Raw genomic sequence first — 115,343 nt, 5'->3', positions numbered from 1 at the left:
TTCTGGTGGATTCACATCTCCAACCAGATCCAGTCGTTTCCTGAATCCACCGTGTTCGACCAATCGGACCTGTACGGCGACCGCATCATCCGCAACGCCGACGGCTCCATCGCCAACATCGTCACCGGCAACTCCAACCTGGGGATCGTCAAGACCAACGGGGTCGACGTGACCCTGGACTACCGCTTCCCGAACACGCCTTATGGCCAGTTCGGCCTGGGGCTGACCGGGACCTACGTCAACCGCTACGACTTCCAGAACATCATCGACGGTCCGTACACCGACAAGGTCGGCGACTTCCAGGGTGATGGCGTGATCGCGCGCTGGAAACACGTGTTGATTGGCAGCTGGACCCTCGGCGACAGCCGTGCCTCCCTGACCAACCGCTTCACCAGCGGCTACAACGACTACGACCGCAGCACCAACGGTACCGTGCCGTCGTACTCGCTGTGGGACCTGTCGGTGGGCCACACCTTCGAGAAGGTGCTGGACGTCGATGCCGGCGTGCGCAACCTGTTCGACCGCGACCCGCCGTTCACCAACCAGGCCTACAACTTCCAGTCCGGCTATGACCCTCGTTACGCCGATCCACTGGGCCGCACGCTTTTTGCGCGGGCCACGTACCACTTCTAAGCGCTGACGCCCGACGCGCAGGTGCTCCGGCGCGTCGGGCTGCACTCAAGGATGTCCGCATGTCCGCCACCCCCTTTCCACTGCCGCGCCGCTTACCGGGCGGGGCATTACTGTACTCGGTGCTGTTGTGTGGCTCGCTGCTGCTGGGTATTTCCCAGGTGTCTGCCGCGCCGGTGCATGCGCTGACCGTCTATGGCGAAGCGCCGAAATACGCCGCTGACTTCCAGCACTTCGATTACGTCGACCCTGATGCGCCCAAAGGCGGTTCCATGAGCCGCGCATCCGAGGAGATCGGCCAGTTCAACTACCTCACGCCCTATGTCGATCAGGGCATTTCCGTGAGCCAGATCGATACGTGGGTGTATGCGCCGCTGGCCTATCGTTCACTGGACGAGCCCTACACGGTGTACGGTCTGGTCGCCGAGAAAATGGAGCGTGACCCCGACAATCTCTGGGTGCGCTTCTACCTCAACCCCAAGGCGCGTTTCGATGACGGCACGCCGATCACCGCCGAAGACGTGCGCTACACCTGGCAGACGCTGATCACCCAGGGCAGCTTCAGCTATCGACCGCTGTACGCCGACGTCAAGGACGCGGTCATTGAAGCGCCGGGGCAGATCCGTTTCGATTTCAAGACCGGCACCAACCGCACCCTGGCGCTGGACCTCGCCAGCCTGCGCATCCTGCCCGAGCACTGGTGGAAAACCCGCGACTTCACCAAGGGCGGCGGCTTCGAACCGCCGCTGGGCAGCGGGCCGTATCGGGTCTCGCGGGTCGACGCCGGGCGCAGTGTCAGCTTCGAGCGGGTCAAGGACTGGTGGGGCAAAGACCTGCCGGTCAGCCGTGGGCTCTACAACTTCGACGCGCTGACGGTGAACTTCTACGGCGATGTCGACGTGGCCCGGCAACTGGTTCAGGCCGGCAACTTCGATTACAACCGCGAGTTCTCCTCGGCTGGCTACGTCGTCGGCTACACCGCGCCGAGCCTGCAGGACGGCCGTCTGCAAAAGACCATTCTGGCGAAACGCCGCCCGGTGGCCGGTCAGGGCTTCGTTTTCAATCTAGACAAACCCATGTTTCAGGATCGCCGGGTGCGCGAAGCCCTGGCGATGCTCTGGGATTTCGAATGGATGAACGGCCAGATCATGCGCAACTTCTATGTGCGCGAACAAACCTACTTCCCGAAGAGCGAGATGGCCGCTACCGAGCTGCCCGACGCCCAGGAGCTGAGCCTTCTGGAGCCCCTGCGCGGGCAGATCCCGGACGAAGTCTTCGACCAGGTCTGGCGCGCACCGAAGACCGACGGCAGCGGCTACATCCGCGACAAGCAGCTCAAGGCCCTCAAGCTGCTGGCCGACGCCGGCTGGCACGCGAAGAACAACCGGCTGGTGAACGCCGCCGGTCAGCCGCTGGAGTTTTCCTTCCTCGACGGCCAGGGCGGTTTCGAGCGGCTGGTGCTGCCATACAAGCGCGTGCTGGCGCAGATCGGCATCACCCTGAATTTTCGTCGCGTGGACTCGGCGCAGTACATGAACCGCCTGAACGCCCGGGACTACGACATGATCGTGGTCACGCTGCCGAGCAACGGCAATCCGATCCTCTCCCCCGGCCGCGAGCTGTACAACCTGTTCGGCTCGCAAAGCGCGCGGCAGGTCGGCAGTTCCAACGCCATGGTGCTGCGCAACCCGGCGGTCGATCGCCTTATCGATGGTCTGGTGGCGGCCAACAACCGCAACGACATGCTGCACTACGCCCGCGCCCTGGATCGGGTGCTGCTCTGGGGTTTCTACATGATTCCAAACTATTACTCCCAGGGCACGCCAGTGGTGTTCGCCAACCGCTTTGGCCGGCCGGCGATCGAACCGATCTATGACGTCGGTCTGGAAAGCTGGTGGGAAGTCAGCCGTGTGCCGCTGACCGATGCGCAGATGGCCGCGCAGCTGGCGACACACAGCAACAGCGCTAATAGCCGTGCCGCACCAACAACGGAGGGTCAGTGACATGCTCGCCTACACCCTGCGTCGACTGCTGCTGATCATTCCCACGCTGCTGTGCATTCTGGTGGTCAACTTCCTTATCGTGCAGGCCGCGCCGGGCGGTCCCGTCGAGCAAGCCATCGCCCGGGTTCAGGGCATGGGCCCGGCGGGCGGCATCGGTGGCGGCGGTGGCGAGGTCGCGGCCACCGGCGGCATCAGCCGGGGCGCCCAAGGCCTGGACCCGGAGCTGGTCGAAGCGATCAAGCACCAATACGGGTTCGACAAACCGCTGCACGAGCGCCTGTGGCTGATGCTCACCCATTACGCGCAGCTGGATTTCGGCAGCAGCTTTTTTCGCGGCGCCACGGTGACCGGGTTGATCCTGCAAAAGCTGCCGGTGACCCTATCCCTCGGGCTCTGGGCGACGCTGATTACGTACCTGATCTCGATCCCGCTGGGCATCCGCAAGGCCGTGCTCCATGGCAGCCGCTTTGATGTCTGGAGCAGCACGCTGATCATCATCGGCTACGCCATCCCGGCATTTCTGTTCGCCATTCTGCTGATCGTGGTGTTTGCCGGCGGCAGCTACTGGAGCTGGTTTCCGGCCCAGGGGCTGTTCTCGGACGACTTCGCCAGCCTCTCGCCGCTGGGCAAGCTGCGCGATTACCTCTGGCATCTGGTGCTGCCGGTCAGCGCGCTGGTGATCGGCGGCTTCGCCACCCTGACCATCCTCACCAAAAACAGCTTCCTCAACGAGATCGGTCGCCAGTACGTGGTCACCGCACGGGCCAAGGGCCTCAGCGAGCAGCGCGTGCTCTACGGCCACGTGTTCCGCAACGCCATGCTGCTGGTGGTGGCGGGCATTCCCCAGGCGCTGATTGAGGTGTTCTTCGCCGGCTCGCTGCTGATCGAAACCATCTTCGGCCTCGATGGCATCGGCCGCATGAGCTACGAAGCGGCGGTGTCCCGGGATTACCCGGTGGTCTTCGGCACGCTGTTTCTGTTCACCCTGTTCGGCCTGTTGATCAAGCTGGTGGGCGACCTGTGCTACACGCTGGTCGACCCGCGCATCGACTTTTCCGCGAGGAGCGCCTGATGTTCGAGTTTTCCCCGCAAAACCGCCGCCGCATCGCTAACTTCAAGGCCAACCGGCGTGGTTGGTGGTCGCTATGGCTGTTCGTGGCGCTGTTGGTCATCTGCCTGTGCGGCGAACTGATCGCCAACGATAAGCCGTTGATCGTGCGCTATCAGGGCGAGCTGTACTTCCCGGCCCTGCATCAATACCTGGAAACCGATTTCGGTGGCGAGCTGCCCTTCGAGCCGGACTACTCCAGCGATTACGTGCGCAAACTGATCGTCGACAAGGGCGGCTGGATGCTCTTCGCGCCGATCCCCTTCAGCTACGACACGGTCAATTACGAACTGCGCGAGCCCTCCCCCAGCCCGCCCAGCGCGCGCAACTGGCTGGGCACCGACGACCAGGCGCGGGACGTCATGGCGCGGGTGCTGTTCGGCACCCGCGTATCGATTCTGTTTGCGTTGGCGCTGACCGCCATCAGCACGGTGATCGGCGTGTTCGCCGGAGCGATTCAGGGCTATTACGGCGGGCTGGCGGATTTGATCGGCCAGCGCTTGCAGGAGGTCTGGTCGGGGCTGCCGGTGCTGTACCTGCTGATCATTCTGTCGGGCTTCGTCGAGCCGGACTTCTGGTGGCTGCTGGGGATCATGTCGCTGTTTTCCTGGCTGGCGCTGGTCGACGTGGTCCGCGCCGAGTTCCTCCGTGGGCGCAATCTGGAATACGTCAAAGCCGCCCGCGCCCTGGGCCTCAGCGACGGCGCACTGATGTGGCGGCACATTCTGCCCAATGCCATGACCAGCACCCTCACCTACCTGCCGTTCATCGTCACAGGCGCGATCGCCACCCTGACCGCGCTGGATTTCCTCGGCTTCGGCATGCCCGCCGAAAGCGCGTCCCTGGGCGAACTCATCGGTCAGGCCAAACGCAACTTGCAGGCGCCGTGGCTGGGCGTCACGGCGTTCTGCGCCCTGGCGCTGATCCTCACGCTACTGGTGTTCATCGGCGAAGCCTGCCGTGACGCCTTCGACCCCCGCACATGAGCGCCGCCATGACTGACCCTCTAATCCAGATCCGCAACCTGCGCGTGGCTTTCAACGGCGCCGAAGTGGTGCACGGCCTCGACCTCGACATCCAGCCCGGCGAGTGCCTGGCGCTGGTCGGTGAGTCCGGTTCGGGCAAATCGGTGACCGCGCACTCGATCCTGCGGCTGCTGCCGGCCAGATCCGTGAGCACCCAGGGCAGCATTCGCTACAAGGGTGTGGACCTGCTGCACGCCAGCGACAAGGTGCTGCGGGGGCTGCGTGGCAACCGCATCGCCATGATCTTTCAGGAGCCGATGACCTCGCTGAACCCGTTGCACACTGTGGAGAAACAGATCGGCGAAATCCTCGCCATGCACAAGGGCCTCAAGGGCAAGGCCGCCCGCGAGCGCACCCTGGAATTGCTCGGTCTGGTAGGCATTCAAAATCCGCCGCAACGGCTCAAGGCGCTGCCCCATCAACTGTCCGGCGGCCAGCGCCAGCGGGTGATGATCGCCATGGCCCTGGCCAATGAACCTGAACTGCTGATTGCCGACGAGCCCACCACGGCACTGGACGTGACGGTGCAGCTGAAGATTCTCGAACTGCTCAAATCCCTGCAACAACGGCTGGGCATGTCGCTGCTGCTGATCAGCCATGACCTCAATCTGGTCCGGCGCATCGCCCAGCGGGTCTGCGTGATGCGCGCCGGCGAAATTGTTGAGCAAGCAGACTGCCAGACGCTGTTCGCCGCTCCGCAGCACCCCTACAGCCGCCTGCTGATCAATGCCGAACCCGACGGCGAACCGGTGCCCGGCGAGCACACCCAGACCCTGCTGTCGGTGGACGCGCTGAAGGTCTGGTTTCCGCTGCCCAAGCCGTTGTTGCGGCGCGAGCGGCAGTACATCAAGGCGGTGGACGGGGTGAGTTTCGAGCTGTTGAAAGGCCAGACCCTGGGCATCGTCGGCGAGTCCGGCTCGGGCAAATCGACCCTGGGCCAGGCGATCCTGCGGCTGATCGATTCCGAAGGCAGCATCCGTTTCGCCAACAAGGAGCTGAGCCTGCGCAGCCAGCAACTGATGCGGCCGTTGCGCAAGCGCATTCAGGTGGTGTTTCAGGACCCGTTCGGCAGCTTGAGTCCGCGCATGACGGTGCAGCAGATCATCGCCGAAGGGCTGCTGACCCACGGCATCGGCACCCCGGCCCAGCGTGAACAGACGGTGATCCGCGTGCTCGGCGAAGTCGGTCTCGACCCCGAAAGTCGCCATCGCTACCCCCATGAGTTTTCCGGCGGGCAGCGCCAGCGGGTGGCCATCGCCCGGGCGCTGGTGCTGGAACCGGAGCTGATCTTGCTAGACGAGCCCACTTCCGCGCTGGATCGCACCGTGCAAAAACAGATCATTGCCTTGCTGCGGGATTTGCAGATTCGTCACGGCCTCAGTTATCTGTTCATCAGCCACGACCTGGCGGTGGTGCATGCATTGGCCCACGACGTGCTGGTGATCAAGGACGGCAAGGTGGTCGAGCAAGGCCCGGCGCGGGTTATCTTCGGTCATCCGCGCCAGCCCTACACCCATGAACTGCTGCGCGCCTCCGGGCTGGATTTCGGCGGACGGGCGTGAGCCGACATACCTTGCGACACCTACTATAATGCCCGGCCACGGCGTATCATCCCGCCCCCACGATTTCCTGCTCTGGTGCCTGTCATGACTGCCCTCCCGCTCACCTCCGAACGCCGCGGCTGGTCGTTCTGGTGGAAACCTCTGGCGTTCCTGCTGGTGGCCGCCATCGGCTTGTACTACGTGAAGTGGTCGCCGTATTACCTGAAATCCTTCATCGCCGCCGACACCCACACCATCGGCGCCTCGATCATCAACGACAACCCGGCCACGCCATGGGCCGCCGCGCTGGCCTACGCCCAGGTCTATTTTCTGGCCATCTGGAAGGCCGCCGTGCTGGCGGTCATCCTCGGCTCGCTGTTGCAGGTGCTGATTCCCCGGGACTGGCTGCTGAAGATGTTCGGCCGCGCCGGACTCGGCTCGACCATTCGCGGCGGCCTGTTCGCCCTGCCGGGCATGATGTGCAGCTGCTGCGCGGCGCCGGTGGCAGCGGGCTTGCGCAAGCAGAACGTGTCGGTGGGCGCGGCGCTGGCCTTCTGGATCGCCAACCCGGTGCTCAACCCGGCCACGCTGGTGTTCATGGGGTTCGTACTGGGCTGGGGCTTCACCGCCCTGCGACTGGTGGCGGGCCTTGTGCTGGTGATCGGCGTGTCCCTTGTTGCACAACGCATTTCCCGCCCGGAAGCCGTGCCGGAGCAGGCGCTGGAGGCCGTGGCCAATGCCGAGCGGCCAGAGGAAGGCAGCCTGCTGGTGCGCTGGGGCAAGACGATTTGGCAGTTGTTCTGGACGACGATTCCGATCTACGTCCTCGCGGTGCTGATCCTCGGCGCCGCGCGGGTCTGGCTGTTCCCTCACGTTGACGGCGCGATGGGCAACAGTCTGTTGTGGCTGGTGCCGCTGGCGATTGTCGGGACATTGTTCGTGATCCCGACGGCGGCCGAAATCCCGATCGTGCAGACGCTGCTGGCGTTGGGTCTGGGCACTGCGCCGGCGGTGGCGTTGCTCATGACCCTGCCGAGCGTGAGCCTGCCGTCGCTGTTGATGCTGCGTAAATCCTTCGACGCCAAGGTGCTGGTGATCGTGGGGGTGCTGACCATGCTGGTCGGGGTAATCAGTGGGCTTGTTGGCGCTTTGCTTTTGTAAGGCTTAGATCAAGATCAAGAGCGCCTGCCTGGGGGCAGACTGTTTCGCCTTCGGCGAGTTACTTTTAAAAAGCACTAAAAGTAACCAAAAGTGCCTGCTCTCGGCTGGGCCCGACTTCGTCGGGTTCCCTCACTCCGACGACGCTCCGTGGGCCCGCGCCGAACGGACATCCATGTCCTGACGGCGCTCTCGCGGCATCCATGCCGCTCGGCCCACTCCGCGTCGTCTGCGTTCGGCCTGCACCCAAGTCGCGTGTTGCGGTGTCTGGGCTCTTTGCGTTTGAAGATCAAGAGCGAAGGCAAAAGCAAAAGCTTCCCGGCTAAAGCCGGTCCCACTGAAAGCACCGCGTACGCATCGTAGGACCGGCTTCAGCCGGGAAGCCCTTGATGGGCTTTTGATCTTCGTACACAAAATGCCCAGTCACCGCCAATCGCGACTTGGGTGCAGGCTGAACGCAGGTCTCGTGGAGTGGGCCGAGCGGCATGGATGCCGCGAGAGCCGCCCCCCGCCATGGATGGCGGATGGCGGCGGGCCCACGGAGCGGGACCGGAGTGAAGGAACCCTGAGGAACGAAGGGCCAAACCAGGAGCAAGCACCCTTGGTTACTTGGGGTGCTTTTCCAAGTAACTCGCCGAAGGCGAAACGTCTGCCCCCAGGCAGACGCTCTTGATCTTGATCTTGATCTTCAACCGCGGTAGTTCAGCCTCCGCTGTTTCAGATATTCGACAACCGCCCTCTGATCTCCGGAAAACTCGATCCGGGGATTCTTGCTGTCCCGCTGGAACGCATACATCGGATCGTAATACTCACTCAACATCCCGCTGATCCAGCCCCGGTGCAGATCCACCGCCCCGCTGCGCGCCTGCTCGGCCAAAGCACTGTCCATAATCGCCGCCAGCCGCTGATAACGCTCACCGCCCAACCGCCGAACGATGCTCGACAGGCTTTGCTTCAGCCGCTCGGCGTACGCCGCAAAACCCGTTTCAACGCACTGCACGGCGATGAACTCCGCACACAGATCCGTCACATAATCCTTCAGAATCCGCTCGACGCGACTCTCGAAACTGTCCTCCAACCACACCAGCGGCGCGTCCTGCATGATCCGGTACAACTCAAGGGGCACCGCACGACTGCCGACGATCCGCCCTTCATCCTCGACCACGAACTGATTCACATGCCGCGCACGCTTTTTCAGAATATCCACGGCGAGCAGGTTCTCGAAATCGATCTGCCCCGGCTGCGGCGTCGCGTGTTTGCCAAAGCTCGAACCGCGATGGTTGGCATGGCCCTCCAGATCGAGACCGTTGTCGAGTTGCTGCAGCACCTCGGTCTTGCCACTGCCAGTGAGCCCGCCAATCAGCACGAAATCGCACTCGGACACGGCCTGATCCGTCACCTCGATCAAAAAGCTGCGCATCGCCTTGTAGCCACCGATGACCCGGGGATACTCGATACCCGCCTCGCTCTTGAGCCACTGCTGAGTGATCTGCGAACGCAGGCCGCCACGAAAGCAATACAAAAAACCCTCGGGGTGGTTGCGGGCAAAACTGGCCCACGCATCGATTCGCGCCTCCTTCACGTCGCCGGACACCAGCGTGTGGCCCAACTCGATGGCGGCCTGTTGACCGTCCTGCTTGTAGCAGGTGCCGACCTTCTGCCGCTGGACGTCGTTCATCAGCGGCAGATTGATCACGCCGGGGAATGCGCCCTTGGTGAATTCCACCGGCGCGCGGACGTCCATCATCGGCACGTCGCTGAGGAAGATCTCGCGCAGGTCGGTGCTGTTGTCGCGCATCAGAACACCTCGACCGCGAGCGGCTGTCGCTCGACCAATTCGCCGATCGCCGCGAGGCTCAGGCCCAGTTCACCGGCCAGGGCCAGGAACGCCGCCTCTTCAGCGGGCTCCACGGCAATCAACAGGCCGCCGCTGGTTTGCGGGTCACACAGCAGCAACTTCTGCGCCTCGGTCAGGGGGCCGATGCGCTCGCCATAGCTGTCGTAATTGCGGTGGGTGCCGCCGGGGATGCAATCCTGCTCGATATAGAAGTCGACGCTGCCCAGACGCGGGACGGCGGCAGCGTTCAGCCGTGCAGTCACCTGACTGCCGTCGGCCATCTCAACCAGGTGCCCGAGCAAGCCGAAGCCGGTGACGTCAGTCATCGCGGTGACGCCGGCCAGTCGGGAGAAACGGCTGCCCGGCTTGTTCAGCGTACACATCACGTCACGGGCCAGGCCGATGTCTTCGTCGCGCAGCAGGCCTTTTTTCTCGGCGGTGGTGAGGATGCCGATGCCCAGGGGTTTGGTCAGGAACAGCTTGCAGCCCACGGTCGCGGTGTCGTTGCGCTTCATGAAGCGCTTCTCCACCAGGCCGGTCACGGCGAGGCCGAAGATGGGCTCCGGCGCGTCGATGGAGTGGCCGCCCGCCAGTGGAATGCCCGCCGCGTCGCACACCGCACGTCCGCCACGAATGACTTCGCGGGCAATCTCCGGAGCGAGCACATTGACCGGCCAGCCGAGAATAGCGATGGCCATCAACGGATCGCCGCCCATGGCGTAGATGTCGCTGATGGCGTTGGTCGCGGCAATGCGGCCGAAGTCGAACGGGTCGTCGACGATGGGCATGAAGAAATCGGTGGTGGACACGACGCCCTTATCGTCGTCGATGGCATACACCGCTGCGTCATCGCGGGAGGCATTGCCAACCCACAGGCGCGGGTCGAGGTTCTGCGCGCCGCTGCCGGCGAGGATGGTTTCCAGCACCTTGGGCGAGATCTTGCAGCCGCAACCGGCGCCGTGACTGTATTGGGTAAGACGAATCGGGTCGGTCATGGGAAGCCCCTGAGTTTCAAGGCGCCGAAGTCTAACAGACGCGCCAGTGGGTTGAAGAGTGGCTGGATGGTTGGACACGCGATTGTCGTGGGACCGGCTTCAGCCGGGAAAGCATCGGATGCCACGCCGCAAAACCGAGGGTGTCCACACCGGCCCCTTCCCGGCTAAAGCCAGTCCTACCGTCAACACCGCGTGCTGTCAGCAGGACCGGCTTCAGCCGGGAAGGCGCCAGCCTCAGCGCTTCGCCATACGCCGTGCCGTGAGCACCTGTGCCAGCATCAGCGCGCCGACGCACAACAGCGCTTCGCGCAGGCCGACCACATGGGCAGCGAAACCAATCAGCGCCGGCCCCAGCAGAATCCCGCAGTAGCCGATGCCGGTGATCACCGCGATCGCCAGCCCCGCCGGCATCGCGGTCTGTGCACCGACCACCGAGCAATACACCGGAAACGTGTTCGACAAGCCCAGCCCGATCAGCGCAAAGCCCAGCAGGAACAACGGCCACGGTTCCAGCAGGATCGCCATGGCAAACCCGACCATCACCAGCAGCCCGCCGCCGATCAGCAGGTTCACGGCGCCGAAGCGGTTCCTTAACCAGTCTCCGGAAAAACGCCCGGCCGCCATGGTCAGGGAGAACACCGCGTAAGCGCCGCCAGCCACCGACACATCGATCTGGTGCATGCGGTTCAGGAACACCGCGCTCCAGTCGAGCATGGCGCCCTCCACCAGCAGCGCTATGAAGCAGAGAATCCCGACAATCACCACGTGGGGGGTCGGCCAGGCGAAGGGCGCGGATGGATCATCCGCGCCGTGGGGCACCAGGTAGCGCGCGTGCCACAGCAGCATCCCGCCGATCAGCGCCACCACCACGGCCACGGCCAGCAACGGCGACGCGCCCAGCCACAGCAGCAAGGTCATCAACAGCGCACTGCTGATGCCGCCGAGGCTGAATAACCCGTGAAACCCCGACATCATCGGCCGCCCGTGATCGCGCTCGACCATCAGGCCCTGCACGTTCATCGCCACGTCGATACTGCCCAGCCCGGCGCCGAACACGGCGAGGGCCACTGCCAGCGCCGGCAGTGAAGACAGCGTGGCGAGCAGCGGCAACATGCAGCAGATCAGGGTCCCGCCGATCATCGAGACAAACCGGCACCCCTTGCGCGTGGTCAGCATGCCCGCCAGCGGCATCGTCAGCATGGAACCGAGGCCGAAGCACAACAGCAGCAAGCCGAGCTGGGCTTCTTCAAGCCCGGCGCGGTCGCGAGCGAAAGGCACCAACGGCGCCCACGCCCCCAGGGACATCCCGGACAGCAAGAACGTCAGGCGATAACTCCACAGGTGAACGAAGACGGGGGCACGAACGGATTGAGCGATAGACACAAGCAACGACCTGAACAGGTCTGCGCGAGCGGCAGACGGTGAATAAAAAGCGATCCCTCGCTGAACGCATTCCTTCGTAGGACCGGCTTCAGCCGGGAAGACGCCGGCCTGTACACCCTAAATCTGCGGTGTAGCTCATGACGCCTTCCCGGCTAAAGGCGGTCCCACAAGTTGGAGTCCACCCCAGCCCTGCGGTTGTGCCCACTCTCCCGTAGGACCGGCTTCAGCCGGGAAGACGCCAATGTGGACACCCTCATTTCCAGGGCGTTACCACTGGCGCTTTCCCGGGTGAAGCGGGTCCCAAAGAGGCGCGATTACATCATCGGTGCCGCCATGCTGACCACACGCAACGCCAGGCCTTCGTAGGCGTCCAGCGTGATGGTGAATTCACCTTCTTCGGTCAGGTCGCCTTCGACCCGCTCGTTGATGATGTCCACCACCGGGCCCGGCGCAATGCCCGGCAGGTGCAGGGTCTCGACGATGGCTTCGGCACTGAAGTTCAGCGCGGTGATCTGCGTGCCCTTCCCGGCTGGCAGCTCGTGAACCATGATCAGCAGCCCCGGGTGCTCGACGTCCGGAATCAGAATCTGCCGGCTCGCCGCGATGTCGTAGGCACGGCGCACCGCCAGCAGTTTTTTAAGCTGCGAGGCGAACGAATCCGGGCGCTTCAACTGCTCAGGGAGGCTGCCGTACAGCGCGCGAGCACGGGGCATGCCGCCTGCGGAGACTTCGCAGTCCGGGTCCATGTCGACCAGGTCATAGCCCCCGCGATGGATCCAGCGGGTATCGCCGTCACCCATCAAGTGCTCCACCTGCTCGGCCGGCAGCGGCAACGCGCCCACCAAGTCCCAGCCGGACAACGCGAACACGCCCGGCTGCATGGCGTTGAACATCACCAGCAGCAAGTGGATGTGCTGGATCTTGTCGATGTCGGCGGCGGTCATGCTGTCCAGCTCGCGAATGCCCAGCGCCGCGGTGATGATGCTCGCCGTAGTGCACGACACGCCGTTGGTGACGAACTTCAAGTTGTACGGCGCGTGCTCGCCCGCCAGACGTTCGTACATCTCCTCGCGAATGTGCTCGCGCAGGATGTTGCCCGGGAACGTCTGGCCCTGATACAGGTACTGATCGTGGGCGTGCAGGGTCCAGAAATGCACCAGTTCCAGGGTCAGCTCGTCGTGGTTCTGCAGCGCGTGAATCAGCGATGCGGGGTCGATGCCGAACTCGTGCACCTGACGCAGCATCAGCCGCAGAAACTCGGTGCGACCGGTCAGCAACGCATGCTGATAGGCCGGGCGGGTGACGAAGTCATAGGACAAGTCGGCACCGCCGTGGGACATCGACGCGATGTCGTCGATGGTCAGGTTCAGCTCCTGAAAGCTGAAGCCGCCCGCCTTGCGAATCGCCCCGGCGAGCAACTGATTGCCGGTGATCGACAGCGGATGGCTCTCGGACCACGCGGTGCCATCGGCCTTGCGCTCGACGCCAAGGAAACCGTTGGCATCCAGACGCAACACCCGCGCGCCCATAACGTCAATGGCGTGCAGGGCGTCGCCGATGATCATCTGCTGCGCGGCAAAGCTCGGGTCCAGCCAGTTCAACGACGGCTGGCCTTCCTTGAAGTAATGCAGATAAACCCAGCGCCGGTCCTTGCCGTCCACGCCAGTCACCACCTGGGTGGCACTCCAGTCGGTTTCTTTCACACCGGGCTCGAAGAAGATCACCCGCTGCAACTGGCCGACGATGTAGTGCTTGTCGCGCAGGGCATCGACGGTGGCGGGCAGCAGGTTGACGGCGTCGCGGCCGGCCGGAACGTCCGGCAACAGCGACCAGTCTTCCTCCTTGATCTCCACCATGTGATAGAGGCCCGGGTACTCTTCGTAAGCCATTTCGGCCAGGCGGAAATCCGCGCCCTTGCCGGTGTGGGACGGGATCACGTCATCCACGACGATCGCGTTGTGCGCGGCGGCGATGCGGCTGAGGTTGAGAAACTGGGCGTCGGTGCCGAGGTCCGAATCCACTTCGAAGCTGATGCGGTCGAAGTTGCCGTCGATGCTCGGGGTGCGCTCGCGGCCTTTCAAACCGCCGGAAGCTTTCAGCGGACCGTTATGAATGCCCTGGATGCCGATTTCGGACAGCGCGTGCCAGAGTTGCTCATCGCCCAGCGCTTCGAGCACCGAACTGCCATCGCGGGTAATGATCGACGCCGGGTAGGCGGTGAACCAGACCGAGCCGATGGCCGAAGCGTCCCTTGGACGGGCCTGGGCGTAAGGCCGCTGCCAGAGACGGCCCTGGCCGCCATACAATTTTGCGCGTTGCTTTGCGGCGTTGAGCATCGATTGCTCAACCAGCCATTCCACGTATTGCTTGTCCGGGGTGGTCATGTGTTCGGGGTTCCATCTTCAAGTGGATGGGAGCGGCGGCCAACGGCGCTGCGAGCGCTGTGCGGACCGTCCTGCCTGTGGGTATCCAGGTTTATGCCTAACTCTAAGAGCACCCTGGCGCGCAAACGTTGCATCGGTTGCTATGCCATGGGCTGCGGCGCTGGCTAAAATCCACCCGCGTGCGTCCGCACCGCCAGCGCTGTTCAGGGGTTTGCGTGGAATTACACATCGTTATCGAGGGCCGCAAGGACCTCGCCCATCAAGTCTACGAACAGCTGCGCGACAGTATCGTGTCCGGCCGGCTGGCGGCGGGCGTGCAATTGCCGCCCAGTCGCCTGCTGGCGGCACAGTTGGGGTTGTCGCGCAAAACCATCTCCGACACCTACAGCCGGCTGACCTACGAAAACTACCTGGTGGGCAAGGTCGGCAGCGGCACGTTCGTCAACGCTTTGAGCGCCTCTTCCGCACCTCGGCCGGCACCTTCGCAGCTGGCCAGCGCCCACATCGTGGCGAAATGGGAACGTATCTCCCTGCCCCTGCGCCACCCTACCCGCGCGGGCACCCTGCGCTACGACTTTCTCGGCGGCGCGACAGCAAAAACCCAATTCCCCCATGACGAATGGCGGCGCTGCGTGCATCACGCGGTGCGGCAGATGTCCACCGAGCGCGGCTTTTACAGCCAGCCCGAAGGCCTGCCCGCCCTGCGCGCCGCGATTGCCGGGCACATTGCCTTCGCCCGCGGCGTCCGCTGCGGGGCCGATGACGTGGTGGTGTGCAATGGCGCGCAACAGGCCCTGGACCTGATCGCCCGCGTGCTGATCGAACCCGGCAGCCGCGTGGCGATGGAAGACCCGGGCTATACGCCGGCGCGGCTGCTGTTTGCTGCCCAAGGCGCCGACGTCGCCAGCGTGCCGGTCGATAGTGAAGGCATCATCGTCGACCAGATTCCGGACAACGTCTGCGCCATCTATGTCACCCCCTCCCACCAGATGCCCCTTGGCATGCCCATGGGCCTGGCCCGCCGCCACGCCCTGCTGGAAAAGGCGCGGCGAATCGGTGCGATCATCATCGAGGACGATTACGACAGCGAATTCCGCTACGAAGGGCGCCCGACTGACTCATTGCAGAGCATGGACGAGCACGGCGTGGTCGCCTACGTCGGCACCTTTTCGAAAACCCTGCTGCCGGAATTGCGCCTGGGTTACGCCGTGCTGCCGGCGGCGATCCTCGAAGCGGTGATCAAAACCAAGCAACTGACCGACTGGCACACCTCGACACTGCCGCAATGGGCCCTGAGCAAATTCATCAGCGAAGGCCTGCTCAACAAACACATCCGCCGCTGCCACACCACCTACGCCGGGCGCCGCGAGCGCATCCTGTCACGCATCGCCGGCGACCTGTCGCCCTGGCTGGAAACCATCCCGTGCACGGCGGGCTTCCACATGGCCGTCATGCTCAAAGCCTCCCTCGATCCGGCGATCGACCTGCACCTGCTGGTCGAACGCGCGCGGGACAAGGCCCTGGGCCTCCACCCCCTCCACGGTTTCTACAGCGACGCGACACCGCGCGATGGCTTGATGCTGGGATTCGGCGCCATCGACCTCCTCGACATCGACCCCGCGCTGGACCGGCTGCGGGATTTGCTGATGGGGTTTGGTTAACCCGGTAAGTCGAGGGCGCTCACCCCGGCCCCTTCCCGGCTGAAGCCGGTCCTACTAAAGCAGCGCGTGCATTCAATAGCAAAGGACGCGGAGCGTCCCGGGATGCATACCGGTCGATCAAAAATCGATGGCGCCTCCACCGGCCCCTTCCCGGCTAAAGCCGGTCCCACTAAAAGCAGACCCCGCACACCCCGTAGGACTGGCTTCAGCCGGGAAGCTTTTGATCTGCTATTGATCCGCTTTTGATCTTCGTACGCATAAAGCTCAGTCACCGCCAATCGCGACTTGGGTGCAGGCGGAACGGAGGTTTCGCGGAGTGGGCCGAGCCGCATGGATGCGGCGAGAGCCGCCCCCCGCCATGGATGGCGGATGGCGGGGGGCCCACGGAGCGAGACCGGAGTGAAGGAACCCTGAGGAACGAAGGGCCAAACCAGGAGCAAGCACCCTTGGCTGCTCTTTAGAACAGAGAGGGGGGTGCTTTTCCAAGTAACTCGCCGAAGGCGAAACAGAGGCCGTTAGGCCGACGCTCTAGATGTTGATCTTGATCTTGAGCGCGATCTTGATAAGCCCCACCACCTCAAGCCGCGATTGGATTGAACTTCTGCCCCATACATCTGCCGACTACACAGCTGCCGGACACACCGTCCGCTGAGAAATGGAGGCTTATACATGCCAGACGCAAACGGCAAAATCCGCTACGCAGTGGTCGCTGGAGGCTGGATCTCCCAAGGCGCTTTCATGCCCGGACTCGAACAGACCGACAACTCCGTCATGACCGCCCTGGTCACCGGCGACCCGGTCAAGGCCGACAAACTGGCGGAACTGTACGACCTCAAGAGCTACCACTACAACGAATTCGACACCCTGCTGAAATCCGGCGAAATCGACGCCATCTATTTGGCAACCCCCAACTTCCGCCACCGCGAATTCGCCGTCCCCGCTTTGAACGCCGGCATCCACGTGCTGCTCGAAAAGCCCATGGCCGCCAACGAAGAAGACTGCCTGGCCATCGCCGAAGCCGCCAAAAGCTCGGGCGCCAAACTGATGGTCGCCTACCGCCTGCACTTTGAGCCCGGCACCGTCGAAATGGTCCACCGCGTACGCGCCGGCGACCTCGGCGACCTGCGCCTGTTCACCGCGACCTTCGCCCAGACCACCGACCCGGCCAACCACCGCATGCAGAGTGGCTTCGACGCCGGTCCCGTGGCAGACATGGGCCCCTACCCGATCAATGCCGTGCGCAACCTGTTTGCCGCCGAGCCGATTGAAGTCCACGCCGTCGGCATCAAAACGCCGGGCCGTGAAATCAACACATTCGACACGGTCAACGTCACGCTGCGCTTTGCCGAAGAACGCCTGGCGACCTTCACCGTCAGCTACAGCCTGCCGTCCACCGAGCGCTTCCAGCTGATCGGCACCAAGGGCGAGTTCGAGGCGTCACCGTGCTTCGGTTTCGGCGAAGGCGTGGCGATTGGTTACCGGGCCATCATCGACGGCCAGACCACTGAGCACACCCACCCGGTGGTCGACCAGTTCGGCGGCGAAACCCAGTACTTCTCCGACTGCATCCTGCAGGACCGCGAGCCAGAACCGGACGGCGACGAAGGCTGGCGCGATGTGCGCGTGGTCGAGGCCATCGAGCGCGCGCTGACCACTGGCCAGCCGCAGAAGCTCGAGCCACTGCCGGAGCGCCCGGGCATCGGCATCGAGCAAGCTCGTCGCCTGCCACTGGCCAAGGTGCCGGAATACATCAATACCGACGAGCCGAATGCATGATCGTGCGGATTGATCACGCGTGGCCCCACGTCAATCAGGCATGGCTTCACGCCGCACGTTGATCACAACTCAAAGCCCGGCTATTTTGATGGCCGGGCTTTGCTCGGCAGCTCATTGCCGCGCGCCTTGCGGCTGAAAAAATGCAGTTGTATGATGACTGTCGACTTTTGCGACGAGCCCTTCAGCCCGTTGCCGCTACGCTTCAAACGATCTCGAATTCCCCATCAGGCGCCACGCCTGATCGATTCGCCCCAAAAATAACAGGAGAAGCAGATGCCTACCGTTCTCGGTCAGAACTTCATCGGCGGCGCCCGCAGTGGCCTCGGCGAAGCACGCCATAAAAGCCTCGACGCCACCACTGGCGAAGCACTGCCTTACACCTTTCATCAGGCCACCGACGCGGAAATCGACGCCGCTGCCTCGGCCGCCAAAGACGCCTTCCTCGAATTTCGTCAACTGAGCCCGGCCCGCCGCGCTGAGTTCCTCGATGCCATCGCTGACGAACTCGACGCCCTGGGCGATGACTTCGTTGCCCTCGTTTGCCAGGAAACCGCGCTGCCGGCCGGTCGTATCCAGGGCGAGCGTGGCCGTACGTCCGGCCAGATGCGCCTGTTCGCCAAAGTCCTGCGCCGCGGTGATTTCCTGGGCGCGCGTATCGATCAAGCGCTCCCGGATCGCAAGCCCCTGCCACGTGTCGACCTGCGTCAGCAGCGCATCGGCGTTGGCCCGGTGGCCGTGTTCGGCGCCAGCAACTTCCCGCTGGCCTTCTCAACCGCCGGCGGCGATACCGCGTCGGCGTTGGCCGCCGGTTGCCCGGTGGTGGTGAAAGCCCACAGCGGCCACATGGCAACCGCCGACCTGGTGGGTAACGCCATCGTTCGCGCCGCCGAGAAGACCGGCATGCCAAAAGGCGTGTTCAACATGATCTTCGGCAGCGGCGTCGGCGAAGGCCTGGTCAAGCACCCGGCCATTCAGGCCGTCGGTTTCACCGGCTCTCTGCACGGCGGCAACGCCCTGTGCAAACTGGCGTCCGAGCGTCCACAGCCGATCCCGGTGTTCGCCGAGATGTCGAGCATCAACCCGGTGGTCCTGCTGCCCGGCGCCCTGACGGCACGTGGCACCGCCATCGCCGGCGAACTCGCGGCTTCCGTGGTCATGGGTGCAGGCCAGTTCTGCACCAATCCGGGCGTGGTGATCGGCATTCGCTCCCCTGCCTTGACCGCCTTCACCGAGCAACTGATCGAGCACATGGGCGGTCAGGCCCCGCAGACGATGCTCAACGAAGGCGGCCTGCGCAGCTACAGCAGAGGCGTGGAAAAACTGCTGGCGCACAAAAGCGTCACGCACCTGGCCGGCAAGCCGCAGGAAGGCAAGCAGGCCCAGGCTCAACTGTTCAAGGCCGACGTCAGCATGTTGCTCAACGGCGACGAGTTGCTGCAGGAAGAAGTGTTCGGCCCGACCACGCTGCTGATCGAGGTGGCGGACGACGCTGAACTGAAATCCGCACTGCTCGCCCTGCGCGGCCAGTTGACGGCCACGCTGATTGGCGAAACCGCTGACCTGCAGAAGTACCAGTGGCTGGTGCCGGTGCTTGAAGAGAAAGTCGGCCGCATCCTGGTCAATGGCTACCCGACCGGTGTTGAAGTGTCTGACGCCATGGTTCACGGCGGTCCTTACCCGGCGACCTCCGACGCGCGCGGTACCTCGGTGGGCACTCTGGCCATCGATCGTTTCCTGCGCCCGGTCTGCTACCAGAACTACCCGGACAGCCTGCTGCCGGCTGCTCTGCAAAACGCCAACCCGCTGGGCCTCAAGCGCCTGGTGAACGGCGAGTGGAGCACTGACGTCATCGCGTGATGATGGGGCCTGATTCGTCAGGTCCGACGCGTTGGGTCTGATGCCTTGGACCCACGAAAACGGCGCGACCCTGTGAGGGCCGCGCCGTTTTTTTTGCCCTGTGACACGCCTGGAGCGTTGGCACGGCTGGATTTAGCTATGAATGGAGGGGTTAGCCTGGTGGATAAAAAGCAGATTGAAATGGCCAGTCAGAGCGATGAAGCGTCAATGTGGCAGGCTGCTAAATGGCTGAACCGGCCGAGCCGCTGCCAAATCTCTACTGGCCACAGGTTAGAGGTTTTCACTGACCTCCAGACCGACTTCTGGCGTGAGACCCATTATGGCTTCATTCGAGACAGCGGACATTTCCTAGGGTTTGAGATCACTGGAGGTTTCACCGCTCAAGTCAGAGTGAATGCCGATTTTCGTGAGCTCTATGACCAGGCGGGAATCATGGTCAGGCTCGATGAGGAGACCTGGCTCAAGGCAGGAATCGAATATAACGATGGAATGCCCATGATCAGCAGCGTGCTGACACGAGGCACGTCGGACTGGGCGCCCAGCCGCTTTCCTGGCGACCCCACCGATTTCTGGCTTCGGGTGACCGTGTCCGGCGGAGTGCTGCGCTTGCAATACTCCACAGACGGACTGACTTGGCCGCTGCTCAGACTTGCTCCCTTTCCAGAGGCGGATCGCTATGCGGTAGGCCCTATGTGCTGCACACCGGAGCGGCAAGGCTTGAGGGTACAGTTTTCCGAATGGTCGCTGAGCCCACCTCTCGGGCGAGACCTGCACGATTTGACCTAGCCAATCCGCCGGCCAGGCCAGTCAGGCGCCTGGCCGACCCGCATCCCGCCCCTCTCTCTGTGGACACCTGAACATGAATGAAGAACTGAGCATCCTCGATCTGCTGGAAGGCACCGGCAAGGCCGTCGTCAAAGGCGCGCTGATCACCACCCAATACACCGGCACCCTCGAAGACGGCACCGTGTTTGATTCCTCCTGGGCGCGCGGCAAGCCGTTTCAGTGCGTGATCGGCACCGGGCGGGTGATCAAGGGCTGGGACATCGGGCTGATGGGCATGAAGGTCGGTGGCAAACGCAAGCTGTCAGTGCCTGCAGCGCTGGCGTACGGCGAGCGCTCGATGGGGGCGCACATCAAACCCCATTCGAATCTGATCTTTGAGATTGAATTGCTGGAAGTGCTGACGCGGGATGATTGAGGTGGTTTGCGAGCGATATTCATCCGACGCTTTGCGGTATGGCAACCGACGCATTCCCGGCTAAAGCCGGTCCCACAGTTTGTGGTCGCCAACAGTTAGATTGGTTGCACGCAATGCTTTCAGTGGGGGCCTGCCTTCGGCCCCACCATTTCGGACCTACGCTTTCATCAAGACCCGGGCCAGTTTCTTGGCCAGCTCTTCTTCCTTGTAGGGCTTTTGCACGATCAGTTTCGGGTCGACGTCGAGGATGTCGATATCGGCGAAGCCGGTGATGAACATGATCGGCAGTGCCGGGTGGTCACGGCGGACAATTTCTGCCAGCTCGCCACCGGTCATGTTGGGCATGGCGAAGTCGGTCAGAAGCAGTTCGATGCCGGGGTCGAGCTTCTTCAGCGCTTCGTCGCCGCTGTCGGCTTCGACCACCGAATACCCCAGCGACACCAGCATCATCGAGGTCACCGACCGCACGGCCGGGTCGTCGTCGACCAGCAGAATCGTGCGGTGCTTGTCATCGGCGTCGGCGCGGCCGGGCATGTCGGACGCGCTGACCACCGGGACCGCCATGCGGGCAACGCTCGGGAGATACACCCGCAGCGTGGTCCCGGCGTTTTCAGCGGTGTCGATGCTCACGCCGCCACCGGACTGCTTGGCAAAACCGAACACCTGCGCCAGGCCCAGCCCCGACCCCTTGCCCACCGCCTTAGTGGTGAAGAAGGGTTCGAAGGCCTTGGCCAGGACCTCCGGGCTCATGCCGCAGCCGGAGTCGCTCACCGACAACACCACATACGCGCCGGGCTCCGGATCTTCGGGACGCTGCGGCAGGCGATAGACCATCTCGTTCCAGGTGCTCAGGCGCAATTGCCCGCCCTGGGGCATGGCGTCCCGGGCGTTGATCGCCAAGTTGAGGATGATCATCTCGGTCTGCGTCGGGTCGACCAACGCACTCCACAGGTCCTCGGCCAGTTCGGTTTCCACCCAGACGCTGCCGCCCAGGGCACGACCGAGCAGCTCGCGCATGCCGTCGATGGTGTCGTTGAGGTTCAGAGCAACGGGCTCCAGACGCTGGCGACGGGAGAACGACAGCAGCTGACTGGTGAGCTTGGCGCCCCGCTCGCCCGCTTCGCGGATGTTCTGCAAGCGCTGCGGAGACTTGGTAAACACGCCTTTTTCCAAGTCCCGGCTGAGGAAATTCGCGCTGGTCAGGATCACCGTCAGCAGGTTGTTGAAGTCGTGGGCGACGCCGGCCGTCAACTGGCCGACCACCTCCAGCCGCTGCATCTGCTGCAACGCGGCCTCGACGCGTTCGCGCTCTTTGATCTGATCGCGCAGACGCTTGTTGGTCGCCGCCAGTTCGTCCACCACGGCGCGCTCGCCGGTGATGTCGCGGACCGCGGCGTACATCAGGCCGTCGTCCGGCACGATGGTCCAGGACAACCAGCGGAATCCCCCGTCGGCGTGGCGCATGCGGTTGACGAAACGAGTCGAGACATGGCCTTCGGCAATACTGGCGGTCTCGCGCAGCGTGGCCGCCAGATCATCCGGGTGAATCAGCTCGCTCAACGGCTGGCGACCGACCTCGTCGCGGCTCCAGCCGAGGGTCGACTCCCACGCCGGGTTGAGCGCGATCGGCGTCATGTCGAAATGCAGCACGCCGAGCAACTCCCTGGACAGCTCCCAGGTGCGGTCACGCTCGCGGGTTCGCTGGACGACGCGTTCGCCGAGAATGTCGTTGAGTTGATGCAGCGCCTCGGTGGCGTGCTTGCGTTCGGTGATGTCTTGGATGACGCCGGTAAAGCGCACGCACTGGCCATCTTCGAAAAGCGAGCGGCCGTTGGAGAACACCCAGCGCTCCTCGCCGTCGTCGGTGATCAGCCGGTGCTCGATCTGGAATGAGGTGTCCACCGTCAGCGCGGCCATGACCTTGCTGTGCAAGTGATCGCGGTCGTCCGGGTGACAGAGCAGAAACATGAGGGCCAGGCTGACGGTGGTGTCGGCGCCAACGCCATAAAGCGCTTTGCAGCGCTCGTCCCACAGCAGCGTGTCGGTGCGCGGATCGTAGGTCCAGACGCCCATGTCGGCCGCTTCGATCGCCAGGTGCGCGCGCACTTCCGCGACTTGCAGCGTCTTCTCCGCGTACAGACGCTTTTCCCGCTCCTGCACCTCGGACACCGCGCGCATGACCGCCTTGGGCAGCATTTTCATGTTCTGCTTGAGGACGTAATCGATGGCGCCCATGCGCATCATCTCGACCGCATGCTGCTCGCCGAAGATTCCGGAGAGAAAAATGAACGGGGTCTTCGGCGCCAGGCGCAGCGCGCTGTTGAGCACGTCCGCGCCGGACGAGCCGGGCAACAGGTAGTCGCTGAGAATGAGGTCAAAACGCGCGGCGGCCAGTTCGCGCTCAACGTCCTGATGGTTGTAGACCAACGTGGCGTCGATCTTCAACCCGCTGTTTTCGAGGGTGAGCAGAATCAGCTCGGCGTCGAGCGAACTGTCTTCGACCAAAAGCAATTTAAGCTGCGATAACGACATGGATAAAAGTCATTGTTCCAGTAAGGGCTTGCGCGAAGCGGGTTTACGCAGGCCAGCAGAAGCCGGATTCAGGAGCCCGGGCGGCGTGCGAGTCGCAGGGAACCCGGTGGTGGCTCGTTCAATACTGCCCAGAACACGCCAAGGTCCGAGATCGCCGAGACGAATTCCTTGAATTCGACCGGTTTGACCACGTAAGCGTTCACACCCAGCGAATAGGCGCGATCCAGGTCGGGTTCTTCGCGCGAAGACGTCAGCATCACCACGGGAATGCTGCGCAGTTCCTCGGTTTCGCGAATGAGCTTGAGCACTTCAAGGCCATCGACTTTCGGCAGTTTCAGGTCCAGCAGCATCACCGCCGGATTGCCGACCACACGATCATGATGGTGGTTGCGGCGCAGCAGGTAATCAAGGGCTTCGGCACCGTCGCGCAGCACGATCACTTCATTGGCCAACTGGCTGCGTTCAAGGGCGACGAGCGTGAGCTCGAGGTCGTTGGGGTTGTCTTCCACCAGAAGAATGGGCTTTAGCACTGGGCGTCTCCTTCGACACTCAAAGAGTTACGGTCAAACCGCGCTTGGGCAGCGCAAAGTAAAAAGTGGCGCCATGGCCCAGCTGGCTATGGGCCCACACGGTGCCGTCATGGCGTTCGATAATCCGGCGGACACTGGCCAGGCCAATGCCGGTGCCTTCGAATTCCTCCATGCGATGCAAGCGCTGGAACACGCCAAACAGCTTGCTGGCGTAGGCCATGTCGAAGCCCACGCCGTTGTCGCGGATGTAGACCACGATCCTGTCGTCTTCCTCGTAACTGCCCACCTCGATCACGGCCGGGTCCTGTTTACGGGTGTACTTGATCGCGTTGGACAGCAGGTTGCGCATCGCCAGGTGGAGAAAGGCGGCGTCGGCGATCACCACGGGCAACGACTCTAGGACTTTCCACTCCAGCGCGCGGCCTTCGTAGTCGGGCAGCATTTCCCGGCGAATCGACTCGACCATGGCATTGAGGTCGACGTCGGAAAAGCGCATCGCCGACCGGCCCATCTGCGAAAAGCTCAGCAGGTTGTCGACCAGCGTACCGGCGAACCGCGCCGAATCACTGATGTTTTCGAGGAAGCGGACGCCTCGGTCGGACAGCTTGCTGCCTTCAATGTCGCTCAACAACTCAGCGTAGCCGGCAATGTGGCGCAACGGCGCGCGCAAATCGTGGGACACGCTGTAGGAAAATGCTTCGAGCTCTTTATTGGATTTCTTCAACTCATCGGCCAGGGCAGCCATTTCTTCAGCCTTGCGCAGGACGATGCCCAGCACCGCCGCACGCAGCTCGACCACGGCCTCGCAATCCATGTCGTCCCAGGGCCGGGAAAACCCACGCACCGTCTGCTGCCACAAGGCGAAGCTGTGGCGTGGGCTCAGCGACCCGCTCGGGGTGACACTTTTTTCCAGTTTGCCGGCCCAGTTCACGACACGGGTCTGCTCGGGGCGGAACCAGATAATGAAGTTGGAATGCAGCTCGGAGATCGCCGTCGCCAGCACACCGCTGACCGATTTGGCCAGCACCGGCAGCTCGGGGATGTCGCGACTAACGTTGTCGGAGCGGAAGACCTCGTGGGGATCGCGACCGCTCAACCAGCCGGCGAGCTTGACGATCTGTTCGCGCTCGGGGGTTTCGCCGTAGACATCGACGCTGGCGCCGGAAATCACCGCCGCCCCGCTCGCACCGACAAAACCCAGCAACACGTCGGGCATGGCGCGCAGGCCGCCGGTCACGCTGTCGAGGTCGGCCATCGCCGCGAGCATCTGCACGATCTGCCGACGCAGGCTGAGCATGCGCTGGTTGTCGGCGTGGGCTTCCTTGCTCTCGAGCTGCAGGGACAAGACGCTGCCCAGCAACTCACACGCCGTGCGGGTCTGGAAGCTGACCCGCCGCGGCGTGGCGTGGTGGCAGGAAATCAAGCCCCATAACTGCCCGCGCACCACGATGGAGATCGACATCGAGGCCATCGTCTGCATGTTGCGCATGTACTGCAGATGCACGGGGGATACGCTGCGCAACGTGGCGAAGGTCATGTCCAGCGGCGCGCCCGTCAACGGGTTGTAAGCGGGTATCAGCGGCGATGCCTGGTAGTCGACGTCTTCGATCACACGGATCCGGTTGGCCAGGTACATCCTTCGAGCCTGGGCCGGTATGTCGGACGCCGGGAAGCTCAGGCCAAGCATGCTCTCATAACCCTGATCAGCCACTTCGGCGTTGACCAGGCCGTTGCCGTCGGCGTCGAAGTGGTAGGCAAGAATCCGGCCGAAACCGGTGATGCGCTTGACCTCGGCCACCGAACGCTGGCACAGCGCTTCAATGCTTTCGTCAACGCTCATCCGGCTGATGAACCCGCGAATCAGCGGGTACACATTGCCATAGGCGGTGCTCATGTCGCCGGCCGGCTCGAACTCGGCCATCAGCACCTGATCATGACGATGCACCATCATGGTCATCGGCTGACCGGCTCTTGAGCCCTGCAGAAAGCGCACTTCACCCAGGTGAAAGGGGTTTTGCTCTTCATCCGGCAGCGCCCGCAAGCGCTCGAGCAGCAATTCGTGTTCGGCGAACACATTGGAAAGCGCCACGCCAATCAACGACTGTGGATCAAGGCCAAGCCAGTCACTGACATTGGCGCTGACCTGAATGACCGTCGAGGCCGCTTCATTGATGACCAGCAAAAAGCCCTGGGGCTGAATGCTTCCGGGGATCTGGATCGGTTCCTGGGCGCACTTGTCTATCGCGCTCTGGAGGAAATCGTCGGTGAGGGTCAAGGTTTGGCTCCTTCAACCTTCAGCGTTTGGGCAAACGGCGTCGGCAATATGTGCCCCCGGGGGGTGGCACGGGTGGGAATGGCGCTCACGGTAACAAAAACCGGCCCGGTCAAATACTCCGAATTGGGTGTTTACGCCAAAAAAACCCACCCATTCGCGTCAGGAATCGAGCATCGCGCGCACTTTCGACAAAAAATCCGCCAAGTGGAAAGGTTTCAGGACCATATCCATCCGTTCGCCCAGGAAATCCTGCCGATTGAGGGCGTTCTCCGCATAGCCAGTCATGAACAGCACCGGCAGGTCCGGACGCCAGACACGCCCCCGCTGCGCGACCTCGCGACCGTTCATCTCAGGCATTCCGACATCGGTCAGCAGCAGGTCGATGGTGGCGTCGCTTTCCAGACACGACAGTGCCGTGGTGACATCCGCCACCGGGGTGCAGCGGTACCCGGCATCGGTGAGCACTTCATTGACGAACATGCGCACCGACGCCGTGTCTTCGACGATCAGCACATGCTCCCCTGCCCCCGGCGCCGCCACGGCAGCGGGCTGCTGAGGTTCGACGCTCTGTATGTCTGCCGCCGGCAGCATCAGGGTCACTTCGGTGCCGTGGCCGACGACGCTGCGAATCTGCACGTCGCCCCCCGACTGCCGGGCGAAACCGTAGATCGTCGACAGGCCCAGGCCGGTGCCCTGGCCGATGGGCTTGGTGGTGAAAAACGGGTCGAACACCTTGTCGATCAGGTGGTGCTCGATGCCGACGCCATCATCGCGCACGGTCAGGGCAATGTAGGCACCATCCGCCATGCGCGAATGGCCCTGGGAATAGGTTTCGAAGGTGCTGATCCAGATATTGCCGCCCGCCGGCATGGCGTCACGGGCATTGATCACCAGATTGAGCAAGGCGCTTTCCAGCTGGCCTGCGTCGACCATGGCCACAGCGCTGCGCGAGGTCAGCTCAAGGGTCAGGGAGATGCCCTTGCCGATGGTGCGGCCGAGCAAGTCCTCAAGGGAGCGCACGTACTGATTGACGTCTGACGCGCGGGTGTCGAGGGGCTGCTGGCGAGCGAAGGCCAGCAGACGGTGGGTCAGCGCCGACGCGCTTTTTGCCGAGGCCAGTGCGGCATCGGCGTAGACCAGAACCTTTTCCGTGCGGCCGTCTTCGGTGCGCTTCTTGACCAGCTCAAGGCCGGTGACGATGCCGGTCAACAGGTTATTGAAGTCGTGGGCGATGCCGCCGGTGAGCTTGCCGATGGCGTCCATTTTCTGCGCCTGCAGCAATTGCTCTTCGGTCCGCGCACGCTCGGCCACTTCGTGGGCGAGCCGACTGTTGACCGAGTCCAGCTGCTGCAAATGCGACTGTTCGCGGCGGCGGTGCTCGGTCACGTCTTCGATGAACACCAGGCTCATGCCGGTGACCCGGTACGGCGAAACCTGCCACTCGGTCTCGCGCAGTTCGCCCTTGACCCGCATGCTCAGGGTGCCCATCCAGCGCTCGCCCGTCGCCAGCGCCTCACGCAGCCCGTCCAGCGCAGAGCCCTGATCTTCACTGAAGCTGCGCAGCACCGAATGGTCCCCGGCGTCCTGCCCGAGCAACTGAGCAAAGGCGTGGTTGGCTTCGTGGACTTTCAGGTTGCCGTCCATGACCGCGATCGGGGCCGAGACGTTAGCGAAAATCTCGCGAAAACGTTCTTCGCTGTCGCGCAGGGCGTGCTCGGTGTCACGCACCCGCAACAGCGTGCGCAGTGTCGCCAGCAGCACGTCGGGGTCCACCGGGTGCACCAGATAGGCGTCGGCGCCCGCTTCCAGTCCGGTGACGATATCGCCGGTCTGGATCGATGCGGCCGACACATGCACCACCGGTAACAGCGCCGTCCGTGGTGCAGCGCGCAGCTGGCGGACAATGTCGAAGCCGCTCATGTCGGGCAGGTTGACGTCGAGAATCAACGCGTCCGGCAAGCGCTCTTCAAGCAGCGCGAGTCCTTCGGTGCCGGTGCCCGCCTCCGACACCACGAAACCCTGACGCTCCAGGCGGCGACGCAGGGCATAGCGGGTCGCGGTGTTGTCATCGACGATCAGCAGCCGGGTTTCAGGCTTCATCGGCAGGCTCCTGAGTCAGCGCCAGCGGAATCACCACGTAGAATGTCGAGCCCACACCGGGCTCGCTGTCCACACCGACGCGGCCACCGAGCAATTCGGCGAAGCGTTTGCACAGGGACAAGCCCAACCCTGTTCCGCGCAGGCGTTTTTGCAGCGGCGAGTCGACCTGAATGAAGTCTTCGAACAGCGCGCCATGGAGTTCCTGGGGAATGCCGATGCCGGTGTCAGTCACGGCAAAGCGAATCGAGTCCTCCGACTCCAGCCGCGCCGACACGCGCACTTCACCGCGCTGGGTAAATTTCAGGGAATTTGAAATGAAGTTGCGCAGGATCTGCGCGAGCTTCTGGTCATCGGTATAGAGCCGTGGCAGGCCCACCGGCTCTTCGAAGATCAGGTCCACGGCGGAGGTGTCGACGATGGGCCGGAACATGCCACGCAGTGCCGAAAACAGATCGAACATGTCGAACCACGCCGGCGAAATGCTGATCCGGCCCGCTTCGATCTTCGCCAGGTCAAGGAGGTCGTCAACCATGTCGCTCAATTCGCGGGCCGCCGTACTGATGAACGCCACCTGCTTGTGCTGTTCCGCACCCAGCGGACCGTCCAGCTCGTCGGACAGCAGGCTGGCGATGCTGAGGATCGAGCCCAGGGGCGTGCGGAACTCATGGCTCATGTACGACAGAAAACGGCTCTTCAGGTCCGACGCCTCGCGCAGCTGGTCGGCCTGATCTTCAAGCTCGGCGTACAGCGCAAGCACGCCCTGATTGGTTTCATCGAGTTCGGCACGCAGCGAGTCAGTTTCAGCGCGCAAGCGTTCCAGCTCGCGCCGGGTCTCGATTTCGACCCCGGCTGAGCCCTCAGGGGTCTCGCGGGCATTGTTGTCAGTCATCGAGCGTCTCCAGAGCCATTACCAAGACCGTTACATCGTCCCTGCCCCGGTTGTAATCACGCTGCAATACCGCTGCAATCACCGCCGGGTGTCGGTACATCAGACCTGGATAGTCGCGAAGATTCCAACGCGATTGCAGGCCATCACTGAACATGATCAACAACTGCCCGGTGCACTCGGTGTAATCGATCGGCGCAGTCTTGCGGTACTGCAGGCCGACGATGCCGGGGTGCGAGGGGATGCCGCGGGTTTTGTCCTGGCCGATCAGCGACGCACCGATATTGCCGATACCGATGAAGCGCAGCTGGCCCGTCGCGCCGTCGAACTGCGCCAGCGCAGCGGCACCGCCACGGCTGCCGCGCATGTCGAAGTGCAAGTCGTCCAGCAGCACCCCGGGGTCGGCAAAGGGGTTGCGAATGAACGCGCGGGCGCCCGCCATGCCGGCGTTTTCGGCTTCCGGGCCGTGTCCCAGGCCATCGATCATCATGATCGAGACCTGCTGGCCCTTGATCGCGACTTCCCAGACATCGCCGCAGGCCGGGTCATCGTGCAACGAATGTTGCGTGATGCCCATGCGCAGGTCCTTCACCACGCTTTTGCGCGGGAAGAAGCGCGCCAGCAGCACGCTGCCACGGGGGTCGCTGTGCACGTCGAAGACTTGCGCCTGACGCAGCACCGAACCCAGGCCAATGCCCTGGGTGCCACGGGTGGAGAAGCCATCGGCCATGCAGTTCTGCACGTCGAACCCCTTGCCCCGGTCGATTGCGATCACCTCAACGCCTGCCGCTGCACCCGAAACGTCGCCCGGCAGCGCGCGCACGTGCAGCTCACCGCTCTGCGCATGCTTGAGGATGTTGCTCGCCAGTTCAGTGACGACCAGCGCCACCCGGCCGCAATCGGCCTCATCAAAGCCTGCCTGTTCGGCCAGCTTCTGGGTCGTGCGTCGGGCGTGACCGACCTGACTGACGTCCTCCACCGACAAGACCTGGGTCAGGTGGCTGTGCAGGTTCAGGTCCATTTACAGATCGTCACGCGGGTGCCGGCGCCGGGCGCGGTGTCCAGCTCGAAATCGTCCACCAGGCGCTTGGCACCGGTCAGGCCAAGCCCCAGGCCGCCGCCCGAGGTCCAGCCGTCGGTCATCGCCAGTTTGAGGTCAGGGATGCCGGGGCCTTCGTCGCGAAAGGTCAGCCGCAGGCCAACGCGCAGGCCGTCCTCGACAATCTCCCAGTCCATGTCACCGCCGCCGCCATAGACCATGGTGTTGCGCGCCAGCTCGCTGACCGCAGTGACCAGTTTGGTCAGGTCGATCAGGCGCATGCCGCATTCCTGGGCCAGCTTGCGCGCGGTCTGCCGGGCCAGTACGACATCCTGCTCGATGCGAATGGGTTGAGTGCCGCTGCTGCGCACGGTCATTGGGAATAGGCTCGCTCGCGCAGCAGTTTCATGCCGCGCTCGACGTTCAGCGCTGTGCTGACGCCGGGCAGGGTCATGCCCAGTTCGACCAGGGTGATCGCCACCGCAGGCTGCATGCCGACCAGCACGGTCTCGGCGTCCATGATCCGCGACAGGCCGGAGATCATGCCGATCATGCGGCCAATGAACGAATCCACCATGTCCAGCGCGGAGATGTCGATCAGCACGCCGCGGGCCGAGGTGCGGCTGATGCGTTCGGACAGGTCGTCCTGCAGTGTCAGGGCCAGTTGGTCATGCATGTCCACCTGGATGGTGACGAGCAGAAAGTCGCCCATCTGCAAAATCGGGATGCGCTCCATGGGCTCATACCGCCTTGGTGAGGGTGACGCCCAGACGGCGCAGGGCCAGTGCGAGGGCATCGGCCAGATTGGCTTTGGTCACGACGCCTTGCAGGTCCAGACCCAGGTGCACGATGGTCTGGGCAATCTGCGGACGCACGCCGCTGATGATGCAATCGGCGCCCATCAGGCGGATCGCGGTCACGGTTTTGAGCAAATGCTGGGCGACCAGGGTATCGACCGTCGGCACACCGGTGATGTCGATGATGGCGATTTCAGCGCCGGTGTCGACGATGCGCTGCAACAGCGATTCCATGACCACCTGGGTGCGTTGCGAATCCAGCGTGCCGATCATCGGCAGCGCCAGAACGCCGTCCCACAGTTTGACCACCGGCGTGGACAGCTCGAGCAGTTCTTCCTGCTGACGCTTGATCACCGCTTCACGGGACTTCTGATAGGTGCGGATGGTGTGCAGGCCCAGACCATCGAGCAGCTCCGACATCTGCAGCACTTGCTCGGCAATCAGCAACGGCTGATCAGCGAAGGCATTTTGCAGTTGGGTGAAGAGCGGGCCCTTGAGGGCGAAGATGAAACTGGCGGTCTGCTGGGAATCCTGACCGGCCAACGCGCGCTGACTGGACAGTTTTTCCAGAAAGTGGCGAACGTCATCCCATTCGGTGGTGGTGATGTTGGCGGAGCCACCCTTCTCCAGCGTCGACGTCAGCAGGCGCAGGAAGTCGGCAACCTGCTGGCGGATTTCCTCGGGCTTGAGATTGCGCGTCGCACCGCTGGCTTCCAGATCGGCGTGCCATTGAACGGCCAGCTGGGATTCGGAGCGCTTGAGCGCGTCTACGGTGATTTGTTGCAATGCTGCCATGAGGGTGGCTCCAGTGAGTGCAGGTCGAGAATTAGAATTAGTCGACGTGAGCAGGCCTGTGAAATACGCGAAAGGGTCAAAAAAACGGCGCAGAACGTTGCGCGGCAGGTTGTTGCAAGGTGTGGACCAAGAAGCTGTCTGACCCTGGGATTGCAGCCGCCGCAGCGGGCGTGCACCGGGCAGACGAGATACGCCTGCCGCGACTAGGTGTCAAGGTAACATCACCCCGCTTTCTTTGTTTCTTTATCGGCGTGGTCCTTGCGGACTTAGAAAACGCTGTCGACGACCTGCACGTAGATCGAAAACGCCCCCAGCAAAAACCAGAACACGGTGAACAGCCACGGCGTGCGCATGGAAAACATCAGCGACTTGCGATAGCCCTTCTCGCTGGACTCGTGTTCGCTGAACAGCGGCGAGTCGTCGTACGCCAGGCCCATGGCCGGCTGGCTGCTAAGCAACTGGGCCTGCTTGAAATGCCAGTGATCGATGATTTCGTACGCCGCGCGAATGCCCGGCCAGGCGTGCATGGAGCTGATCAGCCCGAGCAACGTCAGAAAAGGCGGCACCACCAGGGTGAACATCTTGCCCCACTCCGGATTGAGGTTGGCCATCGACGAGGCGAAGGCGATCACCAGAAACGATTGCGCGGACAGGTAGGCGTTGGTGCGGTTGGACAGAATGGCCGTCTCGTACTGGATTTCCTTGCGGTAAAAATTCAGCCGGTCTTTGGGTGATCCGAACAGCATGGCGTCGGCGACCTGATCACTCGCTGCCTGCTCCTCGGCAGCCGGGTTGCTGCTGGTAATGATGATCGGTGTTTCGATGTCACGGCTCACGAGGATGCCTCCTGCAAATTGAATATGGGACCGGCTTTAGCCGGGAAGCTTTCAGCAATCGTAGCCTCACTTCAAAGACCCGGACGCCCGCGCCATGCAGCGAACTCGCCGTTCTTCCACCCGCTGCGCAAACCAGGCCGTGGTCAGCTTGCGGGTGATCTTGGGACTTTCCAGCACGATGCCCGGCAAAATAGCCCGTGGCAGCGGTTTGCCGGCGGCCTCGTCGGCCATGGCAAAAATCTTCCCGTACAGCTCGGTCTCTTCGAAGGCCAGTGTTTCGCCCTTCTCCAGCTGGTTGCGGATGGTCGTGTTGCGCATGTCCAGCTTGGGGTAAAGGCTGCGCACCGCCAGTTCGGTCTGCCCAAGCGCCGGGCCGAAACCGTAGCTGATCAGGTCGCCATCCAGGGCCAGACGCTTGCCGGACACACGCGCCACCGCACTCTGGAACGCGGCATTGCGGCTGGCGTACCAGCCGGCGTTAAAGTCGGCGAAGCGATACAGCGGTCTGTCGTAGCTGACCGGATAACCGAGCAGATGGGCGATGCCGAAGTACATGCCACCTCGACGGCTGAACACTTCATGGCGAATCGAGCCCTCGACCGGATACGGATAATCCCGGGCCTGCCGCTCGGCGAATTCGATGCTGACCTGCATGGGCCCGGCGGTATGGACCGGGTTGAAGTTGCCGAACAATGTACGACCCAGCGGGACCATGCCGATGAAGTCATCGAAAATGGCGCTCAGGTCTTTTTCAGTGCGGGCGGCGCTGAGGCGTTCGTTAAAGGTTTTGCCGGTCGAGGAGCGGATGTCCAGGGCGCTGCGCACCAGCAGATTGGGGATGTGCGCCTTGCTGGCGCGACGGTCGATTTCGTCCTGGGCGATTTTGCCCATTCCCGGAACGGCCGGGTCGACCTGAAAGTTGGATTCCTGCTCGGTCACGGCCAGCACGGAACAGAGGTTCTCAACGCTGGGGTTGATCTTCTGCACGTCAAACGCGCGTTGAATGTCCTGGGCCCAGCCTTGGCGGTCGGCGACGCGGGCGGGCAAGAGCCGCACGATTTCACTGCGTACCACCGAGGGATCCGGCGCGGGTTCCTGATGGCGTTGCGAGCTGCAACCGACCAGCAGCGTCAGCAGGATCAGGCTGGCTAGGGCGTGGAGGTGGCGGCTGATTCCATTCACGGTCATGACTTCTCGGTGGTTACTCAAACGGGGTGGCGCGGTATGGACAGCGGGAAGCGCTGCTGATTCAAACAGGCCGTGTGCCAGCAGGACCGCACAACCGGTGGGACTGGCTTTAGCCGGGAAGGCGTCAATCATTACACTGCAAAATCGAAGTTGTGCACACCGGCCTGTTCCCGGGTGAAGCCGGTCCTACTGCCAGTATCGCGTTCAGTCTGTGCAGCGGCAGTGGTTCAGTTCTCGGGTAGGTATTACTCTCAACCACCCACCCCTCCAAGAAGGAAGCCCGAATGTCCAGCACAGCGCTCATCGTAGTTGATATCCAGAACGACTACTTCCCTGGCGGTAAATGGCCGCTGGTTGGCGCCGACGCCGCCGCGGACAACGCCGTCAAGGTGGTTCAGGCGGCCCGCGACGCCGGGGATCTGATCGTCTTCATCCGCCATGAGTCCGGTGCCGACGCGCCCTTCTTCACGCCTGGTTCCGAGGGCGCCAGGCTGCACCCCAAAGTCCTGAACCTTGAGCACGAGCCGGTGGTGCTCAAGCACTTCCCCAATTCGTTCCGCGACACCGGGCTGCAGGCGCTGCTTGAAGAAAAAGGCATCGAGCACCTGGTGATCATCGGCTCCATGAGCCACATGTGCATCGATGCCACCACCCGAGCGGCGGCGGACCTCGGCTACACCGTCAAAGTGATTCATGACGCCTGCGCCAGTCGTGACCTGGAGTTCAATGGCGATGTAGTGCCGGCCGCCCAGGTCCACGCCGCGTTCATGTCCGCACTGGGCTTCGCCTATGCCGAGGTGCTGAATACCGAAGCGTATCTGGCCTGATGAAGGAGAAAACAATGAGCGACAAGAAAGCCGACATTCTGGTCTGGGGTCCGATGCATGCCTCGCTGATGCACCACCTTGAGCGCGATTACAGCGTGCACAAACTCGCCGACATCCACGACATCGACGCCTGGGCCAGCCAACACGGGGCCAAGGTGCGCGGCGTCGTCACCAGCGGTGTGTTCGGCACCGACAATGCCGTTCTCGATCGGCTGCCAAACCTGGAAGTGGTCAGCAGCTTTGGCGTCGGCTACGACGCGGTGGACACCGAGTATCTGGCGCGCCGTGGTATCAAGCTGAGCAACACGCCCGAGGTCCTCAATAACGCTGTCGCCGAAACCGCCATGGCGCTGATGCTCTGCGTGTCCCGCCGCATCAGCGAAGCCGAGCGCTTCGTGCGGGCCGGTCAGTGGCCCAACGGCAAGTTCCCCCTCGGCAATGACCTGTGCGGCAAGACCTGCGGCATCGTCGGCCTGGGCAAGATCGGCAAGACCATCGCCAAGCGCGCCGCCGCGTTCGAAATGAACATCGCCTACTTCCGCCGTGGCCGCGCCTACGACGATGTGCCCTACCGGCACTACGGTGACCTTCGGGACCTGGCCCAGGACTCGGACTACCTGATCGTCATCGTCCCCGGCGGCCCGGACACCCAACACCTGATCGACGCCGACGTGCTTCGAGCCCTCGGTCCCAAGTCATTCCTGATCAACGTCGCCCGCGGCAGCGTCGTCGACGAGAAGGCCCTGGTCGCCTCGCTGATGGCCTCGGAAATCGCCGGGGCCGGCCTCGATGTGTTCGAAGACGAGCCCAACGTGCCCGCCGAACTGTGGAAGCTGGACAATGTGGTGCTCACGCCGCACATCGGCTCGGGGACCTACGAAACCCGCCAGGCCATGGCCGATCTGGTGTTCGCTAACGTCAGTGGTCATTTCGACAAGGGCACGCTGGTCACCCCGGTCGAGCTGTAACCGATGCGTCACGCGCAGGCCCGACGATGGAACCGTCGGCCTGCTCCCATGGCGGTTAGCCCTCCTGCACACCTTCCCCGTGGACGGGGTGCGCCGTACCGTAAGTCAGTGACTGAACATCGACGCCAACTTTTCTGGATAATGCCGGTCGAATTGCCCCTACCCGCATTCCAGACACCTGAACACGCATTCCGGTCGAGAAAGCCCGATCGAGAGAGAAGGAGAGCCCTGTTTGAATATTGCCGGCGTCATTTTTGACTGCGACGGAACCCTGGTTGACAGCGAACGGCTGGCCGCCGGCCTGCTGCGCGACATACTCAACAAGCATCAAGTGTTGCTGAGCGTCGACGAAGTGCTGCAACGCTTTCGTGGCGTGCAGTTTGCGCTGTGCCTGGAAGGCCTGTGCCGCGATTATCCATGGCTGCCAAGCGACGAAATCGAACCCGAATTCCGCGCGCGCACCCTGCCGCTGCTGCAGGAACGCCTCGAAGAAATGCCCGGCGCAGTCGAATTCGTGCGCAACCTCTCGCTGCCCAAATGCGTGGCGTCCAACGGCCCGCGCAGCAAGATCGAAACCTGCCTGAGTACGGTCGGCCTGCTGGACGTGTTCCACGGCCTGATCGTCAGCGCCTATGAAGTGCAATCGTGGAAACCGTCCCCGATCCTGATCGAACACGCCGCCGAACTGCTGGGCCTGCCGCCCAATCAGTGTCTGCTGGTGGAAGACAGCATTCCGGGCGTTGAAGCAGGACTCGGCGCCGGCGCCCAAGTGGCGGGTTATGGCGACACGGATTTCTCGGCGTTCATGGACAACGCCAACTTTCATCGCGTCAAAGATTTCGGCGAATTGAAGGAATTGGTACAGCGCATCAGTTGATCGACCGGCCATCCATCCGATCGGCCCTTGTTCATCCCCGGCTAACTCGATACTGTACATAAAAACAGTATCGAGAAAATCTATGCAGCTGATCGACAAGCTGAGCATCCTCGCCGACGCCGCCAAGTACGACGCCTCCTGCGCCAGCAGCGCCGCACCCAAGCGCAGTTCCGAAGGCAAATCCGGCCTCGGATCGAGCACCGGCATGGGCATCTGCCACAGCTACACCCCCGACGGGCGCTGTGTCTCGCTGCTGAAAATCCTCCTCACCAACTTCTGCCTGTACGACTGTCAGTACTGCGTGAATCGCCGGTCCAGCGACGTGCCGCGCGCACGTTTCAGCCCGGAAGAAGTGGTCACCCTGACCATGGACTTCTACCGCCGCAATTGCGTCAGCGGCCTGTTTCTCAGCTCCGGGATCATCCGCTCGGCCGACTACACCATGGAACAGCTGATCCGCGTCGCCAAGCTGCTGCGTGAAGAGCATGAATTCCGTGGCTATATCCACCTCAAAACCATCCCTGAAGCCGACCCTGCGCTGATCGAAGAAGCCGGTCGCTATGCCGATCGCCTCAGCGTCAATATCGAGCTGCCCACCCAGCTGGGCCTGCAAACCCTGGCACCGGAAAAGGAAATGGGCTCGATCAAGCAGGCCATGCAGACCATTTACACCGGTCAGCAAACCGTGCTCAACGAGCCGCGTGCGCCGAAATTCACGCCCGCCGGGCAAAGCACGCAGATGATTGTGGGCGCTGACGAAACCGATGACAGCACCATCCTGCACACCGCCGAATCCCTGTACGGCGATTTCCGCCTCAAGCGCGTCTACTACTCGGCGTTCAGCCCGATTCCGAACAGCCCGAAGAGCGTGCCCCACGCTGCGCCGCCACTGATGCGCGAGCACCGCTTGTATCAGGCTGATTTCCTGCTGCGCAGCTATGGCTACAGCGCGAACGAACTGCTGCAAGGCCCCGGTCATCTGGCCCTGGACATCGATCCGAAACTCGCCTGGGCGCTGGAGCATCGCGACATCTTCCCGCTGGACCTCAACCGCGCGGAGCCAGCGATGATCGCGCGAATCCCCGGCATCGGCATTCGCACCACCAAACGTCTGGTCGAACTGCGCCGCCAACGTCGCATTCGTTACGAAGACCTGACCCGGCTGCGCTGTGTGCTGGCCAAGGCCAAGCCGTTCATCATTACCAGCGACTACCATCCGCGTCAGGCCGAGAGCTCGAGCATCGATTTGCGCGAGCAACTGCGCGACAAACCGCAGCCGCAACAGATGGCGCTGTGGGGATGATCATTCTTGATTGCGCCGACTCATTCGACACCTGGCGGCAGCAGGCGCGCTGGCTGCTGAGCCACCAGATCAACCCTGACCAGGTGAGCTGGAGCGTGCAGCAGGACGCCGACCTCTTCGCCAGCGACGCCGATTACCCGGACGAGCCCGGCCCGTTTCGCGCGCGCATTCCCCTCGAATTGCTGGAACTGCTGCAGAACGCCGCGCAGTTCTGCGGCGACCAGCGCTGGACGCTGCTCTACGAAGTGCTCTGGCGGGTCAGTCACGGTGATCGCACGGCCATGCTGGCCGGCGACAAACTGGGCAGCGAACTGCACCGGCGCTTGAAACAGGTCAGCCGCGAAGCCCATCACCTGCACGCGTTCCTGCGCTTCGTGGCGCTGCCGGTGATCGACAATGCCGAAGACGTTGCGGCCAAGGCGGCGTTGCTGGAGATGTCTTGCCTGCCGGAATACGTCGCGTGGCACGAGCCCGCCCATGACATTCTGCGCACCGCCAGCGAGCACTTCATCGGGCGCATGGGCCGTCATCGCTGGATGATCGCAACGCCCAAAGACGGCGTGTTCTATGACGGCAAGCAGCTGATTCATCAGCCTGAATGCCCGGAGGCGTGGCAATCCCTGGCACGCAACGCCGATGATCCCCACGGCAATCTGTGGCTGACCTACTACAGCCACATCTTCAATCCGGCGCGGCTCAATCCTAAAGTCATGCAGGGTCATTTGCCGGCGAGGTTCTGGAAGAACTTGCCAGAGGGGCCGTTGATTCCGGCATTGATCAGCGAGGCGCGTACCGGCGGGCAGCGTGATGGTCAGGCGCGGGAGATTGCCGAGCGGCGCGGCAAAGTGATTCGGGGCAAACCGGCGGGGGCCTCACCCGCTTCAGAAGCCCCTTAAGCTGCGCGAGTCGGTCTGAGGTTTCCGCGCAGCGTTATTGATCGAGGCTGCTGACGGGATCAAATTCACGATGGGCGGCGGTCTGCATCCCGGCGGTGCCGAGGGGCGTACCCAACGCAGTGCCGAAAAAGCGCACGGCTTCGGTGCTCAGGTCGCGGTGAATGCTTTCTCGGTTGACGCCGATGGCATCGGTACACAGGCCCGGTTGAGTGGCCCGTTGCTCGTCATCACAGGGCGCCATGAACACAAAGTGTCCTGCGCCGGCAAACAACTTGAAATCCGAGACATCGGGGAGCTTGCGGGCCAATGCTTCAGCGTTCTTGTCGATGGCGAGCAATTCGTCGCCGTCGCCGCTGTACAGCAACACCGGCACGTGCACCTCAGCCAAGGTCTGCCGACCGAACATCAACCCCAGCGGCGCCATGAGCATCAAGGCCCCCACGCGGGGATCGGCTTGGGCGTGCAGGTCGTCACGGTCTGCCACCAGTTCGCCTTGGGTTTTGCAGGCGTCACGGTCCTGGGGGCGCTCGGTGCAGTAATGGCGCAGACGCTGCAGATCAGGCTGGGCGCCGGCGAGGATTAACGCCGTTTCGCCGCCCGCCGAATAACCGATCACCCCCACCCGACGCGCGCTGATGTACGGCGACAGCATCGGGTCGATCAGCGCGGCACTGATGGCTTCGGAGATTTGCAGCGGGCGACCGTAGAGATTGCTCAGGCTGCCCAGACGGCTGTGGTCCATGTAGTTGTCGCCCGGATGAAACACCGCCACGACGACAAAGCCTTTGCGCGCCAATGACGTCGCGAGGTCGTGCTGCGCCAGCGGCGTGCCGGTGTTGCCGTGGGACAGCATCAGCAGCGGGAAACGACCCATGGCAATGGTGGCGTCTTCCGACGCTTCAATCGGATACCCCTGAACGCGGGTGACGTGCTCATCGTCGGTGGACGGGTAAAAGGCATAGGCGTGCATGGGCCGGGAATCCAGCGGATCGAGAAACGTCAGCTCGTGAAAGCCCACGCTCCAGCTCTGCAGCTCACTGGCCTGCACCGAAATCAGGCTGCCCAGCAGGCTGATCATCATCACTGCACAAAGACGCATCATTGCAATGCCCCTCACCTTATCAATCCATCCCTGCCGATTCAGACGCTCAAGGCCTGAGGGCCCGTAAAAACGGCGTCTGTCGCTATCTGACCCGCGGGGTTCGATAACATTCCGAAACGTTTGAGGATCAAGGGAGCACAAGGCGGGCCAAGCTCGATGAATGAAAGACAGCGGCCGCCGTTTGACGCAGAACAGACCGATTGGGCCGGCATTCTACGGTGCTGCAACGAGATTACGCGCAAAGATCTCATAAAGCCTGTCGCGGGGCTGCATGACAGGACGCAAAAGCCGAGGGGGACAAAGCCGAGGGTTGACAAGCCGAGGGGACTGATTTATTTACAGCGCTTCACCGTAAATCAATCTGTCCCCTCGGCTGCTGAGGGTTTACCGACCGGGAAGGTCGCGTGTATCCCTGCGGGTTGGTCGGGTCAGGCGAACAGCGTTTCGCTGATGTTCTTTTGCGCGGCGGCCATGGCAGCGGCGCGCGGCTCCTCACCATAAGCCAGGCCTTCGGCCACAACGAATTGCAGGTCGGTGACGCCGATGAAACCGAACACCACCTTGAGCAAGTCATCATGGCCTACGCCGCTCGGCAGGCCCTGATGCAGACCGCCAGTGGTCGAAACGACGATCACTTTCTTGCCCTTGCACAGACCTTCCGGGCCCGCCTCGGTGTAACGGAACGTGCGGCCGGCCACACAGATCCGGTCGATCCACGCCTTCAACTGGCTCGGGATGCTGAAGTTGTACATCGGCGCACCGATGACCACCACGTCCGCCGACAGAAACTCCGCCAGCGTCGCTTCGTTGGTCTCCACGTCCAGCGTCTGCGCCGCATCGCGGCCCTCCACCGGCGTCCCCGCAGCAGCCAGCGTCGCGCCGGAGAAATGACTGAGTGGCTCATTCGCCAGATCGCGGTACACCACCTGAGTGTCCGGGGCAGAAGCGGTGAAAGCCTCCACGACACTGCGGCTCAACTGACGCGAAGCGGAGTGATCGCCGAGGATGCTGGAATCGATGTGCAAGAGTTTCATAAAGTGCTCCCAAGGTGAGAATCGCCGCCTGGCGATCAAGTGGCGTCATCCTACCTTGCGAGGTAATAAGTGATTAGAGGGTGCAAATGCATTAGATCGTCTCACATACAGGACAATCCAAAGATGGAGCATCGATGCTGGTTTAAAGAATGCAAAAAAACCTGACATTCATAGTGTTCACACCGGCCCCTTCCCGGCTAAAGCCGGTCCCACAAACACCGCGCGCATTCAGCAGGACCGCCGCCGACGGTAGGACCGGCTTCAGCCGGGAAGCTCTTGATCTGCTTTTGATCTTGATCTTCATACACAAAAAACCCAGACGCCGCAGAACGCGACTTTGGTGCAGGCTGAACGCAGGTCTCGCGCAGTGGGCCGAGCGGCATGGATGCCGCGAGAGCCGCCCCCCGCCATGGATGGCGGATGGCGGCGGGCCCACGGAGCGAGACCGGAGTGAAGGAACCCCGAGGAACGAGGGGCCCAACCGAGAGCAAGCACCCTTGGTTACTTGGGGATGGTGCGACTTTCGACTTTTCCAAGTAACTCGCCGAAGGCGAAACAGTCTGCCCCCAGGCAGACGCCCTTTATTTCAAAGAACCTTGATCTTGATCTTGAAAAACCCGGGGACAGATTAATTTACGGTGAAGCGCTGTAAATAAATCAGTCCCCTACAGCTTCCTGACATTGATGGCGTTCAAACTGGCCCCTTCCCGGCTGAAGCCGGTCCTACAAACACCGCGTGCATTCAGCAGGACCGCCGCCGACGGCAGGACCGGCTTCAACCGGGAAGCTTCTGATCTGCTTTAAAGCGCGTTTGATCTTCATGCGCAAAAAGCCCAAACACCGCCAATCGCGACTTGGGTGCAGGCTGAACGCAGGTCTCGCGCAGTGGGCCGAGCGGCACGGATGCCGCGAGAGCCGCCCCCCGCCATGGATGGCGGATGGCGGCGGGCCCACGGAGCGAGACCGGAGTGAAGGAACCCGACGAAGTCGGGCCCAACCAGGAGCAAGCACCTTTGGTTACTTGGGGTGCTTTTCCAAGTAACTCGCCGAAGGCGAAACAGTCTGCCCCCAGGCAGACGCTCTTGATTTTAAAGAACCTTGATCTTGATCTTGAAAAACCCGGGGACAGATTAATTTACGGTGAAGCGCTGTAAATAAATCAGTCCCCTACAGCTCTACAGCTCTACAGCTCTACAGCTCTACAGCTCTACAGCTCTACAGCTAGTCCCTTACAGCTTAATAACTCAGTCCCCTACAGCTTAAGTCCCCTACAGCTTGCCGGCCAGCTCACACGCCTCCCGATCCGCCTTCGCATTCAACCCAAAATCCTCCGCCAGCAAATCCACCAACCCCCGCACCGACGGCAACAACCCCCGGCGAGACGGAAACACCGCATGAATCAACCCGCTTGGCGGCCGAAACCCCGGCAACAACTCAACCAGCCGCCCCTCATGCAACGAATGCCGAACCATAATCTCCGGCATCTGCACCCCCCCCCCCCCCTCCACCGCCGCCCGGTGCAACGCATCCAGATCCGACGACACAAAGCGTGGCTGATGAGCAACCTCAATCCGCTCACCACCCGGCCCGATCAACGCCCAACGGTGCTCACGGTTTGCCGGCGCCAGATCCATACTCGGCAGCCCCACCAACTCCTGCGGCGTTCGAACCACCTTACCCTCCAGCAGCGACGGACGAACCACCAACCGCTGATGGCTCTCGCCCAACACCTTCATCACCAGATTCTCGTCCTCCAGCGGCGGAAAACGCACCCTCAGCGCGATGTCATAGCCCTCCCCCAACACATCCACCCGTCGGTTCGTGCTCTCCACCTGAACCTGCACTTTCGGGTGCAGCACCATAAACTTGACGATCGTGTCGCTCACCCCCATCGCACCCAGCGCCGGTGGGCAACTGATGCGCACGATGCCCTGGGGTTCGGACCTCGACTGCTCGACCACCTTCTCCGCCGCATCGGCCTCCACCAGCATCGCCACGCAATGACGGTAGTAATCCAGCCCCACCTCGGTCACCGTGAACTTGCGCGTGGTGCGCTGGATCAGACGTACCCCGAGCCGATCTTCCAGTTGAGCAATGCGGCGGCTGAGCTTGGTCTTCGGTACGTCGATCTTGCGCGCAGCGGCGGCGAACCCCTTGTTCTCGACCACCTGCACGAAGTAGTACAAATCGTTGAAGTCGTACACGGTATGCAGCTCGCCTGGCCGAAAGGGTCCGCGATTGTCGCAGGTTGCAAATGGGCTGTCCTGCGCCGCGGCGGACAAACGATCCGGCCAGAAAAACATCCGTTACGCACCTTGACCTTGCCAGAAGGGCAAGGTTGATCCTTACTGGCAATCGACTTACCGGAGTGTTCACGATGCCCAGTCCCGCAACATTCGATCTGCCTATCGCCGGCATGACCTGCGCCAGTTGCGCAGGCCGGGTCGAGCGCGCGTTGCGCAAAGTGCCCGGCGTCCAGGTCGCCACGGTCAACCTCGCCAACGAACGCGCCTACGTCGAAGTCAGCGGGCAGATCGACCCCGCCGTGCTGGTGGCGGCCGTCGACAAGGCTGGCTACAGCGCCAGCCTCGAACAGGATTCAGCCGTTCAGCAGGCCGACCAGCGCCAACGCCACAACACCGAGCGCTGGCAACTGATACTCGCCATTGTCCTGGCGCTGCCGCTGGTGGTGCCAATGCTGCTGCAGCCGTTCGGCGGCCACGGGATGCTGCCGGCGTGGTTGCAGTTTGCCCTGGCCACCCCCGTACAATTCCTCCTCGGCGCGCGCTTTTACGTCGCCGCCTGGAAAGCCGTGCGCGCCGGTTCCGGCAACATGGACTTGCTGGTCGCGCTGGGCACCAGTGCCGGATATGGGCTGAGCATCTACCAATGGCTGAGCGCTGCGCCCGGGACGATGCCGCACCTGTATTTCGAGGCGTCGGCGGTGGTGATCGCACTGGTCCTCCTCGGCAAATACCTCGAAAGCAGCGCCAAGCGCCAGACCGCCAGCGCAATTCGGGCGCTGGAGGGGTTACGCCCTGAACGCGCGATCAAGCGGGTGGACGGCCAGGAAATGGAGGTCGCCATCAGCACACTGAGCATCGGCGATCAGGTGGTAGTAAAACCCGGCGAGCGCTTCCCGGTGGATGGCGAGGTGATCGAAGGCCAGAGCCACGCCGATGAAGCCCTGATCAGCGGCGAGAGCCTGCCGGTCCCCAAGCAACCCGGCGACAGGGTCACCGGTGGCGCGATCAATGGCGAGGGCCGCCTGCTGATCAGCACTCAGGCACTGGGCGCAGAAACCGTGCTGGCGCGCATCATCCGTCTGGTGGAAGACGCGCAGTCAGCCAAGGCGCCGATCCAGAAACTGGTCGACAAGGTCAGCCAGGTGTTCGTGCCGGTGGTCCTGCTGATTGCCCTGGCGACGCTGGTCGGCTGGCTGATGGCCGGCGCGTCGCTGGAGGCCGCGGTGATCAACGCCGTCACCGTGCTGGTCATCGCCTGCCCCTGTGCCCTCGGGCTGGCCACGCCGACTGCGATCATGGCCGGCACCGGCGTGGCCGCCCGCCACGGCATTTTGATCAAGGACGCCGAAGCCCTTGAACGCGCCCATGAAGTCACCACGGTGGTCTTCGACAAGACCGGCACGCTGACCTCCGGCACGCCGCGCATTGCCCACATGGCCGCCCTCGACGGTGATGAAAACGCCCTGCTGCAACTGGCCGGTGCGCTGCAGCGTGGCAGCGAACACCCGTTGGCCAAAGCGGTGCTGGACGTGACCACAGAACGCGGCCTGAACCTGGGGGACGTCAGCAACAGCCGCGCGCTGGCCGGACGCGGTATCGCCGGCACCCTGGACAGCCGCGAACTGGCGCTGGGCAATCAGCGCCTGCTGCAAGAAAGCGGCTTGCTGCAAGAAAGCAACTTGACCGGGCTCGACCTGTACGGGCGGGCTCAGGCCTGGGAAGCCGAAGGCCGCACGCTGTCCTGGCTGATCGAACTGAGCCCGCAGCGTCAGGTGCTCGGCCTGTTTGCCTTCGGCGACACGCTCAAGCCCGGCGCCGTTGAGGCCATCGCGCAACTGACCGCCCGGCACATCAGCAGTCACCTGCTGACGGGAGACAATCGCGGCAGCGCAAGGGTCGTCGCGCAGGCGCTGGGCATCAACGACGTGCACGCCGAAATACTGCCCGCCGACAAAGCCGCCACCGTCGTGGCCCTGAAAAAAACCGGCGTGGTGGCGATGGTCGGTGACGGCATCAACGACGCCCCTGCCCTGGCCGCTGCCGACATCGGCATCGCCATGGGCGGCGGCACGGACGTGGCCATGCACGCCGCCGGCATCACCCTGATGCGCGGCGACCCGCGGTTGATCCCGGCCGCGCTGGACATCAGCCGCAAGACCTACGCAAAGATCCGGCAAAACCTCTTCTGGGCCTTCGTCTATAACCTGATCGGCATTCCGCTGGCCGCGTTCGGTCTACTCAATCCGGTCCTGGCAGGTGCAGCCATGGCCTTGTCCAGCGTCAGCGTGGTGAGCAACGCCCTGCTGTTGAAAACCTGGACACCCAAAGACCAAGCCAACGACGAACCTATAGACGCCCCCAACGACAAGCCCAACGACACGGGAGACGCTTCATGAACATCGGACAAGCCGCCAAACGCAGCGGCCTCAGCGCCAAGATGATTCGCTACTACGAATCCATCGGCCTGCTCCCTGCCGCTGCCCGCACCGACAGCGGCTATCGCTTGTACGGCCCGGACGAGCTGCACACCCTGGCGTTCATCAAACGCTCGCGGGATCTGGGGTTTTCCCTGGAAGCGGTCGGCAAACTGCTGACCCTGTGGCAAGACCGCGGCCGTGCCAGTGCCGACGTCAAGGCGCTGGCCCACCAGCACATCGCCGAACTCAATCAGAAAATCGAGGAATTGGCCGGGCTGCGTGACACCCTGCAGAACCTGGTCAGCCACTGCCAGGGCGATCGCCGCCCGGACTGTCCGATTCTGGCTGACCTGGCGTCGAATGGAGGTCGCGCCCATGGGTAACCCACGCACTCGTATACCCCTCACCGCCGTTCAGGAACATGCCGATGCAGATTGAAGACGTCGCCGCGTTCTGCCTGAATCTTCCCGGCGCGCGGGAGGATTACAAATGGGGCGGCGTCAGGGTCTTCTCCATCGCCGACACCAAGATGTTCGCGGTGATGGGCCTGGCCGGGAACGACCTGTCGTTCAAGGTCGGCGCCGAGCTGTTCCTCGGCTACGTCGACCGTCCGGGCGTGCGACCTGCGCCTTACCTGGCCCGCGCCCACTGGATCACCCTGACCTACCCGTTCGCCATGGGCGCAGACGAGCTAAAGGAAGCGCTGACCCGCTCCCACCAGTTAGTAGTCGGCAAGCTGTCGAAGCGCCGCCAGGTGGCGCTGAAGCTGTAAACGGGTCCATCCAGCGTTTCTGCAAGCCATTCAATACAAATGGCGCGAAATCAGGCGACCGCCGAACAGCAAGCGGTCGACCCAGAACAATTCGTGCAACAGCACAATCAGCCAGAACACCAGCTGGTACGAAAACTTGCGGGTCTTGTGGCGAAACACTTGCTGGGCCAGCAGCGCACCCGGCCACCCGCCCAGCAGTTCGCTCACGTGCAGCAGCTTTTCCGGCGTCCGCTGGCCGCCGCGCTGGGCCTGCTTCTTGTCCCAGCCGTAAAACCCAAAGGCGACAACGCTCATCAGCCCGTAAATCGCCGCCGGCAGCCAGCTGCCGCCGCGGGTCCAGTAGGTGACGACGCCGTAGACCGGCAAGCCGCACAGCAACAGCATCGCCACCAGCTTGAGTTTCAGAAAGCGCACGGCGACAGGCTTGGCGGCGGCCGAGCGCCCCGGGTGTTGCGATTCGGAACGTTGAGTCATCGGAACATCAGCCCTGCACACTGGACCAGTCGACCCAGCCGAATTGCCAGGTCGCGAGAATCAGCAGACCGAAGGCGATGCGGTACCAGGCGAACACGTCGTAGCTGTGGGTGGCGATGAACTTGAGCAGGCCGCGAACGGCGATCATGGCGAAGATGAACGCGGCGATGAAGCCGATGGCGAACACCGGCAGATCATCGGGCTGGAACAGGTAGCGGTATTTGTACCCCGAGTACACCGAAGCCGCGATCATGGTCGGCATCGCCAGAAAGAACGAAAACTCGGTGGCGGTTTTGCGTGACAGGCCGAACAGCAGCCCGCCGATGATGGTCGAGCCCGATCGCGAAGTACCCGGAATCATGGCCAGGCATTGCGCGAAGCCGACCTTCAACGCATCCACCCAGGTCATCTCATCCACGGTTTCGGCGTGAATCGCATGCTCGCGGCGCTCGGCCCAGAGCATGATGAAGCCGCCGACCACCAGTGCAACGGCCACTGTGATCGGGTTGAACAGGTATTCGTGGATCAGATCGGAAAACAACACGCCGAGGACCATGGCCGGCAACACGCCGACGATGAGGTTGGCGGTGAAACGCCGCGCTTCGGGCCGCGTTGGCAAACCGATGACGACATCAATGATCTTGCGGCGAAACTCCCACATCACCGCCAGGATCGCCCCCAACTGAATAATGATATTGAACGCCATCGCCCGCTCGCCGCCAAAACCGATCAGGTCCGCAACGATGATCTGATGACCCGTGCTGGAAATCGGCAAAAACTCCGTCAGCCCTTCTACAACCCCAAGTATCAGCGCCTGTGCAGCGGTCCAAAGATCCATCATTCCCCCGGCTGGAACCTGCTCATGGCACGGCTCTCTTGATATGTATTACAAACTGTTGCGCGAACGATAAACGGTCAAACGTAAAAAAAGCATGAACGTTACAGCGCTCTGCCTCGGGCATGAGCGCGGCGATGCTAGCAGACCTTTCTGACGAACGCGCTAGCATGAATACTGGCGCGAAGGCTTTGACGTTTACCCCATCGTCGTTACATTGCCTCTATGAACCCGACGTGCTGCCCGGGATGTTTTTCTACCGCCTTTTCAGATGCTTCCGACGCATCATCGCGTCCCACCTCGGGCGATAAAGCGCCTACAATCGCCGACCCGTTTTTCCACCGTCTCTTCAGGAGTTGCCATGTCAGGGCTTGAGCTGTTTGCCGCTGCACTCGGTGTCATTGCCGTCTGGCTGACAGTCAAACAGAACCCATGGTGCTGGCCGATCGGTCTGGTCATGGTGTTGCTCTACACCTGGATCTTCTTCGACGTGAAGCTCTACTCCGACATGCTATTGCAGGTGGTGTACGCCGGGCTGCAGCTGTATGGCTGGTGGCAGTGGACCCGCCGTGGCGCGGCAGACAACGGCCGCATCGTCACCTCGTTGGGCAGCGGCAGCCTGTTGCTCAGCCTGGTCGCCGGCGCCGTGGTCAGCGTTGTCCTTGGCGCGGCCATGGCCCATTTCACCGACGCCGCGCAACCCTGGCTTGATGCCACACTGACCGGTTACAGCCTGGTCGCGCAGGTCTGGATGGCGCAAAAGCGGGTGCAGTGCTGGCCGCTGTGGATCCTGCTCGACGTGATCTTCGTGGGCCTGTTTCTCTATAAAGCGCTGTACCTCACCGCGGGTCTGTACGCGCTGTTCACCCTGCTCGCCGTGCAGGGCTGGCGCGACTGGCGCGCCGACCCCGCGCTGGCGCGTTGACCGAGATGAAAGTGCTGGTACTCACAGGGCCCGAATCCAGCGGCAAGAGCTGGCTGGCGGAAGAGATTCAGCGGCAGTTCGGCGGCGTACGGGTGGGCGAATACGTGCGGCAGTTCATCGATGAGGTACAGCGGGACACCTGCTACGCCGACATCGACGTCATTGCCCGGGAACAACTGGCCCGTGAGGACGCCGCGCGGTCGCTCAAACCGTCACTGCTGATCCTCGACACCCATTTGCTCAGCAACGTCCTCTGGAGCCGTGCGCTGTTCAACGACTGCCCGGCGTGGATCGAAACCGCCCTCGCCGAGCGCCACTACGATCTGCACCTGCTGCTGTCCCCGGAGGGGGTCGGATGGGTCGGCGACGGTCAGCGTTGCCAGCCAGACCTGGCCGAGCGCCAGGCATTCTTCGAGGCCAGCCGGCAATGGCTGGTGGCCCACGGGCAGCCTTTCGAGGTGATTGGCGGGATCTGGAGCCACCGCAGTGAGCAAGCACTGCAGCGGGTCAGCCAACTGATCAATGACTGAGAGCCTGCACGCCGGAGGTGAACGCCGGCGGCTGCATCGCGCAAGGCCGGATCAACGAATCTGATGCTTGTGCAGCAGGCGATAGAACGTTGGCCGAGAAATACCGAGCACTTTGGCGGCCACGCTGAGGTTGTCGCTGTGACGAGTCAACACATCACACAGCGCTTGCCGTTCCGCCCGGGACTTGTACTCATCCAGAGTGGCCATGCTGGTGCTGATCTCTTCTTCGCCCAGCAGCCCCAGGTCGAACGCTTCGATCTGCCGCCCTTCCGCCAGCACCAGCCCGCGACGCACCCGGTTCTCCAACTCCCGCACGTTGCCGGGCCAGTCGTGCTTGCCCATGGCAACCAGCGCGTCCTGACTGAAATTGCGTGCCCGCCGGCCGGTTTCCCGGCTGTAGAACTGGGCGAAGTGATTGGCCAGCAACGCCAGATCACCGTGCCGCTCGCGCAACGGCGCAGTGCCGACCTGCAACACGTTGAGCCGGTAATACAGGTCTTCGCGAAACCGCTTCATGCGAATCGCCGCTTCCAGATCGACGTGGGTCGCCGCCAGCACGCGCACATCCACCGGGACACGCTCCCCCGCCACTTCAATGTGCCGATCCTGGAGGAACCGCAGCACATTCGCCTGGACCTCCAGGGGCAAATCGCCGATCTCGTCGAGAAACAGGGTGCCGCCATTGGCCTCTTCAATGCGCCCCGTCCTGCGCTGGCGTGTTGCGTCTCCCGCGTCGGCGGTGCCGAACAACTCTTCCTGCAGCCATTGCTCCGACATCGCCCCGCAGTTGACCGAAATGAAGGGTTGCTCGCGGCGCTGGGACTGAGCATGCAGCGTGCGTGCGATCAACTCCTTGCCCGTCCCGCCTTCGCCACGGATCAGCACCGGTGATTCGGTGGGCGCCAGCTTGCTCAGCAATCGGCGCAACTCGCGCATCGGCCGGCTTTCCCCCAGCAATTGCTGGCCAGGGTTCTCTCCAAAGGGGGCGCCTTTGCCATAACCGCCACCGCCGGCAACGCTGGCGCCTTTGGCACGCAGCCGCGCCATGCCGTAGGCGCGCCCCAGCGTGATCTGCACGCGGGCGACGTCGAAGGGCAAGGTATGGAAATCGAAGAACCACTCACAGACAAAATCACCGATGTGCTCGCGGCGCAGGTCCTCGCTGGTCAGCACGGCGATCCATTCGGTGTTGCTTCGAGAGATAAGGGACTTGACCACTTCAGGGTGTTCGAAATGCTCGGGCAGCAGGCGGATGAGGCCAACGTCACAGGGACGCAACGCGGCCTCTTCAAGGGTGCAGCTGTCGACATCCCACCCGGCAATGCGCAGGCCGGGGACCAGTTGCAGACATTCCTCGCACGGTTCGACGATCAGCAGGCGGCGTATGGAGGCCAGATCATGCATGTGAGTTTCCTTGGCGCCGGGGTCGCGTAGTGATCCATGGAGAAAACATTCTTATAAACAGTGCCTTGTGAAGGCCGATTGACACCATAGCAAGGTTTCTGACGCCCCCTTGGATCGATTCTGTATAAGCCTAAGATCGAAACGTGCTTAGCGTTTACGTACACCATCAAGCGCGCTTGGCAGTGAAGAACCAGGCCTCGCAGGAGTTTGGCTCACGCGCGGCAAGGAAGCGCGGCAAAAGTGCCGCTTAAAATAAATCAAGAAATTTCAAAATGGGTGTGACTCAGCCCTGGGGGACGGTCATCAGTACAAGTAGCAACACCAGACGCCACCGAGCGATACGCCCGCCGCCGGTGCACAACGTACACGGGCACTTTGAGGACAGTCCATGAACGCCCCCTTGCGCTTCAACGATGCTTTGCTGATTGCCGGTCACGCCTTTGAACCCTTCCAGTGCGTGGCCTGGGCCCCACAGGATGGCAACGGCGAACTGAGCCTCACCGTCATCGATCGCACCAGCACCCGCATTGGCCGCAAGCAGATCCCCAGCAGCGCCTATTCCGATCCGAAGCAACTGGCGCAGTTTCTCGAACAGGCCCGGGCTGAAATCAGCGGCGAAGGCTACAGCCTCGAGCCGTGGACCATGCCCGCCTGAGACCCGAACGACGACGTGCGCTCAGCACTCGTCGATGTGGCGGTAGTCAGCGTTGAGTTGCACGGCGATGTCCCGGGCGCGGCCCAGCCGTATGGGCCCACGCTCGATGTCGATCAGCAGCACGGGGCCGCTGAACACGGGAAGCGGCTGCGCCGGTCGTGTTGATAGCGCCGGTATGTCCTTGACCCGCCCGTCCGTGAGAATCAGCACCCGTTGCTGTTCCGCCGGGCAGCGCTTGTGCCGTTTTGCGGACCAGTCAGCCGCCTGATTGATCGCATCCCACAGCGGCGTGCCGCCCCCCGCACCCAATGCGTCGAGCCACGGCTGCAACCCGGCGCTGGCTTTCAGGCCCTGATGCTGCCAGCGCGCGCCGGTGCCGCTGGCGGTGAGCAAGGCCAGTCTGGCGCGCTGCCGATACGCATCATCGAACACCCCCGCCAACAAACCCTTTGCCTGACTCAACGCGTGATTGCGCCGGGTCGATGCCGATGCGTCGACGATCACCAGCCAGAGCTGCTCCGGCCGGCGACTGCGGGGCTGATGCACCAGATCGCTGCGAACCCGGGGGCGGCCACGGAGCAAGGTGGGCAGCCAGGCAATCGCGCCTTCTGCACCCGCGCGGGCCGCGCCGTTTCGGCCGCCGCCCAGTGCACCCGGTCGAGGGCTGGCATTCGCCCCCTTCGACAGACGGGGGCGAATGCCTAGGGCTTTTTTGGCCAGTGGGGCACTTCTTTGCGGTGACCCGTCTGCACGGTGCGGGCAGGCAACTCACCCCAACTGCCCTCGCCTGTTTCCGGCGATTCAGGTTGCCGCGGAGCACCGTCATCGGGTTTCGGCGGGGGTTGTTGTGATGGCGCAGGCGGCTGGGATTGCGGTTGTTGGGGCGGTTGCGGTTCGCGACGACGGTGACGCAGTGCAAAGTCGGCGACGGCGTCGATGTCCGCCTCGGCGATATGCGCAGCGCCACGCCAGGCAGCATGGGCACGGGCCGCGCGCAACCAGACCAGGTCCGCTCGCATACCGTCGACCCCGGCGGCAAAACAGCGCTCGGTGATCAAGCCCAGACTGGCATCATCCAGTTCAATGCTCGGCAACAGCCCCCGGGCGCTTTCACAACGGGCCTTCAACGCCTGCTGTTGCGGGGCCCATTGCTGACAGAAGGCTTCGGGCGCGGCGTCGAAATCCAGCCGACGGCGAATGATCTGCCCGCGCTGTTGCGGCACTGTCTGCCCGCTCAACGCCACGTTCAGGCCGAAACGGTCCAGCAGCTGCGGGCGCAGTTCGCCTTCTTCCGGGTTCATGGTGCCGATCAGCACAAAGCGCGCGGCGTGGCGATGGGAAATGCCATCGCGCTCCACCAGATTGACCCCGCTGGCGGCGACGTCCAGCAGCAAGTCGACCAAGTGGTCCGGCAGCAGGTTGACTTCATCGACGTACAGCACGCCGCCGTCCGCCTTGGCCAGGACCCCCGGCGAGAACGCCGCGCGGCCCTCGCCCAACGCGGCGTCAAGGTCCAGCGTGCCGACAAGGCGTTCTTCCGTAGCGCCCAGGGGCAATGTGACGAACTGACCGCTGGCCAGTAGATCCGCCAGCCCCCGGGCCAGGGTTGATTTCGCCATGCCGCGCGGGCCCTCGATCAGCACGCCACCGATTTTCGGGTCGATAGCGGTCAGGCACAGGGCGAGCTTCAGGTCATCGGCACCGACGACGGCGGCCAAGGGGAAATGAGGGGTGTCGGTCATGTTCGATTCTCGTCAAGCGGCGGGGCAGTCATGTGGTTCAAGCCGGTCACGCGCCTTCGCAGACTGCCCGGCAGGCGCTCTTCCAAGGTCATGACTCTTCGATGTCCAGCAACAGGTTCTCCAGCGCTTCGCGGTACTCGCCCGGTTCCTGCCACAAGCCGCGCTGCTGCGCTTCGAGCATGCGCTCGGTCATGTCCCGCAACGCGTCAGGATTGTGCTGCTGGATGAAATCGCGGGTCGAGGCGTCCAGCAGATAGGCATCGGCCAGCAGCGCGTATTGGTGATCGTCGATCAGCTCGGTGGTGGCGTCGAAGGCGAACAGGAAATCCACCGTCGCCGCCATCTCGAACGCGCCCTTGTAGCCGTGGCGTTTGACCCCTTCGATCCACTTCGGATTGGCCGCCCGCGAGCGCACCACCCGGTTGAGTTCTTCCTTGAGCGTGCGGATCTTCGGAAGATCGGGCTGGCTGTGGTCGCCGTGGTAACTGGCGACTTTTGCGCCGGACAGGCTTTCCACCGCCGCCAGCATGCCACCCTGGAACTGGTAGTAATCGTTGGAATCGAGCAGGTCGTGTTCGCGGTTGTCCTGATTCTGCAGCACCGCCTGGACCTGGCTGAGCCGCTTGGCAAAACCGTCACGGGCGGGCGTGCCTTCGTCGCTGCTGCCGTAGGCGTAGCCGCCCCAGTTCAGGTAAACCTCGGCAAGGTCTTCGCGGCTCTGCCACAAGCGTCCGTCGATAGCGTTCTGCACCCCCGCGCCATACGCTCCCGGTTTGGCGCCGAAGACGCGCCAGCCGGCCTGCTTCGCCGCTTGCTCGGCATCCAGGCCGTCGCGCAGCAATTGCTCGCGCTCCTGGCGCACGCGGGCGGCCAGCGGGTTCATGTCATCGGGCTCGTCCAGTGCTGCAACGGCCTGCACCGCCGCATCGAACAAGCGGATGAGGTTGGCGAACGCATCACGAAAGAACCCGGAAACCCGCAGGGTCACGTCAACCCGAGGCCGATCAAGCAGGCTCAGGGGCAGGATTTCGAAATCATCGACGCGCTGACTGCCCGTCGCCCACACCGGCCGCACGCCCATCAGGGCCATGGCCTGGGCGATGTCGTCACCGCCAGTGCGCATGGTTGCCGTGCCCCAGACCGACAGCCCGAGTTGACGTAAATAATCACCATGATCCTGTAAGTGCCTCTCCAGCAACAGGTTTGCCGACTGGAAGCCAATGCGCCAAGCGGTCATGGTCGGAAGATTACGGACGTCCACGGAGAAGAAATTGCGCCCGGTGGGCAGCACGTCCAGCCGTCCGCGACTGGGGGCGCCGCTCGGGCCGGCGGGGACAAAGCGGCCGCTCAGCGCGCCAAGGAGGTTGGCCATCTCGGCCGGACCGCACGCGTCAAGGCGCGGAATCACTACCTCATACAAAGACTCAACAACCTCCGACAACCCTTTGTTTTCAAAGCGATTAATCACCTCGACTCCAGCGGCAATCTGCTGAATCATCTGCGCAGCCAGCAGTTCCAGTCGCTCGCGGGTGTCACCCGTGGTACGCCAGGGTTCAGCGCTGACCTCATGTAATACCTGAGGTTTATCGCCGGTCCACGGCGCGCCGAGGTCACAGTCCAGCGGGTCGAAATCCAGCGCCAGCGCCTGACTCAAGGTGCGCAACAGGCTCGCCTGACCGCCGCGACCATCACCGCGAGGCACGCGCACCATCGCCAGCAGCGTGTCGATGCGCAGCCGGCCCGTGGGCGACTCGCCAAACACGTGCAGCCCATCGCGGATCTGCGATTCCTTCAGGTCACACAGATAGGTGTCCAGACGCGGCAGCCACACGGCGGCGTCTTCGTCGCTATTGGCATCCCCGTCCATCGACAGTTCGCGGTCGATATGGGTCTCGCGCACCAGCCTGAGAATGTCTTTCTGCAGCTCACGGGCACGGCGCGGATCGAGCAGTTGCGCTTCGTAATATTCGTCTGCCAGCAGTTCAAGGTCGCGCAACGGACCGTAGGTTTCGGCGCGTGTCAGCGGCGGCATCAAGTGATCGATGATCACCGCCTGGGTGCGGCGCTTGGCCTGGGCGCCCTCGCCCGGATCGTTGACGATGAACGGGTAGATATTCGGCATCGGGCCGAGGATCGCATCCGGCCAGCAGTGCTCGGACAGACCAACGCCTTTGCCCGGCAGCCACTCCAGATTGCCGTGCTTGCCGACATGGATGACGGCGTGGGCGCCATAGCGTTTGCGCAGCCAGAAGTAGAACGCCAGGTAACCGTGGGGCGGCACCAGGTCGGGGTCGTGATACACCGCGCTGTGGTCCACGTTGTAGCCCCGCGCCGGTTGAATCCCGACGAAGGTCATGCCGAAACGCAAGCCGGCAATCATCATCCGCCCGTCGCGGCACATGGGATCGGTGTCAGGAGCGCCCCATCGCGCCATGACCGCATCGCGATTGGCCTCGGGCAATGCCTGAAACGCGGCCAGGTACTCGTCCATGGCCATGCTCTGGTGGCAAGGCCGCTGATCGAGGCTGTCCGGGTCATTGGTGACGCCGCCGAGCAAGGCATGAATCAGCGCTGTGCCCGAGTCAGGCAGACCCTCGACCGGGTAACCCTCGCCCTGCATGGCGTTGAGGATGTTCAGCGCGGCGGCCGGCGTGTCGAGACCGACGCCATTGCCAATGCGCCCGTCGCGTGTCGGGTAGTTGGCGAGAATCAGCGCCACACGCTTGTCAGTGTTGGCCGTACGGGCCAGCAGCACCCAGCGCCGGGCCAGTTCGGCGACGAAATCCATGCGTCCCGGCTGGGCGCGGTAGCACACCACGTCGGACTGGCTGCGCTCGCTGTGCCAGGCCAGGTCCTTGAAGCTGATCGGCCGGCTGATGATGCGCCCGTCCAGTTCCGGCAACGCGATGTGCATGGCCAGATCCCGGGAGCCCAGGCCCTGGGCGCTGGCCTGCCAGGCCGGTTCGTTGTCCTGGGCGCAAATGGCCTGTATGACCGGGATATCCCGGCGAAACGGCCGCACGTCCGGCGCTTCCGGACTGGATTGAGCAAAGCCGGTGGTGTTGAGAATGACCTCGCAATCCACCTCATCGAGCCAGTCCTGCAGCGCGGTCATGCAACCGGCTTCCTTGAGGCTGGCGACCGCAATCGGCAACGGGTTCAAGCCCTGGGCCGACAAGCGCTCGCAGAACACATCAATGAAACCGGTGTTCGCCGCTTGCAGGTGGGAGCGATAGAACAACACCGCAGCGACCGGCTGATCCGCGCGCCAGTCGGCCTGCCAGCGAGCCAGGTCGGCGTTGGGGTTCAGCGGGTGATAAACCACGGTGCGCGGCAGCGTTTGCGGCTCGGCCCAGGGATAGTCACCGCCCAGCCAGCGCGTGGCGATGAAGCTGAACAGCGATAGAGCGTTGTGCTTGCCGCCCTGGCGCAGGTAGTGCCAGAGCCGCTCGCGGTCTTCGGCGGATTCGGTGCTCAGGCCGCTCAGCTCGGGGTCCGGCCGATCACAGCCGGGCACCAGAATCAGCTTGACGCCCTTCGCCGCCAGCTCCACCAACCGCTCGACGCCATAACGCCAGTAGCCGATGCCGCCGTGCAGGGAAATCAGGATGACCTTGGCGTGGCGAAGCACTTCGTCGACGTACAAATCCACCGAGGCATGGTTCTGCACCTGCATGGGATTGGCCAGGCGCAGGCTCGGGTAATCGTCCGGCAGTTGCTGCGCGACTTCAGCCAGCAACGCCAGGTTTGAGTCGGCGCTGCACAGGATCACCAGCTCGGCGGGCGTCTGGCCCAGGTCAGCGATGCTGTCGTCGGGAACGAAGCCGCCGGGCTGTGTACGCAGCAGGTGCATGGTTAGCCTTTGATCGCGGAAACGGCAGCGCGCAATTGCGCTTCAAGAACGCCCGCGTCCAGTTCCTGGCCGATCAGCACCAGGTGGGTTTCGCGGGTTTCGTCTGACTTCCAGGCGCGGTCGAAATGCTTGTCGAACCGGGTGCCGACGCCTTGCACCAGCAGGCGCATGGGTTTGCCGGGAATGGCAGCGAAGCCTTTGACCCGCAGGATGCCGTGCTGGACGACGGCCTGGGTCAGCGCGTCGAGCAACAGCGATTCATCGGCCTGGGGCAGCGTGATGGAGATCGAGTCGAAGGCGTCGTGGTCGTGATCATCCGGATCGTCGCCTTCGTGGTGATCGTGGTGGGTCTTGCGGCCATCGATGTGCAGCTCTGACTCAGCGCCCAGGCCCAGCAACACACTGATCGGCAGCTGGCCCCGGTTCGCTTCGACGATCTTCACCGCTGGCGGCAGTTCTTCGGCGACTTCCGCGCGCACGGCGGCCAGTGCGTCCGCGTCGAGCATGTCGGCCTTGTTCAGCACGACGAGGTCGGCGCTCGCCAGTTGGTCGGCGAACAGCTCATGCAACGGCGATTCGTGGTCCAGGTTCGGGTCGAGTTTGCGCTGGGCGTCGACCTGATCCGGGAACGCAGCGAAGGTGCCGGCGACCACGGCCGGGCTGTCGACCACGGTGATCACGGCGTCAACGGTGCAGGCGTTGCGGATTTCCGGCCACTGGAAGGCTTGCACCAGCGGCTTCGGCAGGGCCAGGCCTGAGGTTTCGATGAGGATGTGATCGAGGTCGCCGCGACGGGCGACCAGTTCCTGCATCACCGGGAAGAACTCTTCTTGAACGGTGCAGCACAGGCAGCCGTTGGCCAGTTCGTACACGCGACCGACGGCTTCTTCTTCCGAGCAGCCGATGGTGCATTGCTTGAGGATGTCGCCGTCGATGCCCAGCTCGCCGAACTCATTGACGATGACGGCGATGCGACGGCCTTCGGCGTTGTCGAGCATGTGCCGCAGCAAGGTGGTTTTGCCCGAGCCGAGAAAGCCGGTGACGATGGTGACGGGAAGTTTGGCCAGTGTTTTCATCGGTTGCCCTCAGGCATGCGGCGGGGCAACGAGGACGAAAACAGCGCAGGCCGGCAGAAACAGGCGCGCGGTTCGATTCGCCACCGGATCACCCCGCCCGGTTGTAGTGGAATTCCTCGGCCGCTCGCAGGCGGTCCGATTCGAGGCAGGTCTCCTGGCTCACGGCGGCCGGTCGCTGACAGGCATCGTCAGGCGACTGGCATTCATTGCGCCTTCCCGCTCGCGCAGTGGCTGTGCAATGAAGCGGTCCGTTTACAGTTGCGGGGGCAGCTGCGGCGTGAAACCGCATTCCCTTCTTAGCGCAGGTGGCTTTCATAAAAGCGGCCGGCGAACCTCAAGTGCGCAAGGCTACGCAGTGACCGCAGGCCGGTCAATCGCGCCGTTGCAATGATTGCCGCGCCAATTGACGCACCGATCGCTGCATCGATTGACATGCCGACTGACGGGTCGATTGACGCGCCAAACAGCCCGTGGTCTCCTACACACCTTGTTACGGGTGCCCTTCACAGGGTGAAACGGGAAACCGGTGCGTGCAGACCTTTGGGTGTGCATCAGTCCGGTGCTGCCCCCGCAACGGTAAGCGAGTGAAGAGTCAGATCCACTGTATCCACAGCGATATGGGAAGGCGATTCTTGAAGGCGCGACGGCTGTGAAGGCTGTTGCATGTGCCCCTCGCGAGCCCGGAGACCGGCCCGACAACGTTATATAACAACCCGCGGTGGGCGGGCGCTGTTGAGCACTGCCGGCATTGGCCTGCGGTGTCTTCGCGCCTTTCCGTCCGCTGAATCCACATCAGAGGGAAGCGCCATGTCCGCCAGCACACCCCGCCAGACGTCCGGCACCACCACACACACCACGACGGCCGTTGCGAGCACGCAAAGCCAGCGCCTTGTCGCCGCCGTCAGCGCGATGTTTCTCGGTGCGTTTCTGGTGTACTTCGCCGGCTTCTCCCACATCGATGCGGTGCATAACGCGGCGCACGACACCCGTCACAGCTCCGCCTTCCCGTGCCACTGAGACCTGCCGCCATGTTCAAGCGAATCGCGCAAACGGCCGGGTTCACCGGACTGCTGGCCGCCCTGTTGTTGACGTTGCTGCAGAGCTTCTCGGTGGCGCCGCTTATTCTGCAGGCGGAGACCTACGAGAAGGCGCCCGCCGTCGAGATGCATGAGCATGCCGACGGCGCCATGGCGGCTCACGTCCATGACGAAGAAGCCTGGGAGCCGGAAGATGGCTGGCAGCGCGTGCTGTCCACCACTGGCGGCAATCTGGTGGTCGCGGTCGGTTTCGCCTTGATGCTGGCGGCGCTGTACACCCTGCGCACGCCGGCGAGTGCGCGCGAAGGGGTGCTGTGGGGGTTGGCCGGTTATGCGGTGTTTGTGCTGGCGCCGACCCTCGGTTTGCCGCCCGAACTGCCCGGCACCGTCGCAGCGGACCTGACCCAGCGGCAGATCTGGTGGGTCGGCACCGCTGTGTCCACGGCTGCGGGCCTGGCGCTGATGGTATTTGCCAGACACTGGCTGCTGAAGGTCATGGGCGCGGTGATTCTGGTGGTGCCGCACATGGTCGGCGCGCCGCAACCGGCGGTCCATTCGGCACTTGCGCCGGAAGCCCTTGAAGCGCAGTTCAAGATTGCGTCGCTGCTGACCAATGCCGCGTTCTGGATCGCCTTGGGCTGGATCAGCGCCTGGCTGTTTCGTCGCAGTGAAACGCCTGCGGCGCACACGGGTTTGAACCCCGCGCTGTGACCGTGAATGACTCGTGCGACCGACCGCTGTGGGTGGTCGGCCTGGGCTGCCAGCGCGGATGCTCGGCGCTGGAGCTTCGGCAACTGATAGAGGATGGTTTGCGGGAGTGTCAGCTGGCCCCGGCAGACATTGCTGCCCTGGCGTCGATTGATGGCAAAGCCGATGAAGCGGGGTTGCTGGAACTGGGTCATGGGCTGGGCCTGACGGTAGGGTTCTTCAGCGCAGGTGACCTGGCGGCTTACGAGGATCAGCTCAGCCATCGATCCGAGATCGCTTTTGAACGCACGGGCTGCTACGGCGTGGCGGAAAGCGCCGCGTTGGCCATGGTGACGCGGTTGACCGGCTCGCCGGCGACATTGGTCATCCCCCGCCGAAAAAGCCCCCACGCGACGTTCGCATTGGCAACCGCAACCGGCAGGGCGAGCGCAACCTCTTAGGACCGGCTCAAATTGTAGGACCGGCTTTAGCCGGGAAAGCATCAGTGGTCATACCGCAGATTTTTGATGGCGTACCCGAAGGCCCCTTACCGGCTAACGCCAGTCCCACGGACACACCGCGGACCCTCGTAGGACCGGCTTCAGCCGGGAAAGCGTCAAGCGTCACACTGCAAATATGAGGGTGTACATGCAGGCCCCTTACCGGCTAAAGCCGGTCCTACAGAAGTAGGCCGCGTGCATTCAGCGACAAGCATCCGGCGAACCATCGTTCAAATGAATTCCAATCAGGACACCCCATGACCGTTTTTTTCATCGGCGCCGGCCCCGGCGATCCAGACCTGATCACTGTCAAAGGCCAGCGGCTGATCCGCGCCTGCCCGGTGATTATCTACGCCGGCTCGCTGGTGCCTGAGGCGGTGCTGGAGGGGCATCAGGCGGTTCAGGTGACCAACAGCGCTTCACTGCACCTGGAGCAGATCATCGAGCTGATGAAATCCGCTCATGCACAAGGGCATGACGTGGCGCGGGTGCATTCCGGCGATCCGAGTCTCTATGGCGCGATCGGCGAGCAAATCCGTTGCCTGCGCGCGCTGCACATCCCCTTCGAAATCATCCCCGGCGTCACCGCCACCGCTGCGTGCGCCGCGCTGTTGGGCACCGAGCTGACGCTGCCGGACATTTCCCAGAGCGTGATCCTGACCCGCTACGCCGACAAAACCGACATGCCCGAAGGCGAAAGTCTCGGCGATCTGGCGCGGCATCAAGCGACCATGGCGATTCATCTGGGGGTCAATAACCTGGGCAAGATCGTCGCCGAGCTGACACCGCACTATGGCGCGGACTGCCCCATTGCCGTAGTGCATCGCGCCAGTTGGCCGGACCAGGACTGGGTCACCGGCACACTGGCGGACATCGAGGAAAAGGTGCGGATCAAGGGATTCCGCCGCACCGCGCTGATTCTGGTAGGCAGAGTGCTCGGCAACGACGTGTTCAGCGAATCCTCGCTGTATCGCGCCGGCCACGCCCATGTGTTCAGGCCTTAGCCTGCGCCCGTCACGCTTACCGAGCGCCCATAAAAAAGCCCCGAACGCGTCGGGGCCTTGCCTGCAACACAATCACTTCTCAGTAATACGCGTTTTCTTTCTGGGTGTGGTCGGTCACGTCACGCACACCGGTCAGCTCGGGGATGCGCTCCAGCAGCGTGCGCTCGATGCCTTCCTTCAGCGTCACGTCCGCCTGACCACAACCCTGGCAACCACCGCCGAACTGAAGAATGGCGACGTTCGCCTCCTCCTCTTCAACAACCTCGATCAAGGTGACCTGGCCGCCATGACTGGCGAGACCCGGGTTAATCTCGGTTTGCAGGTAGTAATTGATGCGCTCGTTGATCGGGCTGTCGGCGTTGACCATCGGCACCTTGGCGTTAGGCGCCTTGATGGTCAGCTGGCCGCCCATGCGATCGGTGGCGTAATCAACAACGGCGTCGTCCAGAAACGCTTCGCTGAACGCGTCGATCCAGGCGGTGAAGCTTTTCAGGCCGATGGCCGTGTCTTCGGGTTTTTCTTCGCCTGGCTTGCAGTAGGCAATGCAGGTTTCAGCGTATTGGGTGCCAGGCTGGGTAATAAACACGCGGATGCCGATGCCGGGCGTGTTCTGCTTTTCCAGCAGATCGGCCAGGTAATCGTGGGCGGCATCGGTAATCGTAATAGCGGTCATGAAAATTCCTCGCAGACGTGGGGCGCAGTTTACGCCAATCAACTGCGCCTGACAAAGCCCTAGTGTTTTAGTCGGGTAAGTGACCCGACCGCTACCCAGTGTCTGTCAGGACAGCGCCGCCTCCTTGCTTGCCCGTCTCTGGTCCAGCCAGCCTTTCATGCGGCGGTACAAGCCCTTCTCGATCCATTCATAACTGAGCCACGCGCCGAGCGCGATGACCGGTACGCACACCGCAAACACCAGATACGGGTTCAGGCCGTAACGCTCACTGACCAGCCATCCCGCATACAGCACCAGCACGTGGAGCAAGTACACCGAATACGAGCAGTCGCCCATGGTCTTCAGCAGGCGATAGTTGCGCAGATAGGGTTCGAGGGAGATGCAGGCGACCACGATCACCGCACTCGGCAGACCCCAGTTGATGATGCGCGGCGCCGGTTGCAGATGGTCGATGGTGAACAGCGCAGCGCCAATGGCCAGCAACGGCAGCCACAACCGCTCACTGATCCAGCCCCGGCGATACATCACACCCACGAAAATGCCGAGCAGGAACTCATAGACGATGTCATTGGCGTAGAACCGGCTGACCAGCCCCGAACGACCCAGCACGTCGGTGATGGCAAACAGCGCCGCTGCGAGAATCAACGGGCGCAGACGCTGTTGGAACAGGAACACCATCGAGAACAGCACGTAGAACAGCATTTCGTAGTTCAGCGTCCAGCCCACGTTGAGGGTGGGATAGAGGCCGTAGCCGCCCGGGTTTTCCGAGGGGATGAACAACAGCGACAGCACAAAGCTTTGCCAGTCGACGACCTGGTGGGGCAGCAGCGGCTGAGCGACAACCACCAGCAGGCCCATCACCAGGGTGTACAGCCAATACGCCGGGACGATGCGAATGACACGGTTGAGCATGAAGCGGCCGGCGGGAATGTCCTTGTCTACAGTTGACAGGTAGATGACCAGACCGCTGATGACGAAAAAAATGTCGACGCCAACGGCGCCTTTTTCAGTGAAAAAACGGCCGACCGGCCCACTCGGATGGAAGTCGAAAAATATCTGCATGAAGTGGTGACACACAACAGCCCACGCGGCGAGAGCCCGCAGGGCCTGAACCGAAATCAACATCTGCAACCTCTTGCTTCGTCTGGATTGACCTTCGCTGCCACGCCCGAAAAGGCAAGGTGTCGAAGAGCGACTCCCAAGGTCGGACTTCATAAGTTGCGAAAAGGTTCGGCGTCACTGACGGGCTGCATAATGGCTGCGCGCCATGTATTACAAGGGTTTCCCTGTTTGAAGCAGCATCAGCGGGGCCGACGCGTAGTGTGAAGATTTTCTGCAGGGCGGCTCGCGGGCGGCTCAGAGATTCTCGTAGCGATTCATGTCCAAGACACCCGCCTCGCGCGGCTCGGTTTCCTGAAGGTAGCGGTCCAGGTCGTGGAAGTACGTCCAGAACAGCGGATGGCTGCGGCGCACGCCCCAGCGCTGGACGATAGCGTCGAACGCCTGCTTGTGATCGTGGGCCTGCTCCATTGCGTCAACGAACGCACCGACCTCGCTGGCCGGGACGTTGAACATGAAATTCGGGTAGCTGCTCAGCACACCCGGATAGATTGTCAGCGTGTCCAGACCGGGCTGGTAGCGGTAATCCTCGCCCATCAGAAAGGCGACGTTACTGTGGGCCCGGTTGCGCAGCATGCTGTAGACGATGCGTTTGCCGCTGCCATCCTGGATCCGCAGCATCGTCGCTTCCGGCAACTGGTGAATGACCTTCAGCCCCGCCGCCGGCCGCGACGTCAGCCGGCTCAATGTCTGCTCCACCTCGCTGAACACCGGGTCCAGTCCCTCACGCGAACAGTAGGCGCCGTCGCAGCGATTGATCGGGTCCGGCGTCACGTTCAAGGTGCCCGCACGCTCGATCAACTTGCGCTCGAAGTCACGCTTGGGGTTTTTCTCATCGAGTGTCAGGCCGCTCGGGGTGTCATCGTCGATGGCCTGGTAATCCAGCCACATCTTTAATTTGCCGCCGTTCTGGTACCAGTCGCCGAGGATGTCATCGCGCTTGTCGGCCGGCATCAGGCGCAGGAAGTTGACCTCGGCGCCGTTGCGGATCAGGTCGAAATACAAGCGCGTCTGCACCTGATGAGAGACGTTGCCGTAGACGTCGAAATTGACTGCCAACTGGTAATAGGTGCGCTCCAGCAAGGGGTAGTCGAACAGCCAGACGCTGTTGGGCAGCGCGCCAATCAGCCCTTTGTTCACCGAGGCGCTGTCGAAGTGGCGGAAGATGGTCAGCAGCGCGTTGTCGTTGCCCGCCCACAGCGTCGCCCAACCCGGCGGGGGCATGTGCGCGTAGGCATCGCTGCGCAGGTCTTCGTACTGATTGCGCTTGTCGCGGTAGTCGTGCCACAGGGTCAGCACGCTGCCGACGTCATCGTCCTGCCCCGGCATCGGCAGCAATGGCGTGGCCTTGGCCCGGTAGGCCGCGTCGGTGATGTAACGGTCGTGGTCGGGCGCTTGAAACAGCGCCCAGAAATGATCGCGAATCACATCCGTGGCGATCTCGCCCCGACACACCGGGCCGCGAATGAACGTGCGAACGAAGTATTCGGCATTGTCCAGCATGAACTGGTAGCGCGCGTCAGCGGGGATCTGCTTGAACGTTTCGAACGGATTGGCCCGATGCTGCGGGCCATAGCCGGGCAGCTCGGTGGCGTGCCAGGTGCCGCTGTAGAACAGTTGCTTGACCCGGGCCAGCTTCTGCGGGCCCATCGGGTAGGTGATGTGGGTCTTGTGGACGATGACGCCCTGCACCGGCATCAGGCGGTAATAGAAGGTGGTGCCAGGATCGTCGTCGGGACGGCGCGTGGCGATCAGGTCAACCGGCTGGCCGCTCGGCGTGCGCGAGCGCACCCACTGGAAAAAGTGCCCCGGCTCGCCGTCGCTGAAATACACGTGGGCCAGAAACAGGTGTTCGTACAGCCAACGGCCGACCAGCGCCTCGCTCGATCCGGGGCGATTGAGCAGGCGCTCCCATTCGGTGATCTGCGCCGCTTCGCCCGTACTCGGTTGCACCGGCGTCTGCTCCACGGGTGCCCCGGCTGCCAGCCAGCGTTGCAGCGTGCTGTATTGAGCGTCGGTGAGGCCGGTCACCGCCAGCGGCATGCCCTGCCCCGGACGCGCCGTGGCATAAGCGGCAAACTCGTTGGGCAACGGGCACATGTTCTGGCGGTTCAGGCCCAGCACGATGTCATCCGGCAGCCGCGCGTTGGGCACCAATGGCGCGCTGTGCCCGAACTCGAGCATCTTTGCCATCAGCGCCGCCTGATTGCTCTGCCCGTCCAGCACTGAATAGAAGCCTTTCTTGCGCCAGGCGTCAGGGCCCTGCGCGTCGACGAAAATCCGGGTGGGGGCGACCGCCTTGCTGCGGTCGCCTTCGTAAACCGGCACCTTCGATGCACCGCGCAGCACACCTTCGCCGCTGCCCAGGTTCAGCTGACAGGCAGCGTCGTTGCAGGCGTGGCAGGCGACGCACTTCTCGGTGAAGATCGGCTGGATATCGCGGCTGTAGGAAATAGCCGGAGACTGAAGGGGTGACTGCGCGAACGCTGCACCGCAAAACAACAAGGCCAGGGAACTGGCGAGCACGCGATGCAACATGGAACGGGCGTCCTGAAAATGAATCGCCGGGATTCTACCGTTTGGCGGTGCCGCGTAACATGAACAGAATTCATGTAAATCCCGGAATGATTTAAATCCGTACAGGTTTGCTATTATTTCGCACCTTTCAGCGCCACCTTATTTCGTACTTCTTCATCCGGGTAACCTTCATGTCAGATCGCAGCGCGCGTCTTCAAGCACTCCAGCAGGCTCTTCAACAGCGAATCCTGATCCTCGATGGCGGCATGGGCACCATGATCCAGAGCTATCGGCTGGAGGAAGAAGACTACCGCGGCAAGCGTTTTGCCGACTGGCCGAGCGACATCAAGGGCAACAACGACCTGCTGATCCTGACCCGGCCTGACGTGATTGGTGCGATCGAGAAGGAATACCTCGACGCCGGTGCCGACATTCTCGAAACCAACACCTTCAACGCCACCCAAGTGTCCCAGGCCGACTACGGCATGGAAGCGCTGGTCTACGAACTGAACGTGGAGGGCGCGCGCCTGGCCCGCCAGGTCGCCGACGCCAAGACCCTGGAAACCCCCGACAAGCCGCGCTTCGTCGCCGGCGTGCTCGGCCCGACCAGCCGCACCTGCTCGCTGTCGCCGGACGTCAACAACCCCGGCTACCGCAACGTGACCTTCGACGAACTGGTGGAGAACTACACCGAAGCCACCAAAGGCCTGATCGAAGGCGGTGCGGACATGATCCTCATCGAAACCATCTTCGACACCCTCAACGCCAAAGCGGCGATCTTCGCCGTTCAGGGCGTGTTCGACGAGCTGGGCTTCGAGCTGCCGATCATGATTTCCGGCACCATCACCGACGCCTCCGGCCGCACCCTTTCCGGCCAGACCACCGAAGCGTTCTGGAACTCGGTACGTCACGCCAAGCCGATCTCTGTGGGCCTCAACTGTGCGTTGGGCGCCAGCGAGCTGCGGCCGTACCTGGAAGAGCTGTCGAACAAGGCCGAGACCCACGTCTCGGCGCACCCCAACGCCGGCCTGCCCAACGAATTCGGTGAGTACGACGAAGCCCCGGCAGAGATGGCCAAAGTCGTCGAAGAGTTCGCCCAGAGCGGATTCCTCAACATCGTCGGCGGTTGCTGCGGCACCACCCCGGCGCACATCAAGGCCATCGCCAACGCCGTCGCGCCCTATGCGCCGCGGCCGATTCCGGAGATTCCCAAGGCCTGCCGCCTGTCCGGTCTGGAACCGTTCACCATCGATCGCAGCTCGCTGTTCGTCAACGTCGGCGAGCGCACCAACATCACCGGTTCTGCCCGTTTTGCCCGCCTGATCCGCGAAGACAACTACACCGAAGCCCTGGAAGTCGCCCTGCAGCAGGTCGAAGCCGGCGCCCAGGTGATCGACATCAACATGGACGAGGGCATGCTGGACTCGAAGAAGGCCATGGTGACCTTCCTCAACCTGATTGCCGGCGAGCCTGACATCTCCCGCGTGCCGATCATGATCGACTCCTCGAAATGGGAAGTCATCGAAGCCGGCCTCAAGTGCATCCAGGGCAAGGGCATCGTCAACTCGATCAGCATGAAAGAAGGCGTCGAGCAGTTCATCCATCACGCCAAGCTGTGCAAGCGCTACGGCGCGGCGGTGGTGGTGATGGCCTTCGACGAAGCCGGCCAGGCCGACACCGAGGTGCGCAAGAAGGAAATCTGCAAGCGCTCCTACGACATTCTGGTTAATGAAGTGGGCTTCCCCCCGGAAGACATCATTTTCGACCCGAACATCTTTGCCATCGCCACCGGCATCGAAGAGCACAACAACTACGCCGTCGACTTCATCAACGCCTGCGCCTACATCCGCGACGAACTGCCGTATGCGCTGACGTCGGGGGGCGTGTCCAACGTGTCGTTCTCGTTCCGGGGCAACAACCCCGTGCGCGAAGCGATTCACTCGGTGTTCCTGCTGTACGCGATCCGCAACGGCCTGACCATGGGCATCGTCAACGCCGGCCAGCTGGAGATCTACGACCAGATCCCGGCCCAGCTGCGCGACGCGGTGGAAGACGTGGTGCTCAACCGCACGCCGGAAGGTACCGACGCGCTGCTGGCCCTCGCCGACCAGTACAAAGGCGACGGCTCGGTCAAGGAAGCGGAAACCGAAGAGTGGCGCGGCTGGGAGGTCAACGAGCGCCTCAAGCACGCACTGGTCAAGGGCATCACCACGCACATCGTTGAAGACACCGAGTTGTCGCGCCAGTCCTTCAAGCGCCCGATCGAGGTCATCGAAGGCCCGTTGATGGCCGGCATGAACGTGGTCGGCGACCTGTTCGGCTCGGGCAAGATGTTCCTGCCGCAAGTGGTTAAGTCCGCCCGCGTGATGAAGCAGGCCGTGGCGCACTTGATTCCCTTCATTGAAGAAGAGAAAGGTGACAAGCCGGAAGCCAAGGGCAAGATCCTCATGGCAACGGTCAAGGGCGACGTCCACGACATCGGCAAGAACATCGTCGGCGTGGTGCTGGGTTGTAACGGCTACGACATCGTCGACCTCGGCGTGATGGTGCCGGCGGAGAAGATCCTGCAGGTCGCCCGCGAGCAGAAGTGCGACATCATCGGCCTGTCGGGCCTGATCACGCCCTCCCTGGACGAGATGGTTCACGTCGCCCGCGAGATGCAGCGTCAGGACTTCCACCTGCCGTTGATGATCGGCGGCGCGACCACCTCCAAAGCGCACACGGCGGTGAAGATCGAGCCCAAGTACAGCAACGACGCGGTGATTTACGTCACCGACGCCTCTCGCGCCGTGGGCGTGGCGACGCAGTTGCTGTCCAAGGAACTCAAAGCCGGCTTCATCGAGAAGACCCGCGCCGAATACGTGGAAGTGCGTGAGCGCACCTCCGCGCGCAGCGCCCGCACCGAGCGCCTGAGCTACGGCGCGGCCATCGCCAAGAAGCCGCAGTTCGACTGGGCCGCCTACCAGCCGGTGAAGCCGACGTTCACCGGGGTCAAGGTGCTGGAAGACATCGACCTGAACGTGCTGGTGGATTACATCGACTGGACGCCGTTCTTTATTTCCTGGGACCTGGCCGGCAAGTACCCGCGCATCCTCACCGACGAAGTGGTGGGCGAAGCGGCCACCTCGCTGTTCAAGGACGCCCAGGAGTTGCTGCGCAAACTGATCGACGAGAAGCTGATCCGCAGCCGCGCCGTGTTCGGCTTCTGGCCGGCCAATCAGGTTGACCACGACGACATTCAACTGCTCGACGATAACGGCGCGCCACTGGCCAAGCTGCATCACCTGCGCCAGCAGATCATCAAGACCGACGGCAAGCCGAATTTCTCCCTGGCCGATTTCGTCGCGCCCCAGGGCAGCGGCGTCACCGATTACGTCGGTGGCTTCATCACCACCGCCGGCATCGGCGCCGAAGAGGTGTCGAAGGCGTACCAGGACAAGGGCGACGACTACAACGCGATCATGGTCAAGGCATTGGCGGATCGTCTGGCCGAGGCCTGCGCAGAATGGCTGCACCAGCAGGTGCGCAAAGAGTATTGGGGTTACGCCCGCGATGAGCAGCTGGGCAACGACGAGCTGATCAAGGAGCAATACACCGGCATCCGCCCTGCCCCCGGCTACCCGGCCTGCCCGGATCACACCGAGAAAGGCGTGCTGTTCGACCTCCTCGACCCGGCCCAAGGCGACGGCAAACCCGGCGTCAGCGGCGTGTTCCTCACCGAGCACTACGCAATGTTCCCGGCGGCGGCGGTCAGCGGCTGGTACTTCGCCCATCCTCAGGCGCAATACTTCGCCGTGGGGAAAGTGGACAAGGATCAGGTGGAAAGCTACACGGCGCGCAAGCAGCAGGATTTGAGCGTGACCGAACGCTGGCTGGCGCCGAATCTGGGCTATGACGAGTAATCACGGCCCAGTCATTTTCGGCTGAACTGGATTCGGCCACTGCAGGACCTGTGGGAGCGAGCTTGCTCGCGAATACGGCATTCCAGACGCTGAAATAGTCGGCGGATTGCCGCCCTGTATCGCGAGCAAGCTCGCTCCCACACCGCTATGTTTGCTCTGCGGCAGCGTAGCGTCTCAATGAAAGAAAATCTGCCACGGTGCTCGCCAATTAACGATTCACCCAGGCACTCGCTGGCTGTGATTTTCGCTCCACCGCAAATGTTTATCCTGCGGTTGCAGGATCAACGTCAGCTGGTTGAACAGATGAATGTCGGCGTACTGCGCAAAGAAGCGGTTGAGCAGTTCACCAAACAGGCAGATGTCCCCTTCCCCCGCGAAATGGCCTGCCTCCAGCGTGACTTCAATGTCCACACCGCGCAGCAGAAAGCCGCCCTCAAAACGTTGGATCAGGTGATGACGAACCTCGATGATCGACTGTAACCGGCGCCGGTTCAGCGCACTGTCGGTCCAGTCGTAAAGCGCCAGCGTATTGCGCAAGACCTCGGCACTGTCGAGCAAGGGCAGAAAGCTTGAGCCCAGGTGACTGAGCACACGCCAGTGAAAGCGGTCTTTGTCGGGTGCGTAACAAGGCATCGTCGGCGCACAGAGCTTGCGCACCGTCAATGTCCGCCGACTGGACTGCGCAGGCTGGTCCAGCACTGTTTCGGCCAGCGCCATTCGCGGCAGCTCGCCGTTGATGCCCGTCAACTGCAGTGTCAGGCGGTGTGCCGGGTTCAAGCGGTCCTGTTCGAAACCGTCTCCTCCCAGGATCAGCCATGTGTCGTGGGACCCATCTGGCGCGGGTTTGAGCCGGGTATGGAAATAGCGCTCCGGAGCGTCGTCGCGCAGCATGCCGCCCCTGTGCTGAAAATGGCTGAAGGGCACATACTCGTGCCGCGCAGCACGCTTGCCCGCAATTACGCTGTCCACGGAATAGATGTCCGTGTCGGCATCCTCCACCTGCACTGGCCGCAGCCGGTAATCGGTCTGTAAGGGATCGAGGGCCAGAGGGTCCGCCTCTAGGGCAAACAGATTAATGACCGGCACGGCGTGAAGACGGACGTGCTCTGCACTGAGCGCGAACCCGCGGGGCCAGGGTTGACCGAGCACCACTTCAAGCTCTAACGCCTTGGTGTTGGCGTCCAGTTTCACCTGCTCCAGGCCCTTGATCGTGAGGAACATGAATTTCTCGGGGAAGCTGAAATACTCCAGCAATAACGGGCAGCCGCTGATACGGTCTTCTCCCTGCGGCCAGAGGCGATCCTCGTCGCCGAAGCCCTTGGGGCTGAATTTGACAGCGACCTCCTCGCGCTCCGAGCTCCCCCTGCGCAGGTAGACCTTGCGGGCATTGAGCGCCAGCGCCTGATGTAAGGCGTTGGCCGCGGGCGCGCTGGCATTCAGGTACAACGGCAGGTTGCCCAGGTCCATCGTGTCCCATTGCAACAGCTTGCCCCGGGAGAAACGCAGCCTGATCACCGAGCAGCCATCCGCCTCCTGTCCAACCCCCACGGCATCAAGGGACAGCGCACGCAGCGTCAGGTCCTGCGTGGTGGTGTAACGGCAGCGAGTCCCCTGCGGGCCGACCGGTCGCGAGCGCACCTCGAAGCCTTTGCGGATCGTCTCGCTGGTCTTCATCTCATGGATGTCAGGCGAGAACTCGACGATCGACAGCGACGGAATCATGCGCAAATACTGCGGCCGCACCAGCCCGACCAAGCCCTCAGTCAACTCCGGCAGGTCATCGTCGAGCTTTTCCCGCAGACGCCCCATCAGGAACGCAAAGCCCTGAAACAGCTGTTCGACGGCGGGGTCCTGAGCCCCGGGTCTGTTCAGACTCAACGCGGCGGCGCGGTCGGGGAATGCGGCGCCGTATTCTTTAGCCGCTTCGCGCAGGTAGCGCATCTCGGCGTCGAAGTACGCCAGCGTCGGGTTGTCCTTGCTCATGGCAGATGTCCTTGTCTTGGGTGTCTCGGGTGTTGATAAACATCCTGCCTGCTCAGCCGGCGCTGGCTTCCGGGAGGGAGGTGATCAATGCGCAGCCACACTCACAGAGGTCGTCGTGGAACGCGATGGCTACGCCGTCGTCGCTGTAGCCTGAGTTGCCCTGGGCAATGCGGGTGGTGCCATGGCCTGGCAACGGGCAAAGCACGATGTCGCCTACGCGCGCCGCGCCAATGCCTTCGAAGATCATTGCGTCCGAGCCGGTTTTGACGATGCCGCCGCCGGTGGTGGTGTCGCCGATGCGGATGATGCCTTTCATAAGGGATACCTTCTGATTGAAATTCATGGGTAATGCATCGAGCCAAATAAGCAAGCCAGATGAGATTTCTATTTTTTTAAAAAATAAAACCATACAGACAATTACGCCAGCGCATTAGCTGGTTCACTTTCTGCTCAATATAAGTGTCGCAAAGTTGCTCCGCCCCAACAACATTCTGAAGTTTGTGCCGCCACTATCAATGTACAACATTCCATCGCGCTCAAACACGAAGTAATCGGTCAAGGCCGCACCTATAAACTTACTTACTCCATAACGATGAAAATAGAAGACGTCCTTGCCCGATTGTGCCGCTACTCCCTTGTCGATGGCCGAATCCAAATTCTTCAATGACCAGCACGCGCCCCTTACACCTTTCTCCGACATTTCGCAGGGTGCCAACACGTTCAGATTATGAGAAACAGCCAGTCCACAGTTAGCCACCCCATTGAATGAACTGCCACCTTCAGCCTGAAGCGGCTCAGCCAGCGTATTCGCACCACAACCAGCGGGAACGCTTGGACCTTTAACAGGTGGGAGCAAATGATATAAAGCTGGATCGACGTTTCCCAAGCTTTTCCCGCTCACAAAGGTAAGACTTCCAGCACGGGAGACGTTGAAAAAGCTCCACACCTTAGAATCGCCCAGCGGGAAGATAACCGAGAAGTTTTTTGGGTCGGCCCCTTCCAACAACCGTCCTTCGAAATACACACCCTGTTCGCTCACGGCATATTTGTTGAATTGCTTTTTTTGCCAGTCCAACAGTCCGGATTCTGTGCCTTCTAAAACCCTGAACGCAGGCGACAGCTTTTCTAGCTTGGTTAACGTTCGATGCTCTACTGTTCGAATGTATCCCTTCATCTCCAACAAACACTTAAAACTAGTTATATTTGCAAGTATCGAAAAATACCCAAATCCGCAGTTTTTTTCAGGTGCATATTCTCGATCCTCCCAATACACCTGGCCTTTTCGGACCCTGTAGTCACCTGCGAGTACCTGATCATAGGGCAGACAACTATTGTTCAGCGCGCCCCGTCCGTTTACCAGCTCTTCGCAGACTGGCATTTTGCTGTAGAGCTCAAACAACCCTGTGGTCAGCAGCATTGTTGCGGACAGCAGGAAGAACGCCTTCAGAAACCACTTCTTCATGCCAGCCTCCACCAGACCCGCACCGGGCCTTCGTGTTCGCTCTTGGGCAGCGGCCAGATTCGGTCACGGTAATAGCGCATGCGCTCGACAGGGAAAACGTCTCCTTGCTCGAAGTGACGAACAATGGACTGGCCGTTGGGGGTGTGCAGCTCTCGGTGAACGACCACCTGCCACCAACCGCTGACCGGGCACTTGGTCCCGGCGACGCATTGGTCGGCTGACAGGTCTGCCTGGCTGAAGCCCTTGGCGCCCGGCATCGGTCTGCCGGTAGCAGGGTCGAGTTTTAGGTCCTGGGTCAGGCGCTGAATTAACTCAGGCGATGGTTTTTCAGGCGGGACATTGGCTTCGCGGGCTTCCAGCCATTGCAGCTTGCCATCCCACGGCGGCAGTTTGGCCGGGGGCAGCGGGAGGATGTCGTTGATTTCGGGGACTTTGGGGTGGGCGTAGGAATACCTCGCCAGGATGCGCCAGATGGTTTTGTAGCGGTCGGCGCGTTCGAGGTCTTGCTCCAGACCCAGATAATACAATTCGTCGGTGAGTTCTGGCCCTCGGAAACTGTCATCCAACCATCCTGCTGACGTTTCATCACCCGCTGCAACGCCGAGTTGGAATGCTTCCAGCGCCTCTCGATATTGTTTGTTGTATTTACGGTCAACTCCCAATGTTGATGCTGCTTCGCCGTGGCCCTGAGCTGCGGCACAGCGGTACATCTGCACCGCAATTTCAGGAGCGATGTCGCTTGGCGCCAGCGCCTCGCCAATCTCGTACTGGGCTTGGGCACTCCCTTCGTCGGCGGCCTTGCGCAAGTAACGCAACGACATCTCAATGTCCTGTTTCAGATCAGCGATACCGTTTTTTAGAAACATCGACACAAAGTAGTAACCCGTGGCTACTTTTGCATCGATCAGGTATTGACTGAAGCGCAGGTGTTCGTGGCCCCGAAGTTTGTACTTTCCGCGGAGGCTACCGTTCTGCAGGTTGATAGTGGCTTTGACATGGCCGTTCTCGGCAGCAATGCGGTACAGCCGGGTAATTTCCAAGTCGGTAGTCGTGTCCTGTTTCAACTGGTTGTTCTTCTCCAACCAACGGGCGTACTGGAACAGCAGATCGCTGTCAGCACTTGCCGGAGGTAGCGTTTCGTGTTTGCAGATAAAGGCCAGGTTGTCCTTGATTGCAGCGAGGGATTTCATCGGGATGTCCTTGTCCGGTAGTGGTGGTCGTAACCCGCTGCCGTTGTCGCAGGCAGTTAGAGTCAGGCAGGCGAGCAGCAATAAACGGCGCATCAATCGAGGTTCGTTAGGGTGGCAGGGCAATAATGAAACTCGACGAGGGGCGCATAGGGTTCGCCTTTCCCCTTATCACCCTTTCTCTTCTTGTTTTCCTTGATAATGCTCTGCCAAGCTTTAAACGCCGCCTCCGGATCATCCTGCATCCCTTGCTTGGCCGTATGCAGCTTCCACAACCTCCGCCTCAACGCCTGAGTTTCACTCGCCCACTCATGGGCAATATTCAATTCGCTATCCACCTGCATGCTTCTGGTGTTGATGTTGGCGGAGCCATGGGTGGTGAAAACATCGTCGACAATCATCAACTTGGAATGGATATACACCGGCATCCAGTTGCCGGGAGGTGAGTCGGGCGCCACCAGCGAGCAGATGTGCACTTTGAGGTTGGGAATTTCCTCGGGCTTGAGCACTTCTTGCTGGATGGCCTTGATCTGGTCTTCGAGCACAGCCATCCGGAAGGCCGCCGCGCTTTCGGCGTCCCGTCGCTTTTCGCGGGCCTTCTCGCTGATCGCGCTGTCGCCCCCGGTCAGAAGGGTCGTCGAGAGGGACAACAGTTCGGTGGCGAGGGTTGTCGCCTGGTCTGCGATCAATTCGCTCAGGTCCTGCTCCTGCGCGGCGGCTTTTGCCTTGGCTGCCTCGATACGCTGCAGTTGGGTGATTTTCGGCATGGTGTCGGCGCGCCCCAGGCTGTCGAGCATGCGGTGGGTGTTGACCGTGCCTTTGCCGATGCCGTCGTCGGTCACGTTGGTGATCACGAACAGGTGCAATGCGCCGTGCTTGCCGGGGTCGCGTCCGCCCTGGGTCTGGGCGATGGCGGCCTTCTTGATCATTTCGGCCAGGGGCGGCCAGCGAAAGTACTGGTTTTCGATGTAGATGAAGCCCGTGGCGTTGTTCACCGCTTGCAGATAAAGCGTCTCGATGTCGCGTCGGCCTTCCTGGGCCTGCGTGCGCAGGATCTGGGCGAAGTGCCGTTGCTGGTCGGCCGGGCATTGCAGGCGTTTGCCCAGGGCCATGGCGTCGCGAGTGGTCATCAGGTCTTCGCCCGTCGCGTCGAACCAGGCCGTGGCGAAGTTGTGGTGCAGGTGCTCAAGTATCGGCCCGGCCACCTGGCTGGAAATGTCCTGACGCGGCGTGTCACCCCGAGGCCCGGCATCGGGCGCGGGTTTACTGGCTTTGTCGCGCTTGAGCGCCGAGTGCTTATCCGTGTCCCAATATTCGTCGAGGGTGTTGTGGCCCATGACGAAACCCACCGCGTGTTCGGGCGCTTCATAGTCCACCAGCACGGTTTTCTGATGGTGGGTGACGGCAATACCGAGGGCTGCGAACGTGATGGCGCTCAGGTTCGGATCGGCGCTGTGATACCGGGCCTGGTGAACGATCTCGGCGCGGTCGAACAGGCTGAAGCCGCGACTGGCGTAAGCCGGGTATTGTTCACTGATGCGCTTGGGTGCCTGGCCAGCGGCAATGGCACACTTGGCGAACCAATAACGGTCATAGCCGTATTCGACGTCGGCGGTGTGTTGCATTTTACGATCGTCGAGCGCAAGCAACCCCTTGCCTGGAAGGTTAGCTTCGCCCGCCATGCCTGCGGTATTGAACGGCGCCTCCCAGCCCAATACGCGTACCTTTACACCCTCCTTGGCCTTTTCCATGAGCAGCGCGCCGATGCTGGGGTGCTTCCCCCCGTTGCGAATGAAATACATCGACGGCTGGAACCCCCAACAAATGATATCGACCGAACGTGTCGCGCTTGCAATGGCACGGTGCACGGCACCAAAGGTCTCTTCGCCGTTCACCAGCGGCATGTACGTCGTCAAAGCTGGCGGGTACTCAGAGTCCTGCACGAACCAGGGGGGCGTCAGAGTCACGGTGTCGGTTTCTTGAAACGATACGGGCGCGACGATTTCGGGCTGCGTCATGGGGCCTCCTCTTCCTGATCGGCGGTGTTATTCAGCACGGCGGCATACTGCGTGCGGTGGTCGGTGTGTGCAGCCGGCTGATTGACCGGGGTGTCGGGCGCGGAACGGTGGTTGTGCAGGCCCTGATTGGCCAGCCTTCCCTGCTCGGGATGGCTGTAAGTGGTCACGGCGGGAATGCGGTAGCTGACGCCGTTGGCCATTTCCAGCCGGTATTCCTGCGTCGTCGGCTGATGATCAACCTCGACGTGCCCGCTGCCGTCCATGACACCCTCGGTGATCAGTCCGCCATCGGCATAAAGCTTGTAGGGCATGTGAGTCCAGCTGCTGCCAAGGTTGGGCGTTGCGGCCAGCTTCAGGCGCAGGGGCTGGCGGGTCAGCTGTTTCGGGGAGTCGGGATGGTCGGCAGCCATGGTCGCGCCGCCCTTGAGGAACTGAAAACTCGCGGCCTTGAGGAGATGGTCGCCCGCCGTCCCCGACTCGATGAGACCCTGCTCCAGCGTCAGGTAGCTGCCTGCGGCGTTGAGCACGATCTTCTTCTTGGCGACGATGTGGATTTCGTCTTCGGTGCTGGTGATGCTCAGGCCTTGCCGGGCCAGCAACTCCAGCGTGTCGTTCTGCGCCTGCAAGGTGACCGGCCCTTGGTTGGCGATCAGCTTGATGCCCAGCTGGCGCACGAACAGGCTCAAGCCTTTGCCGACCCCGATGAACATCCGCTTGACCACGCTGATGTCGGCTTCGCCGCCGGCGTTGAGCATGAGGTTGTCGTGGGCGGCCAGTTGCAGGTGCTTGCCGCTGGTGAGGGCGATACCCTGCGGCGCGCTGAGCAACAACACGGCGGATTTGAGCTGTTCGAGATTCTGCTCCAGCAAGTCCACTTGCGCCTGAACGCCGGCGGGCTCGGCCCTGCTCGCCTGAGCATCCTGGGACAGCCCTTGCAGTTGCTCCACCGCGTGCTGCAGGTGGGCAATCGCCGCTGCCATCTCCAGCTGCTGCCCTTGGGCGCCGGCCTGTTCATCAGCGCTGATGAACAGCCCTTTGCCGCTGCGAATCGCTCCCCACCCATCGGTGCGCAGTTCGAAGCCTTCGCCGCGCTTGTCCTTGTTGGCATCCACCAGATGCCCCAGATTCAGCTGGCTCTTGCCGCTGTGGTCAGTACTGAGCTTGACGTGCTCCTTGCCGCGCTCGTCTTCCATGCGCAGTTTGTTGTTGGCGGGGGTGCGCAGCACATTACGGGTGAAGTCCCGGTCCGCCAGGGTCACCGGGTCAGGATGCCGGTCGTCGTGCAAGGCATGGGCGATGTAGGGCCGGTCGGGGTCGCCATGCTCAAAGGCCACGGCCACTTCAGTGCCGGCAATCAGCGGCAGGTGCAGGCCGTGGGTGTCGCCGGCGTAGGCCCGGGCCAGACGCAGCCACGCACTTTCTTCACCGGGCTCCCAGGGATCACGGTCGAACAGGAAGTTGACCTTGTAGCGACCTTCCTTGTCGATGTGGCTGTAGGGGTCGTTGGCGATGACGCTGGTCACCCGCGCGGCAACGGTGCCGGCGAGCTGCGGCTTGCGCGGCACCGGGGGACGGAAGCAAACGGTCTCGCTGAAGGGAATGGCCACGAAGGCGACTTCCAGACTGCGGTCCCGGGCGGCGCGCAGGCTCAGGCCCGTGATCACGGCGCCGGGTTCAAACGCGTGGGGGGCGTCGCCGGTGACGTCGAGGATTTGCCCCAGCGCCAGGGTCGCACTGCTGCTGACGCCAGTTAAACGTGTCTGGGCATTGAGATAACGTTCGTGGCGCAGCCGGCCATGGAAGAAACCGCTTTCGCTTATAAGGTCTTCGTCCTGATCCCGTGCGTCGCCCAGCACGGTATAGGGCTCGGCATAGTGATAGGCCTCGCCGTAGGTGGTGGTGTCGCGGCGGCTCTGGTCCACCTCGCCGTCGAGCCAGGCATTGGCATCCCGTGGGTCGTAGGCACGAAAGTGAATGCGCTTTTCCACCACGCAATGGTCGGATTGCAGCTGCCACACGGCGTCCTGGTCATGGCTGTCCAGCCCCGAGGGCGAGCGACACGGCACCGTGATTTGCGGCCATTGGTAATGGCGCTGATCGTCGTTGAATTCGATCACGTCGATATCGAGACGGGCGTCGTGGGCGAAACGAAACCAGATGCCCACCTCGGCCAGCAGCCGTGAGATGAACGCCAGATCGCTTTCGCCGAATTGCATCACTTGCTCGCGCCGGGGGTAGTCACGGACGAGCTTGAAGCGGAAATCATGGCCTTCCATGTCGTGGCGACTGCGCAGAATGCTGTCGACAATCTCCGGCACCGACATGTGTTGGTAGATACGGTACTGATGCCCGCGGGACAGCAGAGCCAGCCGCGGTTCAAGGGTGACTTCGTAACGCGCCTCGTCCCTGGAGGCTGACAGGCATTTGAAACCGGTGACCACGCCACACAGGGTGCGCAGCGGGGGTACGGCGGGTAACGGCAAACCGCCCATGGCGCTGGGGAGCACGTGGGGCGCGGTGTGCAGCGTGAACTGCGCGGCTTTGCCGAGCATGTGACCGGCGCCAATATCCTGAACCGTCGAGGTGAACTCGATGACGTAGGTGAACGGCTGGCTGAGGTGTTCTTCGCCCGTGAACGTCAGCACGTCGAGGTCGGCATTCAAGTCGTCGACGCGCAGGGTGTGACGGCTGTGGTCAAAAAAGGCCGGGCGTGAGTCCGTCATGGTCAGACGCCCCTCGCGACAAGCTCGTCGACCATGTTGGCGAGCGTACGATTCAGGAACCACCAGAGGACTACCAGCGCGAGTCCCGCGATTGCCAGGTGCAGGAGTGGAGAACGTAGCCACCAGGGGAATGTGCGGACAGGCTCTCTGGCGTCAATCCAGGTCGGCCGCACCGGGAACAGTTGCGGCCCTGCCAGTGCGTCCAGCTGGTTTTTCAGAACCATGCGCTCTTCGTCATCCAGCGATCGATAACCGCCCAGAAATCCCAGCATCATCACCCGCTGGAATAGGGTCACGACGTGCATGTCCGGCGCAGGCTCGCGCAGCACTTCCCGCATTTGCTCATGCAGGATTTCACCCGCTCGATGGTGCCCGCATAAGCGGGCCTGCAACGATTCGTTGATCCATATCTGTCGGACGCCGTCCCCGACGTTGGTCAACACGGCTTCATCAAGCAGCGCGCATTGCGCATGGATGATCAAGTCCATACTGCGCTGGCTCATGCCTGCTTCCTGCAATGCGCTGCGCGCGCCTTCAACTTGGGCAATACACGTCTCGCGCAATGTTTTGCTGTCGGTCATGGTGCGACCGTGACGCAGTTCAACCGCCAGCAAATAGGTATCCTGGAAGATAAGGTCTACATTAATCGGCACAATACCGGAGGGCTCATGACTTATTGAATTCATAGGTAACACCGAGAGCATTTTCAGGATTGAATGATTAATCGATCACTCAGGCGATAACGTGACCCCGGCCCACATCAATGAAGTTCGCGCAGGGAATAAAGAATATTGCGTCTACGGATTTTCCGTCCGTTTGGACACTGGATATTTTGATGGCGAAAATTGGCGTGTGCGAGCATGGACAACGCGGCCCCGGCAGCCTGCCCTTCGGCCCCACAGCCTTGGGCCCGCAGCTACGTCGCCCAGATCCCACCCGACGTTGAGGAGCAAGGCTAATGACTGAAAAATTAAAATGCTACCCACCTTTTCACATCAAGAAACCTCTTACAAATATCAGGAGCGATCCTACGGAAAGTTCTGATACGTTAAGTGAAAAGGATCTGAAGCCAGAATTTAAAGTCAGTTAAAGCCAGCACTGTGAACGCCAACACCAACAGCGAGGATTTATAGCCATCGGTGGGCTGCCCGAATATACATTCTGTTTAATCGAACGCTGACCCATCATTTAAATTTTACATGCAGGTCCTTTAGCCGATTCAGCCGGAAACACCTGAGTATTAAATCGTGAGGGCCGAAGTATGAAGACTGGAAATGGCAAAGCGATCGGCGGCTAACCGCGCTCACAAGGCGAGCAGCCTTATAAAGGCCGGCATAGGGTGCCCGACGGAGCCGACATGATGGCGAACCCGATTTCGCAGACGCCGTTGCAGTGCCTGCATGAACGGGTTCGCCAGCAGCAGGCCTACAGATAGGTGGAGGTCCTCGCTACTGGTGTGTCACCCAGAACACCACCGCCCCCACCACCAGCACGACAATGAACAGAATGGCCCATGCATCCACATGGCTCTCGGATTTGGCAACTTTCGGGTGATTTCGCATTGCATCGCCTTTTGTCTGTTTTATGGGTGATCGCAAAACTCGCGGACCAGCGACAGGGGTCGTCGGCCATTGCCAGAGTAAAGTCGAGCCATGCCCTTATCACAAGTGAGGTTATGCCGGACCGACGTACTGCTTAGCACTTTTGGTTCTGTGCATATACTCAAACATCACTTTTGCGCATATCTGCAAACTGGTAACCTCCCCCGGCTCCGCAAGGAGTGCGCGGCCGTGCGCGCAGATTTGTTCGGTAGCCTGAAAGCAGACGACAACGCATCGCCTTTCCGGCTGGCCCAGCAGCAGTGAACCGCCTGAGAACAGGACCACCATGTACGTATACGACGAGTACGATCAGCGGATCGTCGAGGACCGCGTCAAGCAGTTCCGCGACCAGACCCGCCGCTATCTGGCCGGCGAGCTCAGCGAAGAAGAGTTCCGCCCGCTTCGCCTGCAAAACGGCCTCTACATCCAACGCTTCGCCCCGATGCTGCGCGTCGCTGTGCCTTACGGCCAGCTGACCTCGCGCCAGGCCCGCATGCTGGCGAAGATCGCCCGTGATTACGACAAGGGCTACGCGCACATCAGTACCCGCCAGAACGTGCAGTTCAACTGGCCGGCACTCGAAGACATCCCCGACATTCTCGCCGAACTGGCCACCGTGCAGATGCACGCGATCCAGACCAGCGGCAACTGCCTGCGCAACGTCACCACGGACCAGTTTGCCGGCGTCTCTGCCGACGAGCTGGTGGACCCGCGCCCCTGGTGTGAAATCGTCCGTCAGTGGACGACGTTCCACCCGGAATTCGCCTACCTGCCGCGCAAGTTCAAGATTGCGATCAACGGCTCGGCCTCCGACCGCGCTGCTATCGAGGTCCACGACATCGGCCTGGAGCCGCTCAAGAATGCTGCCGGCGAGCTGGGCTTCCGCGTGCTGGTCGGCGGTGGCCTTGGCCGTACGCCGGTGGTGGGTGCGTTCATCAACGAGTTCCTGCCGTGGCAGGACCTGTTGAGCTACCTCGACGCCATCCTGCGCGTGTACAACCGCTACGGCCGTCGCGACAACAAGTACAAGGCGCGCATCAAGATTCTGGTCAAGGCGCTGACCCCTGAAGTGTTCGCCGAGAAGGTCGAGGCCGAAATGGCTCACCTGCGCGGCGGCCAGACCACGCTGACCGAGGCCGAGGTGCATCGCGTTGCCAAACACTTCGTCGATCCGGACTACAAGGCACTGACCGATTACAGCGCCGAACTGGCTCAGCTGGATCAACAGCACCCCGGTTTCGCACGCTGGCGCTCGCGCAACGTCCTGGCCCACAAAAAGCCGGGCTACGCGGCCGTGACCCTGTCGCTGAAACCGACCGGCGTGGCGCCGGGCGATCTCACCGACAAGCAACTGGACGGCATCGCCGACCTTGCCGACCGCTACAGCTTCGGTGAACTGCGCACGTCCCACGAGCAGAACGTGATTCTGGCCGACGTCGAGCAGAGCCAGCTGTTCGCGATGTGGGGCGAACTGCGCGAGCAAGGCTTCGCAACGCCGAACATTGGCCTGCTGACGGACATCATCTGCTGCCCGGGCGGCGATTTCTGCTCCCTGGCCAACGCCAAGTCGATCCCGATTGCCGAATCGATCCAGCGTCGTTTTGACGATCTCGATTACCTGTTCGACATCGGCGAGCTGGACCTGAACATTTCAGGCTGCATGAACGCCTGCGGCCACCACCACGTGGGCCACATCGGCATTCTCGGCGTGGACAAGAAAGGCGAAGAGTTCTACCAGGTGTCCCTGGGCGGCAGCGCCAGCCGCGACGCCAGCCTGGGCAAGATCCTTGGCCCATCGTTCGCTCAGGACGTCATGCCGGATGTGATCGAGAAGCTGATCGACGTCTACGTTGAGAAACGCAACGAAGACGAGCGCTTCATCGACACCTACCAGCGTATTGGCATCGACCCTTTCAAGGAGCGCGTCTATGCAGCGAATCATTAAGAACAACGAGGTCATCGACGAGACCTGGCACCTGCTGCCCAAGGACACAACCTTCGACAGCCTGTCCAACTGCGACGACCTGATCGTGCCGCTGACCCTGTGGCGCGAGCATGCCCATGCGCTGAAAGCCCGCGACGGCGGCCTGGGTGTCTGGCTGGACAGCGACGAGGAAGCCGAAGAAATCGGCGACGACGCGGACCAGTTTCAGGTCATTGCCCTGAACTTCCCGGCGTTCACCGACGGCCGCAGCTACTCCAATGCGCGCTTGCTGCGTGACCGCTACGGTTACAAGGGCGAGCTGCGGGCGATTGGCGATGTGTTGCGCGATCAGCTGTTCTACCTGCACCGCTGCGGGTTCGATGCGTTCGCCATTCGTGCCGACAAGGATCCGTACGAGGCGCTGGAAGGTCTGAAGGACTTTTCCGTGACCTATCAGGCTGCCACCGACGAGCCGCTGCCGCTGTTTCGGCGGCGTTGAGTCGCTGCTGCTGATTCCGCGTTTAAACACGCTTGATAAGAAGCCCCGGTTTCGCGAGAAGCCGGGGCTTTTTAATTCAGCTGAATCAAGGTGCAAGCGCCGTCAATCTTGCGGTGTAGGGTCCGACGCCTTCCCGGCTAAAGCCGGTCCTACATTCGTGTTCACTGTAAATCTCAATAGCTGCACGGCTGCATTTAGTGGGACCGGCTTCAGCCGGGAAGAGGTCAGTGTGAGCGCTATCAATGTCGCGCCTGTTCGGGCCCCTTCCCGGCTAAAGCCGGTCCTACAATGGGTTCATGCAGCCTTCACGCGATGCGCTCAAGGGATCAGTCACCAGAACCGCTGCTGCGTCAGCTTGCCCCACCACCCTGTCACCAGGTGGTCAACCGACGTGCTCGCGGCGATGCCAACCCGCTGTTGCAGGCTCTTGCGTTCGGCGTAGTGCAGGTGGAACACCTCGGCGGTCTTGGCTTTCTCCGACAGGTATTCATCGCTGGTCTTCAGCTCATCCACCAGCAGTTTGTCCTTGGCGGCAATGCCCAGCCAGATCTCGCCGGTGGCGACTTCGTCGATCTGCAACTGCGGGCGGTAGCTGGCGACAAAGTTCTTGAACAGCTCGTGGGTGATGTCCAGATCTTCCTGGAATTTCTCACGGCCCTTCTCGGTGTTTTCGCCAAACACCGTCAGCGTGCGCTTGTACTCGCCGGCGGTCAGCACTTCGAAATCGATGTCATGCTTTTTCAGCAGACGATTGACGTTGGGCAGTTGAGCCACCACGCCGATCGACCCGAGGATTGCGAACGGTGCACTGATAATACGGGTACCGATGCACGCCATCATGTAGCCGCCGCTGGCCGCGACCTTGTCAATGCAGACGGTCAGCGGAATGCCCGCCTGACGAATCCGCGCCAGCTGCGACGACGCCAGACCGTAGCTGTGGACCATGCCGCCGCCGCTCTCCAGGCGCAGCACCACTTCATCCTTGGGGGTGGCGAGGGCCAGCAGCGCGGTGATCTCGTTGCGCATGTTCTCGGTGGCCGAAGCCTTGATGTCACCGTCAAAGTCGAGCACGTAGACCCGCGACTTGACCTCGGTGGACTTCTTGTCCTTCTTCAGCTCCTTGGCCTGGGACTTGCGCAGCGCCTTGAGCCGCGCCTTGTCCAGCAGCGAACCTTCGAGGCGATCACGCAGCCCTTTGTAGAAGTCATTGAGTTTGGTGACGTGCAACTGACCGCCTGCGCCACGGCGCCCGCGACCGCGCATCGACGCGATGACCACCAGCACCACAATGATCGCGATCACGATGGTGACGGTCTTTGCCAGGAAGCTGGCGTAATCGAAAATGAACTCCACAGAAACTCCTTACCGGTACAGCAGACCCTCGGCAGAGGATCGCGAATGGGGCCAAGCATACCGGCGCGCCGGTGGCCGAGCCAGTGACGCGACGGCGAATACGGGACAGATCGGCCAATTCAAACGAGCGTATGTTTTTTCATTGACAGACCGCGGGCCGTCCTCATAACCTCCCAGCACTTTCAACGTGCCAGGGTGAAGCGGTCGTGGGCAGCATCTATCTCATACGACATGGCCAGGCCTCGTTTGGTGCGGACGATTACGACGTCCTGTCGCCTACCGGTTTTCGTCAATCGGAAATCCTCGGCGCACACCTCGCCCAGCTGGGTCTGAACTTCGACCGCTGCATCAGTGGCGCCTTGTTCCGCCAGCGCCACACGGCCGAAACGGTGATCGCCCAGCTCAACGCCGCCGGCCTTGTCACCCCCGAACTTGAAACCGACATCGCCTTCAACGAATTCAACGCAGAAGGCGTGATCCGCGCGCTGCTCCCGGCGATGCTGGATGAAGAACCGGACGCCTTCGAGATCATGCGCGACGCGGCCAACAACCGCGCCGAGTTCCAGCGCCTGTTCGCCGCGATCATTCGCCGCTGGCTGGTGGGCGATCACGACGCCGCCGCCCTGCAGAGCTGGCAGGCCTTCGTCGAGCAGGTCGAAGCCGGCCTGAGCAGCATCCTCGACAGCGCCGGGCCGAGCGACCGCATCGCCGTGTTCACCTCCGGTGGCACCATCACCGCCCTGCTTCACCTGATCACACAGATGCCGGCCACCCAGGCTTTTGAACTGAACTGGCACATCGTCAACACCTCGCTCAATCACGTGAAGTTCCGTGAGCGCGAGGTGTCCCTGGCTTCCTTCAACAGTTACGCGCACTTGCAACTGATGAAGGCGCCGGAGCTCATCACCTATCGATGAGCCCGGCCAATCGCACTCGCAAAGTGCTCATCACCACTCATATAAAAGGATCACACCATGAGCTCCGTAGAAAACGCCGTCCACGCCATGAAAGCCAAGTTCAACCCAGCCGCTGCTGCGGGCCTGGACCTGGTGTTCGGTTTCCGCATCGACGAAACCAAGAACTTCTCCCTGATCGTCAAGGACGGCACCTGCGAATTGCAGGAAGGCGAGAACCCGGACGCGCAGGTCACCCTGGTGATGGACGGCGAAACCCTGGAAGGCATCGTCAGCGGCGAGACCGACGGCATGCAGGCGTTCATGGGCGGCAAACTGCGCGCTGAAGGCGACATGATGCTGGCGATGAAACTGAGCGAGCTGTTTCCTTCCTGAGGACGCACCGCCGTTGCGAAAGAACCGAAGCTGCCCGGCTTCGGTTTTTTTTCGTCCGGGCGACGTGCAAGACAGCGCCTCCCGCCTGTGAATCAGGGCGGCTGATTGCGGCGTAACACCCGCGCCAATAGCCCTTGTTCGCGGTCGCCGGTGCGCATTAGATTAGCCAATGATCCTGGCCCACCAAAATAATCTGCAGGGATACGCATGGCGCTCACCGACCAGTCCACCCCGGTTCGATCCGGCGAAGAGCTCGACGCTGCATTGATCGACCCGTACCTGAAAGCCCACGTCCCCGGCCTGAGCGGTAGCGTGCAGATCAGCCAGTTTCCCGGTGGCGCGTCGAACCTGACGTACCTGCTGAAGTACCCCGAGCAGGAATTGGTTCTGCGCCGCCCGCCGTTCGGTCACAAGGCGAAAAGCGCCCACGACATGGGCCGCGAATTCCGCATCCTCAATCAACTGCGCGACGCATTCCCCTATTGCCCCAAGGCGTTCCTGCATTGCACTGACGACAGCGTGATCGGTGCCAAGTTTTACGTGATGGAGCGGGTCAAGGGCATCATTCTGCGCGCGGAGTTGCCCGCCGAGCTGAACCTCGATGCCGCGCAGACCGAAACCCTGTGCAAGAGCTTCATCGATCGGCTGGTGGAACTGCATCAGGTGGATTACAACGCCTGTGGCCTCGGCGATCTGGGCAAGCCCCAGGGTTACATTGAGCGGCAGATTCGCGGCTGGACCGAGCGTTACGAGAAAGCGCGCACAGCCGATGCCCCAAGCTGGGAAAAGGTCGCGCGCTGGCTGGACGAAAAGCAGCCGGCGGACCACCCCGTCTCCAGCCTGGTGCACAACGACTACCGCTTCGACAACGTGATCCTCGGCCCCGACAACCCGATGCAAATCATCGGTGTGCTGGACTGGGAGCTGACCACGCTGGGTGATCCGCTGATGGACCTGGGCAACAGTCTGGCGTACTGGATTCAGGCGGACGACCCCGCGCCGGTGCAACTGATGCGGCGCCAGCCCAGCCATGCGCCGGGCATGCTCACCCGTGAGCAGTTCGTGGCGTACTACGCCGAGCGCTCGGGCATTGCCATCGACAATTTCGATTTTTACTACACCTACGGTCTGTTCCGTCTGGCGGGCATCGTCCAGCAAATCTACTACCGCTTCTTCCACGGCCAGACCCAGGACAAGCGCTTCGCTCAGTTCATTCACATGAACGCCCTGCTGGAGCGCATGGCCCTGCAAGTGATTGAGCGCTCCAGCCTCTGATTGCGACACGACAAGGAAAACAACATGTCCAAGACCCAACTGTTCGACCTCGATGGCAAGATCGCTTTCGTCTCGGGGGCCAGCCGTGGCATCGGCGAAGCGATCGCCAAACTGCTGGCCCAGCAAGGCGCCCATGTCATCGTCTCCAGCCGCAGGATCGACGGCTGCCAGCAGGTCGCGGACGCGATCATTGCCGAGGGCGGCCAGGCCACTGCCATCGCCTGCCACATCGGTGAAATGGAACAGATCACGGCCGTGTTCGCGCAGATCCGCGAGCAGTTTGGCCGCCTGGACATTCTGGTGAACAACGCGGCGACCAACCCGCAGTTCTGCAACGTGCTGGACACCGACCTCGGTGCGTTCCAGAAGACCGTCGACGTGAACATCCGCGGCTACTTTTTCATGTCCGTGGAGGCCGGCAAGCTGATGCGCGAACACGGCGGCGGCAGCATCATCAACGTGGCGTCGATCAACGGCGTCTCGCCGGGGGTGTATCAGGGCATCTACTCGGTGACCAAAGCGGCGGTGATCAACATGACCAAAGTCTTCGCCAAGGAATGCGCGCAGTTCGGCATCCGCTGCAACGCCCTGCTGCCGGGCCTGACCGACACCAAGTTCGCCTCGGCGCTGGTGAGCAACGAGAAGATCCTCAACACCGCGTTGGCGCAGATTCCCCTCAAGCGGGTGGCGGCGCCGAGCGAGATGGCGGGGACGGTGCTGTACCTGGCGAGCGACGCGTCGAGCTACACGACGGGCGTGGCGTTGAATGTGGACGGCGGGTTTCTGTCCTGAGTCGTGGAGGCAGACCTACGCCGCTGAGGTGAAACTGAGGTGTTCCTGATGGAATAAAGATTCCATCGGGCGCCCCCAACCGCCTACATTTTCCGCACAACAACACGTCTTAAAGGACACGCTGTCATGCGCGGGAATTCTCTTCCAGAACTGGGCGTCGGCCTGATCGGCACGGGCTTCATGGGTCGGGCTCACGCCCTGGCGTTTCACAATGCACGCACTACGTTCGATCTGCCCTTCAACCTCACCCTTGTCGCGCTGGCCGATGCCGATGCTGCGCGTGCGCAACAGTGCGCAGCCAGTTGGGGGTTCCAGCGCAGCCATGACGACTGGCAACAGCTGATCAGCGATCCAGCGGTCAATCTGGTAGCGATCGCCACGCCAAACCAGCTGCATTTCCCCATGGCCATGGCGGCCCTTGAAGCGGGCAAGGCAGTGTATTGCGAGAAGCCGCTGGCGGTGAGTCTGGCGCAGGCGCGGGAGATGCAGGCGGCAGCGCGCAAGGCCGGCGTGGTGACAAGGGTCGGTTACAACTACCAGCACAACCCGATCATCGGGTTGGCAAAGCAGATGATCGAGCGTGGCGAGCTGGGCCGGATCGTCAGTTTTCAGGGGGAATTCAGCGAGGACTTCATGGGCGATGGGCTGTCGCCGTGGTCGTGGCGCTGCGAAGAGGCCCATGCCGGCGGAGCCCTGGCGGACCTCGGCAGCCATTTGCTGGCAATGGCGCGGTACCTGCTCGGCGATGTCGACGCGGTGTGCGCAGACTCGCAAACCGTGTATCCGCAACGCCCGGCCACGCGCGGCAGCGAAGAGCAACGAGCGATCAGTATCGATGACCAGACTTACGCGCTGCTGCGCTTCGCCAACGGCGCGCGGGGTACATTCGGCAGCAGTTGGCTGAAGCACGGCTACAAGAATCACCTGAGCTTCGAGATCGGTGGCACCGAAGGGACATTGTCGTTTGATCAGGAACGCTTGAACGAGCTGCGGCTGTACCGGGTCGGCGCGCCGGGACGCGACGGGTTTCAGCGGATTCTGGCGGGTCCTGCGCAACCCGGGTACGCGTCTTTCTGCCCGGCGCCAGGGCATCAGTTGGGGTACAACGAACTGAAGACACTGGAAGTGCACGACCTCATCCAGGCGCTGGGTGGACAAGGTTCGAGCGGGACGGATTTTGCCGAAGCGATGGAGGTCGAGCGCCTGGCTACAGCGATTCGCATCGCGGCGAAGGAGATGCGCTGGGTGAGTGTGTCGGATATTTGAGTCAGGTCAGACCGAAAGCCAAGGGTGTCCCCACCGGCCCTCTTCCCGGCTGAAGCCGGTCCCACAATACGAGCGCGTCCCACCTGACACACCGCGTGCGGTATTAGTAGGACCGGCTTTAGCCGCGAAGGCGTCGGGCGCCACACCGCGAGATTGAGAGCGTTCAAACCGGCCCCTTCCCGGCTGAAGCCGGTCCTACTACACCGCGCGCCTTGCAGGTAGAATGCTGCGCTTCCGGGCAGCCATTCTGCCCATCTGCCCGATAAGCGCCTTCCCATGCCGTTCGAACTCACCGTTGAACCCATTACCCTTCTGGTGCTGGCTGTCGTTGCCTTTGCCGCCGGTTTCATCGACGCCATCGCAGGCGGCGGCGGGCTGTTGACCACGCCCGCCCTGCTCACTGCCGGCCTGCCGCCGCATCTGGTGCTGGGCACCAACAAGCTCAGCTCGACCTTTGGCTCGGCCACCGCCAGCTACACCTTTTACCGGCGCAAGCTGTTCAATCCGGGGCAGTGGAAACGCGCCCTGATCGGCACGGCGGTGGGTGCGCTGATCGGTGCCGTAGTCGCGCATTATCTGCCGGCCGAACTGCTGAACCAGATGCTCCCGGTGATCGTGTTCGGCTGCGGTCTGTACCTGCTGTTCGGCGGCACGCCCAAGGCGCCGCTGGACAGCAATGCGCCGATCAAGACCAAATGGCAGCTGCCCCAAGGCCTCGGGCTGGGCTTTTACGACGGCGTGGCCGGGCCCGGCACCGGGGCGTTCTGGACGGTCAGCACGCTGTTGATGTACCCGGTCGATCTGGTGAAAGCCAGCGGCGTCGCGCGCAGCATGAACTTCGTCAGCAACGCCGCCGCGCTGATGATCTTCGCCATCAACGGCTCGGTGGACTGGGTCATTGGTCTGTCGATGGGCCTGGCGCTGATGGTCGGCGCCTTTCTCGGCGCCAGAACCGCGATCAAGGGCGGCGCGAAGTTCATCCGCCCTGTCTTCATTACCGTGGTGCTGGGCTTAACCGTCCGCCTGGCCTGGCAGCACTGGTTCAACTGAGCCCGAGCGCTGGGCCAGATACAGATCGATCAGGTAGCGCGCAATCGAGCGACTGGCCGGCAACGGCGGCAGGTCATGGATGCTGAACCACTGGGCGTCTTCGATTTCGTCTGCCTGGGGCACGATCTCGCCGCTGTCGTATTCGGCGTGGAAGCCGAGCATCATCGAGTGCGGGAACGGCCAGCACTGGCTGCCCTTGTACTGGATATTCTTGACGGTGACCCGGACCTCTTCCATCACCTCGCGCCGTACACAGTCCTCTGCAGACTCGCCCGGTTCGGCGAACCCGGCCAGGGTGCTGTAGACCCCCGACACAAAACGCGGCGAGCGCGCCAGCAGCACTTCATCGCCGCGGGTGATCAGCACGATCATGCTCGGCGAAATCCTCGGATACGCGCGCAGATCGCAGTGCGGGCAATACATCGCCCGCTCCCCCGGCACTTGCTGCGCCGCCTGACCGCAACGCCCACAAAAACGATGTTCACGGGCCCAGGTGCTGATCTGCGCCGCGTAGCCAAGCATCTGGAACACATCGGCGTCGTCGGCGAGCATGAACTGACGGAGGGTCTGCCACTGCGAACCCTCAGCCTCCAACGCCAGATCCGACCCCGGCGAATGTTGAAGGGTCTGCACGTACACCGGCTCGCCGTCAAAATGGCCAATGCCATGCTCGTGCAGTAACGGGAGCGCCTGGCGCTTCAGCCATTCGCGGGGGAACAGCACGCCGTTGCTGTCTTTCAAAAAGCCCTGGTCACTCTGAACCACGGCCCAGCCGCCGGGTGCCTGAACATCAAGCACGGCGGTAGTCCAACGCTTCGGGGGCGTCATGCCTCAACTCCTCTGAGCACCGACGGGCCCGTCTGCAACTCGGTAGAAAGACTCACAGGCAGCCGTCGGTGATGCATTCAAATAGGTCAGTCAATTGTCGAAGACCGGCTTCTGTTTGCTCAAGTGAGCGACCATCGCCAGCTTCAGGTCGGCCGATTGCAACATGGCAGCGTTCCAGGTGGCAACGTATTCGAGACCGTCGTCCACGCTGTGATCGCGCATGTAGCCGATCATGCGCTTGCTGCCGCTGATGGCGATGGGTGATTTGCCGGCGATGTCCCGGGCGATGGCGAACACGCCTTCGAACAACTGCGGCAGGTCAGTGAATGTGCGATTGACCAAGCCAATGCGCAGGGCTTCTTCGGCGCCGACGTTACGGCCGGTGTAGGCCATTTCGCGCATCATGCCCTCGCCGATCAGGCGCGGCAGTCGCTGCAGGGTGCCGACGTCCGCCGCCATGCCCATGTCGATTTCGCGAATGGAAAACAGCGCATCGTCCGCGGCATAACGCATGTCACAGGCGCTGATCAGATCGATGGCGCCGCCGATGCAATAGCCCTGAATGGCGGCGAGCACCGGCTTGCTGCATCGATCAACCACGCTGAAGGATTCCTGCATCTGCAGGATCTTGCGCCGCAGCAGGCGGGCGTTGCGGCCCACGTCCTTGCCCAGCTCGCTGGCCACCGAGGCGAGCAGCGTCAAGTCGATGCCCGAAGAAAAGTGTTTGCCAGCGCCACTGAGCACCACCACGCGGACGTCGTCGGTGTCCTCGACCCAACGGAAAATCTCGATGATTTCCTGCCAGAACGCAGCGTTCATCGCGTTGATTTTTTCCGGACGATTGATCTGGAAGTGGGCAATGTGGTCGGCCAGTTCGACCTTGAACGCACTGTAGTCAGACACGGCTTTAGATCCTTTTAGGGCAGACGGGGTTTATTCCATGACGCCGGATCATAGCAAGTCGGTCGGTGCGCCCGCAGGCCACGGTTGCGCCATTTGCCGGACAGCGAACCCGTTGCGTTCCGGGGATGCCATCGGTCGGCCAGCAATAAACTGAACGGTCTCAGGCGGCAAAGGTCCAGAGTCATGGCTGCATGGAATCGGACCTTCCGAACATGTCTGCCGGGGGCGTTCGAACCTGTTTCGGCGCCCGACCTTTTCTCAGGTCGCAAGAGGGCGATTCTTGACTACATCAAAAGCGGCAACCGGTATCGTGGGCCTGGATGACATCCTTGCGGGTGGCCTTTCGCGCAGCCACGTGTTTCTCCTGGAAGGAGAGCCCGGCACCGGCAAGACCACCGTCGCGCTGCAGTTTCTGCTGGCAGGCTCGGCGGCGGGCGAGCGTGGTCTGTACATCACGCTGTCTGAAACCGAACGCGAATTGCGCGATGGCGCACGCTCCCATGGTTGGGAGCTGGACGAGAACATCTCGGTATTCGAGCTCACCCCCCCTGAAGATTTGTTGAATGCGGCCCATCAGCAGAGCTTGCTGTACTCCTCTGACCTTGAGCTGGGCGAGGCCACCAAGCAGATTTTCGAAATTGTCGAGCAGGTCAAACCTTCGCGGGTGATCATCGACAGCCTCTCGGAAATCCGCCTGCTGGCGCAGAGTTCACTGCGCTATCGCCGGCAGATCCTGGCGATCAAGCATTACTTCGCGCGCTACGACACCACCGTCGTACTGCTCGACGACCTCACCACTGAATCCCTGGACAAAACCGTGCACAGCGTGGCCCACGGCGTGATCCGACTCGAAGGTCAGACGCCTACCTACGGCGCCGAACGCCGACGCCTTCGGGTGGTGAAGTACCGCGGCCAGAAGTACCGCGGCGGCTATCACGACTTCAACATCATGGACGACGGCATTCAGGTGTTCCCGCGTCTGGTAGCGGCCGAGCACCGGGCTGGCTACGTCAGCCGCCAGCTGAGCAGCGGCATCAAGGAAGTCGACGCCCTGCTCGGTGGCGGTCTGGACAGCGGTTCGAGCACGGTGATCCTGGGGCCTGCGGGCACCGGCAAATCGCTGATCGCGTTGAAATTCGCCGCCGCTGCGGTGGAGCGCGGCGAGAAGGCCGCGCTGTTTATCTTCGATGAAGAACTTGGCCTGCTGTACACCCGGATGAGCAAACTCGGCATTGATCTTCACGCACTTGAAGAGACCGGCAACCTGCTCATCGAGCAAGTCGACGCCGCTGAATTGTCGCCGGGCGAATTTGCCCACCGCGTTCGCCGCTGCGTCGACGAAATGGGCATCCAGACCGTGGTGATCGACAGCCTCAACGGCTACCAGGCCGCGATGCCTGAGGAGAACGCGCTGGTCCTGCACGTCCATGAGTTGCTGCTCTACCTCAACCGTCACGGCGCCTCGACGTTCATGACCGTCGCCCAGCACGGCCTGGTCGGCGACATGCAGACGCCAGTGGACATTACCTATCTCGCCGATTCGGTGATCCTGCTGCGTTATTTCGAAGCACTGGGTCAGGTCCGTCGGGCCATTTCTGTCATCAAAAAACGCACAGGCACCCATGAGTCAACCATTCGTGAATACCGCATCAGTGCGTCCGGCATGACCATCGGCGAACCGCTGGAAGCCTTTCAGGGCGTGTTGAGGGGTATCCCGCAATACGTCGGTGATCGCAGCCCGCTGCTGCAGGACACCGACGCGTGAGCACTCCGGGACAGTTATCGGAGCGGGCCATTATCCTGGCCCCTCTCGGACGCGACAGCCAGATCGCGCTGACCATGCTGCAGGAAGCCGGCTATCCGGCGATCATCACCCACGACCTGACGCAGCTGTGCAGTGAGCTGATGTCCGGTGCCGGCCTGGCGATCATCGCCGATGAGGCGTTGCGCAGCGCGGACATCAACCCGCTGCTCAGCCTGCTGGCCAATCAACCGGCCTGGTCGGACTTCCCCATCGTGTTGCTGACCCACCACGGCGGCCCGAAACAGAACCCCTCGGCGCACCTGGGCAAGATGCTCGGCAACGTCACGTTCCTGGAGCGGCCGTTCCACCCTGCCACGCTGATCAGCCTGGTGAGCACCGCCGTCCGCGGGCGTCGACGACAATATGAAGCCCGTAGCCGCCTGGAAGAATTGCTGGAAAGCGAGCAGCGCCTGCAACATGCGTTGAAAGCCGGGCGACTGGGTTCTTGGCAGCTCGACACTGAATTCCTCGCGCTGGAATGCTCGGACATCACCAAAGCGCACTTTGGCTGGGACGAGCGCGACACGCTCTCCTATGAAGACTGGCTAAGCGCGGTGCACCCCGAAGATCAGCCGCGCATGCAGTCGGTGCTTCAGCACACCCTGGACAGCGGGGCCGATTTCATCATCGAGTTCCGCAACGTCTGGCCGGACGGCTCGGTCCACTGGATGGACATCAGGAGTCGGGCGATCCGCGCGCGCAATGGCCGCGTCAGCCTGCTGTCCGGGGTCACCTCGGACATCACCGAACGCAAGCTGGCCGAGCAGCAGCTGCGCCGGCTCAACGAAACCCTGGAGCAGCAGGTCGAGGAACGCACTTCACAGTTGCGCCACAACGAAGAAGTCCTGCGTCAGTCGCAGAAAATGGAAGCAGTGGGCCAGCTTACCGGCGGTATCGCCCACGACTTCAACAACATGCTCACCGGCATCATCGGCAGCCTCGAACTGCTTCGGCGCCGTCTGGCACGGGGGCGCACCGACGACCTTGATGGCCTGATCGACCTGGGTGTGACCTCGGCCAATCGCGCCGCCGCCCTGACCCACCGCTTGCTGGCGTTCTCGCGCCGTCAGTCGCTGGACCCCAAGCCGGTCCTGATGAATGACCTGGTCAACTCCATGGGTGAACTGCTGAATCGCAGCGTCAACGAGAGCATCCGCCTGGACATGTGCCTGGACCCGGAACTGTGGACCGCCGAGGCCGACCCGAACCAGCTTGAAAGCGCCCTGCTCAACCTGGTGCTCAACGCCCGCGACGCCATGCCCGAGGGCGGCATGCTGATGATCGAGACCTTCAACCGCCGCCTCGACCGCGACTTCACCAACGCTTACGAGAACCTGCTGCCAGGTGACTACGTGGTGCTCAGTGTGCGCGACACGGGCTGCGGGATGCCGGAGAACGTCATCAGCCGGGCCTTCGATCCGTTTTTCACCACCAAGCCGATCGGCCAGGGCACCGGCCTCGGCCTGTCGATGATCTACGGCTTCAGCAAGCAGTCTCACGGCCACGTGGCGATAGAGAGCCAAGTCGGCGACGGCACCACGGTGCAGCTGTTCCTGCCGCGTTATCAGGGCGCGGCGCAGCAAGAGGGCCCCGCCCTGCCCAACGACACACCGCAGGCCCGTGAGGGCGAGACCATTCTGCTGGTTGAGGACGATCCGGCCGTGCGCGCGCTGGTCAGCCAGGTGCTGAGCGAACTGGGTTATGCGTACGTCGAAGCCGGTGATGCGGTCGGCGCGATTCCGATTCTGGAATCGAGCCAGCGCATTGACCTGATGATCAGCGACGTCGGCCTGCCGGGCATGAATGGGCGGCAGTTGGCGGACATTGGCCGGCAGCTGCGCGCGGAGCTGAAAGTACTGTTCATCACCGGTTATGCGGAAAACGCCAGTGCCCGCTCGGGGTTCCTGGAAGAAGGCATGCAGATGATCACCAAGCCTTTTGCCTTTGACCAACTGACGGCCAAGGTGCGGGAAATGATCGAGGGCTGACGCGAGAGGGATTGACACAAAAGCCGGCGATTGCCGGCTTTGTTGTTTGTATCTAAGGGGCAGCAGAATCAGTTGAGCAGGGTCTGGATCTTCGAGTGCAGCGTTTCCATGGTGAACGGCTTGGCGAGGATGGGCGCTTTTTTGGTGATCGGGCTGCCGCAATCAACGATCTCAGCCGGGTAGCCGCTGATGAAGATGACCTTGAGTTCCGGTCGCAGCTTGACGGCGGGCTCGGCGATCATGACGCCGGACACGCCGCCGGGCAGGCGGTAATCGGTGATCATCAAATCGAGGTGGGGTTTGGTGGCAAGAATTTCGAACGCCTGCTCCCCGTTCTCCGCCTGCAACACCCGATAGCCTTCGCCCGACAGGTAGTCGGAGAGCAGCATCAGAATGAGCGGCTCGTCTTCGACGATGAGTACGACATTTTCTGCATCAGAGCTCATTTGAACGCCTTTGATCTTATAGATAGCTGCCATTACGACCATGGCCCGCGCTGGAGGTTGCGCAGGGTGTTCAGTTATTTGATTGAAGGCCAGATGGGTCGGCCTAACGGCCTCCTGTTTCGCCTTCGGCGAGTTACTTGGAAAAGCACCCCAAGTAACCAAGGGTGCTTGCTCTCGGTTGGGCCCGACTGCGTCGGGTTCCTTCACTCCGGTCCCGTTCCGTGGGCCCGCCGCCATCCATGCCGCTCGGCCCACTCCACGAGACCTGCGTTCAGCCTGCACCCAAGTCGCGTTTTGCGTCGTCTGGCAGGCTTGTGTATGAAGATCAAGATCACAGCAACAGCAACAGCATTCGCGAGCAAGCTCGCTCCCACAGGTAGGGGGTGCTATCAGCAAAATTGTTGGCGCTTGGGCTGGCCTCTTCCCGGCTAAAGCCGTTCCACTAAACAGCAGCGCGTTCAGTCAGTGGGACTGGCTCCGACTGTAGGACCGGCTTTAGCCGGGAAGCTTTTGCTGTTGATCTTCTACGCGATAGCCCAGACACCGCAGCACGCGACTTGGGTGCAGGCTGAACGCAGGTCTCGCTCCGTGGGCCGAGCCGCATGGATGCGGCGAGAGCTGCCCCCCGCCATGGATGGCGGATGGCAGCGGGCCCACGGAGCGGGACCGGAGTGAAGGAACCCTGACGAAGGAAGGGCCCAACCAGGAGCAGGCACCCTTGGTTACTTGGGGTGCTTTTCCAAGTAACTCGCCGAAGGCGAAACAGTCTGCCCCCAGGCAGACGCTTGTGATCTTGATCTTAGATATCTTGATCAGAGCGGCAATGAAACCCGAAACATCGACCCCGCCCCTTCCTCGCTCTCGACACTGATCCGCCCGCCATGGGCGCCCACTATCTGGTCGGAAATAAACAACCCAAGGCCAAGCCCCGCCACCGCATGACTGGCCGCGACCCGCTCGAACTGCTGAAAAATACGCTTCTGGTTTTCCGGACTGATCCCGATCCCGTGATCGCGCACCTCCACCCGCGCCTCACCGGCCTCGCTGTAAACGCGCAACTCAATCGGCTTATGCGCGCCGTAGCGCAACGCATTGGTCAACAGATTCGCCACCACCTGCTCGATGCGAAACTCATCCCACACCCCAATCACCGGCGTCGTCGCATGCAGCGTCACCGCGCTGCCGGCGGCGGCGATCTGCGCGGAATAGCTCTCCACCAGATTGACCACCAACTCCGACAAATCAAAAGGACTGGTCCGAATCGACAGCTTGCCCGTACGAATCCGCGACACATCGAGCATGTCCTCGATCAAGCGAATCAGGCTCTGGATCTGCCGCTCATCACGATCCACCATGGCCCGCAGTTTCTCCATGGTGAACGCCGACGCATTGTCCTTGGCCAAGTGCAGCTTGCGCAGCTGGGTCTCCAGAATCAGCCCGTTGAGCGGCGTGCGCACCTCGTGGGAGACGATCGACATAAAGTCATCACGCATGCGAATCGCACGTTCAAGCTCGCTCTGCGTCGACTTCAGCTCGCGCATCAGGGCTTCCTGTTCCTGACGGCTGTGCTCAAGCTCTTCGAGCTGCTGCTTCAGGGCCTTGCGCTGGCGATACAGGTCGACGAACACATTGACCTTGCTCTTCACCGCGTGAATATCGAGGGGCTTGTGCAGGAAATCCACGGCACCGCTTTCATAGCCCTTGAACGCGTAATTCAGCTCGCGCCCGGCGGCACTGACGAAGACGATGGGGATGTTCTTGGTCTTCTCCGTGCCGCGCATCAGCTCGGCGAGTTCGAAGCCGTTCATCCCTGGCATCTGCACGTCGAGAATCGCCATTGCAAACTCGTGTTCGAGCAGCAACGACAACGCCTCGTCCGCAGACAGCGCCTTGAACACCTGACGGTCCTCGCGCTTGATCAGCGCTTCGAGGGCGAGCAGGTTTTCCGGCAGATCGTCGACGATCAGCAGTTTGGCTTTGATTTCACTCAGCATGCAATTCGTTCCAGCTCGACAAGCAGGGACCCAATGTCGGGCAAAGGCAATAGAAAATCCGGCGTATGAAGGGCAAGCGCCGCCTCGGGCATGGTTCGCACGAGCGCTTGTGCCGGGTCCTGGACCACGGTGAGGCCACCGTACTCTTTGATTTTTGCGGTACCGCGCGCGCCGTCGCTGCTGGCGCCGGTCAGCAGCACCCCTGCCAGCCGCTTACCGTACGCGTCAGCAGCCGATTCGAACAGTACGTCGATGCTTGGGCGCGAATGATGTACCCGTTCTTCCTGACTCAATGACAGACTGAAATCATTCTCCACCGACAGGTGATACCCGGGCGCGGCGAAGTAAAGCGTGCCCGGCGCGATGGTTTCCTTGTCGTCGGCCTCCTTGACCGGCATGGCCACGCTCATGGCGAAGACCTCGGCCAGGTGGCTGCGGCGCTGGTCCGGCACGTGGAGCACCGCAACGATCGGCAACCGGTAGCCCTTGGGCAGCGTGCGGAAAATCTTCAACAGCGCTTCGACACCGCCGGCCGATGCGCCGACCACAATCGCGTCCACCGCCGGCAGCGCGGGCTGGTCGGGGGACGGGCAAGGAAACGACGTTCTCATGATTTGCGGTAGATCCGCTCGAGTTTGACCAGAGGGTCGAACTGGTTTTTGTACCCGGAGAAATCCAGGGTTTCCTTGCTGCCCAGCACGAGGAATCCGCGGTGGCACAGGGACTCGTGAAACAGCCCGAAGGCGCGGTCCTGCAGCTTCTTGTTGAAGTAGATCAGCACATTGCGGCAGGAGATCAACTGTGTTTCGGAGAACACGCTGTCTGTCGCCAGGCTGTGATCGGCGAAGGTGACGTTCTCCCGCAAGGTCTTATCGAAGATCGCGTAATCGTAGGCGGCCGTGTAGTACTCCGAAAACAGCCGCTTGCCGCCGGCCTTGATGTAGTTCTCGTTGTAGGCGCGCATGTTTTCCATGGAGAAGATGCCTTGCTTGGCCTTCTCCAGCGAATTGGGATTGATGTCGGTGGCGTAGATGATCGTGCGATCGAGCAGGCCTTCCTCGCGCAGCAGGATCGCCATCGAGTAAACCTCCTCCCCGGTGCTGCACCCGGCAATCCAGACTTTGACCGACGGGTAGGTCTTGAGCAGCGGCACGACTTCTTCGCGGATCGCCAGGAAGTGCGTCGGGTCGCGGAACATCTCGCTGACCGGGATCGTCAGGAATTGCAGCAGTTGCATGAACGCCGAAGGGTCATGCAACACCCGCTCCTGCAACGCGGAAATGGTCTTCAGTTCAAATTGACGCAACGCGTGGGCCACACGTCGTTTCACCGACGCACCCGAGTAATCGCGGAAATCGTAGCTGTACTTCAAGTAAATCGCTTCAATGAGCAAGCGTAACTCGATATCGGCGTCTCGTTCTTGGTGCATCGGCAACACTCTGGATCGGGCAAAAAGGCGGTCAATTGATCCGGTTCATTCAGATACGTTCCATCTTGGGCATCCACACGCGAATCAGCGAGAACAGCCGGTCCAGGTCAATCGGTTTCGCCAGGTAGTCGTTGGAACCGGCCTGCAGGCAGCGATCCTGATCGTCTTTCATCGCTTTGGCGGTGACGGCAATGATCGGCAGCTTGCGCCAGCGCGGGTTCTTGCGAATCTCGATGGTGGCTTCGTAGCCGTCCATCTCCGGCATCATCACGTCCATCAGCACCAGATCGATGTCCTCGACGGTGTTGAGCTTCTCGATCGCCTCCAGCCCATTGCGCCCCACCTCGACGATGGCGCCTTTGTGCTCCAGCGCGCTGGTCAGGGCGAAGATGTTGCGTACGTCGTCGTCGACCACGAGGATCTTGCGCCCTTCGAACACACGGTCGCGACTGCGCGCGGTCTTGAGCATCTTCTGGCGCTCGTTCGACATCTGCGACTCGACCTTGTGCAGGAACAGCGTCACCTCATCGAGCAACCGCTCCGGCGAGCGCGCGCCTTTGATGATGATGGTGCGCGAGTACTTCAGCAGCTCGGCTTCTTCGTCACGGGTCAGGTTGCGGCCGGTGTAGACGATGACCGGCGGGAACGCGCAGATCTCGTCGATGGACATGCGCTTGAGCAACTCGTTGCCGAGCATGTCCGGCAGTTTCAGGTCGATAATCATGCAGTCGTAGGCGTTGTCGCGCAGCAGATCAAGGGCGTCCTGAGCGAAGCCGACTGCCGTGATCTCGATGTCATCGTCGCCGATCAGGCGCGCGATGCTGTCACGCTGCAAGGCATCGTCTTCGACCAGCAGGATGCGTTTGACCTTCTGGGTAAGCTTGGCTTCGAGGCGGGCGAAGACATCCTTGAGCTCTTCGCGGGTGGTCGGTTTGACCGCGTAGCCGATGGCGCCCATTTGCAGCGCCGCTTCCTGACGGTCTTCGACGGAAATGACGTGCACCGGGATGTGGCGGGTGCTTGGCAGCTCTTTCAGACGTTGCAGGACCGTCAGACCGGAATGGTCCGGCAGGCGCATGTCCAGCAGCACAGCGTCCGGAATAAACGAGGAGGCCAGGTCGAAGCCTTCGTCGGCGGCATGGGCCACCAGGCAGTTGTAGCCCAGTTCATGGGCCAGATCGTAGAGGATGTGGGCAAAGCGCACTTCGTCTTCGATGACCAGGATGCAGCGATTGCTGAACGGCGCCTTCTCGCGGTCATCAGCGAAGCGCGGAATGGGTGTTGCCGCCGCCGCAGGCTTGGCAGCGACAGGCGCAGGCGGCGTGATGCGGGCTGGAACCGGCGCAGGCTGCACAGCCGCTGCTGGCCCCTCGACGTACTGTGAAGGCTCGACTTCGACGTACTCTTCCGGCATGACCAGGGTGAAAATACTGCCCTGCCCCGGCGCGCTGGTCACGCTGATCGAACCGCCCAGCAGGCGGGCCAGATCGCGGGAAATCGACAGCCCCAGACCCGTGCCGCCGTAACGGCGATTGGTGGTGCCGTCGGCCTGACGGAACGCTTCGAAAATGCTCTCCTGCTGCTCCTCGGCGATGCCGATCCCGGAGTCGCGAACGGTGAAGGCCACGCCCTCGCCCGGCTGACGGGACACGGTCAGGCTGACGGTGCCGCTTTCGGTGAACTTGACGGCGTTGGACAGCAGGTTCTTGAGGATCTGCTCCAGGCGCTGGCGATCGGTGTATAGCGAGACCGGCGTGCCTGACTGGATCTCCACCGAGAACTCCAGCTTCTTCTCGGCCGCCAACGGTTCGAAGGTCATGCGCAGGCCTTCGACCAAGCGGCTGACGCCGCTGTTTTCCGGCCGCATGTCGAGCTTGCCGGCTTCGACTTTGGAGATGTCCAGAATGTCGTTGATCAGGTTGAGCAAGTCATTGCCGGCGGAGTAGATCGATTCGGCAAACTTGACCTGCTCGGCGGTGAGGTTGTCCTGCGGGTTTTCCGCCAGCAGCTTGGCCAGAATCAACGAGCTGTTCAGCGGCGTGCGCAGCTCGTGGGACATGTTGGCCAGGAACTCGGACTTGTACTTGCTTGAGCGCTGCAACTCGTCGGCGCGGGCTTCCAGTTCAATCTGTGCGATGTGCAGTTCTTCATTATTGCGGTCCAGCGCATCACGCTGATCGCCCAGCGCCTTGCTCTGCTCGGCCAACTGTTCGTTGGTCTGCTCAAGCTCCGCCTGCTGGATTTCCAGGTGCGCCTGGGACTCCTTGAGAATCCGCGACTGTTCTTCCAGCTCTTCATTGGCGGTGCGCAATTCTTCCTGCTGCACTTGAAGCTCTTCGTTGAGCTGCTGGGTTTCGGCGAGCACTTCCTGCAAACGTTGACGGTAGCGGGCTGCCTCGATAGAGGTGCCCACGTTCTCGGCCACCAGCTCAAGGAACTCCAGGTCACGGGGCGTCAGCTCGCGAAGAAAGCCCAGCTCGATCACGCCGTTGACGTGGTCATCGTTGCTGGTCGGCACCACCACGACGCTGCGCGGTGAGCCTTCGCCCAGGCCGGAGGTGACTTTGAAATAGTCCTGAGGGACGTTGTCCAGGGTGATGATCTGATCCTGCTCGGCCGCCTTGCCGACCACGCCTTCACCGCTGTAGATCGACTGCTCGTGCTGTTCCTGCTCGCGGGAGAAACCATAGGACGCCACGCGCACCAGACCGCCATGCTCCTGGCGTACGTACACCGCCGCCACGACCGCACCCAGGTACTGGGCGAAGAAATGCAGCACGTTGCGGCCCAGCAGATTGAGGGTGAGCTGGCCGATCACCTGCTCGGCCAGTTCGCTCTGACCGTTGCGCAGCCAGGCGACGTGGGACAAGCGCTCGGCGTCCAGCTGTTGGGCCTTGAGGTTGGCGGCGTAAGTGTCGGACAGCGTGGTCATGTCCCGACGCCCGACCCAGGCAAGGATCCCGCTGACGATCAGAATAAAGGCGATGTACAACGAGACCGACATCACGGTGGTGTGGGTAACGTCGGTGTTGCGTGTCAGCCGCAGCTGATGCTCGATGTCCGCCGCCTGCTCGTATTGATCACGCATCTCGTCGGACAGGCGCTTGCCGCGACGATTCTGGATCTGCGTCTGGTAGTCGCCGCCAGTGCGTCGAAGGGTAATCATCTCTTGGGCGAACTCGCCCCACGACGCTTGCAGCCCGGCCAGCCGCTTGAATCGATCGACCTGATCCGGGTTATCGGCGACCAGTTCTTCAAGCCCCTTGAGCTCGGTGCTGATGGCCGGCTTGGCCACCTCGTAGGGATCGAGAAAGCGCTCGTCGCCGGTCAGCAGGAAGCCGCGCATACCGGTTTCCATGTCCACCGACAGCTTGAGCGAGCGATTGATATTGTTGATCACCCGATCGGTGTGTTCGACCCACTGGATCGCCGACAACAGGTAGGAAATCAGAATGACGAAGAAGGCCGCACTCAGCACGCCGACGGCCAAAGGTAAACTGACGTTGCGGCTTAACAGTTTGCGGAAACGTTGCTCGTCGACTGCAGAGTTGGTGATCATCACAAGGGCTCAGGCGGACTCGTCTAAACGACGGAGTTTGCCGCAAACCTCGGCAACAACTCCAGCATATGACGTAGAAGATTGAATTTTCTGACATTAGATAGGGAACAATCAGGCCCGAAATGTACATTTGAGTGCAACCAAAAAGCCACTACACTCAATTGAATCATGTTGTTGCGGCTCAGAACTTGGCACAATTGCGCCCCCCGGCGAAACGCTGAAAACCCAACGCCGTGCGATGCGCTCTCTGCCCAATTAAGGAACTTGCCATGTCCGATTCATCCCGCACGATTCTGGTGGTCGAAGATGACAACATCGTCAGGATGTTGATTGTCGACGTCCTCGAGGAGCTTGAGTACACCGTGCTGGAAGCAGCAGATGCCGCCGAGGCCCTTGCGGTCCTGCACAACGCTGGCCAGACCATCGACTTGATGATGACCGACCTGGGCCTGCCGGACATGAACGGCAAGGACCTCGCCGTCAAGGCACGTGAGGCCCGCCCGGACATCCCGGTGCTGTTCGCCAGCGGCTACGCGGATTCCGTTGATGTGCCTGAGGGCATGCACAATATCGGCAAGCCGTTTTCCATCGACCAGCTGCGTGACAAGGTAAAGGGCATCCTTGGCGACTGAGCAACTGGCGCAGCGATCCCCGATCCATGTGCTGATCATTGGCTACGTCTGGCCCGAGCCGCGTTCGTCTGCGGCCAGCGGGCATGTCATGCAACTCATCGACTGTTTTCTCGAACAGGGCTGGCGGATCACGATCGCCAGCGCCGCCACGGAAGGCGAGCACAAGGCCGACCTGGCCGCGCTGGGCATCACGGAAGTCGCCATCGCCCTCAACCACAGCAGCTTTGACGCCTTCGTCCATGAGCTGCAGCCCGACGTGGTGTTGTTCGACCAGTTTTTGATGGAAGAGCAGTTCGGCTGGCGGGTGGAGAAGCACTGCCCGAACGCCCTTCGCCTGCTTGAGAGCTCCGACTTGCAGAGCCTGCGCCATGCCCGTCATCAGGCGGTCAAGGAACGCCTCGACGGCAAGCCCGATGCTGACCTGACTGACTATTTCCAGACGCCCCGGGATCAGCTGTTCACCCGGATGGCGACCACTGACCTGGCCCAGCGCGAGATCGCCGCGATCCACCGCAGTGACCTGAGCCTGATGGTCTCCGACGTCGAAATCGACCTGCTGACCCAGGCGTTTTCGGTGCCCGCGGCTCAGCTCCATTGGGTCCCGCTGCTGGTAAGAGAGCCGCGCAAGGCGCCCCTTGGCCCGCGAAGCTTTGAAGACCGGGCGCATTTCATCACCATCGGCAATTTCCGCCACGCCCCGAACTGGGATGCCGTGCTATGGCTGAAAAACACCGTCTGGCCGCTGATTCGCGCGCAACTGCCCACTGCTCAGGTTCATGTGTATGGCGCCTACACGCCGCCGAAGGCTGCGGCATTGCATAACGCCGCTCAGGGGTTTCACATCATGAACTGGGCCGAAGACGCGCTGGAAGTGATGGGCGCTGCGCGGGTGTCCCTGGCGCCGTTGCGATTCGGCGCGGGAATCAAGGGCAAGATCATCGATGCCATGGTCTGCGGCACACCCACCGTGACGACGCCCATCGGCGCCGAGGCCATGCACGGCGAACTGGCATTTCCTGGCGCCGTCGCCTGTGATGCGCAAGGGGTGGCAGACGCGGCGGTCAGTCTTTACAGCGATCAGGCGCGCTGGGAACAGGCACAACAGGACGGCTGGCAATTGCTGCCGGCGCGCTTTGGCCATGACCGCCATTGCGCCGTGCTGATCGACCGTATCCTGGCGCTGAGGGACACGCTGCAGGCCCATCGCGCGGCCCACTTCACCGGCGCCATGCTTCGCCATCATCAGCACAAGAGCACGCAGTACATGTCCCAATGGATCGAAGCCAAGAACAAGAACGCCTGAAGCGTTTATCTAGCGGACGGCGCGGCGCAACAGGTAGGTGTCCATGATCCAGCCTTTCTCTGCCCGCGCGGCTTCACGCGCTTGACGTATCTGCGCGCTGACCTCGTGCAGCGGGCCTGAAATGAGCATCTCGTCAGGGGTGCCGAGGTAGGCGCCCCAATAGATGTGTAAATCCTGATCGACGAACCGCTCGAAGGTGCAATAGGCGTCGAGCATCACCACACTGTTGCTGATGTACTCGCCCTGCTCCGCTGCAAGCTCCCGGCCGGTGGTGATGTGGATCGGCTCGCCGATGCGGTTCAGGCCGATGCGGTGCCCGGCGGCGAGCGCCTGCACGCTGGTGATGCCGGGAATGACCTCGTAGGCAAATGACTCACGGCCGCGGGCGAGCACCTGATCGAGAATCTTCAGGGTGCCGTCATACAGCGCCGGGTCGCCCCACACCAGAAACCCGCCGGTCTCGCCCGCCTTTACTTCATCGGCGATCAGTTGCTCGAACAACACGGCGCGCTGCTCGTGCCAGTGTTCGACCCCGCTGCGGTAAGACGGCGAATCGTCCTTGCGCCGAGGATCGCTCACCTGCACCAGACGATAGTCATGGCCCTCGATGTAGCGCTCGCAAATCTCCCGGCGCAACGCCAGCAGGTCGTCATTGGCGTAGCCCTTGTCGAGCATGAAAAACACCTGGGTGCGGTTCAGCGCCTTGATCGCCTGAATGGTGATGTGCTCGGGATTGCCTGCGCCGATGCCGATCACGAGGATTTTTTTCATGGGGTGGCGGTTCTCTGAAGGCGTTCGCAGAAGGTGCATCAGCGTATCGGGTTGTTGATGGGTGTGGTTAGTCCACTGCGCAGATGAGCAGCACGCGCAGAATTGATGGCGCTTAGACTGGCCTCTTCCCGGCTGAAGCCGGTCCTACTGAGGCACCGCGTTCAGCCTGTAGGACTGGCTTTAGTTGGGAAAGCGTCAGACGTCACACCGCAGGATTGATGGTGCTCAAAACGGCGTCTTCCCGGCTGAAGCCGGTCCTACCAAAACCAACGCGTGTAGCCTGTAGGACTGGCTTTAGCCGGGAAAGCGTCAGACGTCACACCGCAGGATTGATGGTGCTCAAAACGGCGTCTTCCCGTCTGAAGCCGGTCCTACCAAGCACCGCGTTCAACCTGTAGGACTGGCTTTAGCCGGGAAAGCGTCAGACGTCACACCGCAAAATTGAGGCTGCTCAGACTGGCTTCTTCCCGGCTGAAGCCGGTGCTACTGAAGCCACGCGCCCATCTGCCTCTGTTTAACGCCTGTATCTGTATTCCGCCCGACAAATAGTGCACATTAACCTCACGCCATTCTCCAGACCGGCACACGCATGACCAAAACAACAAGAGTCACCGACCCCGCCTATGAGCTGATGGATGACCATAACGGTCTGTCGATCATCTACCGTGAGCATGGCTTTCCCTGTCCGCTGGTGCGCTGGCATTTCCACAAGGAATACGAGCTGCACCTGATCGTTGCGAGTTCCGGGAAGGTCTTCGTCGGCGATTACATCGGCAATTTCTACCCCGAGACGCTGTTCCTCACCGGCCCCAATCTGCCCCATAACTGGATCAGTCAGATCGCGGAAGACGAGGTCGTGCCCAAACGCGACATGCTGGTGAACTTCACCGAAGAGTTGCTCGAAAGCGGCAATCAGGTGTTTGCCGAACTCAAGGCCCTGGCGCCGTTGCTCGAGCGCGCCCGGTACGGCATTGAATTCCGCTGCAAGCGGACCGTCCGCCAGGCCACCAAGCTGATGCAGAAAATCGCCGACACCACGGGCATGACACGGCTGGGGCACTTTTTCATTTTGCTGGAAGTGCTGGCGGCCAGTGATGATTTCCAGTTGCTGTCGGGCACCACCGCGTCCCAGCTGTCCGACGATCACGCCGTGGAGCGCACCAACAAAGCCGTGGAATACATCTTCACCCACTACGCCCGCGAACTGCCGCTGGAAGAAGTGGCCGAATACCTGGGCATGAAGCCGACCTATTTTTCCCGTGTGTTCAAGCAGGCCACCGGGCGCTGCTTTGTGGAATTCGTCAACCGGCTGCGGATCAGCAAGTCCTGTGAATTGCTCGCCGATGGCGACCGGCCGGTGACCGACGTCTGCTTCGAGTCAGGTTTCAATAACATCTCCAACTTCAATCGACGCTTCCAGAAACTCAAAGGCATGACCCCCTCGCACTACCGACGCCTCGCTGTACAGCGCCTGACCGAACAAAACCTGTACTGATTCGTTGCCCCGTCGCACCCATCAACTACGCTGGAACTGCCCCGCCCCACGCGCTGGCGCAGTTGTGCAGCGCGCCCGTCGGAAACCTCAGTGCAAAAAAGTATCAGTTCAAGTGCGCCGCAGGATTTGTCAACCAGCGCGCACAAGGCTGTAATCAGCTGACATTCTTCCTGGCCTCCGGAAGAAACAAAAACAATAACCAAGCTTCTGACGTCCGCCTGGGCGCAGAAGAGGAGTGATAAATGAAGACCTCTGCAAATGTTCTCCTTGCCGGTACCTGTCTGACCCTCCTGTCCCTGTGCACCACCGCCACTGCCGGTGAAGTCACCATCGCCACCGTCAACAACAGCGACATGATCCGCATGCAGCGGCTGTCCAAGACCTTCGAAGAACAGCACAAAGACATCAAGCTCAAGTGGGTGGTGCTGGAAGAGAACGTGCTGCGTCAACGCCTGACCACCGACATCGCCACAAAAGGCGGCCAGTTCGACGTGTTGACCATCGGCATGTACGAAGCCTCACTGTGGGGTGCCAAGGGCTGGCTCAAAGAAATGAATGACCTGCCGGCGTCCTACGCGCTGGACGACGTATTTCCTTCGGTACGCGACGGCTTGTCGGTCGAAGGCAAACTCTTCGCCCTGCCGTTCTACGCAGAAAGCTCGATCACTTACTACCGCAAAGACCTGTTCAAGGCCGCCGGCCTGACCATGCCGGAGCGTCCGACCTGGACGCAGATCTCCGAATTCGCCGACAAACTCACCGACAAGTCCAAGGAACAGTACGGCATCTGCCTGCGCGGCAAGGCAGGCTGGGGCGAGAACATGGCGGTGATCACCACCATCGCCAACTCGTTTGGCGCCCGCTGGTTCGACGAACAGTGGAAGCCGCAATTCGATCAGCCTGAATGGAAGAACGCGCTGACCTTCTACACCAACGTCATGAAGAAGGACGGCCCACCCGGCGCCTCCAGCAACGGCTTCAACGAAAACCTCGCCCTGTTCAACAGCGGCAAGTGCGCAATCTGGGTCGATGCCAGCGTGGCCGGCTCGTTCGTCACCGACAAATCACAGAGTAAAGTCGCCGACAGCGTAGGCTTCACCTATGCGCCGCACGAAGTCACCGACAAAGGCTCGGCGTGGCTGTACTCGTGGGCTCTGGCGATTCCGACCAGCGCCAAGAACGACAAGGACGCCCGCGCCTTCACCGAATGGGCCACGTCCAAAGAGTACGCCGCGCTGGTCGCCGAGAAAGACGGCGTGTCCAACGTGCCGCCAGGCACCCGCGCATCGACCTACACCGATGCCTACAAACAGGCTGCGCCGTTCGCCAACATCACCCTGGAATCCCTCAAGGCCGTGACGCCTAAAGCGCCGACCCTCAAGCCGGTGCCGTATGTGGGCATCCAGTTGGTGACCATCCCCGAGTTCCAGTCGATCGGCACCTCCGTCGGCCAACAGTTCTCGGCAGCACTGGTGGGGACCTCCAGCGTGGATCAGGCATTGACCAGCGCGCAAAGCGTGGCCGAGCGTGAAATGAAGCGCGCGGGTTACCCGAAAAAGGGCTGACACCCGCTGCTTGACGGCGGCAGGCGCTGATTGCCTGCCGCCCACGTTCACGCTTCTGCCCGGTCCGGAGTCAACATGAACACCTCAACCCTCACCCCGCGCACCGCCGCGGCTGACGATAAGTCGTCTGCCAAGGGCAGCGTCACCAAGCCCGGCTGGTTTCTGGTCAGCCCCTCGGTGCTGTTGCTGCTGGTCTGGATGATCGTGCCGCTGGGCATGACCATCTACTTCTCGCTGATCCGCTACAACCTGCTTAACCCCGGCGAAAACGAATTCGTCGGGCTGGAGAACTTCGAATTCTTCGTCACCGACGCAGGCTTTCTGCCCGGCGCCATGAACACGCTGTTGCTGGTCGGCAGTGTGCTGGCCATCAGCGTGATCCTCGGCGTGCTGATCTCGGCGTTGCTAGAAGCCAGTGAGTTTCTCGGTCGCGGCATCGTGCGCGTGCTGCTGATTTCGCCGTTCTTCATCATGCCGACGGTCAGCGCGCTGATCTGGAAGAACCTGATTTTCCACCCGGTGTCCGGGATTCTCGCCTGGGTCTGGAAGCTGTTCGGTGCCCAGCCGGTGGACTGGCTGGCGAATTACCCGATGCTGTCGATCATCATCATTGTGTCGTGGCAGTGGCTGCCCTTCGCGATCCTGATTCTGATGACCGCCATGCAGTCCCTGGATCAGGAACAGAAGGAAGCGGCGCGCCTGGACGGCGCCGGCCCGATCGCCATCTTCTGGCACCTGACCCTGCCGCACCTGGCGCGCCCGATCGCCGTGGTGGTGATGATCGAAACGATCTTCCTGCTCTCGGTGTTCGCCGAAATCTTCACCACCACCAACGGCGGCCCGGGCTTCGCTTCCACCAATCTGGCGTACCTGATCTACAACCAGGCACTGCTGCAATTCGACGTGGGCATGGCATCGGCGGGCGGCTTGATTGCCGTCGTGATTGCCAACATTGCCGCGATCATCCTGGTCCGGATGATCGGCAAAAACCTCACCGACAAGTCTTGAGGGCAAGGCCATGATGACGCTCAAACAATCCCGTCGCCTGCAAAGTGCCCTGCTCGGCACCTTGTCGTGGCTGATCGCGGCGCTGATTTTCTTCCCGATCTTCTGGATGGTCCTGACCAGCTTCAAGACCGAGATCGACGCGTTCGCCACGCCGCCGCAGTTCATCTTCACACCGACCCTGGAAAACTACCTGCACATCCAGGAGCGCAGTGACTACTTCCACTTCGCCTGGAACTCGATCCTGATCTCTTTCAGCGCGACGATCCTGTGCCTGCTGATCGCGGTGCCGGCGGCCTACTCCATGGCGTTTTTCGAAACCAAAAGGACCAAGGGCACGCTGCTGTGGATGCTCTCGACCAAGATGCTGCCGCCGGTGGGCGTGCTGATGCCGATCTACCTGCTGGCCAAGACCTTCGGCCTGCTGGATTCGCGCATTGCGCTGATCGTGATCTACACGCTGATCAACCTGCCGATCGTGGTCTGGATGATTTACACCTACTTCAAGGACATCCCCGGGGAGATTCTCGAAGCGTCGCGGCTGGACGGTGCCACCACGCGCCAGGAAATCTTTCGCGTGCTGATCCCGATCTGCAAGGGCGGGCTGGCATCGACGGCGCTGCTGTCGCTGATCCTGTGCTGGAACGAGGCGTTCTGGTCACTGAACCTGACCTCTTCGAATGCCGCCCCGCTGACCGCGTTGATCGCCTCGTATTCCAGCCCTGAAGGGTTGTTCTGGGCCAAATTGTCGGCGGTGTCGACCCTGGCCTGCGCGCCAATCCTGATCTTCGGCTGGATCAGCCAGAAACAATTGGTCCGCGGGCTGTCGTTTGGTGCGGTGAAATGATCGACACATGATGGTTTCCACGCTCCGCGTGGTAACGATCCCGGGCAGATTTTTAGCCTCTGAACTTTGAAGAATAAAACTGGAGCCCCTCATGGCTAACCTGACAATCAGAAATCTGCAAAAAGGCTTCGACGGCCACCAGATCATCAAAGGCATCGACCTGGACGTGAAGGACCGTGAATTCGTGGTCTTCGTCGGTCCGTCGGGCTGTGGCAAATCCACCCTGCTGCGCCTGATCGCGGGCCTTGAAGACGTCACCAGCGGCAGCATCGAACTGGATGGCCGCGAGATCACCCAGGTCACCCCGGCCAAGCGCGACCTGGCGATGGTGTTTCAGACCTACGCGCTGTACCCCCACATGACCGTCGGCAAAAACCTGTCGTTCGCCCTCGACCTGGCCGGCACGCCAAAGGCCGAGGTCAAGAAAAAGGTCGACGAAGCCGCGCGTATCCTCGAGCTGGGCCCGCTGCTGGAACGCAAGCCCAAGCAGCTGTCGGGTGGTCAACGCCAGCGCGTTGCAATCGGTCGCGCCATCGTGCGCAACCCGAAGATCTTCCTGTTCGACGAACCGCTGTCCAACCTCGACGCCGCCCTGCGGGTGCAGACCCGCCTGGAGCTGTCGCGCCTGCACAAAGAGCTGCAGGCAACGATGATCTACGTGACCCACGATCAGGTCGAAGCCATGACCCTGGCCGACAAAGTGGTCGTGCTCAACGGCGGTCGCGTCGAACAGGTCGGTTCGCCGCTGGAGCTGTACCACCACCCGGCCAACCTGTTCGTCGCAGGTTTTCTTGGCACGCCGAAGATGGGCTTCCTCAAGGGCATCATCAGCGGCGTCGAGGCCTCGGCCTGTGAAGTCACCCTGGACGCCGGGACAAAAGTCCTGCTGCCCTTCACCAACGCGCAACAGAGCGTCGGCGACTCGGTGACCTTGGGGATTCGCCCCGAGCACCTGGAGCTGGCCAACGAAGGCGATTGCCAGCTGACCGTCATCGCCGACGTCAGCGAACGCCTGGGCAGCGACACCTATTGCCACGTACGCACCATCTCCGGCGAGCCGCTGACCATGCGCATTCGCGGGGACCTGGCCAGCCAGTACGGCGAAACCCTGAAACTGCACCTCAACAGCGCCCATTGCCACCTGTTCGACGCCCAGGGCCAGGTCATCCGCCGCGCCCTGCAGGCCGCAGCCTGATCCCTCGCACTCCACAGCATTCGGGAACACCGTCATGAAACTGAACAAGCAGAACCTCTCCAACCTGGGCGCCGGCATCGCCATCCCGGCCTACGCCCTCGACGAGCGTCGTCAGGGTATCGCGCACATCGGCGTCGGTGGTTTTCACCGCGCCCACCAGGCGTTTTACACCGATGCGCTGATGTCCCTCGGGGCCAATGAAGGCAGCGGCGAAGGCCTGGACTGGGCCATTTGCGGGGTCAGCCTGCGCGAGGAAGACCGTGCCAATTTCGAGGCGCTGAAGGGCCAGGACTTTCTCTACACGCTGTTCGAGCTGGGCGACACCCCGGACACCGAAACCCGGGTGATCGGCGCCATGAGCCAGATGCTCATGTCCACCGATAGTGACCTGACGCTGATCGACAAACTCGCCAGCCCGGACATCCGCATCGTCTCGCTGACCATCACCGAAGGCGGCTACTGCATCGACGACAGCACCGGCGAATTCATGAGCCACCTGCCGCAGATCCAGTACGACCTCGAACACCCCGCCACGCCGAAAACCGTGTTCGGTTACCTGTGCGCCGCCTTGACCCGCCGCCGCGCGGAAGGCACCCCGGCGTTCACCCTGATGTCCTGCGATAACCTGCCGCACAACGGCGCGGTGACACGCAAAGCCCTGCTGGCCTTCGCCCAACTCCGCGACCCGGAACTGCATGACTGGATCGCTGAGCACGTCAGCTTCCCCAACGCCATGGTCGACCGCATCACGCCGATGACCAGCACCGCCCACCGCCTGCAACTGCACGACCAGAAAGGCATCGACGACGCCTGGCCGGTGGTCTGCGAACCCTTCGTGCAGTGGGTGCTGGAAGACAAGTTCGTCAACGGCCGTCCGGCCTGGGAAAAGGTCGGCGTGCAGTTCACCGACGACGTAACCCCGTACGAAGAAATGAAGATCAAGCTGCTCAACGGCAGCCACCTGGCGCTGACCTATCTCGGGGCCTTGAAGGGCTATCGCTTCGTCCACGAAACCATGAACGACCCGCTGTTCGTCGGCTACATCCGCACCTACATGGACCTGGACGTCACCCCGCAACTGGCGCCGGTGCCGGGCATCGACCTGACCGAGTACAAACAGACCCTGATCGACCGCTTCTCCAACCAAGCGATCGCCGACCAGCTTGAGCGGGTGTGCTCCGACGGCTCGTCGAAATTCCCGAAATTCACCGTGCCGACCATCAACCGTCTGATCGTCGACAGCGGCAACATGGACCGCGCCTCGCTGGTGGTGGCGGCTTGGGCGCTGTATCTGCAGGGCAATCGCAACGGGGACTTCACCGGCGAGAACGGCTTGCCGTACACCGTCGTCGACCCGCGCGCAGACTTCTGCAAGGCGCTGGTGGCCGATGACGTGCTGGTGACCCAGCGCCTGCTGGAGGTGGAAGAAATCTTCGGTGCGGCGATTCCACAGTCCGCCGAGTTCGTGGCATCGTTCGAACACAACCTGAACAGCCTGAAGCAATTGGGCGTCAGCAAAACCCTGGAAAACCTGTTAGCGAAAACCGCCTGAGCTTCATAGGGGAAGAGGTGAATATGTTTCTCGGCATCGATTGCGGTACCCAAGGCACCAAAGCGATTGTTCTGGATGCGGTCAGCGGCAAGGTTCTGGGCGAAGGCTCGGGTGCGCACCACATGATCAGTGGCGCCAACGGTCGCCGTGAGCAGGATGTGCAGGAATGGCTCGATGCGTTCGAGCAAGCCACGGCCGCGGCCCTGCAGCAGGCCGGGGTGTCCGGCGCGGACATCCAGGCCATCGGCGTGTCCGGGCAGCAACATGGCCTGGTCATGCTTGACGAAACAGGCCAGGTGCTGCGCCCCGCCAAGCTGTGGTGCGACACGGAATCCGCGCCTGAAAATGATCGGCTGCTGACGTATCTGGGCGGTGAAGCCGGGTCGCTGGAGCGCCTGGGTATCGCCATCGCGCCGGGCTACACGGTCTCGAAACTGCTGTGGAGCAAAGAGCAGTTTCCCGAGCTGTTTGCCCGCATCGACAAAATTCTGCTGCCCCACGACTACCTCAATTACTGGCTCACCGGCCGCAGTTGCAGCGAGTTCGGCGATGCATCCGGCACCGGTTATTTCAACGTGCGCACCCGCGCATGGGACCTGGACATCCTTCAGCACATCGATCCCAGTGGCCGGCTGATCAAGGCGCTGCCGGAGCTGCTCGAGGCGCATCAGCCGGTCGGCACGATTCTCCCCGCGATCGCCGAGCGACTGGGCCTCAACCCGAAGGCCATCGTCTCCAGCGGCGGCGGCGACAACATGATGGGCGCCATCGGCACCGGCAATATCGCGCCGGGCTCGATCACCATGAGCCTGGGTTCGTCGGGCACGGTCTACGCCTTTGCCGAAGCAGGCAATGTCAGCGCGCAGCCGTCGGTGGCGACCTTCTGCTCCTCGTCGGGCGGCTGGCTGCCGCTGATCTGCACCATGAACCTGACCAACGCCACCAGTGCCTTCCGCGAGCTGTTCGCGCTGGACATCGGCGCCTTCAACGCAGCCGTGGCGTCCTCGCCGATTGGCGCACAAGGCGTGCTCGTGCTGCCCTTCCTCAACGGCGAGCGGGTGCCTGCCCTGCCCCACGCCACCGGGAGCATTCTCGGGCTGGACAGCACCAATCTGACCCAGGCCAACTTGTGCCGGGCGGTGGTCGAGGGCACCACCTTCGGCCTGCGTTACGGCCTGGACCTGTTGCGCGACAGCGGCATTAAGAGCGATAACATCCGCCTGATCGGCGGCGGCGCGAAAAGCGCGGTCTGGCGGCAGATTGTGGCCGACATCATGGACACGCCGGTCATCTGCACCACCGGCACCGAAGCGGCCGCATTGGGCGCAGCGATTCAGGCGGCGTGGTGTCATTCACACGTCGATGCCGGTGGTGACGGCGACGGCGAGTCGCTGCAGGCGCTGACCGAGCGTTGCGTCAGCCTCGACCCGGCCAGCGAAACCCGGCCGGTTGCCGAACACGTTGCGGCGTACCAAGCGGTTTATCAGCACTATCGCACTCAATTGCAGGGCCTCTGACGGGCAGCCCCGTCGGCCTTTATGGAGCAACTATGTATCTGGTCTGTGGCGAAGCACTGTTCGACTTTTTCTGTCAGCCGGACAGCGGACAACGCAACAAAGTGGGTTATCAGGCCATCGCCGGCGGTTCACCGTTCAACGTCGCGGTCGGCCTGCGCAGGCTGGGCATCGATGCCGGTTTTTTTGCCGGGATTTCCAGCGATTACCTGGGCAAGCGCCTGACGACCGTGCTCGCGGAAGAAGGCGTGCGCGATGACTTTCTGGTGCCTGTCGACGCACCCACCACCCTGTCGATGGTCGCCGTGGGCGCTGACGGCTCGCCGCAGTACAGTTTTCGCGGCGAAGGCTGCGCTGACCGGATGCTGAGCGTCGAGCATCTGCCGACGCTGGACGAGAGCGTGCGTGGCTTGCACGTGGGTTCGTTCTCGCTGGTGGTGCAGCCGGTCGCCGACGCGCTGCTGACGCTGGTGCGGCGGGAAAGCGGCAAGCGCTTGATCACGTTCGATCCCAATGTGCGCCTGAATCCGGCGCCGAGCATCGAGCTGTGGCGCAGTCAGGTGGCGAAGTTCGCCGAGCACGCGCACATCATCAAGGTCAGTGATGAGGACCTGGAGCTGTTGTATCCGGACAAAGAGGCGGCAGCGGTGGCCGAGGGTTGGCTGAAGGACAATTGCCAGTGGGTGATCATGACCCGCGGCCGTCAGGGCGCCACGGTGTTTACGCGGGATTTGGGCACGTGGTCGGTGGCGGCGCGCAAGGTGGAGACGGTGGATACAGTGGGTGCCGGGGATACGTTTCAGGCGGCGTTGATTGCGTTTCTGACGGAGCGGGGTCTGGACGAACCCGCCGCGCTGGCGGGGGTGGATAAGCCAACGCTGACGAAGATGCTGGAGTTTGCGGTGGCTGCGGCGGCGGTGACCTGCACGCGCGAGGGGCCGGATTTGCCCTATCGGGCGGAGGTGGTCTAGGCGACTGGCCCTTCTCAGATCAAGATCAACAGCGTCTGCCTGGGGGCAGACTGTTTCGCCTTCGGCGCCTTACTTTTGAAAAGCACCAAAAGTAAGCAAAAGTGCCTGCTCTCGGTTTGGCCCTTCCTTCGTCAGGGTTCCTTCACTCCGGTCCCGCTCCGTGGGCCCGCCGCCATCCGCCATCCATGGCGGGGGGCGGCTCTCGCGG

Annotated in this window: 90 protein-coding genes, 2 pseudogenes and 2 riboswitches (1 of these 94 running past the window's edge); of the genes and pseudogenes, 47 read left to right on the top strand and 45 right to left on the bottom strand. The window is 62.1% G+C overall.

The window, feature by feature from the left end; translation table 11 throughout:
* From BBI10_RS20575 to BBI10_RS20550, 6 genes are all read left to right on the top strand, one after another.
* Positions 1 to 633: the 3' end of a TonB-dependent receptor gene (locus tag BBI10_RS20575; protein ID WP_065991470.1), read on the top strand. 2,106 nt of this gene lie to the left of the window's left edge; 633 of the gene's 2,739 nt are visible here — the last part of the coding sequence; its start codon lies beyond the left edge, outside the window; its stop codon occupies positions 631 to 633.
* A gap of 59 nt (positions 634 to 692) precedes the next feature.
* Complete coding sequence (locus BBI10_RS20570) at positions 693 to 2,633, top strand: extracellular solute-binding protein (protein ID WP_065991469.1); 1,941 nt, start codon at positions 693 to 695, stop codon at positions 2,631 to 2,633.
* 1 nt (position 2,634) lies between these two features.
* The gene (locus tag BBI10_RS20565; RefSeq protein ID WP_065991468.1) at positions 2,635 to 3,705 is read left to right on the top strand and encodes a microcin C ABC transporter permease YejB; all 1,071 of its coding nucleotides are present in this window, start codon (positions 2,635 to 2,637) and stop codon (positions 3,703 to 3,705) included.
* Positions 3,705 to 4,727, top strand: a complete 1,023-nt coding sequence (locus tag BBI10_RS20560; RefSeq protein ID WP_065991467.1) for an ABC transporter permease — start codon at positions 3,705 to 3,707, stop codon at positions 4,725 to 4,727. Before BBI10_RS20565 ends, BBI10_RS20560 begins: the two co-directional genes overlap by 1 nt.
* A gap of 8 nt (positions 4,728 to 4,735) precedes the next feature.
* On the top strand, positions 4,736 to 6,328 hold the full coding sequence (locus BBI10_RS20555) for an ABC transporter ATP-binding protein (RefSeq protein ID WP_065991466.1): 1,593 nt from the start codon (positions 4,736 to 4,738) through the stop codon (positions 6,326 to 6,328).
* Positions 6,329 to 6,412: 84 nt separating this feature from the next.
* Positions 6,413 to 7,468 (top strand): permease, encoded by a 1,056-nt coding sequence (locus BBI10_RS20550; protein ID WP_065991465.1) that lies wholly within the window; start codon positions 6,413 to 6,415, stop codon positions 7,466 to 7,468.
* A 685-nt stretch (positions 7,469 to 8,153) separates the two neighbouring features.
* Here BBI10_RS20550 and mnmH read toward each other — a convergent pair.
* From mnmH to treS, 4 genes are all read right to left on the bottom strand, one after another.
* Positions 8,154 to 9,263, bottom strand: a complete 1,110-nt coding sequence (gene mnmH, locus BBI10_RS20545) for a tRNA 2-selenouridine(34) synthase MnmH (RefSeq protein ID WP_065991464.1) — start codon at positions 9,261 to 9,263, stop codon at positions 8,154 to 8,156.
* Positions 9,263 to 10,297 (bottom strand): selenide, water dikinase SelD, encoded by a 1,035-nt coding sequence (gene selD, locus BBI10_RS20540; RefSeq protein WP_065991463.1) that lies wholly within the window; start codon positions 10,295 to 10,297, stop codon positions 9,263 to 9,265. Before selD ends, mnmH begins: the two co-directional genes overlap by 1 nt.
* A 234-nt stretch (positions 10,298 to 10,531) precedes the next feature.
* A complete protein-coding gene (locus BBI10_RS20535; protein ID WP_244160403.1) occupies positions 10,532 to 11,680 on the bottom strand; it encodes an MFS transporter in 1,149 nt (382 codons plus the stop codon).
* Positions 11,681 to 11,994: 314 nt separating this feature from the next.
* Entirely contained in the window at positions 11,995 to 14,064 is a 2,070-nt protein-coding gene (treS, locus tag BBI10_RS20530; RefSeq protein WP_065991461.1) for a maltose alpha-D-glucosyltransferase, read from the bottom strand.
* Positions 14,065 to 14,279: 215 nt separating this feature from the next.
* Between treS and BBI10_RS20525 the strand changes: the two genes are divergently transcribed.
* From BBI10_RS20525 to BBI10_RS20505, 5 genes are all read left to right on the top strand, one after another.
* Positions 14,280 to 15,725: a PLP-dependent aminotransferase family protein gene (locus tag BBI10_RS20525; protein WP_065991460.1), complete on the top strand. Its 1,446-nt coding sequence runs from the start codon at positions 14,280 to 14,282 to the stop codon at positions 15,723 to 15,725.
* A 669-nt stretch (positions 15,726 to 16,394) separates the two neighbouring features.
* Positions 16,395 to 17,501, top strand: coding sequence for a Gfo/Idh/MocA family protein (locus BBI10_RS20520; RefSeq protein WP_065991459.1), 1,107 nt, complete (start codon positions 16,395 to 16,397; stop codon positions 17,499 to 17,501).
* A 273-nt stretch (positions 17,502 to 17,774) separates the two neighbouring features.
* Positions 17,775 to 19,358, top strand: a complete 1,584-nt coding sequence (locus BBI10_RS20515) for an aldehyde dehydrogenase (NADP(+)) (RefSeq protein ID WP_065991458.1) — start codon at positions 17,775 to 17,777, stop codon at positions 19,356 to 19,358.
* A 207-nt stretch (positions 19,359 to 19,565) separates the two neighbouring features.
* Entirely contained in the window at positions 19,566 to 20,144 is a 579-nt protein-coding gene (locus tag BBI10_RS20510) for a DUF1349 domain-containing protein (protein WP_208600767.1), read from the top strand.
* Positions 20,145 to 20,217: 73 nt separating this feature from the next.
* Complete coding sequence (locus tag BBI10_RS20505; RefSeq protein ID WP_065991456.1) at positions 20,218 to 20,559, top strand: FKBP-type peptidyl-prolyl cis-trans isomerase; 342 nt, start codon at positions 20,218 to 20,220, stop codon at positions 20,557 to 20,559.
* 156 nt (positions 20,560 to 20,715) lie between these two features.
* On the opposite strand, the gene BBI10_RS20500 is transcribed toward BBI10_RS20505, so the two are convergent.
* The 11 genes from BBI10_RS20500 to BBI10_RS20450 all read right to left on the bottom strand — a co-directional run bounded on the left by BBI10_RS20500 (position 20,716) and on the right by BBI10_RS20450 (position 33,537).
* Positions 20,716 to 23,091 carry a hybrid sensor histidine kinase/response regulator gene (locus BBI10_RS20500; protein WP_065991455.1) on the bottom strand — a complete coding sequence of 792 codons (2,376 nt, stop codon included), beginning with the start codon at positions 23,089 to 23,091 and terminating at the stop codon, positions 20,716 to 20,718.
* A gap of 68 nt (positions 23,092 to 23,159) precedes the next feature.
* Positions 23,160 to 23,621, bottom strand: coding sequence for a response regulator (locus BBI10_RS20495; RefSeq protein ID WP_065991454.1), 462 nt, complete (start codon positions 23,619 to 23,621; stop codon positions 23,160 to 23,162).
* Between the two features lie 19 nt (positions 23,622 to 23,640).
* Entirely contained in the window at positions 23,641 to 25,896 is a 2,256-nt protein-coding gene (locus BBI10_RS20490) for an ATP-binding protein (protein WP_065991453.1), read from the bottom strand.
* A gap of 159 nt (positions 25,897 to 26,055) precedes the next feature.
* Entirely contained in the window at positions 26,056 to 27,996 is a 1,941-nt protein-coding gene (locus BBI10_RS20485; protein ID WP_065991452.1) for a response regulator, read from the bottom strand.
* The gene (locus tag BBI10_RS20480) at positions 27,986 to 28,885 is read right to left on the bottom strand and encodes a sensor histidine kinase (RefSeq protein WP_083233199.1); all 900 of its coding nucleotides are present in this window, start codon (positions 28,883 to 28,885) and stop codon (positions 27,986 to 27,988) included. The genes BBI10_RS20485 and BBI10_RS20480 overlap by 11 nt, the downstream gene beginning before the upstream one ends.
* The gene (locus BBI10_RS20475; protein WP_208600765.1) at positions 28,878 to 29,903 is read right to left on the bottom strand and encodes an ATP-binding protein; all 1,026 of its coding nucleotides are present in this window, start codon (positions 29,901 to 29,903) and stop codon (positions 28,878 to 28,880) included. The genes BBI10_RS20480 and BBI10_RS20475 overlap by 8 nt, the downstream gene beginning before the upstream one ends.
* On the bottom strand, positions 29,894 to 30,298 hold the full coding sequence (locus tag BBI10_RS20470) for an anti-sigma regulatory factor (protein WP_065991451.1): 405 nt from the start codon (positions 30,296 to 30,298) through the stop codon (positions 29,894 to 29,896). The genes BBI10_RS20475 and BBI10_RS20470 overlap by 10 nt, the downstream gene beginning before the upstream one ends.
* Positions 30,295 to 30,657 carry an STAS domain-containing protein gene (locus BBI10_RS20465; RefSeq protein WP_037010489.1) on the bottom strand — a complete coding sequence of 121 codons (363 nt, stop codon included), beginning with the start codon at positions 30,655 to 30,657 and terminating at the stop codon, positions 30,295 to 30,297. The genes BBI10_RS20470 and BBI10_RS20465 overlap by 4 nt, the downstream gene beginning before the upstream one ends.
* A 4-nt stretch (positions 30,658 to 30,661) precedes the next feature.
* Positions 30,662 to 31,513 carry an STAS domain-containing protein gene (locus BBI10_RS20460; RefSeq protein WP_065991450.1) on the bottom strand — a complete coding sequence of 284 codons (852 nt, stop codon included), beginning with the start codon at positions 31,511 to 31,513 and terminating at the stop codon, positions 30,662 to 30,664.
* Between the two features lie 266 nt (positions 31,514 to 31,779).
* The gene (locus BBI10_RS20455) at positions 31,780 to 32,259 is read right to left on the bottom strand and encodes a hypothetical protein (RefSeq protein ID WP_065991732.1); all 480 of its coding nucleotides are present in this window, start codon (positions 32,257 to 32,259) and stop codon (positions 31,780 to 31,782) included.
* A gap of 156 nt (positions 32,260 to 32,415) precedes the next feature.
* Entirely contained in the window at positions 32,416 to 33,537 is a 1,122-nt protein-coding gene (locus BBI10_RS20450) for a DUF1615 domain-containing protein (protein ID WP_065991449.1), read from the bottom strand.
* A gap of 284 nt (positions 33,538 to 33,821) precedes the next feature.
* Here BBI10_RS20450 and BBI10_RS20445 point away from each other — a divergent pair, with 284 nt between their 5' ends.
* The 5 genes from BBI10_RS20445 (at position 33,822) to BBI10_RS20425 (ending at position 38,408) form a co-directional block, all read left to right on the top strand.
* The gene (locus tag BBI10_RS20445; protein ID WP_065991448.1) at positions 33,822 to 34,364 is read left to right on the top strand and encodes a cysteine hydrolase family protein; all 543 of its coding nucleotides are present in this window, start codon (positions 33,822 to 33,824) and stop codon (positions 34,362 to 34,364) included.
* Between the two features lie 14 nt (positions 34,365 to 34,378).
* Positions 34,379 to 35,332 (top strand): 2-hydroxyacid dehydrogenase, encoded by a 954-nt coding sequence (locus BBI10_RS20440; protein WP_065991447.1) that lies wholly within the window; start codon positions 34,379 to 34,381, stop codon positions 35,330 to 35,332.
* Positions 35,333 to 35,564: 232 nt separating this feature from the next.
* Positions 35,565 to 36,209, top strand: a complete 645-nt coding sequence (locus BBI10_RS20435; protein ID WP_065991446.1) for an HAD family hydrolase — start codon at positions 35,565 to 35,567, stop codon at positions 36,207 to 36,209.
* Between the two features lie 82 nt (positions 36,210 to 36,291).
* Complete coding sequence (locus BBI10_RS20430; protein WP_065991445.1) at positions 36,292 to 37,512, top strand: putative DNA modification/repair radical SAM protein; 1,221 nt, start codon at positions 36,292 to 36,294, stop codon at positions 37,510 to 37,512.
* Positions 37,509 to 38,408 (top strand): TIGR03915 family putative DNA repair protein, encoded by a 900-nt coding sequence (locus tag BBI10_RS20425; RefSeq protein WP_065991444.1) that lies wholly within the window; start codon positions 37,509 to 37,511, stop codon positions 38,406 to 38,408. Before BBI10_RS20430 ends, BBI10_RS20425 begins: the two co-directional genes overlap by 4 nt.
* 34 nt (positions 38,409 to 38,442) lie before the next feature.
* On the opposite strand, the gene BBI10_RS20420 is transcribed toward BBI10_RS20425, so the two are convergent.
* The 3 genes from BBI10_RS20420 to BBI10_RS20405 form a co-directional block, all read right to left on the bottom strand.
* Complete coding sequence (locus tag BBI10_RS20420) at positions 38,443 to 39,510, bottom strand: alpha/beta hydrolase family protein (protein ID WP_065991443.1); 1,068 nt, start codon at positions 39,508 to 39,510, stop codon at positions 38,443 to 38,445.
* Positions 39,511 to 39,938: 428 nt separating this feature from the next.
* Complete coding sequence (locus BBI10_RS20415) at positions 39,939 to 40,544, bottom strand: FMN-dependent NADH-azoreductase (protein WP_065991442.1); 606 nt, start codon at positions 40,542 to 40,544, stop codon at positions 39,939 to 39,941.
* 1,268 nt (positions 40,545 to 41,812) lie between these two features.
* Complete coding sequence (locus BBI10_RS20405; RefSeq protein ID WP_065991731.1) at positions 41,813 to 42,748, bottom strand: LysR substrate-binding domain-containing protein; 936 nt, start codon at positions 42,746 to 42,748, stop codon at positions 41,813 to 41,815.
* A gap of 173 nt (positions 42,749 to 42,921) precedes the next feature.
* Here BBI10_RS20405 and BBI10_RS20400 point away from each other — a divergent pair, with 173 nt between their 5' ends.
* The 3 genes from BBI10_RS20400 to BBI10_RS20390 are packed head-to-tail and all read left to right on the top strand — an operon-like array spanning position 42,922 to position 45,979.
* Positions 42,922 to 45,186, top strand: coding sequence for a heavy metal translocating P-type ATPase (locus BBI10_RS20400; RefSeq protein WP_065991440.1), 2,265 nt, complete (start codon positions 42,922 to 42,924; stop codon positions 45,184 to 45,186).
* Positions 45,183 to 45,590: a Cu(I)-responsive transcriptional regulator gene (gene cueR, locus BBI10_RS20395; RefSeq protein WP_065991439.1), complete on the top strand. Its 408-nt coding sequence runs from the start codon at positions 45,183 to 45,185 to the stop codon at positions 45,588 to 45,590. The genes BBI10_RS20400 and cueR overlap by 4 nt, the downstream gene beginning before the upstream one ends.
* 44 nt (positions 45,591 to 45,634) lie before the next feature.
* Positions 45,635 to 45,979 carry an MmcQ/YjbR family DNA-binding protein gene (locus BBI10_RS20390; RefSeq protein ID WP_065991438.1) on the top strand — a complete coding sequence of 115 codons (345 nt, stop codon included), beginning with the start codon at positions 45,635 to 45,637 and terminating at the stop codon, positions 45,977 to 45,979.
* A gap of 30 nt (positions 45,980 to 46,009) precedes the next feature.
* Here the strand turns inward: BBI10_RS20390 and BBI10_RS20385 are convergent, their stop codons facing one another.
* Complete coding sequence (locus tag BBI10_RS20385; protein WP_065991437.1) at positions 46,010 to 46,453, bottom strand: DUF1294 domain-containing protein; 444 nt, start codon at positions 46,451 to 46,453, stop codon at positions 46,010 to 46,012.
* Positions 46,454 to 46,460: 7 nt separating this feature from the next.
* Entirely contained in the window at positions 46,461 to 47,291 is an 831-nt protein-coding gene (locus tag BBI10_RS20380; protein ID WP_065991730.1) for an undecaprenyl-diphosphate phosphatase, read from the bottom strand.
* 358 nt (positions 47,292 to 47,649) lie between these two features.
* Here BBI10_RS20380 and pnuC point away from each other — a divergent pair, with 358 nt between their 5' ends.
* Positions 47,650 to 48,213, top strand: a complete 564-nt coding sequence (pnuC, locus tag BBI10_RS20375) for a nicotinamide riboside transporter PnuC (RefSeq protein ID WP_065991436.1) — start codon at positions 47,650 to 47,652, stop codon at positions 48,211 to 48,213.
* Positions 48,214 to 48,218: 5 nt separating this feature from the next.
* Positions 48,219 to 48,743 (top strand): AAA family ATPase, encoded by a 525-nt coding sequence (locus BBI10_RS20370; RefSeq protein WP_065991435.1) that lies wholly within the window; start codon positions 48,219 to 48,221, stop codon positions 48,741 to 48,743.
* A 51-nt stretch (positions 48,744 to 48,794) separates the two neighbouring features.
* On the opposite strand, the pseudogene BBI10_RS20365 reads toward BBI10_RS20370, so the two are convergent.
* Both BBI10_RS20365 and BBI10_RS28700 read right to left on the bottom strand, forming a co-directional pair.
* Positions 48,795 to 49,706, bottom strand: a pseudogene (locus BBI10_RS20365) (sigma 54-interacting transcriptional regulator); the annotation flags it as partial.
* Positions 49,707 to 49,775: 69 nt separating this feature from the next.
* A pseudogene (locus BBI10_RS28700) lies at positions 49,776 to 50,147 on the bottom strand (VpsR-related response regulator); the annotation flags it as partial.
* Between the two features lie 388 nt (positions 50,148 to 50,535).
* Between BBI10_RS28700 and BBI10_RS20360 the strand changes: the two are divergent.
* On the top strand, positions 50,536 to 50,802 hold the full coding sequence (locus BBI10_RS20360; RefSeq protein ID WP_065991433.1) for a hypothetical protein: 267 nt from the start codon (positions 50,536 to 50,538) through the stop codon (positions 50,800 to 50,802).
* Between the two features lie 21 nt (positions 50,803 to 50,823).
* Here BBI10_RS20360 and BBI10_RS20355 read toward each other — a convergent pair whose 3' ends face one another.
* The 4 genes from BBI10_RS20355 to cobW all read right to left on the bottom strand — a co-directional run bounded on the left by BBI10_RS20355 (position 50,824) and on the right by cobW (position 57,473).
* A complete protein-coding gene (locus BBI10_RS20355) occupies positions 50,824 to 51,450 on the bottom strand; it encodes a vWA domain-containing protein (RefSeq protein WP_065991432.1) in 627 nt (208 codons plus the stop codon).
* Positions 51,451 to 51,503: 53 nt separating this feature from the next.
* Positions 51,504 to 52,544 (bottom strand): ATP-binding protein, encoded by a 1,041-nt coding sequence (locus BBI10_RS20350; RefSeq protein WP_065991431.1) that lies wholly within the window; start codon positions 52,542 to 52,544, stop codon positions 51,504 to 51,506.
* An 88-nt stretch (positions 52,545 to 52,632) separates the two neighbouring features.
* Entirely contained in the window at positions 52,633 to 56,397 is a 3,765-nt protein-coding gene (gene cobN / locus BBI10_RS20345; RefSeq protein ID WP_065991430.1) for a cobaltochelatase subunit CobN, read from the bottom strand.
* A gap of 2 nt (positions 56,398 to 56,399) precedes the next feature.
* Positions 56,400 to 57,473: a cobalamin biosynthesis protein CobW gene (gene cobW, locus BBI10_RS20340; protein ID WP_065991429.1), complete on the bottom strand. Its 1,074-nt coding sequence runs from the start codon at positions 57,471 to 57,473 to the stop codon at positions 56,400 to 56,402.
* Positions 57,474 to 57,600: 127 nt separating this feature from the next.
* Positions 57,601 to 57,825: riboswitch (cobalamin riboswitch) on the bottom strand.
* A 125-nt stretch (positions 57,826 to 57,950) separates the two neighbouring features.
* Positions 57,951 to 58,183: riboswitch (cobalamin riboswitch) on the top strand.
* Positions 58,184 to 58,280: 97 nt separating this feature from the next.
* On the opposite strand from cobW, the gene BBI10_RS20335 reads away from it, so the two are divergent.
* From BBI10_RS20335 to cobM, 4 genes are all read left to right on the top strand, one after another.
* Positions 58,281 to 58,490, top strand: a complete 210-nt coding sequence (locus BBI10_RS20335; RefSeq protein ID WP_065991428.1) for a CbtB domain-containing protein — start codon at positions 58,281 to 58,283, stop codon at positions 58,488 to 58,490.
* Positions 58,491 to 58,501: 11 nt separating this feature from the next.
* Entirely contained in the window at positions 58,502 to 59,221 is a 720-nt protein-coding gene (locus tag BBI10_RS20330; RefSeq protein ID WP_065991427.1) for a CbtA family protein, read from the top strand.
* Between the two features lie 2 nt (positions 59,222 to 59,223).
* Entirely contained in the window at positions 59,224 to 59,658 is a 435-nt protein-coding gene (locus BBI10_RS20325; protein ID WP_065991729.1) for a cobalamin biosynthesis protein, read from the top strand.
* Positions 59,659 to 59,954: 296 nt separating this feature from the next.
* Complete coding sequence (gene cobM / locus BBI10_RS20320; RefSeq protein WP_065991426.1) at positions 59,955 to 60,701, top strand: precorrin-4 C(11)-methyltransferase; 747 nt, start codon at positions 59,955 to 59,957, stop codon at positions 60,699 to 60,701.
* Positions 60,702 to 60,780: 79 nt separating this feature from the next.
* Here the strand turns inward: cobM and nfuA are convergent, their stop codons facing one another.
* The 3 genes from nfuA to BBI10_RS20305 all read right to left on the bottom strand — a co-directional run bounded on the left by nfuA (position 60,781) and on the right by BBI10_RS20305 (position 65,031).
* Positions 60,781 to 61,374 carry a Fe-S biogenesis protein NfuA gene (gene nfuA, locus BBI10_RS20315; RefSeq protein WP_065991425.1) on the bottom strand — a complete coding sequence of 198 codons (594 nt, stop codon included), beginning with the start codon at positions 61,372 to 61,374 and terminating at the stop codon, positions 60,781 to 60,783.
* Between the two features lie 105 nt (positions 61,375 to 61,479).
* Positions 61,480 to 62,499, bottom strand: coding sequence for an acyltransferase family protein (locus BBI10_RS20310; protein WP_065991424.1), 1,020 nt, complete (start codon positions 62,497 to 62,499; stop codon positions 61,480 to 61,482).
* A gap of 231 nt (positions 62,500 to 62,730) precedes the next feature.
* The gene (locus BBI10_RS20305) at positions 62,731 to 65,031 is read right to left on the bottom strand and encodes a fatty acid cis/trans isomerase (RefSeq protein WP_065991423.1); all 2,301 of its coding nucleotides are present in this window, start codon (positions 65,029 to 65,031) and stop codon (positions 62,731 to 62,733) included.
* Positions 65,032 to 65,201: 170 nt separating this feature from the next.
* Between BBI10_RS20305 and metH the strand changes: the two genes are divergently transcribed.
* Positions 65,202 to 68,912: a methionine synthase gene (gene metH / locus BBI10_RS20300; RefSeq protein ID WP_065991422.1), complete on the top strand. Its 3,711-nt coding sequence runs from the start codon at positions 65,202 to 65,204 to the stop codon at positions 68,910 to 68,912.
* Between the two features lie 216 nt (positions 68,913 to 69,128).
* On the opposite strand, the gene tssF is transcribed toward metH, so the two are convergent.
* From tssF to tssL, 7 genes are all read right to left on the bottom strand, one after another.
* Positions 69,129 to 70,895, bottom strand: coding sequence for a type VI secretion system baseplate subunit TssF (gene tssF / locus BBI10_RS20295; protein WP_065991421.1), 1,767 nt, complete (start codon positions 70,893 to 70,895; stop codon positions 69,129 to 69,131).
* A gap of 52 nt (positions 70,896 to 70,947) precedes the next feature.
* Positions 70,948 to 71,211, bottom strand: coding sequence for a PAAR domain-containing protein (locus BBI10_RS20290; protein ID WP_065991420.1), 264 nt, complete (start codon positions 71,209 to 71,211; stop codon positions 70,948 to 70,950).
* Between the two features lie 123 nt (positions 71,212 to 71,334).
* Complete coding sequence (locus BBI10_RS20285) at positions 71,335 to 72,357, bottom strand: hypothetical protein (protein WP_065991419.1); 1,023 nt, start codon at positions 72,355 to 72,357, stop codon at positions 71,335 to 71,337.
* Positions 72,354 to 73,640, bottom strand: coding sequence for an SEL1-like repeat protein (locus tag BBI10_RS20280; protein ID WP_065991418.1), 1,287 nt, complete (start codon positions 73,638 to 73,640; stop codon positions 72,354 to 72,356). The genes BBI10_RS20285 and BBI10_RS20280 overlap by 4 nt, the downstream gene beginning before the upstream one ends.
* A complete protein-coding gene (locus BBI10_RS20275) occupies positions 73,640 to 75,562 on the bottom strand; it encodes a phospholipase D-like domain-containing protein (protein ID WP_065991417.1) in 1,923 nt (640 codons plus the stop codon). The genes BBI10_RS20280 and BBI10_RS20275 overlap by 1 nt, the downstream gene beginning before the upstream one ends.
* On the bottom strand, positions 75,559 to 78,285 hold the full coding sequence (locus tag BBI10_RS20270) for a type VI secretion system Vgr family protein (protein WP_065991416.1): 2,727 nt from the start codon (positions 78,283 to 78,285) through the stop codon (positions 75,559 to 75,561). Before BBI10_RS20270 ends, BBI10_RS20275 begins: the two co-directional genes overlap by 4 nt.
* Positions 78,286 to 78,287: 2 nt before the next feature.
* Positions 78,288 to 78,971: a type VI secretion system protein TssL, short form gene (gene tssL, locus BBI10_RS20265; RefSeq protein WP_065991728.1), complete on the bottom strand. Its 684-nt coding sequence runs from the start codon at positions 78,969 to 78,971 to the stop codon at positions 78,288 to 78,290.
* 1,201 nt (positions 78,972 to 80,172) lie between these two features.
* Between tssL and BBI10_RS20255 the strand changes: the two genes are divergently transcribed.
* Together BBI10_RS20255 and BBI10_RS20250 are read left to right on the top strand one after the other, a co-directional pair.
* A complete protein-coding gene (locus tag BBI10_RS20255; RefSeq protein ID WP_065991414.1) occupies positions 80,173 to 81,831 on the top strand; it encodes a nitrite/sulfite reductase in 1,659 nt (552 codons plus the stop codon).
* Entirely contained in the window at positions 81,815 to 82,309 is a 495-nt protein-coding gene (locus BBI10_RS20250; RefSeq protein WP_065991413.1) for a DUF934 domain-containing protein, read from the top strand. The genes BBI10_RS20255 and BBI10_RS20250 overlap by 17 nt, the downstream gene beginning before the upstream one ends.
* Positions 82,310 to 82,639: 330 nt before the next feature.
* On the opposite strand, the gene sohB is transcribed toward BBI10_RS20250, so the two are convergent.
* Complete coding sequence (sohB, locus tag BBI10_RS20245; protein ID WP_065991412.1) at positions 82,640 to 83,662, bottom strand: protease SohB; 1,023 nt, start codon at positions 83,660 to 83,662, stop codon at positions 82,640 to 82,642.
* A gap of 206 nt (positions 83,663 to 83,868) precedes the next feature.
* Here sohB and BBI10_RS20240 point away from each other — a divergent pair, with 206 nt between their 5' ends.
* The 6 genes from BBI10_RS20240 (at position 83,869) to BBI10_RS20215 (ending at position 89,334) form a co-directional block, all read left to right on the top strand.
* Positions 83,869 to 84,579: a histidine phosphatase family protein gene (locus BBI10_RS20240; RefSeq protein ID WP_065991411.1), complete on the top strand. Its 711-nt coding sequence runs from the start codon at positions 83,869 to 83,871 to the stop codon at positions 84,577 to 84,579.
* Between the two features lie 57 nt (positions 84,580 to 84,636).
* Positions 84,637 to 84,951 (top strand): SCP2 sterol-binding domain-containing protein, encoded by a 315-nt coding sequence (locus tag BBI10_RS20235; protein WP_065991410.1) that lies wholly within the window; start codon positions 84,637 to 84,639, stop codon positions 84,949 to 84,951.
* 207 nt (positions 84,952 to 85,158) lie between these two features.
* Complete coding sequence (locus BBI10_RS20230) at positions 85,159 to 86,226, top strand: phosphotransferase family protein (RefSeq protein WP_065991409.1); 1,068 nt, start codon at positions 85,159 to 85,161, stop codon at positions 86,224 to 86,226.
* 24 nt (positions 86,227 to 86,250) lie between these two features.
* Positions 86,251 to 87,018, top strand: a complete 768-nt coding sequence (locus BBI10_RS20225; protein ID WP_065991408.1) for an SDR family oxidoreductase — start codon at positions 86,251 to 86,253, stop codon at positions 87,016 to 87,018.
* Positions 87,019 to 87,144: 126 nt separating this feature from the next.
* On the top strand, positions 87,145 to 88,284 hold the full coding sequence (locus tag BBI10_RS20220; protein WP_065991407.1) for a Gfo/Idh/MocA family protein: 1,140 nt from the start codon (positions 87,145 to 87,147) through the stop codon (positions 88,282 to 88,284).
* A gap of 276 nt (positions 88,285 to 88,560) precedes the next feature.
* Entirely contained in the window at positions 88,561 to 89,334 is a 774-nt protein-coding gene (locus BBI10_RS20215) for a TSUP family transporter (protein WP_065991406.1), read from the top strand.
* Here the strand turns inward: BBI10_RS20215 and nudC are convergent.
* The gene (gene nudC / locus BBI10_RS20210) at positions 89,296 to 90,162 is read right to left on the bottom strand and encodes an NAD(+) diphosphatase (protein WP_065991405.1); all 867 of its coding nucleotides are present in this window, start codon (positions 90,160 to 90,162) and stop codon (positions 89,296 to 89,298) included. The genes BBI10_RS20215 and nudC overlap by 39 nt on opposite strands.
* Positions 90,163 to 90,252: 90 nt before the next feature.
* Positions 90,253 to 91,065: a crotonase/enoyl-CoA hydratase family protein gene (locus tag BBI10_RS20205; protein WP_065991404.1), complete on the bottom strand. Its 813-nt coding sequence runs from the start codon at positions 91,063 to 91,065 to the stop codon at positions 90,253 to 90,255.
* 280 nt (positions 91,066 to 91,345) lie between these two features.
* Here BBI10_RS20205 and BBI10_RS20200 point away from each other — a divergent pair, with 280 nt between their 5' ends.
* Together BBI10_RS20200 and BBI10_RS20195 are read left to right on the top strand one after the other, a co-directional pair.
* Complete coding sequence (locus tag BBI10_RS20200; protein ID WP_065991403.1) at positions 91,346 to 92,830, top strand: ATPase domain-containing protein; 1,485 nt, start codon at positions 91,346 to 91,348, stop codon at positions 92,828 to 92,830.
* Entirely contained in the window at positions 92,827 to 94,857 is a 2,031-nt protein-coding gene (locus BBI10_RS20195; protein ID WP_065991402.1) for a response regulator, read from the top strand. The genes BBI10_RS20200 and BBI10_RS20195 overlap by 4 nt, the downstream gene beginning before the upstream one ends.
* A gap of 68 nt (positions 94,858 to 94,925) precedes the next feature.
* Here BBI10_RS20195 and BBI10_RS20190 read toward each other — a convergent pair whose 3' ends face one another.
* The 5 genes from BBI10_RS20190 to BBI10_RS20170 all read right to left on the bottom strand — a co-directional run bounded on the left by BBI10_RS20190 (position 94,926) and on the right by BBI10_RS20170 (position 102,285).
* On the bottom strand, positions 94,926 to 95,303 hold the full coding sequence (locus BBI10_RS20190) for a response regulator (RefSeq protein ID WP_065991401.1): 378 nt from the start codon (positions 95,301 to 95,303) through the stop codon (positions 94,926 to 94,928).
* A gap of 812 nt (positions 95,304 to 96,115) precedes the next feature.
* On the bottom strand, positions 96,116 to 97,297 hold the full coding sequence (locus BBI10_RS20185) for a hybrid sensor histidine kinase/response regulator (RefSeq protein WP_065991400.1): 1,182 nt from the start codon (positions 97,295 to 97,297) through the stop codon (positions 96,116 to 96,118).
* Positions 97,291 to 97,908, bottom strand: a complete 618-nt coding sequence (locus BBI10_RS20180; protein ID WP_065991399.1) for a chemotaxis protein CheB — start codon at positions 97,906 to 97,908, stop codon at positions 97,291 to 97,293. The genes BBI10_RS20185 and BBI10_RS20180 overlap by 7 nt, the downstream gene beginning before the upstream one ends.
* Complete coding sequence (locus BBI10_RS20175; RefSeq protein ID WP_065991398.1) at positions 97,905 to 98,726, bottom strand: CheR family methyltransferase; 822 nt, start codon at positions 98,724 to 98,726, stop codon at positions 97,905 to 97,907. The genes BBI10_RS20180 and BBI10_RS20175 overlap by 4 nt, the downstream gene beginning before the upstream one ends.
* A 49-nt stretch (positions 98,727 to 98,775) precedes the next feature.
* Complete coding sequence (locus tag BBI10_RS20170; RefSeq protein ID WP_065991397.1) at positions 98,776 to 102,285, bottom strand: response regulator; 3,510 nt, start codon at positions 102,283 to 102,285, stop codon at positions 98,776 to 98,778.
* A 269-nt stretch (positions 102,286 to 102,554) separates the two neighbouring features.
* Between BBI10_RS20170 and BBI10_RS20165 the strand changes: the two genes are divergently transcribed.
* Both BBI10_RS20165 and BBI10_RS20160 read left to right on the top strand, forming a co-directional pair.
* A complete protein-coding gene (locus BBI10_RS20165) occupies positions 102,555 to 102,917 on the top strand; it encodes a response regulator (RefSeq protein ID WP_065991396.1) in 363 nt (120 codons plus the stop codon).
* Positions 102,907 to 104,220, top strand: coding sequence for a glycosyltransferase (locus BBI10_RS20160; RefSeq protein WP_244160401.1), 1,314 nt, complete (start codon positions 102,907 to 102,909; stop codon positions 104,218 to 104,220). The genes BBI10_RS20165 and BBI10_RS20160 overlap by 11 nt, the downstream gene beginning before the upstream one ends.
* Before the next feature lie 9 nt (positions 104,221 to 104,229).
* Here BBI10_RS20160 and cobF read toward each other — a convergent pair whose 3' ends face one another.
* Entirely contained in the window at positions 104,230 to 104,991 is a 762-nt protein-coding gene (cobF, locus tag BBI10_RS20155) for a precorrin-6A synthase (deacetylating) (RefSeq protein ID WP_065991395.1), read from the bottom strand.
* Positions 104,992 to 105,580: 589 nt separating this feature from the next.
* Here cobF and BBI10_RS20150 point away from each other — a divergent pair.
* The 8 genes from BBI10_RS20150 (at position 105,581) to BBI10_RS20115 (ending at position 115,135) form a co-directional block, all read left to right on the top strand.
* Positions 105,581 to 106,486: an AraC family transcriptional regulator gene (locus tag BBI10_RS20150; RefSeq protein ID WP_065991394.1), complete on the top strand. Its 906-nt coding sequence runs from the start codon at positions 105,581 to 105,583 to the stop codon at positions 106,484 to 106,486.
* A 242-nt stretch (positions 106,487 to 106,728) separates the two neighbouring features.
* A complete protein-coding gene (locus BBI10_RS20145; RefSeq protein ID WP_065991393.1) occupies positions 106,729 to 108,051 on the top strand; it encodes an ABC transporter substrate-binding protein in 1,323 nt (440 codons plus the stop codon).
* Between the two features lie 75 nt (positions 108,052 to 108,126).
* On the top strand, positions 108,127 to 109,059 hold the full coding sequence (locus BBI10_RS20140) for a carbohydrate ABC transporter permease (RefSeq protein ID WP_065991392.1): 933 nt from the start codon (positions 108,127 to 108,129) through the stop codon (positions 109,057 to 109,059).
* 10 nt (positions 109,060 to 109,069) lie between these two features.
* A complete protein-coding gene (locus tag BBI10_RS20135; protein WP_065991391.1) occupies positions 109,070 to 109,903 on the top strand; it encodes a carbohydrate ABC transporter permease in 834 nt (277 codons plus the stop codon).
* A 91-nt stretch (positions 109,904 to 109,994) separates the two neighbouring features.
* Positions 109,995 to 111,098 (top strand): ABC transporter ATP-binding protein, encoded by a 1,104-nt coding sequence (locus BBI10_RS20130; protein WP_065991390.1) that lies wholly within the window; start codon positions 109,995 to 109,997, stop codon positions 111,096 to 111,098.
* A 34-nt stretch (positions 111,099 to 111,132) separates the two neighbouring features.
* On the top strand, positions 111,133 to 112,650 hold the full coding sequence (locus BBI10_RS20125; RefSeq protein ID WP_065991389.1) for a mannitol dehydrogenase family protein: 1,518 nt from the start codon (positions 111,133 to 111,135) through the stop codon (positions 112,648 to 112,650).
* A 23-nt stretch (positions 112,651 to 112,673) separates the two neighbouring features.
* On the top strand, positions 112,674 to 114,167 hold the full coding sequence (xylB, locus tag BBI10_RS20120) for a xylulokinase (protein WP_065991388.1): 1,494 nt from the start codon (positions 112,674 to 112,676) through the stop codon (positions 114,165 to 114,167).
* Positions 114,168 to 114,199: 32 nt separating this feature from the next.
* Entirely contained in the window at positions 114,200 to 115,135 is a 936-nt protein-coding gene (locus tag BBI10_RS20115; protein WP_065991387.1) for a carbohydrate kinase family protein, read from the top strand.
* The last annotated feature ends 208 nt before the right edge of the window (positions 115,136 to 115,343 follow it).

Source organism: Pseudomonas graminis (genome assembly GCF_001705435.1).
GTDB classification, from domain to species: Bacteria; Pseudomonadota; Gammaproteobacteria; order Pseudomonadales; family Pseudomonadaceae; genus Aquipseudomonas; species Aquipseudomonas graminis_B.
The sequence above is the reverse complement of the archived record's forward strand: the minus strand, read 5'-3'. Positions and strand labels throughout refer to the sequence as shown.

Coding starts and splice junctions, on each gene's coding strand:
- BBI10_RS20570 (WP_065991469.1), top strand. CDS start 693: ATGTCCGCCACCCCCTTTCCACTGCCGCGCCGCTTACCGGGCGGGGCA.
- BBI10_RS20565 (WP_065991468.1), top strand. CDS start 2,635: ATGCTCGCCTACACCCTGCGTCGACTGCTGCTGATCATTCCCACGCTG.
- BBI10_RS20560 (WP_065991467.1), top strand. CDS start 3,705: ATGTTCGAGTTTTCCCCGCAAAACCGCCGCCGCATCGCTAACTTCAAG.
- BBI10_RS20555 (WP_065991466.1), top strand. CDS start 4,736: ATGACTGACCCTCTAATCCAGATCCGCAACCTGCGCGTGGCTTTCAAC.
- BBI10_RS20550 (WP_065991465.1), top strand. CDS start 6,413: ATGACTGCCCTCCCGCTCACCTCCGAACGCCGCGGCTGGTCGTTCTGG.
- mnmH (WP_065991464.1), bottom strand. CDS start 9,263: ATGCGCGACAACAGCACCGACCTGCGCGAGATCTTCCTCAGCGACGTG.
- selD (WP_065991463.1), bottom strand. CDS start 10,297: ATGACCGACCCGATTCGTCTTACCCAATACAGTCACGGCGCCGGTTGC.
- treS (WP_065991461.1), bottom strand. CDS start 14,064: ATGACCACCCCGGACAAGCAATACGTGGAATGGCTGGTTGAGCAATCG.
- BBI10_RS20520 (WP_065991459.1), top strand. CDS start 16,395: ATGCCAGACGCAAACGGCAAAATCCGCTACGCAGTGGTCGCTGGAGGC.
- BBI10_RS20515 (WP_065991458.1), top strand. CDS start 17,775: ATGCCTACCGTTCTCGGTCAGAACTTCATCGGCGGCGCCCGCAGTGGC.
- BBI10_RS20510 (WP_208600767.1), top strand. CDS start 19,566: ATGTGGCAGGCTGCTAAATGGCTGAACCGGCCGAGCCGCTGCCAAATC.
- BBI10_RS20505 (WP_065991456.1), top strand. CDS start 20,218: ATGAATGAAGAACTGAGCATCCTCGATCTGCTGGAAGGCACCGGCAAG.
- BBI10_RS20500 (WP_065991455.1), bottom strand. CDS start 23,091: ATGTCGTTATCGCAGCTTAAATTGCTTTTGGTCGAAGACAGTTCGCTC.
- BBI10_RS20485 (WP_065991452.1), bottom strand. CDS start 27,996: ATGAAGCCTGAAACCCGGCTGCTGATCGTCGATGACAACACCGCGACC.
- BBI10_RS20480 (WP_083233199.1), bottom strand. CDS start 28,885: ATGACTGACAACAATGCCCGCGAGACCCCTGAGGGCTCAGCCGGGGTC.
- BBI10_RS20475 (WP_208600765.1), bottom strand. CDS start 29,903: ATGGACCTGAACCTGCACAGCCACCTGACCCAGGTCTTGTCGGTGGAG.
- BBI10_RS20470 (WP_065991451.1), bottom strand. CDS start 30,298: ATGACCGTGCGCAGCAGCGGCACTCAACCCATTCGCATCGAGCAGGAT.
- BBI10_RS20465 (WP_037010489.1), bottom strand. CDS start 30,657: ATGGAGCGCATCCCGATTTTGCAGATGGGCGACTTTCTGCTCGTCACC.
- BBI10_RS20460 (WP_065991450.1), bottom strand. CDS start 31,513: ATGGCAGCATTGCAACAAATCACCGTAGACGCGCTCAAGCGCTCCGAA.
- BBI10_RS20455 (WP_065991732.1), bottom strand. CDS start 32,259: ATGCTGTTCGGATCACCCAAAGACCGGCTGAATTTTTACCGCAAGGAA.
- BBI10_RS20450 (WP_065991449.1), bottom strand. CDS start 33,537: ATGACCGTGAATGGAATCAGCCGCCACCTCCACGCCCTAGCCAGCCTG.
- BBI10_RS20445 (WP_065991448.1), top strand. CDS start 33,822: ATGTCCAGCACAGCGCTCATCGTAGTTGATATCCAGAACGACTACTTC.
- BBI10_RS20440 (WP_065991447.1), top strand. CDS start 34,379: ATGAGCGACAAGAAAGCCGACATTCTGGTCTGGGGTCCGATGCATGCC.
- BBI10_RS20430 (WP_065991445.1), top strand. CDS start 36,292: ATGCAGCTGATCGACAAGCTGAGCATCCTCGCCGACGCCGCCAAGTAC.
- BBI10_RS20425 (WP_065991444.1), top strand. CDS start 37,509: ATGATCATTCTTGATTGCGCCGACTCATTCGACACCTGGCGGCAGCAG.
- BBI10_RS20420 (WP_065991443.1), bottom strand. CDS start 39,510: ATGATGCGTCTTTGTGCAGTGATGATGATCAGCCTGCTGGGCAGCCTG.
- BBI10_RS20415 (WP_065991442.1), bottom strand. CDS start 40,544: ATGAAACTCTTGCACATCGATTCCAGCATCCTCGGCGATCACTCCGCT.
- BBI10_RS20400 (WP_065991440.1), top strand. CDS start 42,922: ATGCCCAGTCCCGCAACATTCGATCTGCCTATCGCCGGCATGACCTGC.
- cueR (WP_065991439.1), top strand. CDS start 45,183: ATGAACATCGGACAAGCCGCCAAACGCAGCGGCCTCAGCGCCAAGATG.
- BBI10_RS20390 (WP_065991438.1), top strand. CDS start 45,635: ATGCAGATTGAAGACGTCGCCGCGTTCTGCCTGAATCTTCCCGGCGCG.
- BBI10_RS20385 (WP_065991437.1), bottom strand. CDS start 46,453: ATGACTCAACGTTCCGAATCGCAACACCCGGGGCGCTCGGCCGCCGCC.
- BBI10_RS20380 (WP_065991730.1), bottom strand. CDS start 47,291: ATGGATCTTTGGACCGCTGCACAGGCGCTGATACTTGGGGTTGTAGAA.
- pnuC (WP_065991436.1), top strand. CDS start 47,650: ATGTCAGGGCTTGAGCTGTTTGCCGCTGCACTCGGTGTCATTGCCGTC.
- BBI10_RS20370 (WP_065991435.1), top strand. CDS start 48,219: ATGAAAGTGCTGGTACTCACAGGGCCCGAATCCAGCGGCAAGAGCTGG.
- BBI10_RS20360 (WP_065991433.1), top strand. CDS start 50,536: ATGAACGCCCCCTTGCGCTTCAACGATGCTTTGCTGATTGCCGGTCAC.
- BBI10_RS20350 (WP_065991431.1), bottom strand. CDS start 52,544: ATGACCGACACCCCTCATTTCCCCTTGGCCGCCGTCGTCGGTGCCGAT.
- cobN (WP_065991430.1), bottom strand. CDS start 56,397: ATGCACCTGCTGCGTACACAGCCCGGCGGCTTCGTTCCCGACGACAGC.
- cobW (WP_065991429.1), bottom strand. CDS start 57,473: ATGAAAACACTGGCCAAACTTCCCGTCACCATCGTCACCGGCTTTCTC.
- BBI10_RS20335 (WP_065991428.1), top strand. CDS start 58,281: ATGTCCGCCAGCACACCCCGCCAGACGTCCGGCACCACCACACACACC.
- BBI10_RS20330 (WP_065991427.1), top strand. CDS start 58,502: ATGTTCAAGCGAATCGCGCAAACGGCCGGGTTCACCGGACTGCTGGCC.
- cobM (WP_065991426.1), top strand. CDS start 59,955: ATGACCGTTTTTTTCATCGGCGCCGGCCCCGGCGATCCAGACCTGATC.
- nfuA (WP_065991425.1), bottom strand. CDS start 61,374: ATGACCGCTATTACGATTACCGATGCCGCCCACGATTACCTGGCCGAT.
- BBI10_RS20310 (WP_065991424.1), bottom strand. CDS start 62,499: ATGTTGATTTCGGTTCAGGCCCTGCGGGCTCTCGCCGCGTGGGCTGTT.
- BBI10_RS20305 (WP_065991423.1), bottom strand. CDS start 65,031: ATGTTGCATCGCGTGCTCGCCAGTTCCCTGGCCTTGTTGTTTTGCGGT.
- metH (WP_065991422.1), top strand. CDS start 65,202: ATGTCAGATCGCAGCGCGCGTCTTCAAGCACTCCAGCAGGCTCTTCAA.
- tssF (WP_065991421.1), bottom strand. CDS start 70,895: ATGAGCAAGGACAACCCGACGCTGGCGTACTTCGACGCCGAGATGCGC.
- BBI10_RS20290 (WP_065991420.1), bottom strand. CDS start 71,211: ATGAAAGGCATCATCCGCATCGGCGACACCACCACCGGCGGCGGCATC.
- BBI10_RS20285 (WP_065991419.1), bottom strand. CDS start 72,357: ATGAAGAAGTGGTTTCTGAAGGCGTTCTTCCTGCTGTCCGCAACAATG.
- BBI10_RS20280 (WP_065991418.1), bottom strand. CDS start 73,640: ATGCGCCGTTTATTGCTGCTCGCCTGCCTGACTCTAACTGCCTGCGAC.
- BBI10_RS20275 (WP_065991417.1), bottom strand. CDS start 75,562: ATGACGCAGCCCGAAATCGTCGCGCCCGTATCGTTTCAAGAAACCGAC.
- BBI10_RS20270 (WP_065991416.1), bottom strand. CDS start 78,285: ATGACGGACTCACGCCCGGCCTTTTTTGACCACAGCCGTCACACCCTG.
- tssL (WP_065991728.1), bottom strand. CDS start 78,971: ATGAATTCAATAAGTCATGAGCCCTCCGGTATTGTGCCGATTAATGTA.
- BBI10_RS20255 (WP_065991414.1), top strand. CDS start 80,173: ATGTACGTATACGACGAGTACGATCAGCGGATCGTCGAGGACCGCGTC.
- BBI10_RS20250 (WP_065991413.1), top strand. CDS start 81,815: ATGCAGCGAATCATTAAGAACAACGAGGTCATCGACGAGACCTGGCAC.
- BBI10_RS20235 (WP_065991410.1), top strand. CDS start 84,637: ATGAGCTCCGTAGAAAACGCCGTCCACGCCATGAAAGCCAAGTTCAAC.
- BBI10_RS20230 (WP_065991409.1), top strand. CDS start 85,159: ATGGCGCTCACCGACCAGTCCACCCCGGTTCGATCCGGCGAAGAGCTC.
- BBI10_RS20225 (WP_065991408.1), top strand. CDS start 86,251: ATGTCCAAGACCCAACTGTTCGACCTCGATGGCAAGATCGCTTTCGTC.
- BBI10_RS20220 (WP_065991407.1), top strand. CDS start 87,145: ATGCGCGGGAATTCTCTTCCAGAACTGGGCGTCGGCCTGATCGGCACG.
- BBI10_RS20215 (WP_065991406.1), top strand. CDS start 88,561: ATGCCGTTCGAACTCACCGTTGAACCCATTACCCTTCTGGTGCTGGCT.
- nudC (WP_065991405.1), bottom strand. CDS start 90,162: ATGACGCCCCCGAAGCGTTGGACTACCGCCGTGCTTGATGTTCAGGCA.
- BBI10_RS20190 (WP_065991401.1), bottom strand. CDS start 95,303: ATGAGCTCTGATGCAGAAAATGTCGTACTCATCGTCGAAGACGAGCCG.
- BBI10_RS20185 (WP_065991400.1), bottom strand. CDS start 97,297: ATGCTGAGTGAAATCAAAGCCAAACTGCTGATCGTCGACGATCTGCCG.
- BBI10_RS20180 (WP_065991399.1), bottom strand. CDS start 97,908: ATGAGAACGTCGTTTCCTTGCCCGTCCCCCGACCAGCCCGCGCTGCCG.
- BBI10_RS20175 (WP_065991398.1), bottom strand. CDS start 98,726: ATGCACCAAGAACGAGACGCCGATATCGAGTTACGCTTGCTCATTGAA.
- BBI10_RS20170 (WP_065991397.1), bottom strand. CDS start 102,285: ATGATCACCAACTCTGCAGTCGACGAGCAACGTTTCCGCAAACTGTTA.
- BBI10_RS20165 (WP_065991396.1), top strand. CDS start 102,555: ATGTCCGATTCATCCCGCACGATTCTGGTGGTCGAAGATGACAACATC.
- cobF (WP_065991395.1), bottom strand. CDS start 104,991: ATGAAAAAAATCCTCGTGATCGGCATCGGCGCAGGCAATCCCGAGCAC.
- BBI10_RS20150 (WP_065991394.1), top strand. CDS start 105,581: ATGACCAAAACAACAAGAGTCACCGACCCCGCCTATGAGCTGATGGAT.
- BBI10_RS20145 (WP_065991393.1), top strand. CDS start 106,729: ATGAAGACCTCTGCAAATGTTCTCCTTGCCGGTACCTGTCTGACCCTC.
- BBI10_RS20140 (WP_065991392.1), top strand. CDS start 108,127: ATGAACACCTCAACCCTCACCCCGCGCACCGCCGCGGCTGACGATAAG.
- BBI10_RS20135 (WP_065991391.1), top strand. CDS start 109,070: ATGATGACGCTCAAACAATCCCGTCGCCTGCAAAGTGCCCTGCTCGGC.
- BBI10_RS20130 (WP_065991390.1), top strand. CDS start 109,995: ATGGCTAACCTGACAATCAGAAATCTGCAAAAAGGCTTCGACGGCCAC.
- BBI10_RS20125 (WP_065991389.1), top strand. CDS start 111,133: ATGAAACTGAACAAGCAGAACCTCTCCAACCTGGGCGCCGGCATCGCC.
- xylB (WP_065991388.1), top strand. CDS start 112,674: ATGTTTCTCGGCATCGATTGCGGTACCCAAGGCACCAAAGCGATTGTT.
- BBI10_RS20115 (WP_065991387.1), top strand. CDS start 114,200: ATGTATCTGGTCTGTGGCGAAGCACTGTTCGACTTTTTCTGTCAGCCG.